The organism is Actinomadura terrae (genome assembly GCF_022751215.1).
In the GTDB taxonomy this organism is placed as follows: domain Bacteria; phylum Actinomycetota; class Actinomycetes; order Streptosporangiales; family Streptosporangiaceae; genus Spirillospora; species Spirillospora terrae.
Genome location: NZ_JAICDG010000005.1, coordinates 1 through 109,830, shown reverse-complemented (window position 1 = coordinate 109,830; position 109,830 = coordinate 1). Strand labels below are relative to the sequence as shown.

The 109,830-nt window shown below is 72.2% G+C and carries 113 protein-coding genes, 1 tRNA gene, 1 rRNA gene and 1 riboswitch; of the genes, 77 read left to right on the top strand and 38 right to left on the bottom strand.

The window, feature by feature from the left end:
• Positions 1-109: 109 nt before the first annotated feature.
• The gene (locus K2F47_RS29555) at positions 110-553 is read left to right on the top strand and encodes a hypothetical protein (protein WP_242909014.1); all 444 of its coding nucleotides are present in this window, start codon (positions 110-112) and stop codon (positions 551-553) included.
• Position 554: 1 nt separating this feature from the next.
• Here the strand turns inward: K2F47_RS29555 and dtd are convergent, their stop codons facing one another.
• Positions 555-980, bottom strand: a complete 426-nt coding sequence (gene dtd, locus K2F47_RS29550) for a D-aminoacyl-tRNA deacylase (RefSeq protein ID WP_242909013.1) — start codon at positions 978-980, stop codon at positions 555-557.
• A 20-nt stretch (positions 981-1,000) separates the two neighbouring features.
• Here dtd and K2F47_RS29545 point away from each other — a divergent pair, with 20 nt between their 5' ends.
• From K2F47_RS29545 to K2F47_RS29535, 3 genes are all read left to right on the top strand, one after another.
• A complete protein-coding gene (locus K2F47_RS29545; protein ID WP_242909012.1) occupies positions 1,001-1,828 on the top strand; it encodes a beta-keto acid cleavage family enzyme in 828 nt (275 codons plus the stop codon).
• A gap of 103 nt (positions 1,829-1,931) precedes the next feature.
• Positions 1,932-2,897, top strand: coding sequence for an asparaginase (locus tag K2F47_RS29540; protein ID WP_242909702.1), 966 nt, complete (start codon positions 1,932-1,934; stop codon positions 2,895-2,897).
• A gap of 1,373 nt (positions 2,898-4,270) precedes the next feature.
• Positions 4,271-5,557 carry a pentapeptide repeat-containing protein gene (locus K2F47_RS29535; protein ID WP_242909011.1) on the top strand — a complete coding sequence of 429 codons (1,287 nt, stop codon included), beginning with the start codon at positions 4,271-4,273 and terminating at the stop codon, positions 5,555-5,557.
• A 1,160-nt stretch (positions 5,558-6,717) separates the two neighbouring features.
• Here K2F47_RS29535 and K2F47_RS29530 read toward each other — a convergent pair.
• On the bottom strand, positions 6,718-7,884 hold the full coding sequence (locus tag K2F47_RS29530) for an erythromycin esterase family protein (RefSeq protein WP_242909010.1): 1,167 nt from the start codon (positions 7,882-7,884) through the stop codon (positions 6,718-6,720).
• Between the two features lie 90 nt (positions 7,885-7,974).
• Here K2F47_RS29530 and K2F47_RS29525 point away from each other — a divergent pair, with 90 nt between their 5' ends.
• Entirely contained in the window at positions 7,975-8,658 is a 684-nt protein-coding gene (locus tag K2F47_RS29525) for a TioE family transcriptional regulator (RefSeq protein ID WP_242909009.1), read from the top strand.
• Positions 8,659-8,676: 18 nt separating this feature from the next.
• Positions 8,677-9,270 (top strand): O-methyltransferase, encoded by a 594-nt coding sequence (locus K2F47_RS29520; protein WP_242909008.1) that lies wholly within the window; start codon positions 8,677-8,679, stop codon positions 9,268-9,270.
• Here the strand turns inward: K2F47_RS29520 and K2F47_RS29515 are convergent.
• The 6 genes from K2F47_RS29515 to K2F47_RS29490 form a co-directional block, all read right to left on the bottom strand.
• Positions 9,267-9,779: a VOC family protein gene (locus K2F47_RS29515; RefSeq protein ID WP_242909006.1), complete on the bottom strand. Its 513-nt coding sequence runs from the start codon at positions 9,777-9,779 to the stop codon at positions 9,267-9,269. The genes K2F47_RS29520 and K2F47_RS29515 overlap by 4 nt on opposite strands.
• Positions 9,780-9,850: 71 nt before the next feature.
• Positions 9,851-10,132 (bottom strand): hypothetical protein, encoded by a 282-nt coding sequence (locus K2F47_RS29510; protein WP_242909004.1) that lies wholly within the window; start codon positions 10,130-10,132, stop codon positions 9,851-9,853.
• 120 nt (positions 10,133-10,252) lie between these two features.
• A complete protein-coding gene (locus tag K2F47_RS29505) occupies positions 10,253-11,521 on the bottom strand; it encodes a CynX/NimT family MFS transporter (RefSeq protein ID WP_242909002.1) in 1,269 nt (422 codons plus the stop codon).
• A complete protein-coding gene (locus K2F47_RS29500) occupies positions 11,518-12,246 on the bottom strand; it encodes a FadR/GntR family transcriptional regulator (protein ID WP_242909000.1) in 729 nt (242 codons plus the stop codon). The genes K2F47_RS29505 and K2F47_RS29500 overlap by 4 nt, the downstream gene beginning before the upstream one ends.
• A gap of 159 nt (positions 12,247-12,405) precedes the next feature.
• Positions 12,406-12,783, bottom strand: coding sequence for a hypothetical protein (locus K2F47_RS29495; protein ID WP_242908999.1), 378 nt, complete (start codon positions 12,781-12,783; stop codon positions 12,406-12,408).
• 323 nt (positions 12,784-13,106) lie between these two features.
• A complete protein-coding gene (locus K2F47_RS29490) occupies positions 13,107-14,876 on the bottom strand; it encodes a DUF2207 domain-containing protein (protein WP_242908998.1) in 1,770 nt (589 codons plus the stop codon).
• A 120-nt stretch (positions 14,877-14,996) separates the two neighbouring features.
• Between K2F47_RS29490 and K2F47_RS29485 the strand changes: the two genes are divergently transcribed.
• Together K2F47_RS29485 and K2F47_RS29480 are read left to right on the top strand one after the other, a co-directional pair.
• Positions 14,997-15,884, top strand: a complete 888-nt coding sequence (locus K2F47_RS29485; RefSeq protein WP_242908997.1) for a neutral zinc metallopeptidase — start codon at positions 14,997-14,999, stop codon at positions 15,882-15,884.
• A 47-nt stretch (positions 15,885-15,931) separates the two neighbouring features.
• Positions 15,932-16,819: an ADP-ribosylglycohydrolase family protein gene (locus K2F47_RS29480; RefSeq protein WP_242908996.1), complete on the top strand. Its 888-nt coding sequence runs from the start codon at positions 15,932-15,934 to the stop codon at positions 16,817-16,819.
• Between the two features lie 25 nt (positions 16,820-16,844).
• On the opposite strand, the gene K2F47_RS29475 is transcribed toward K2F47_RS29480, so the two are convergent.
• Positions 16,845-18,509: a carboxylesterase/lipase family protein gene (locus K2F47_RS29475; RefSeq protein ID WP_242908995.1), complete on the bottom strand. Its 1,665-nt coding sequence runs from the start codon at positions 18,507-18,509 to the stop codon at positions 16,845-16,847.
• Between the two features lie 124 nt (positions 18,510-18,633).
• Here K2F47_RS29475 and K2F47_RS29470 point away from each other — a divergent pair, with 124 nt between their 5' ends.
• The 4 genes from K2F47_RS29470 (at position 18,634) to K2F47_RS29455 (ending at position 20,925) form a co-directional block, all read left to right on the top strand.
• Positions 18,634-19,371: a TetR/AcrR family transcriptional regulator gene (locus K2F47_RS29470; RefSeq protein WP_242908994.1), complete on the top strand. Its 738-nt coding sequence runs from the start codon at positions 18,634-18,636 to the stop codon at positions 19,369-19,371.
• 67 nt (positions 19,372-19,438) lie between these two features.
• Entirely contained in the window at positions 19,439-19,858 is a 420-nt protein-coding gene (locus K2F47_RS29465) for a helix-turn-helix domain-containing protein (RefSeq protein WP_242908993.1), read from the top strand.
• A gap of 53 nt (positions 19,859-19,911) precedes the next feature.
• On the top strand, positions 19,912-20,373 hold the full coding sequence (locus tag K2F47_RS29460; protein WP_242908992.1) for a hypothetical protein: 462 nt from the start codon (positions 19,912-19,914) through the stop codon (positions 20,371-20,373).
• Between the two features lie 186 nt (positions 20,374-20,559).
• Complete coding sequence (locus K2F47_RS29455) at positions 20,560-20,925, top strand: DUF2516 family protein (protein WP_242908991.1); 366 nt, start codon at positions 20,560-20,562, stop codon at positions 20,923-20,925.
• 21 nt (positions 20,926-20,946) lie between these two features.
• Here the strand turns inward: K2F47_RS29455 and K2F47_RS29450 are convergent, their stop codons facing one another.
• Together K2F47_RS29450 and K2F47_RS29445 are read right to left on the bottom strand one after the other, a co-directional pair.
• On the bottom strand, positions 20,947-21,432 hold the full coding sequence (locus tag K2F47_RS29450; RefSeq protein ID WP_242908990.1) for a DUF488 domain-containing protein: 486 nt from the start codon (positions 21,430-21,432) through the stop codon (positions 20,947-20,949).
• A 12-nt stretch (positions 21,433-21,444) separates the two neighbouring features.
• Entirely contained in the window at positions 21,445-21,639 is a 195-nt protein-coding gene (locus K2F47_RS29445) for a YybH family protein (protein ID WP_242908988.1), read from the bottom strand.
• A gap of 111 nt (positions 21,640-21,750) precedes the next feature.
• Between K2F47_RS29445 and K2F47_RS29440 the strand changes: the two genes are divergently transcribed.
• The 3 genes from K2F47_RS29440 to K2F47_RS29430 all read left to right on the top strand — a co-directional run bounded on the left by K2F47_RS29440 (position 21,751) and on the right by K2F47_RS29430 (position 24,190).
• Entirely contained in the window at positions 21,751-22,137 is a 387-nt protein-coding gene (locus K2F47_RS29440) for a PadR family transcriptional regulator (protein WP_242908986.1), read from the top strand.
• Positions 22,134-23,192, top strand: coding sequence for a hypothetical protein (locus K2F47_RS29435; RefSeq protein ID WP_242908984.1), 1,059 nt, complete (start codon positions 22,134-22,136; stop codon positions 23,190-23,192). Before K2F47_RS29440 ends, K2F47_RS29435 begins: the two co-directional genes overlap by 4 nt.
• An 80-nt stretch (positions 23,193-23,272) precedes the next feature.
• Complete coding sequence (locus K2F47_RS29430) at positions 23,273-24,190, top strand: NAD-dependent epimerase/dehydratase family protein (protein ID WP_242908982.1); 918 nt, start codon at positions 23,273-23,275, stop codon at positions 24,188-24,190.
• Here the strand turns inward: K2F47_RS29430 and K2F47_RS29425 are convergent.
• The 3 genes from K2F47_RS29425 to K2F47_RS29415 form a co-directional block, all read right to left on the bottom strand.
• Positions 24,180-24,668: a hypothetical protein gene (locus K2F47_RS29425; RefSeq protein ID WP_242908980.1), complete on the bottom strand. Its 489-nt coding sequence runs from the start codon at positions 24,666-24,668 to the stop codon at positions 24,180-24,182. The two genes, K2F47_RS29430 and K2F47_RS29425, sit on opposite strands and share 11 nt — an antisense overlap.
• Positions 24,669-24,748: 80 nt before the next feature.
• Complete coding sequence (locus K2F47_RS29420) at positions 24,749-25,633, bottom strand: cytochrome d ubiquinol oxidase subunit II (RefSeq protein WP_242908978.1); 885 nt, start codon at positions 25,631-25,633, stop codon at positions 24,749-24,751.
• Positions 25,630-27,003, bottom strand: a complete 1,374-nt coding sequence (locus K2F47_RS29415; protein WP_242908976.1) for a cytochrome ubiquinol oxidase subunit I — start codon at positions 27,001-27,003, stop codon at positions 25,630-25,632. Before K2F47_RS29415 ends, K2F47_RS29420 begins: the two co-directional genes overlap by 4 nt.
• Positions 27,004-27,095: 92 nt before the next feature.
• Between K2F47_RS29415 and K2F47_RS29410 the strand changes: the two genes are divergently transcribed.
• Both K2F47_RS29410 and K2F47_RS29405 read left to right on the top strand, forming a co-directional pair.
• Positions 27,096-27,479, top strand: coding sequence for a BlaI/MecI/CopY family transcriptional regulator (locus tag K2F47_RS29410; RefSeq protein ID WP_308198479.1), 384 nt, complete (start codon positions 27,096-27,098; stop codon positions 27,477-27,479).
• A complete protein-coding gene (locus K2F47_RS29405) occupies positions 27,476-28,384 on the top strand; it encodes a M56 family metallopeptidase (protein WP_242908975.1) in 909 nt (302 codons plus the stop codon). Before K2F47_RS29410 ends, K2F47_RS29405 begins: the two co-directional genes overlap by 4 nt.
• Positions 28,385-28,400: 16 nt before the next feature.
• Here K2F47_RS29405 and K2F47_RS29400 read toward each other — a convergent pair whose 3' ends face one another.
• The 3 genes from K2F47_RS29400 to K2F47_RS29390 all read right to left on the bottom strand — a co-directional run bounded on the left by K2F47_RS29400 (position 28,401) and on the right by K2F47_RS29390 (position 30,963).
• Positions 28,401-28,868 (bottom strand): pyridoxamine 5'-phosphate oxidase family protein, encoded by a 468-nt coding sequence (locus K2F47_RS29400; protein ID WP_242908974.1) that lies wholly within the window; start codon positions 28,866-28,868, stop codon positions 28,401-28,403.
• Positions 28,869-28,880: 12 nt separating this feature from the next.
• The gene (locus K2F47_RS29395) at positions 28,881-30,398 is read right to left on the bottom strand and encodes an MFS transporter (protein ID WP_242908973.1); all 1,518 of its coding nucleotides are present in this window, start codon (positions 30,396-30,398) and stop codon (positions 28,881-28,883) included.
• A gap of 76 nt (positions 30,399-30,474) precedes the next feature.
• Positions 30,475-30,963, bottom strand: a complete 489-nt coding sequence (locus K2F47_RS29390) for a MarR family winged helix-turn-helix transcriptional regulator (RefSeq protein ID WP_242908972.1) — start codon at positions 30,961-30,963, stop codon at positions 30,475-30,477.
• Between the two features lie 226 nt (positions 30,964-31,189).
• On the opposite strand from K2F47_RS29390, the gene trpS reads away from it, so the two are divergent.
• The gene (gene trpS, locus K2F47_RS29385) at positions 31,190-32,248 is read left to right on the top strand and encodes a tryptophan--tRNA ligase (protein WP_242908971.1); all 1,059 of its coding nucleotides are present in this window, start codon (positions 31,190-31,192) and stop codon (positions 32,246-32,248) included.
• 134 nt (positions 32,249-32,382) lie between these two features.
• Here the strand turns inward: trpS and K2F47_RS29380 are convergent, their stop codons facing one another.
• Entirely contained in the window at positions 32,383-32,838 is a 456-nt protein-coding gene (locus tag K2F47_RS29380) for a MarR family winged helix-turn-helix transcriptional regulator (protein WP_242908970.1), read from the bottom strand.
• Positions 32,839-32,976: 138 nt separating this feature from the next.
• Between K2F47_RS29380 and K2F47_RS29375 the strand changes: the two genes are divergently transcribed.
• On the top strand, positions 32,977-33,615 hold the full coding sequence (locus K2F47_RS29375; protein ID WP_242908969.1) for a TetR/AcrR family transcriptional regulator: 639 nt from the start codon (positions 32,977-32,979) through the stop codon (positions 33,613-33,615).
• Positions 33,605-34,696 carry a winged helix DNA-binding domain-containing protein gene (locus K2F47_RS29370; RefSeq protein WP_242908967.1) on the top strand — a complete coding sequence of 364 codons (1,092 nt, stop codon included), beginning with the start codon at positions 33,605-33,607 and terminating at the stop codon, positions 34,694-34,696. Before K2F47_RS29375 ends, K2F47_RS29370 begins: the two co-directional genes overlap by 11 nt.
• An 8-nt stretch (positions 34,697-34,704) precedes the next feature.
• Here the strand turns inward: K2F47_RS29370 and K2F47_RS29365 are convergent, their stop codons facing one another.
• Complete coding sequence (locus K2F47_RS29365; RefSeq protein WP_242908965.1) at positions 34,705-35,286, bottom strand: CGNR zinc finger domain-containing protein; 582 nt, start codon at positions 35,284-35,286, stop codon at positions 34,705-34,707.
• Positions 35,287-35,366: 80 nt separating this feature from the next.
• Here K2F47_RS29365 and K2F47_RS29360 point away from each other — a divergent pair, with 80 nt between their 5' ends.
• Positions 35,367-36,644 (top strand): MFS transporter, encoded by a 1,278-nt coding sequence (locus K2F47_RS29360; RefSeq protein ID WP_242908963.1) that lies wholly within the window; start codon positions 35,367-35,369, stop codon positions 36,642-36,644.
• On the opposite strand, the gene K2F47_RS29355 is transcribed toward K2F47_RS29360, so the two are convergent.
• Positions 36,573-37,067: a MarR family winged helix-turn-helix transcriptional regulator gene (locus K2F47_RS29355; RefSeq protein WP_242908961.1), complete on the bottom strand. Its 495-nt coding sequence runs from the start codon at positions 37,065-37,067 to the stop codon at positions 36,573-36,575. The genes K2F47_RS29360 and K2F47_RS29355 overlap by 72 nt on opposite strands.
• A 115-nt stretch (positions 37,068-37,182) precedes the next feature.
• Between K2F47_RS29355 and K2F47_RS29350 the strand changes: the two genes are divergently transcribed.
• Positions 37,183-37,950, top strand: a complete 768-nt coding sequence (locus K2F47_RS29350) for a dioxygenase family protein (RefSeq protein ID WP_242908959.1) — start codon at positions 37,183-37,185, stop codon at positions 37,948-37,950.
• 26 nt (positions 37,951-37,976) lie between these two features.
• Here the strand turns inward: K2F47_RS29350 and K2F47_RS29345 are convergent, their stop codons facing one another.
• A complete protein-coding gene (locus K2F47_RS29345) occupies positions 37,977-38,810 on the bottom strand; it encodes an NAD-dependent epimerase/dehydratase family protein (protein WP_242908957.1) in 834 nt (277 codons plus the stop codon).
• A 250-nt stretch (positions 38,811-39,060) separates the two neighbouring features.
• Here K2F47_RS29345 and K2F47_RS29340 point away from each other — a divergent pair, with 250 nt between their 5' ends.
• The gene (locus tag K2F47_RS29340; RefSeq protein ID WP_242908955.1) at positions 39,061-39,570 is read left to right on the top strand and encodes an O-acetyl-ADP-ribose deacetylase; all 510 of its coding nucleotides are present in this window, start codon (positions 39,061-39,063) and stop codon (positions 39,568-39,570) included.
• Here K2F47_RS29340 and K2F47_RS29335 read toward each other — a convergent pair.
• Positions 39,567-40,034: a universal stress protein gene (locus tag K2F47_RS29335; protein WP_242908953.1), complete on the bottom strand. Its 468-nt coding sequence runs from the start codon at positions 40,032-40,034 to the stop codon at positions 39,567-39,569. The two genes, K2F47_RS29340 and K2F47_RS29335, sit on opposite strands and share 4 nt — an antisense overlap.
• A 79-nt stretch (positions 40,035-40,113) precedes the next feature.
• On the opposite strand from K2F47_RS29335, the gene K2F47_RS29330 reads away from it, so the two are divergent.
• The gene (locus K2F47_RS29330; protein ID WP_242908951.1) at positions 40,114-40,923 is read left to right on the top strand and encodes a class I SAM-dependent methyltransferase; all 810 of its coding nucleotides are present in this window, start codon (positions 40,114-40,116) and stop codon (positions 40,921-40,923) included.
• 95 nt (positions 40,924-41,018) lie between these two features.
• Here the strand turns inward: K2F47_RS29330 and K2F47_RS29325 are convergent, their stop codons facing one another.
• A complete protein-coding gene (locus tag K2F47_RS29325) occupies positions 41,019-41,783 on the bottom strand; it encodes an SDR family NAD(P)-dependent oxidoreductase (RefSeq protein WP_242908949.1) in 765 nt (254 codons plus the stop codon).
• Between the two features lie 98 nt (positions 41,784-41,881).
• Between K2F47_RS29325 and mshA the strand changes: the two genes are divergently transcribed.
• The 3 genes from mshA to K2F47_RS29310 are packed head-to-tail and all read left to right on the top strand — an operon-like array spanning position 41,882 to position 44,524.
• Positions 41,882-43,204, top strand: coding sequence for a D-inositol-3-phosphate glycosyltransferase (gene mshA / locus K2F47_RS29320; RefSeq protein WP_242908947.1), 1,323 nt, complete (start codon positions 41,882-41,884; stop codon positions 43,202-43,204).
• A gap of 41 nt (positions 43,205-43,245) precedes the next feature.
• Entirely contained in the window at positions 43,246-43,737 is a 492-nt protein-coding gene (locus K2F47_RS29315; protein WP_242908945.1) for a type III secretion system chaperone family protein, read from the top strand.
• Positions 43,738-43,765: 28 nt separating this feature from the next.
• Complete coding sequence (locus tag K2F47_RS29310) at positions 43,766-44,524, top strand: phosphoglyceromutase (RefSeq protein ID WP_242908943.1); 759 nt, start codon at positions 43,766-43,768, stop codon at positions 44,522-44,524.
• A gap of 3 nt (positions 44,525-44,527) precedes the next feature.
• On the opposite strand, the gene K2F47_RS29305 is transcribed toward K2F47_RS29310, so the two are convergent.
• Positions 44,528-45,400, bottom strand: a complete 873-nt coding sequence (locus K2F47_RS29305; RefSeq protein WP_242908941.1) for an alpha/beta fold hydrolase — start codon at positions 45,398-45,400, stop codon at positions 44,528-44,530.
• A gap of 79 nt (positions 45,401-45,479) precedes the next feature.
• Here K2F47_RS29305 and K2F47_RS29300 point away from each other — a divergent pair, with 79 nt between their 5' ends.
• Entirely contained in the window at positions 45,480-47,396 is a 1,917-nt protein-coding gene (locus K2F47_RS29300) for an AfsR/SARP family transcriptional regulator (RefSeq protein ID WP_242908939.1), read from the top strand.
• Between the two features lie 293 nt (positions 47,397-47,689).
• Complete coding sequence (locus tag K2F47_RS29295) at positions 47,690-47,911, top strand: hypothetical protein (RefSeq protein WP_242908936.1); 222 nt, start codon at positions 47,690-47,692, stop codon at positions 47,909-47,911.
• A gap of 85 nt (positions 47,912-47,996) precedes the next feature.
• Here the strand turns inward: K2F47_RS29295 and phoU are convergent, their stop codons facing one another.
• Positions 47,997-48,656 carry a phosphate signaling complex protein PhoU gene (gene phoU / locus K2F47_RS29290; RefSeq protein ID WP_242908935.1) on the bottom strand — a complete coding sequence of 220 codons (660 nt, stop codon included), beginning with the start codon at positions 48,654-48,656 and terminating at the stop codon, positions 47,997-47,999.
• Positions 48,657-48,910: 254 nt separating this feature from the next.
• Between phoU and K2F47_RS29285 the strand changes: the two genes are divergently transcribed.
• Both K2F47_RS29285 and K2F47_RS29280 read left to right on the top strand, forming a co-directional pair.
• Entirely contained in the window at positions 48,911-50,152 is a 1,242-nt protein-coding gene (locus tag K2F47_RS29285; protein ID WP_242908933.1) for a sensor histidine kinase, read from the top strand.
• Positions 50,153-50,246: 94 nt separating this feature from the next.
• On the top strand, positions 50,247-50,918 hold the full coding sequence (locus tag K2F47_RS29280) for a winged helix-turn-helix domain-containing protein (RefSeq protein WP_504913435.1): 672 nt from the start codon (positions 50,247-50,249) through the stop codon (positions 50,916-50,918).
• 60 nt (positions 50,919-50,978) lie between these two features.
• Here K2F47_RS29280 and K2F47_RS29275 read toward each other — a convergent pair whose 3' ends face one another.
• Positions 50,979-52,016, bottom strand: a complete 1,038-nt coding sequence (locus tag K2F47_RS29275) for a hypothetical protein (RefSeq protein ID WP_242908932.1) — start codon at positions 52,014-52,016, stop codon at positions 50,979-50,981.
• Between the two features lie 124 nt (positions 52,017-52,140).
• On the bottom strand, positions 52,141-52,995 hold the full coding sequence (locus tag K2F47_RS29270; protein WP_242908930.1) for a hypothetical protein: 855 nt from the start codon (positions 52,993-52,995) through the stop codon (positions 52,141-52,143).
• 388 nt (positions 52,996-53,383) lie between these two features.
• On the opposite strand from K2F47_RS29270, the gene K2F47_RS29265 reads away from it, so the two are divergent.
• Positions 53,384-53,866, top strand: coding sequence for a CarD family transcriptional regulator (locus K2F47_RS29265; protein WP_067459337.1), 483 nt, complete (start codon positions 53,384-53,386; stop codon positions 53,864-53,866).
• A 22-nt stretch (positions 53,867-53,888) separates the two neighbouring features.
• Positions 53,889-54,359, top strand: a complete 471-nt coding sequence (ispF, locus tag K2F47_RS29260) for a 2-C-methyl-D-erythritol 2,4-cyclodiphosphate synthase (RefSeq protein ID WP_242908928.1) — start codon at positions 53,889-53,891, stop codon at positions 54,357-54,359.
• A gap of 215 nt (positions 54,360-54,574) precedes the next feature.
• On the opposite strand, the gene K2F47_RS29255 is transcribed toward ispF, so the two are convergent.
• A complete protein-coding gene (locus K2F47_RS29255; RefSeq protein ID WP_242908926.1) occupies positions 54,575-55,093 on the bottom strand; it encodes a CGNR zinc finger domain-containing protein in 519 nt (172 codons plus the stop codon).
• A 25-nt stretch (positions 55,094-55,118) separates the two neighbouring features.
• Between K2F47_RS29255 and K2F47_RS29250 the strand changes: the two genes are divergently transcribed.
• Positions 55,119-55,610 (top strand): GNAT family N-acetyltransferase, encoded by a 492-nt coding sequence (locus K2F47_RS29250; protein ID WP_242908924.1) that lies wholly within the window; start codon positions 55,119-55,121, stop codon positions 55,608-55,610.
• Entirely contained in the window at positions 55,607-56,809 is a 1,203-nt protein-coding gene (locus tag K2F47_RS29245) for an MFS transporter (protein WP_242908922.1), read from the top strand. The genes K2F47_RS29250 and K2F47_RS29245 overlap by 4 nt, the downstream gene beginning before the upstream one ends.
• 140 nt (positions 56,810-56,949) lie before the next feature.
• On the opposite strand, the gene fahA is transcribed toward K2F47_RS29245, so the two are convergent.
• Positions 56,950-58,167, bottom strand: a complete 1,218-nt coding sequence (fahA, locus tag K2F47_RS29240; RefSeq protein ID WP_242908920.1) for a fumarylacetoacetase — start codon at positions 58,165-58,167, stop codon at positions 56,950-56,952.
• Between the two features lie 118 nt (positions 58,168-58,285).
• Complete coding sequence (locus tag K2F47_RS29235) at positions 58,286-59,344, bottom strand: DUF2637 domain-containing protein (protein WP_242908918.1); 1,059 nt, start codon at positions 59,342-59,344, stop codon at positions 58,286-58,288.
• Positions 59,345-59,567: 223 nt separating this feature from the next.
• Here K2F47_RS29235 and K2F47_RS29230 point away from each other — a divergent pair, with 223 nt between their 5' ends.
• From K2F47_RS29230 to K2F47_RS29195, 8 genes are all read left to right on the top strand, one after another.
• On the top strand, positions 59,568-60,752 hold the full coding sequence (locus K2F47_RS29230; protein ID WP_242908916.1) for a homogentisate 1,2-dioxygenase: 1,185 nt from the start codon (positions 59,568-59,570) through the stop codon (positions 60,750-60,752).
• Positions 60,753-60,778: 26 nt separating this feature from the next.
• The gene (locus K2F47_RS29225; protein ID WP_242908914.1) at positions 60,779-61,546 is read left to right on the top strand and encodes a DUF6585 family protein; all 768 of its coding nucleotides are present in this window, start codon (positions 60,779-60,781) and stop codon (positions 61,544-61,546) included.
• 172 nt (positions 61,547-61,718) lie between these two features.
• Positions 61,719-62,075, top strand: coding sequence for a YciI family protein (locus tag K2F47_RS29220; protein ID WP_242909698.1), 357 nt, complete (start codon positions 61,719-61,721; stop codon positions 62,073-62,075).
• Positions 62,072-63,547 (top strand): RNA polymerase sigma factor, encoded by a 1,476-nt coding sequence (locus K2F47_RS29215; RefSeq protein WP_443611977.1) that lies wholly within the window; start codon positions 62,072-62,074, stop codon positions 63,545-63,547. The genes K2F47_RS29220 and K2F47_RS29215 overlap by 4 nt, the downstream gene beginning before the upstream one ends.
• A gap of 2 nt (positions 63,548-63,549) precedes the next feature.
• Positions 63,550-64,455: an alpha/beta hydrolase gene (locus K2F47_RS29210; protein WP_242908912.1), complete on the top strand. Its 906-nt coding sequence runs from the start codon at positions 63,550-63,552 to the stop codon at positions 64,453-64,455.
• 65 nt (positions 64,456-64,520) lie between these two features.
• Complete coding sequence (cysS, locus tag K2F47_RS29205) at positions 64,521-65,918, top strand: cysteine--tRNA ligase (RefSeq protein WP_242908910.1); 1,398 nt, start codon at positions 64,521-64,523, stop codon at positions 65,916-65,918.
• Between the two features lie 166 nt (positions 65,919-66,084).
• Positions 66,085-66,996, top strand: a complete 912-nt coding sequence (gene rlmB, locus K2F47_RS29200) for a 23S rRNA (guanosine(2251)-2'-O)-methyltransferase RlmB (protein WP_242908908.1) — start codon at positions 66,085-66,087, stop codon at positions 66,994-66,996.
• 116 nt (positions 66,997-67,112) lie between these two features.
• Positions 67,113-68,156 carry a DMT family transporter gene (locus K2F47_RS29195; RefSeq protein ID WP_242908906.1) on the top strand — a complete coding sequence of 348 codons (1,044 nt, stop codon included), beginning with the start codon at positions 67,113-67,115 and terminating at the stop codon, positions 68,154-68,156.
• Here K2F47_RS29195 and K2F47_RS29190 read toward each other — a convergent pair.
• Positions 68,053-68,400 carry a YciI family protein gene (locus tag K2F47_RS29190; RefSeq protein ID WP_242908904.1) on the bottom strand — a complete coding sequence of 116 codons (348 nt, stop codon included), beginning with the start codon at positions 68,398-68,400 and terminating at the stop codon, positions 68,053-68,055. The two genes, K2F47_RS29195 and K2F47_RS29190, sit on opposite strands and share 104 nt — an antisense overlap.
• 157 nt (positions 68,401-68,557) lie before the next feature.
• Between K2F47_RS29190 and K2F47_RS29185 the strand changes: the two genes are divergently transcribed.
• From K2F47_RS29185 to K2F47_RS29175, 3 genes are all read left to right on the top strand, one after another.
• Positions 68,558-68,630, top strand: a tRNA-Thr gene (locus K2F47_RS29185).
• Positions 68,631-68,670: 40 nt separating this feature from the next.
• A complete protein-coding gene (locus tag K2F47_RS29180; protein ID WP_242908902.1) occupies positions 68,671-69,228 on the top strand; it encodes a hypothetical protein in 558 nt (185 codons plus the stop codon).
• A gap of 350 nt (positions 69,229-69,578) precedes the next feature.
• Positions 69,579-71,126: a M4 family metallopeptidase gene (locus K2F47_RS29175; protein WP_242908900.1), complete on the top strand. Its 1,548-nt coding sequence runs from the start codon at positions 69,579-69,581 to the stop codon at positions 71,124-71,126.
• 180 nt (positions 71,127-71,306) lie between these two features.
• Here the strand turns inward: K2F47_RS29175 and K2F47_RS29170 are convergent, their stop codons facing one another.
• Positions 71,307-71,807, bottom strand: a complete 501-nt coding sequence (locus tag K2F47_RS29170; protein ID WP_242908898.1) for an Lrp/AsnC family transcriptional regulator — start codon at positions 71,805-71,807, stop codon at positions 71,307-71,309.
• Positions 71,808-71,918: 111 nt separating this feature from the next.
• Between K2F47_RS29170 and pdhA the strand changes: the two genes are divergently transcribed.
• Genes pdhA through K2F47_RS29155 form a run of 3 tightly spaced genes read left to right on the top strand, consistent with a single transcriptional unit; the run spans position 71,919 to position 75,309 of the window.
• Positions 71,919-73,061, top strand: coding sequence for a pyruvate dehydrogenase (acetyl-transferring) E1 component subunit alpha (gene pdhA, locus K2F47_RS29165; protein ID WP_242908897.1), 1,143 nt, complete (start codon positions 71,919-71,921; stop codon positions 73,059-73,061).
• The gene (locus tag K2F47_RS29160) at positions 73,058-74,068 is read left to right on the top strand and encodes an alpha-ketoacid dehydrogenase subunit beta (protein WP_242908895.1); all 1,011 of its coding nucleotides are present in this window, start codon (positions 73,058-73,060) and stop codon (positions 74,066-74,068) included. Before pdhA ends, K2F47_RS29160 begins: the two co-directional genes overlap by 4 nt.
• Complete coding sequence (locus tag K2F47_RS29155) at positions 74,065-75,309, top strand: dihydrolipoamide acetyltransferase family protein (RefSeq protein WP_242908894.1); 1,245 nt, start codon at positions 74,065-74,067, stop codon at positions 75,307-75,309. The genes K2F47_RS29160 and K2F47_RS29155 overlap by 4 nt, the downstream gene beginning before the upstream one ends.
• Here the strand turns inward: K2F47_RS29155 and K2F47_RS29150 are convergent.
• Entirely contained in the window at positions 75,296-75,931 is a 636-nt protein-coding gene (locus K2F47_RS29150) for a TetR/AcrR family transcriptional regulator (protein WP_372490939.1), read from the bottom strand. The two genes, K2F47_RS29155 and K2F47_RS29150, sit on opposite strands and share 14 nt — an antisense overlap.
• Before the next feature lie 104 nt (positions 75,932-76,035).
• Here K2F47_RS29150 and paaZ point away from each other — a divergent pair, with 104 nt between their 5' ends.
• The 14 genes from paaZ (at position 76,036) to K2F47_RS29080 (ending at position 90,637) form a co-directional block, all read left to right on the top strand.
• The gene (gene paaZ, locus K2F47_RS29145; protein ID WP_242908893.1) at positions 76,036-78,081 is read left to right on the top strand and encodes a phenylacetic acid degradation bifunctional protein PaaZ; all 2,046 of its coding nucleotides are present in this window, start codon (positions 76,036-76,038) and stop codon (positions 78,079-78,081) included.
• Positions 78,082-78,083: 2 nt separating this feature from the next.
• The gene (paaA, locus tag K2F47_RS29140; RefSeq protein ID WP_242908891.1) at positions 78,084-79,016 is read left to right on the top strand and encodes a 1,2-phenylacetyl-CoA epoxidase subunit PaaA; all 933 of its coding nucleotides are present in this window, start codon (positions 78,084-78,086) and stop codon (positions 79,014-79,016) included.
• Positions 79,016-79,300, top strand: coding sequence for a 1,2-phenylacetyl-CoA epoxidase subunit PaaB (gene paaB / locus K2F47_RS29135; protein WP_242908889.1), 285 nt, complete (start codon positions 79,016-79,018; stop codon positions 79,298-79,300). The genes paaA and paaB overlap by 1 nt, the downstream gene beginning before the upstream one ends.
• Before the next feature lie 6 nt (positions 79,301-79,306).
• On the top strand, positions 79,307-80,221 hold the full coding sequence (paaC, locus tag K2F47_RS29130; protein WP_242908888.1) for a 1,2-phenylacetyl-CoA epoxidase subunit PaaC: 915 nt from the start codon (positions 79,307-79,309) through the stop codon (positions 80,219-80,221).
• Complete coding sequence (gene paaD / locus K2F47_RS29125) at positions 80,218-80,712, top strand: 1,2-phenylacetyl-CoA epoxidase subunit PaaD (RefSeq protein ID WP_308198478.1); 495 nt, start codon at positions 80,218-80,220, stop codon at positions 80,710-80,712. Before paaC ends, paaD begins: the two co-directional genes overlap by 4 nt.
• Positions 80,713-81,813 (top strand): 1,2-phenylacetyl-CoA epoxidase subunit PaaE, encoded by a 1,101-nt coding sequence (paaE, locus tag K2F47_RS29120; RefSeq protein WP_242908886.1) that lies wholly within the window; start codon positions 80,713-80,715, stop codon positions 81,811-81,813. It abuts the gene before it with no gap.
• 78 nt (positions 81,814-81,891) lie between these two features.
• On the top strand, positions 81,892-82,170 hold the full coding sequence (locus K2F47_RS29115) for a GlsB/YeaQ/YmgE family stress response membrane protein (protein ID WP_242908885.1): 279 nt from the start codon (positions 81,892-81,894) through the stop codon (positions 82,168-82,170).
• Positions 82,167-82,511: a VOC family protein gene (locus tag K2F47_RS29110; protein WP_242908884.1), complete on the top strand. Its 345-nt coding sequence runs from the start codon at positions 82,167-82,169 to the stop codon at positions 82,509-82,511. The genes K2F47_RS29115 and K2F47_RS29110 overlap by 4 nt, the downstream gene beginning before the upstream one ends.
• A gap of 96 nt (positions 82,512-82,607) precedes the next feature.
• Positions 82,608-83,231 (top strand): TetR/AcrR family transcriptional regulator, encoded by a 624-nt coding sequence (locus K2F47_RS29105; RefSeq protein ID WP_242908883.1) that lies wholly within the window; start codon positions 82,608-82,610, stop codon positions 83,229-83,231.
• Positions 83,232-83,367: 136 nt separating this feature from the next.
• On the top strand, positions 83,368-85,317 hold the full coding sequence (locus K2F47_RS29100; RefSeq protein ID WP_242908882.1) for a TerD family protein: 1,950 nt from the start codon (positions 83,368-83,370) through the stop codon (positions 85,315-85,317).
• A gap of 101 nt (positions 85,318-85,418) precedes the next feature.
• Complete coding sequence (locus K2F47_RS29095; protein ID WP_242908881.1) at positions 85,419-85,781, top strand: DUF485 domain-containing protein; 363 nt, start codon at positions 85,419-85,421, stop codon at positions 85,779-85,781.
• Positions 85,778-87,448 (top strand): monocarboxylic acid transporter, encoded by a 1,671-nt coding sequence (locus K2F47_RS29090; protein ID WP_242908873.1) that lies wholly within the window; start codon positions 85,778-85,780, stop codon positions 87,446-87,448. Before K2F47_RS29095 ends, K2F47_RS29090 begins: the two co-directional genes overlap by 4 nt.
• A 260-nt stretch (positions 87,449-87,708) precedes the next feature.
• A complete protein-coding gene (locus K2F47_RS29085) occupies positions 87,709-90,171 on the top strand; it encodes a S8 family peptidase (RefSeq protein WP_242908871.1) in 2,463 nt (820 codons plus the stop codon).
• Positions 90,172-90,292: 121 nt separating this feature from the next.
• Positions 90,293-90,637 (top strand): SHOCT domain-containing protein, encoded by a 345-nt coding sequence (locus tag K2F47_RS29080; protein ID WP_242908869.1) that lies wholly within the window; start codon positions 90,293-90,295, stop codon positions 90,635-90,637.
• 21 nt (positions 90,638-90,658) lie between these two features.
• On the opposite strand, the gene K2F47_RS29075 is transcribed toward K2F47_RS29080, so the two are convergent.
• Positions 90,659-91,273: a MarR family winged helix-turn-helix transcriptional regulator gene (locus K2F47_RS29075; protein WP_242908867.1), complete on the bottom strand. Its 615-nt coding sequence runs from the start codon at positions 91,271-91,273 to the stop codon at positions 90,659-90,661.
• A gap of 336 nt (positions 91,274-91,609) precedes the next feature.
• Between K2F47_RS29075 and K2F47_RS29070 the strand changes: the two genes are divergently transcribed.
• Together K2F47_RS29070 and otsB are read left to right on the top strand one after the other, a co-directional pair.
• Positions 91,610-91,957 (top strand): DUF3263 domain-containing protein, encoded by a 348-nt coding sequence (locus K2F47_RS29070; protein WP_242908865.1) that lies wholly within the window; start codon positions 91,610-91,612, stop codon positions 91,955-91,957.
• A 20-nt stretch (positions 91,958-91,977) separates the two neighbouring features.
• A complete protein-coding gene (gene otsB / locus K2F47_RS29065) occupies positions 91,978-92,787 on the top strand; it encodes a trehalose-phosphatase (RefSeq protein ID WP_242908863.1) in 810 nt (269 codons plus the stop codon).
• A 121-nt stretch (positions 92,788-92,908) separates the two neighbouring features.
• Here the strand turns inward: otsB and K2F47_RS29060 are convergent, their stop codons facing one another.
• Positions 92,909-93,490 carry a PadR family transcriptional regulator gene (locus K2F47_RS29060; protein WP_242908861.1) on the bottom strand — a complete coding sequence of 194 codons (582 nt, stop codon included), beginning with the start codon at positions 93,488-93,490 and terminating at the stop codon, positions 92,909-92,911.
• A 168-nt stretch (positions 93,491-93,658) separates the two neighbouring features.
• Positions 93,659-95,935, bottom strand: a complete 2,277-nt coding sequence (locus tag K2F47_RS29055; protein WP_272497671.1) for a serine/threonine-protein kinase — start codon at positions 95,933-95,935, stop codon at positions 93,659-93,661.
• Between K2F47_RS29055 and K2F47_RS29050 the strand changes: the two genes are divergently transcribed.
• Together K2F47_RS29050 and K2F47_RS29045 are read left to right on the top strand one after the other, a co-directional pair.
• A complete protein-coding gene (locus tag K2F47_RS29050; RefSeq protein ID WP_131761458.1) occupies positions 95,934-96,485 on the top strand; it encodes an RNA polymerase sigma factor in 552 nt (183 codons plus the stop codon). The two genes, K2F47_RS29055 and K2F47_RS29050, sit on opposite strands and share 2 nt — an antisense overlap.
• A gap of 130 nt (positions 96,486-96,615) precedes the next feature.
• Positions 96,616-97,701 carry a sulfotransferase family protein gene (locus K2F47_RS29045; protein ID WP_242908857.1) on the top strand — a complete coding sequence of 362 codons (1,086 nt, stop codon included), beginning with the start codon at positions 96,616-96,618 and terminating at the stop codon, positions 97,699-97,701.
• A gap of 65 nt (positions 97,702-97,766) precedes the next feature.
• Here K2F47_RS29045 and K2F47_RS29040 read toward each other — a convergent pair whose 3' ends face one another.
• Complete coding sequence (locus tag K2F47_RS29040) at positions 97,767-99,245, bottom strand: alpha,alpha-trehalose-phosphate synthase (UDP-forming) (protein WP_242908855.1); 1,479 nt, start codon at positions 99,243-99,245, stop codon at positions 97,767-97,769.
• Positions 99,246-99,344: 99 nt separating this feature from the next.
• Between K2F47_RS29040 and K2F47_RS29035 the strand changes: the two genes are divergently transcribed.
• The 4 genes from K2F47_RS29035 to K2F47_RS29020 all read left to right on the top strand — a co-directional run bounded on the left by K2F47_RS29035 (position 99,345) and on the right by K2F47_RS29020 (position 102,870).
• Complete coding sequence (locus K2F47_RS29035; RefSeq protein WP_242908852.1) at positions 99,345-100,307, top strand: cation diffusion facilitator family transporter; 963 nt, start codon at positions 99,345-99,347, stop codon at positions 100,305-100,307.
• Positions 100,308-100,496: 189 nt separating this feature from the next.
• Positions 100,497-100,638, top strand: a riboswitch (SAM riboswitch).
• Positions 100,639-100,654: 16 nt separating this feature from the next.
• Positions 100,655-101,899 carry a threonine synthase gene (gene thrC / locus K2F47_RS29030; protein WP_242908850.1) on the top strand — a complete coding sequence of 415 codons (1,245 nt, stop codon included), beginning with the start codon at positions 100,655-100,657 and terminating at the stop codon, positions 101,897-101,899.
• Between the two features lie 43 nt (positions 101,900-101,942).
• Positions 101,943-102,221 carry a MoaD/ThiS family protein gene (locus K2F47_RS29025; protein WP_242908848.1) on the top strand — a complete coding sequence of 93 codons (279 nt, stop codon included), beginning with the start codon at positions 101,943-101,945 and terminating at the stop codon, positions 102,219-102,221.
• Between the two features lie 43 nt (positions 102,222-102,264).
• Entirely contained in the window at positions 102,265-102,870 is a 606-nt protein-coding gene (locus tag K2F47_RS29020; RefSeq protein WP_242908846.1) for a nucleotidyltransferase domain-containing protein, read from the top strand.
• A 1-nt stretch (position 102,871) separates the two neighbouring features.
• Here K2F47_RS29020 and K2F47_RS29015 read toward each other — a convergent pair whose 3' ends face one another.
• Positions 102,872-103,759, bottom strand: coding sequence for an NmrA family NAD(P)-binding protein (locus K2F47_RS29015; RefSeq protein ID WP_242908844.1), 888 nt, complete (start codon positions 103,757-103,759; stop codon positions 102,872-102,874).
• 447 nt (positions 103,760-104,206) lie between these two features.
• On the opposite strand from K2F47_RS29015, the gene groL reads away from it, so the two are divergent.
• From groL to K2F47_RS28985, 6 genes are all read left to right on the top strand, one after another.
• Positions 104,207-105,835, top strand: a complete 1,629-nt coding sequence (gene groL, locus K2F47_RS29010; RefSeq protein WP_156221571.1) for a chaperonin GroEL — start codon at positions 104,207-104,209, stop codon at positions 105,833-105,835.
• A 603-nt stretch (positions 105,836-106,438) separates the two neighbouring features.
• Positions 106,439-106,837, top strand: coding sequence for a VOC family protein (locus K2F47_RS29005; RefSeq protein ID WP_242908842.1), 399 nt, complete (start codon positions 106,439-106,441; stop codon positions 106,835-106,837).
• Positions 106,838-106,887: 50 nt separating this feature from the next.
• Complete coding sequence (locus K2F47_RS29000; protein WP_242908840.1) at positions 106,888-107,283, top strand: hypothetical protein; 396 nt, start codon at positions 106,888-106,890, stop codon at positions 107,281-107,283.
• 663 nt (positions 107,284-107,946) lie between these two features.
• Entirely contained in the window at positions 107,947-108,537 is a 591-nt protein-coding gene (locus tag K2F47_RS28995; protein WP_242908838.1) for a phospholipid scramblase-related protein, read from the top strand.
• Positions 108,538-108,687: 150 nt separating this feature from the next.
• Positions 108,688-108,975 carry a hypothetical protein gene (locus tag K2F47_RS28990; RefSeq protein WP_242908836.1) on the top strand — a complete coding sequence of 96 codons (288 nt, stop codon included), beginning with the start codon at positions 108,688-108,690 and terminating at the stop codon, positions 108,973-108,975.
• A 747-nt stretch (positions 108,976-109,722) separates the two neighbouring features.
• Positions 109,723-109,830: ribosomal RNA gene (locus tag K2F47_RS28985) — 16S ribosomal RNA — on the top strand; the annotation flags it as partial.

The following is a 109,830-nucleotide window of genomic DNA, read 5'->3' as shown; positions in this document are numbered from 1 at the left end:
GGAGTTGGCGCAGCGCGGGCAACTTGGCGTAAAACCGCGATCTTCCGGGCAAATCATCAGTGATGATGATTTCTGCCGGGCCACCGGCCGGGGAAGGTGGATTCCTACGATGGTCGCGAACCTGGGGAAGACCCAGCCCCCCACCACCAGACGCGGAGCCCGGCGCCGCCGCCGACGGGAGTCGGCCCTGGTGTGGTGGGGCCTGTTCGCGGCCTTCGCCGTGGCCGCCTGGCTGCTGGGCTCCCGGCCCGTAGCGCTCCTGGGCCTGCTCGCATGGTGCCTGTACCAGTTCATGCTCGTCCCGACGTTCTGCCGGGTGAGGACGCAGGAGGGCCACTACTGCACGGAACGGGCCCGAGGCAGGCTGTTCGCATGCAGACCGAGCCACCAGCAAGCGAAGGTGGATGCGCTGTGGAAGCTGGTCGGCCTCCGTAACCCGTTCGGCAGCAAGGACACCGCGCGGAGCCATCTCGAACTGGCCGACCGCGTCCTCGTCCTGCTGGCCGCCGCAGGGACGATCGTGACCCTGATCGGAATGGTCTACGGCTTCTGAGTCACATGTCCACGACGAGGGTGATCGGACCGTCGTTGACCAGGGCGACCTTCATGTCCGCCCCGAACACCCCGGTCGCGACCTCGGCGCCCAGCTTCCTCAGCTCGGCGACGACCGCGTCCACCAGCGGCTCGGCGACGGGCCCGGGCGCGGCGGCGACCCACGTCGGACGGCGGCCCTTCCGCGCGTCCCCGTAGAGCGTGAACTGGCTCACCACGAGCAGCGGCGCGCCCACGTCCGAGCACGACTTCTCGCCGTCCAGGATTCGCAGGCCCCACAGCTTCGCGGCCATCTTCCGGGCCCGCTCCGCATCGTCGTCATGGGTGACGCCCAGGAGCACCATGAGGCCCGGCCCCTCGATCTCCCCGGCGACCCGCCCGTCGACGGACACGCTCGCCTGGCTCACCCGCTGGACTACAGCACGCATGACCATGCATTCTGCCCCCTATGGGAGCAACGACGCTCATCACGGTGGCGCCCACGGGCGCGGAGTCCGCGAAGGCGGACGTCCCGGCCCTGCCCGTCACCCTCGATGAACTGGTCCAGACGGCGAAAGAGTGCGAGGCCGCCGGAGCGGCCGTCATCCACGTGCACATCCGCGACGACGACGCGCGGCCCACGCTCGACCCCTCCCGCCTGCGGGACACGGTGCAGGCGCTGCGGGAGGGCACGGGGCTGATCGTCCAGCTCTCCACGGGCGGCGCGGTCACCGACCCGTACGAGGACCGCCTCCGCGTCCTGGACGCCGAACCCGACATGTGCTCGCTCACCTGCGGGACGGTCAACTTCGGCGAGGACGTGTTCATGAACCCCTGGCCGTTCATGGTCGAACTGTACGAGCGCACCCAGGCCATGGAGGTCGTCCCCGAGTTCGAGCTGTTCGACCTCGGACACGTCGCCGCCCTCCACCGCCTCCTGGACAAGCATGGCCCGCCCTACGGCGGACACGTCCACTGCGACCTCGTGATGGGCGTCCCCGGCGGCATGCCCGGCGACACCCGCACCCTCGTCGCCGCCGTCGAGGCCCTCCCGCAGGGCGCGACCTGGTCGGCCACCGGAGTGGGCCGCACGACCCTGCCCGTCCTGCTCGCCGCCCTCTCCGCCGGCGGCCACCTCCGCGTCGGCATGGAGGACACGATCACCTACGCGAAGGGCCGCCCGGTCACGGCGAACGTCCAACTGGTGGAACGCGCCGCAACCGCGTCCCACCTGGCACAACGCCCACCGATGCCGCCGACCGAAGCCCGCGACCTCCTAGCAGTAAAACCCCGCTAGCCCATCCGGCCCGCCAGGGTTATCCACAGAACGCAATTCGGGTTCCGCTACAGCCCCAGGTATCCAACGATGGGAGAAGCGGTTCCGACAAGTGGGGGGCATGATGCAGAGCAATCCAGTGCTGGTCGAGGTCGAGCGGTCCGGGTTCGTGGAGTCGCGCCACCGCGGCGCCGCGATCGGTCTCGCCGCGAACGGCTCGGTGACGTTCCGCGCCGGGACGCCCGAAGAGCCGATCTTCCCCCGCTCGGCCAACAAGCCGATGCAGGCCGTCGCCATGCTCCGATCCGGCCTCGACCTCGACGGCGAACTCCTCGCTCTGGCCGCGGGCAGCCATTCCGGTGAGGACTTCCACGTCGAGGGCGCAGAGAAGATCCTCGCCGGCGCGGGCCTCGGCGCCGCCGACCTGCGCTGCCCCGAACAGTGGCCGCTCGACCTCGAGGTCGCGCGGACCGTGCGCGGCCCGTCCCGGCTCCGGATGAACTGCTCCGGCAAGCACGCCGCCATGCTCGCCACCTGCGTGGCGTCCGGCTGGCCCACCGCCGACTACCTCGACCCGTCCCACCCGCTGCAACGCGCCGTCCGCGCGACCGTAGAGTCCCTCTCCGGCGAAGGCCCCGTCGCGGTCGGCGTCGACGGCTGCGGCGCCCCCCTGTTCGCGATCTCCACGTCCGCGGTCGCCAGGGCGTTCCGCGCCCTCGTCCTGGCCGCTCCCGGCACCCCCGAACGCCGCGTCGCCGACGCCATGCGCGCCCACCCCCGATGGACCTCGGGCACCCGCCGCGAGGAACGCCGCCTGATGGACGCCGTCCCCGGCCTCCTCGTCAAATGCGGCGCCGAGGGCGTGGACGCCTTCGCCCACACCGACGGCCGCGCCGGCGCCGTCAAAATCGACGACGGCGCCATGCGCGCCCGAACCCCCGTAACAACCGCCCTCCTACGCGCCCTGAACATCCACACCGCCCCCAACGTCGACACCGCAACCCTCGACGAACTAGCCACAACCCCCCTCCACGGCGGCGACACAAAAGTGGGCACCATCCGCCCAGCCCCCAACATCTTCACCCCCTAACCCCCACCAACCCACCCCCACCAACCCACCCGCGCCCACCGTCCCGCGCCCACCGTCCCGCGCCCACCGTCCCGCGCCCACCGTCCCGCGCCCACCGTCCCGCGCCCACCGTCCCGCGCCCACCGCCCACCGCCCCGCGTCCGCGGCCCTGCGTCGACCGATCCGCGCCCACCGCCCCACCGACCCGCGCCCCCACCGACCCGCGCCCGCCGACCCGCGTCCACCGTCCTGCGCCTATCCACCCGGACGCGCTGTCCCGCGTCCGCCGACCTGTGCCCGTCAACCCGGACGTGCCGTCCCCCGTCCACCAACCCGCGCGCTCACTGTCCCGCGCCGACCGCCTCACGCTCGCCGTCTCATGTCCGCCGTCTCGTGTCCGCTGTCCCGCGTCCGCCGTAGGCCTACCCGTCCCGCCTACCCGCTCCGACCGTCCCGCGCCCACCAACCCGCGCGCCCGCCTACCCGCGCCAACGGCCCCGCCTACCCGCGCCCGCCTACCCGCGCCGACCGTCCTGCGCCCATCAACCCGGACGCGCCGTCCCGCGCCCACCGTCCCACGCCCGCCAGCCTGGGCCCGCCGACCTGCGCCCATCAGTCCGGACGCGCCAACCTGCGCGCTCACCGTCCCGCGCCCCCACCGCCCAGCGCACCCACCGACCTGCGCCCACCGCCCCCGCGTCCGCCGGACGCGCCGACCCGCGTCCACCAACCCGCGCGTCCACCGTCCGCCCACCGCCCCGCGCCCACCGCCCCGCGCTCGCCAGCCCCGCTCGCCAGCCTGCGTCTACCGACGCACGTCCACTGACCCGGACGCGCCGACCCGCACCCACTTGCCCGGCTCCGCCCCCGCCCTGCCCCGAACTGAGTGCGTCCTGTCCGCGAGCAGGTTTCACCTGCCTTCCCCCATCCCACGAGAAAGGCATCACCTCCCAGCCACGGCCATATCCGGCCGAGCAGTGTCACTTTCAGCCTGACCCTGCGCCGTAGTGTCGAACGGCACATTCTCTGTCAAATACCCCAGCGGTCCGGTGAGGAGTCGACTTTCGTCCGTATCCCGCAGTGGCCGCCCCGCCCGTTCACTCCCTACACGGACCGGTGACCAGGACATGAGCGGATCCGAAAGCCACAACGCCGAGCGTGATCGCGTCCCGCCCCGACCCGAGCCGGGGGAGCCGGCGGCCGAGGGGCCGTTGCCGCCAGAACCGCGGACCGCCCGTCCCCGCCTCACCCCTTCACGCCGCCGATCGGCGTCCGGGCGCGGGCGCCCGAAGATCGCACCGCCCTCCCAGGCCGAGCTGGACCGGCTCCCCGTCGAGGTGCGTATGGAGTTACGGAACCAGCAGCGGTCCGAACGGCACCAATGGTTCAACTCGGTGGGCATCCTGTTCGGAGTGCTGTTCGCTGCGGGCAGCCTGCTCAGCACCGGCCTGGCGCTGCGCACCGCTCGCGACGACCTGCGCACCTCACGGGACAACCTGCGCGTCGCGCAGGAAAGCCAGCTCACCGACCGGTACGCCAAAACCCTCGAAGCCCTCGCCAGCGGCGACACCACCATCCGCCTGGGCGCGATCCACGCCTTCAACCGGCTCCTGGCCGACTCCCCTCGCGACCGCGCCGCCATCGCCGCCCTGCTGACCGGCTTCGTCCGCGACCACGACCCCGCGGACGACGTCAAAGACCGGGACCTGCCCGTCGGCCCCACCGTCGACCTCGCAGCCGCCCTCACCACCGTGGCGCTGAACCCCCACCCCGTCCCGCCCCTGGACCTTCACCACATCCGCGTCCCGAACGCTCTCCTGGACGATGCCCACTTCTCCAACGCGAATCTGAGAGGTGCCAACCTGCGCGGCGCAGAGCTGCACCACGCGAACCTGAACGGCGCGGACCTGAGCGGCACCGACCTGCGCGGCACGCGCCTAAGCAGCGCGAATCTGCGCGGCGCGAAGCTGACCTGCACACCCTTAGGCGGTACGGGCCAGAGCAAAGCGAACTCAGATCTGACCTGCACGAAACTGCGTGGCTCCAACCTGGGTGGCGCAGACCTACGTGGCGCCCTACTGTGCGTCGCCTACCTGAAAAACGCATACTTGGGCGGCGCGGTTCTGAGCCAGGCGGACCTGAGCCAGGCAAACCTCAACGGTGCGACCCTGGAAGGCGCGAACCTCAACCGCGCTGTCCTGAGCATCGCGGACTTACGTGGCGCGGACCTGCGCGGCGCGAACCTGAACAACACTGCCCTGTACGGCGCGGACCTCCGTGGCGCGAAACTGAACAACACGGATCTGCGCGGTACGGCTCTGTACGGCGCGGACCTGCGCGGTATAGATCTGAGCGGTACCAACCTGAAATACGCGATCTTGTACGACGCGAGCCGACGCGGGGTGTACGAGCGCCGTACGAACCTGCATGGCGCGAACCTGCGGGACGCGAACCTCCACGGCACGGATCTGAGCGGTAAGGCCCTGAACAACGCGGATCTGAGCGGCACGGATCTGAGCGGTGCGAACCTGAATCGCGCTGACCTGCGCGGCGCGGACTTGCGAGGCGCGGACCTGCGCGGGGCGAATCTGACCGGCGCGAATCTGAGCGGGGTACGCAACAGTCCGGGCAAGGACGCGATCCGCCGGATCGCGGTGACCGATGCCGCGACCCGATGGTGAGCGCGGCCGTGAGGGCGTCCACCGGCCCGCGTTCTGGCCTGGGGGTGGTGAGTCCGGCCGTGAGGACGTCTTCCGGCCCGTGCTCCGGCCTGGAGAGGCAACCCGCGGTGCCGGGCAGCCGCAGGTTGGTCTCGCGCTCGCGTGCGGCGGCGACTTCGCCAGCCTGTCCGGGGCGTGCGCGAGGACGGTGTCGGGGAGAGTCCCGAGGCAAGCGGTTCCCGCGCTGGGTCAGGTTCGCGCCGGTTGGCATGAGGGAGGTGGTGGGGGCGGCCACGGGGGCGCCTGCCGATCTGTGGCCTGGCCTGGGGTGGTGATGAGGGCGGTGGCGCGGGCGGCTACTGGTCTGTGTCGAAGAACGTCCCGGCCAGGTCGGTTGCCCTGGCTGGGTCGGGTTCGTGCCGGGCGGCGTGAGGGAGGTGGTGGGCGGCCGGGAGGGCGCGCGTCGATCTGTGGCCTGGTCTGGAGTGGTGGTGGGATCGGCTGCTAGGACGCCCACCGGTCCGTGGCCTAGCTCAGAGGCGGCCACGGTGCTGGGCGGGCGCAGGGTGATTCCGCGCTCGCGTGCGGCGACTGCTCGCCGACTTGGACGGCGCGGAGCCCGACGGGTTGGTCCTGCGCGTTTTGCGGGCGGCGGCGAATTCGGGGCGCGTCGGGGGCGCGTCGGGGGACGCGGGTGAGGTCGGTGTCGCAGACCGTTCCGGGCCAGGCCGGTTGCCCTGGCTGGGTCGTGTTTGCGCCGGTCGGAGTGAGGGAGGTGGTGGGGCGGTCGCGGGGGGCGCACCGATCTGTGCCCTGGTTTGGGGTGGGTGGTGCGGTCGGTCGCGCTGGCGGCTACCGGCCCGTGTCGAGGGACGCCCCGAGTCAGGTCGGTTGCCCTGGCTTGGTGGGGTTCGCGCAGTTCGGTGGGAGGGAGAGTGATGGGGTCGGCCCGTGTGGGCGCCTGCTGATCTGTGCTCTGGCCTGGGGTGGTGGTGAGGTTGGTCGCGTGGGCGGTTACCGGTCTGTGGTCTGGCCGGGAGGGACGGTCTGCGGGGGTGGGCGGGCGCGGGTTGGGTCCGGGCTCGTGGGTGGCGGTGACTCTGGCGGCGCGTCCGGGGAACGCGGGCAGGGCTGGGGGGTGTTTTGGGGCGGGGTTGTGCTGGGGTGTTCTTGGTGGTTGGTCAGGTTGGCCAGGGGAGGGGGGTGGTCTGGTTGAGGAAGATGATGCCGTCGATCAGGTCTAGCTGGGACGGGTCGAGGGGGAAGTAGGCGAAGTCGGGGGAGACGCGCGGGGTGGGGGTGGGAAGGGTCTCGGCCAGGCGGTGGGGGTCGACTAGGGCTTGGTCCCACGGGAGGGTGGAGAGGGCGCCCTCGACGGTGTCCGGTGGTGGGGTGTCGTCGCCGGTTGTTCCGAAGGCCGAGGCCAGGAAGGCGTAGCGGTCTTTCAGGTGGGTGGCGGTGATCGCTCCCGCGCTCCACCACTCCAGTTTTTCCTCGCCGAAGGACATGTGGCTTCTGCCGCGCTGGAGGTGGAGGTTGTGGCTGAAGACCAGGGCCGGGCCGTGCTCGGCGATGGCGCGGAGGTTGGCGGCCATCATCGCGTCCCGCAGGGCCGACAGCCTGGCCCATCGGACGGGGGACGAGTCCGCCATCCAGTAGTGGTAGCGGAGCAGGCCGGTGGCGGTGCGCCCGTACAGGGCCGCTCGCTCCCTGTCCTCCGTGCTGAGCTGCGGTGCCTGTGTATCGAGAAGCGCCACCAGGTCGTCGGCGAGCAGGCGGAGTCGCTGGGCGTCGGGGGACCGGCCGATTGACTGGGACGGGTCCATGGCCGTGGCCTCGTTCGACCACCGCTCGTCCGGGCCGAGCAGGGCGTCGAGGGTTTCGCGGGTGCAGGGGAGCGGGCCGTCGAGGAGGTCGTGCAGGCCGGTGAGCGCCTGGCGCGGGCTCGCCGCCCAGTACTCCAGGGGGCCGTCGAAGCCGAAGAAGCGGAGCTGCTCGTCATGGTCGCGGTTGTAGGCGCGCATCCAGCGCACGAGTTCGCGGTTGGCAGGGGCGGCGCCGAAGCCGTGGCTGAAGCCGTGCTCCATGACGTCGTCGAGCGTGCCCGCGCCGGTGGAGATGTGCTCGTCCACGATGAGGCCCATGAGGCAGTCGCTCTCGATCGCGAACGATCGGTAGCCCTCGTGTTCGACCAGGTGCCGGAAGAGCGCGTTGCGCACCTCGCCCAGCTCCGCCACGAAGTGCCTGGCCTCGCCCAGGCCGAGCAGCAGGGGACGCGCGGGGAGCGAGCGGAGGAATGTCGAGACGCCGGTGCCGTCGAGCGGACCGGCCATGTCCTGGATGGCCATACCTTCGACGGTATCGTTGAACTTTCGGTGTAAACTTTTTCTTGGAGTTGTGGGGTGGAGTGTGGTGAAGGTTCAAACTGGGGTTGATGTGTGAGGCCGGTGGATCTGGCGCGTGAGCATGGTTTGTCCACGCAGGCCGTGAGAAACTACGAGGACGCCGGAATCCTGCCCGCCGCCGAACGCACCGTGCACGGCTACCGCACCTACATGCCGCTGCACGCGCAGGCCCTGCGGACCTTCCTCGCCCTGGTGCCGGGGCACGGGCACCGGACGGCCACGTCGATCATGCAGGCGGTCAACCGGGGCGCCGTCGAGGACGCGTTGCGCCTCATCGACGAGAGCCACGGCCAGCTCCTCGACGACCGCGGCACCCTCCAGGCCGTCGAGGGCGCGCTGCGTGATCTGGCGCCCGTGCCGCAGGAGGACGGTGAGACCTTCATCGGTCCTCTCGCCCGGCGGCTCGGTCTGCGGCCCGCCACGCTGCGCAAATGGGAGCACGCCGGATTGGTCCGGCCGGGACGTGATCCGCGGACGGGGTACCGCGTCTACGGCGCGGCCGATGTTCGGGACGTCCGGCTGGCCCATCAGCTCAGGCGGGGCGGCTACCTGCTGGAGCAGATCGCGCCGCTGATCGCGCAGGTCCGCTCGGCCGGGGGCGTCGCGCCGCTGGAGTCGACGTTGCGCGACTGGCGGGCCCGGCTGTCCGCCCGGGGCCGTGCCATGCTCAAGGGCGCCACTGAATTGGACGCCTACCTCAGCATGCGTGAGCGGTGAATCGTTTTGGAGGACGCGTTGGAGGAGTTTCCGGAATTGGTGGTGCGTGCGCTTGAGCTCGCTCGGGGAGCGGGATTCGCGCTTACCAGGGAGGACGCGAAAAGAGGCGAGTCGTCGGCGTGTCTGCCGGGGGTCGGACGCTTTCTGGCGATGCTGGCTGCCGGGTGTGTCGGCGGGCGAATCGTGGAACTCGGGACGGGCACGGGCGTCGGCGCCGCGTGGATCGCGGGCGCCATGCCGTCCGACTGCACATTGGTCACGGTGGAGGTCGATGAACGGCTCGCCGGGGTCGCGCGGAAACTGCTGGCCGGTGACCCGCGCGTCGAGGTCGTCACCGGTGAGGCCGCCGATGTCGTGCTTACGCGCGGGCCGTTCGACCTCGTGTTCAGTGACGCCGGTGCCCATGGTGTCGATCTGGTGAGCCTGCTGCGCGTTGGTGGACGCATTGTCACCGACGACCTGACGCCGCAGGCGGCACTTCCGCCGGGCTCGCCATTGCTGGCCGACGATCCCAAGCGCCGGGCCTTCTTCGGTGACCGGCGGCTCGTCTCGACCGAGGTCGTGCTGCCCGACCTGCGGAATTCGTTGCTGGTCGGGACCAGGACGCGTTAGACGTCGACGCTCCGGGGCGCGGGCAGGGCGGAGCCCAGACTCGACTGGACGTAGGTCATCGCCTCGGCGTATTTCGGGTCCTGCGCTCGCCTCGCGATCTCGTCGGGGGACGGTTCGGCGAGGCGCTGCTGGATCCACCAGATGTTTCCGAGCGGGTCGCGTACGCGTCCGACCTTGTCGCCCCAGAACAGTTCCGTCGGCTCGGTCACGACGGTGGCTCCGGCGTTCACGGCGCGCTGGACGACCGCGTCCGCGTCGTCCACGAAAAGGCGCAGTAGCCCAGGGGTCTCGACGGAAAAAGGCGAGTCGAACATCATCACGATCGAGTCGCCGATGCGCGCCTCGGCGTGGCCGATGACGCCGTCGCCCACGTCGAGACGGCTGAGTTCCTCGGCGCCGAACGCCTCGGTGATGAAGTCGATGAGCCCTGCCGTGTCCCTGGTGACGATCCACGGGGTGACGGTGGTGTAGCCGTCGGGGATCGGCGGGGTGGGGTGCTGTGGCGTCATGGCGGTCGTCCTTCGCGGGTGAGGCGGTCGGGCGACCTCAATGTATCAGAACGGAATGATCTGTTCCATGCTTATATGACGTCGTCGTTGTACTTCGCTTCCCCCGGCGGGTAGCTGTGCGAGTAGATCCCGGGCGTGTAGACGTAGTAGCCGCCCTGCTCGCCGCCCCGGTGGTTGTCCTGGTCGTTCCGGCGGTGGGGGTGCACCTTCCTGGACGAGGCCTCGACGGTCAGCGCGAGCCAGCTCAGCAGGGCCACCGTGGCGAGCACCGGGATCAGCCACGCCCACGGCATTGCCCCGTGGGGGGCGGTGTTGGCCAGGTCGGAGGACCCGGCCAGGACGGTCGCGAGCATGCTGCCCACCTCCTCGTGGGTTACATGCCCAGTACCAGGAACGATATGGGGGACGAGGTCGGTTAATCGCGGCGTCCCCTCGGCGGAGGCTTCGCCGGGGGACGCCGTTGCGGTTCCTTCTCAGTTGAGCGCGGGCGAGGTGTTGGAGGTCTCGGTGGACGGAAGGGCGCCGATGGTCCGGTTCCGTCCGGCGGCGGCCCCGGGCACGATCATGACCGTCGCGACTGCCAGGACGCCGATCATTGGAGCGGTCCACCCACCGGTGGCGTCGTGCAGCGCGCCGACCGCGAGCGGGCCGAGCGCCGCGATCACGTAGCCCGTGCCCTGCGCCATCCCGGACAGCTGCGCTGCGACCTGCGCGTCGTGCGCCCGCAGTCCGATGAACGAGAGCGCGGTGGCGAAGCCGAGCCCCTGCCCGAAGCCGAGGACGACCGTCCAGCCCCAGACCGAGCCGATCGGCGCCCAGGTGATCCCGGCGAAGCCCACGACGCTCAGCACGGCCGTCGCGATCACGAGCGGACGCTGGTCGCGGGACCGCCGTTCGAGGATCGGGACCGACAGCGACCCGAGCGCCTGGACCGCCGCCGACAGCGCCAGCACGTAGCCGGCGGGCACCTCGCCCATGCCGCGGTCCTGGCAGATCGTCGGGAGCCAGCCGAGCACCACGTAGGCGAGCAGCGACTGCATGCCCATGAAGAACGTGACCTGCCACGCCAGGCCCGAGCGCCACACCCGGGACGCGGCGCCGCGTGCCACCGGGACGGCGGGGGTCGACCGCGCCGCGCGCGCCGCCCGCAGCGCCCGGGGCAGCCAGATCGCGCCCGCGATCGCGGTCGGGATCACCAGCAGCCCGAGCGGCAGCCGCCAGGACGCGTCGAGGGCGTGCTCGACGGGCACCGCGAGCCCGGACGAAAGGCAGGCGCCGACCGTGATCGCCACCGTGTAGACCGAGGTCACGACCGTGATCGAGGACGGATGGTCGCGTTTGATGATCGCCGGCATGGCGATGTTGCCGACGCTGATCGCGATCCCGGCGACCAGCGACCCGGCGAACAGCGCGAACGTCGTGTCCACCAGCCGCAGCAGCAGGCCCACGACGAGCAGCCCCATGGCGGTGACCAGGAGCGTCTCGCTGCGCGGCGCGCGCCGCAGGAAGGGGGCGAGCAGCCCGTAGGAGCCGAAGAAGACCAGCGGCAGCGTCGTGAGCGCCCCGGCCGCCGTCCCGGAGAGGTGGAAGGCGTCCTGGATCTCCGTCAGCAGCGGGCCGACCGCCGCCAGCGCCGGACGCAGGTTGACGGCGACGATGACGATCAGCGCGAGCTGGCCGATCAGGACGCCGCGTCCGGTGGATGCCTGTTCGGGGTCCGTCGTGGGTCGGCCCGCCATCATCGCCCTTCTTCCTCGGTGTCGTCGGGTGCCGGGGGCCCGTCCGCCTCGCGGGGGACAAGGGCCTCCAGGACGGCCAGCGCCGGTTCCACCACCGCGGCGGCGGCCTCACCGGCGGCGACGGGGTCGCGGGCGATGATCGCGTCCAGGACGGCCCGGTGCTTGGCCGGACCCGCCTCCGGGACCTCCTGGTCGAGGCGGATCGCCCGCATCGACTCCTGGAGGCGGTCGATGAAGAAGCGCATCGCCTCGATCAGGACGGGGTTGCGCGTCGCCTCCGCCACGCCGAGGTGGAAGCGCGCGTCGGCGGCGCCGAACTCGTCGGCCTCGGTGGCCTCGTCGCGGGCCCGCAGGAGCTCTTCGAGCCGGACGAGGTCGGCGTCCGTGCGGCGCCGGGCGGCCAGGCGGGCGGCCTGGACGTCGTAGGCGAGCTGCATCTCGAAGACGTCCCGGAGGGTGGCCCGCGCGACGCGGCGCAGGAGGGGACGCGGGTTCGCGCTGCTGCGCACGTAGGTGCCGTAGCCGCGCCGCACCTCCAGGACGCCGACGTGGGTCAGCGCCCGGATCGCCTCCCGGACCGCCGGGCGGCTCACCCCGAGCTGGGCGGCCAGGTCCACCTCGCCCGGGATGCGGCCGCCCACCGGCCAGGTGCCCTCGCTGACCTGGGACTGGAGCTGGTCGAGGACGGCGTCGACGGTCGACCCGCTCGGAACTGGATGAAGTACCACAAGAGCCTCTTTCAGTAAGACGTCAGACATCCTACTTCTGGACTCTGGTGATGATCGTGTGAGAGGGGTCTCAGCGATCACGGCGAGGACAACGCCCGCCGGACCGGGCTGCGGGGAGGGGAGTGCCTCCCGGTCCGACGGGCGTCGTGTCCAAGGGGGTCAGTGACGGCGTAGCAGGCCGTGCCGGTGTCGTTTCGGCTTCGTGCGAGCGGATGTGTGGCGTCGCGCGAGCTCTGCTTCCCGTTCCGCCGCTTCGCGTTCTGCCGCCTCACGCTCGGCGGCGCGGGCTTCGGCGGCTTCGCGTTCGGCTTCGGTGGGTGCGGCGTCGCGGCGGGTCCGCTGGGCCGGGCTGCCCTCGATGATCCCGCCGGTGACCGCGCCCCGGTTCGGCAGGCCGGGGTTCTTGCCCCGGGGGCGTTTGCGTTCGCGCGAGGCGGTCAGCGTGAGCGTGAGCCAGACGGCCAGCGCCGCGAACACGATGAGCGGCCCGAACACCCACAGCCGGGCGTCCCCCACCATGCCTGTGTCGGCGAGCATGTGGTGACACCTCCTCGCCGGAACGCCCTACCCGGCACGCGGGTTTCAACCCTCCGCACGCCGTGCCCCCACGGCGATCCGCATGCCGCGCACTCCCGCGGGCGGACCCGGCCGGCGGCATTGCCCGCGAGCTGCGACGTTCCGCGGACGGCCCTTCAGCGGACGCCATTCCAGTGGACGCCGCTCCGGTGGGCGGCGCTCCAGTGGACGCCGCTCCGGTGGACGCCGCTTCAGCGGGCGGCGCTTCAGTGGACGCCGCTTCAGTGGACGCCGCTCTAGTGGACGCCGCTCGGGGGGGCGGCGCTTCAGCGAAGCGGCGGTTCCTAGAAGCCGCGTGACTGGGAGATGGAGCCGGACGTCGTCAGCGTGAACGCGCGCATCGACTCGGCGAACTTCGAGAGGTCCCATTCGGCGGGGCCCTCGTACCAGTACAGGTTGTCGGCGCCCTGCTGCCCCGCGTCCTTGACGGTCTCGGACCACTTCGCGACGACGTCGAACACGACCGCGTACGGGAGGAAGCGCGAGTAGAGCGCGATGCGCTGCCGGGAGGCGTCACCCTCGGGGAGGACGCCGCGCTCCAGGAAGGCGCGGAAGCCGATCGTGTGCGCGAGGACGGTGGAGCCGCGCGCGGTCTTGGCGGGCATGTACTGGCCGCCGTAGGCCAGCGCGGCGCCCGCGATGATCACGGCGAGGCCCGCGAGGGCCCATTCGGTGGTGAGCGCGAGCGCGACCGTGCCCGCGACGCCGAGCAGGGTCACGACGATCCCGGCGACCGTCCACCGGGACCGGACGGTGTCGGGGCGCCGCGCGAACCAGCCCTGCTTCACGACGTCGTCGTACATCGCCGAACGCACCTGGGCCAGCCGCGTCGCGAACGTACCACCGAGCTCCGACAGTTTCACCGCGTCGCGCGCGCCGCCGTCCCGCCCGGTGAGGAGCGCGTCGAGCAGGATGCGCTCGTAGGGGAGCAGGTCGACGACGGGACGGTCGAGGCGGCGCAGCGTCCAGTCGAGGCGGCCGGTGGCGGCGCGGTCCTCCTCCTCGATCAGCAGGTAGCCGCGGACGGCGAGGTCCACGATCGTGGCGGTGACGTCGATGACGTCGGCCTGCTCGTCGATCAGCGTGCCGATCTGGCCGGGCCGGACGCCGTCCGGCGGCTCGAACTCCGCCCCCGCCAGCGGCGGCTGGTCGCCCTCGGCGGCCTTCTTCCCGACGACGCGGGCGTCGCGGCCGCGCAGCAGGTACAGCGCCGCGAGGCCGCCGCCGAGCAGGACGAGGAGGCCGAGCAGCGCGCCGCCGGTGACGGCGTTGACGGAGAACGCGGTCGCGACGTTGTGCCGCCGCTCGTAGAGGGCGGTGCCGCCGGTGGTCCCGGCGGGGAAGCCCGCGACGACCGTGAGCGACTCCCCGGACAGCATCCGCTGCTGGCTGAAGATCCCCTCGGTGCGGGTGTGGTTCGTGTAGAACTGCGTGCAGCCGATCGTGCTGCCGGGCGGGCCCGCGAAGCAGTTGACGTTGTCGATCGTCGCGCCGCCGCCGAGGGTCGCGCGCGCCTCGTCCACGGGGACGCTCCAGCCGCCGACGGCGGGCCAGCGCAGCTCCTCGACCGAGCCCATCCGGGCGATCGCGCCGCGCACCGCGTACTCCAGGACGACGGTCCGCTCGCCGGTGAGCGACGTCCCGCCGCTGACCTTGACGGTGGTCCGGGTGCCGCTCTCGGACGTGCCGACCTTCGTCGGCCCGCCGTTCGGGCTGGACGCGCGCAGGCCCTCGATCTTGTAGACGCGGTCCTCGGTGACGCTGTCGTGGTCGCGGGTGGTGAACGTCCGCTTGAAGCCCTTGTTCCCCGCGAACCGGTAGACGATCGTCTCCTTCACGCGGGTCAGGCCGCCCTTGCCCGGTGTGAGGACCACCTCGTCCTTGAGCACCCGCTCCGAGAGCGCCCGCTCCGAGAGCATCCGCTCCAACGGCGCCCGCTCCGCCGCGGCGGTGGTCGCGGCCGCGGGGGCGTTCGCGGTCAGCGGGACGAGGACGGCGGCCGTCAAGATCAGGGCCGCCGGTCGCAGACGACACAACGCCGCATGAGCAGACATGGGCGCAAATAGTATCGGGAACGCGTGCGATGATTCTTCGCTATGGCAGGTCACCACCCCCCGCCCCCGCCGGCTCCACCGTACGGTCCGCCTGCCTACCGCCCGCCGCAGTACCGGTACGTGCCGGCGCGCAGGCCGCCGCGCCGCACCGCCGGCGGGACGGTCGCGGGCATCGTGGGCGGGCTGACCTCGCTGGTCGTCCTGGCGATCCTCGCCTTCTCGGTGCTCGGCGGCGACGGCGGTATCGGGGGTATCGGCGCGCGGACGGGTTCGGCCTCCGGCGGGGACGCGCCGCGCTCGGCGGCCACCGCGAACAAGCTGTACTCGACGGGCGCGCTGACGCCCGTCCGGTGCGCGCTGCCGCGCATCACCCCGGCCGCCGGGTCCATGCGCCAGTTCATGGACGTGCTGAGCGACTGCCTCGACACGTCCTGGACGCGGCAGTTCGCCAAGATCGACGTGCCGTTCGACCCGCCGAAGCGGGTGTTCTGGGAGCAGTCGGGACGCAGCCCGTGCGGGACGTATCCGAGCCCCGGCGCGTCCGCGTTCTACTGCCCGGCCAACAACACGATGTACGTGGGGCTGCACCACATCGTGGAGACGTCCGGCGGCGAGCCGCTGTCGCATTTCGCGGTGTTCGCCCGGGTGATCGCGCACGAGTACGGGCACCACGTCCAGGACCGCGCCGGAATCCTCGTCTACGGGCACGAGGAGATGGAGAAGGCCGACGTCATGGCCCGCAACGAGGCGAGCCGCCGCATCGAGCTCCAGGCGCAGTGCTTCGCGGGCGCGTTCCTCGGCGCCGAGCGCGGGACGCTCCCGATGACCCGCGAGCAGTACGTCGCGATGATCCTGGACGTGCGCGGCCGCGGCGACGAGCGGCTGCCGCCCGAGGAGCGCGACCACGGCTCGGGACGCAACTACGCCGGCTGGGTGGTCACCGGCTTCCAGGGGCGCCGCCTCGCCGTCTGCAACACCTGGACGGCCCGCCCCGACAAGGTGAGCTGAATTCCGCGGCTTGGTGCTCGCCCGCCCGCCTGCGAGGATGAACGGCAATGCCGAATGTTCGCCTTCAGCGCGCCTGGGCCTCCCTTCTCGGACTCGCCATCGGTGACGCGCTCGGATCACAGTTCTTCGTCCCCGCCAACCGCGGCCACCTCGCCGCCCGATCGCTTCCGCCCGCGCCCTGGCAATGGACCGACGACACGGAGATGGCCTGTTCCATCTACCTGACGCTGGCCGTCCACAACACCATTGACCAGGACGTCCTCGCCGACTCCTTCGCCCGCCGGCACGATTTCGACCGCGGTTACGGCCCGGCGACGAACCGGATGCTCCGGCTGGTCCGCGAGGGCGGTGATTGGCGGGCCCTCGCCGCCGGACTGTTCGACGGCTCGGGCTCCTGGGGAAACGGGGCGGCCATGCGCGTCGCCCCGCTGGGCGCCTTTTTCGCGGCCGACCCCGCCGAGGCCGCCGATCAGGCGGCGCTTTCGGCCGCCGTCACCCACGCCCATTCCGAGGCGGTCGCCGGGGCCGTCGCGGTCGCCGTCGCCGCCGCGTATGCCGCCGGTGACCCTCTCCCGCCCGGACGGTTCATCGACCGGATCCTCGGCCACGTCCCGCCGGGAAAGGTCCATGACGGCATTCGGGAAGCCCGGCATCTGCTGACCGTGAGCAATCCCGAAACGGCCGCCCATTTCCTCGGCAACGGCAGTACGGTCGCGGCTCACGACACCGTCCCGTTCGCCTTGTGGGCGGCGGCGCACCACCGTTCCGACTTCCGGCGAGCGATATGGACCACGGCCGCGGCAGGCGGCGACGTCGACACCACCTGCGCGATCGTCGGGGGCATCGTCGCCGCGGCGCTCCGCCCCGACCAGTTGCCGAGCGCCTGGCGCCGAGCGACCGAACCGCTGCCGGACTGGATTCCGGAGCACCTCTGATCAATCGGCGCCAGGGCTCGTCGGGTCAGGAATCGATGGTGTTCCAGAAGGCGCACTGGTGTTCGGCGTTGCGGTCGGTCTTGCCGATCGTGGTGGTCGCGAGTGACTGCACCCAACCGTCGCCCTGGAAGGGCATCCAGCGGGGTCGCCCGTCGCCGTTGGGATTTCCGGTGGCGGCGAACCGGCTCCAGTAGCCGATCACGGTCGAGGAGAGCCGGTGCTGGGCGGGCGTCTGCGGGCCGGGGAGCTGCTCGTCCTCGAACAGGTATTGCAGTTCGGCTCCGTGGAACGCGCCGGTGGGAAAGTTGGGCTTGCGCAGGGTCTTGAACCACGGCGCCGTATCGTCCGCGAACTCATAGGCGTAGACGGGAGTGTGCGCGGCGAGTGCGCTGTCCCGGCCCTGGGCGGGGCATCCCCACGCCCAGTCGGTCACGACCGTGGACAATGCCTCACCCGCGGAGTGGAACTTGGCGACCGGATACCGGGCCAGAACCCGCCGGAGGTCGGCCGGGCTGAACAAGGCGGCGAGCTGCTCACGATAGCTCTCCGGAGTGGTGACCTGTTCGGTGGCGGCCTCGATCGCCGCGGTGAACAGGTGGTGTTCGTCCCGCGTGGTCCCCTGCATGACGGGGACGCGGTTGAAGCGACCGGTCGCGAAGGCGCGCTCCGGGCTGAGCGGCAGGAAGCCCCCGCCCACGGTGGGACCCGATCCGACACCGACGTCGGACCACTTGGCCAGGATGGCGGGGTCCACGTCGCGCAGGCAGCTCGCCGCCTTCGCCGGGTTGTCGCAGCCGAGCTTGTCCGCCACCTCGAGACCGTGCTTCTGGCGGTCGGCGCGGGGCAGCGGGAACCAGGTCGGAGGCCCCGGCGACCACTTCTCGCCGGTGCACTCCGCGCTCTGCACGATCGCCCGATGGAACAGCCCCGCCGAGGTCGGCGCGGCGAGTTGGGCGCAGACGCTGGTCCCGCCCGCGGACTCGCCGAAGATCGTGACGTTGCCGGGGTCACCGCCGAACGCCGCGGCGTTGCGCCGCACCCAGCGCAGTGCGGCCTGCTGGTCTTCGAGACCGAAGTTCCCGGACAGGTTCCGGGCCTTGCCGTGGTCGAGTGCGGGGTGGGACAGGAATCCGAAGATCCCGAGCCGGTAGTTCGGGCTGACCACGATCACGTCGCCTTCGGCGGCCAGCCGCTTCGCGCCGTACAGGCTGGCGGCGCCGCTGATGAACCCGTTGCCGTGGAGCCACACCATCACCGGCAGCTTGCGTTTCCCGGTGGCGCGCGGCGTGGTGACGTTAAGGAACAGGCAGTCCTCGTGGTCACTGGCCTCGTCGACCAGTCCCTTGGCCTGGGCGCAGCGGTTGCCGGGCCGGGTGGCGTCCCGCACTCCCCGCCACGGCTCGGCCGGTTGCGGCGAGGCCCAGCGCAGGTCGTGCTCCGGTGGCGCGGCGTACGGAATCCCCTGGAACACCCTGGCGGTCGAGTCGACCCTGCCGCGGACGGCGCCGGCATCGGTCCGTACCACGGTGGAGGCGGCGGGGCCGTGGTCGCCGCGACCCGGTGACAGCGCGTCGGCCGCCCCTCCGCCGACGATCGCGCCCGAGAGCAACGCCGCGGTCAGCAGGACCACCACCCCGCCGAGCCGTCTGGTGCGCCGGCCCGGCGCGCGGTGTCGATGCAGCGGTTTCATGTCGGGCTCCCCCTGACGATCGTTATTTGTGTGTGGGTCGCACTAAGTTAAGTGTGAGGCATACACGAAGTCAAGGTAGAGTCGGTCGAACAGGGATCTCCGGTCGAGCGGAGGAGGCCACCGGATGCCGGGCGCGGAGGACTCCGAGCTGCCGCCGGGACTGGCCTTGGCGTGGGGCCTCCCCGTCAAGACGACCAGGCTCGGGCGCAAGCCGTCGCAGAGCGTCGAGCAGATCGTCGGCGCGGCCATCGAGTTGGCCGACGCGGACGGATTCGGCGCCCTGTCGATGCCCAAGATCGCCCAGCGGCTCGGGCTGACCGCCAACGCGATCTACCGGTACGTGCGGTCCCGGGACGAGTTGCTGGTCCTGGTCGCCGAGGCCGCCTGGGGTCCGGCGCCGGACCTGGCGTCCGGGACGGGAGGCTGGCGCGACGGAGCGAACCGGTGGACGCGGGCGATGATCGACCGGTGTGACGTCCACCCCTGGCTGTGCGATCTCCCCGTCCGCGGGGCCCCGGTGACGCCGAACCTGCTGGACTGGACGGAGGCGATCCTGCAAGTGCTGACCGGCGCCGGGCTGACCCCCGCCGAGGCCCTGGGGTGCGCGTTCGTGCTGGACGGCTACGCGCGGCAGATCGGCGGCATGCGCCGCGACCTGCGGTACAGCACCGCGACCCCGACGCAGTCGGACGCCGTGACCAAATTCCTCCTGCCCCGGCTGCGTGAACGCGGCCACTCGGTGCTGGCGTCCATGATGGACGGCGCCGACTACACCGACGACGTCCTCGACGATGACGTGACCTTCGGGCTCGACCGGATCCTGGACGGGATCGGCGCACTGGTCGCGGCGAAACCGCTGTGAGGGGTATCACCGGGGAGTGCTAGCTGAAGCGCTTGCAATTGCAAGCGGACTGGCGCATGGTGGAGCCATGGCAGGTTCGAAGGTCGGCTCCCTCGGGGAGTACATCCGCGAGCAGCGCACCCGGGCGAAGATCTCGCTGCGGCAGCTCGCGGACGTCTCGGGCATCTCCAACCCGTATCTGAGCCAGGTCGAGCGCGGGCTGCGCAAGCCGAGCGCCGAGATACTCCAGCAGATCGCCAAGGGGCTGCGGATCTCCGCCGAGGCGCTCTACGTGCAGGCCGGCATCCTTGAGGACCGCGAGACCGACACCGACGTGATGGCGTCCGTGCGGGCCGACGTGCACCTGAGCGAACGCCAGAAGCAGGTGCTGCTCGACATCTACGCCTCCTTCCTCAAGGAGAACGAGGCCGCCCTCAAGGAGGACGAGGACTCCTCCGGCGAGGACGAGGCCGGGCTCCGCGCCGAGAACCCGAACCGCGCGCCATGACAAGCCGCCCCGGCGGCGCCCATCAAGCAGACGAGTGGAAAGGACGAGGGCAGATGACGCTGGCCAGCAGCCTCCGAGAGAACAAGGCGGTCCACACCGTGGCCGGCGCCGGTGATCTCGCGGTGGAGAAGCTCCGCGAGGTCCCCGAGCAGGTGTCGAAGGCGCGCGAGAACCTCGACCGCTACCAGGACCGCGCGCGGGAGGCCGCGACCCGGTACCAGGGCGACGTCCGCGGGACGGTCGACCGGGCCCGCGAGCAGGTCCGCGAGGCCGTGGGCCGCTACCGCGTCGAGGTCGCCAAGGTGCAGGACCGGGTCGACACCAAGGACCTGCCTGGCGCCGCGATCGCCTACATGACGCACGTCGGCACCCGGACCGTCGAGATCATCGACGAGCTCGCCGAGCGCGGCCGGAAGGTCATGCACCCCGAGGCCGGCGATGCCGCCGGGCCCGCCGGGATCACCGGGGCCGCCGAGATCACCGAGGGCGGGCGCGGCCCGTCCGGCGACGCCTGAGCACGGCGCGCGGCCCGGCCGGGAACACCCGGCCGGGCCTCGTCGTCCTTCCAGGTGGTGGCGCCGCCGGCGCGCTGCGCGGCGCCTCCCCGTCCGAGGCTGGACAAGGCCCGTAGGGTGGGGACGGTGATCCCATGTGAGCGACGTGGAGTCGCCGTCCGAGACAGGCAGGAGCACTGATCGCCGGTGGCGGACTTCAACGTGCTGGACTACTTCTTCTGGCTTCTCCTCATCATCGCGTTCGTGATGGAGGGCTGGGCGCTGCTGGACGCGCTGACCGTGCCCGAGGCCGCGTACTCCGCGGCGGGCAAGCTCAGCAAGAAGCTGTGGCTGATCATCCTGATCGTCGCGGCGGTGCTCGGCATCGCGCACGCGGTCGCGCCGCTCGCGCTCGGCATCCGGCCGGTGGGGCTGCTGCTCGGCATCCTGCCGGTGGCGGCGTTCATCGCGGCGGCGGTGTACCTGGCCGACGTCCGTCCGGCGGTCGCCCCGTACAAGAAGAAGAACGGCGGACGCGGCGGCTCCCACATGGGCCCCTACGGCCCCTGGTGAGGCCCTTGGTGAGGCCAGGCCTCACCGCGGGCGCAGGTCCTCGATCATGACGCCGTGCCGCTCGGTCAGCCGCCGGGCGATCAGCGAGCGGTGGCACGCCTCGGGGTCGCGCTCGACGCAGAACAGCGCCGCGTTCCCGCTGCCGGGCAGCGCCGACACGACCGGCGCGAGGTCGGCGGCGTCGAGGATCTCGGCGGTGTAGCGGCGGGTGTAGGCGTCCGCCAGCTCGCGGCGCGAGCGCTTGCCGACCCCGCGCCGGTCGTCCTCCGCGTACTGGAGCTGGCGCAGTTCGGTGGTCGGCGCGAGTTCGGGGCGGTGCGCGTAGGCGATCCGGGCCTGGGCGAGGGTCGCTTGCAGCCGACGTGAGTTCGCCCACGCGTAGTCGGGGCCGCGGACGCCCCGGCGCTGGCGCACGTCGATCAGCAGGCGGACGTCCGCCTCCCGCAGCCGCCGCAGGAAGGACTCGCCGTCGAAGCCGTAGACGCCGATCGTCATCATCGTGTGCATGCCGACTCCCCACTACGGCGCGACCGGCGGCCGGTCCAGGACCGCGCGGATCTCCGCGTGTCCGGTCGCGAGACGGCCCGGCGGGAACGCCAGCACGGCGGTCGGCTCGTACAACGCCGCCATGCCGTCGACGTCGCCCGCGTTGGCGCGCTCGACGAAGTGCCTGCCCAGGTCGTTCGGCTCGGTGGCCGGTGTCTTGCTGGTCATGCCGATCAGCCTCCCAGCGAAACACGACACCCTGTGTCGTGTATCTCGGCCGGATACTCCGATGCCGCGAAGTCGCTGGCGATAGTCAGATGATCGGTATATAAAGATCGCATGAGCAAGATGATGCAGGAGCCCACGTTCCTGATCTTGACCGCGCTCGCGGACGCCGCCCAGCACGGCTACGGGATCATCGCCGACGTCGAGCGGATCTCCGCGGGCCGGACCCGCCTCCGCGCCGGGACCCTGTACGCCGCCCTCGACCGGCTCCAGTCCGAGGGGCTGATCGCGCCCGACCGCGAGGAGGTCGTGGACGGTCGGCTGCGGCGCTACTACCGGCTCACCGACGAGGGCGCCGCCGCCCTCGCCACCGAGGTCGAGGCCCTCCGCCGCCGGACGGAGGCCGCCGCCCGCCGCCTCGCCGCCTTCCCGCACCTGCGCGGCGGCAGCGCCCCCGCCTTCGTCCGTACGCTTCCCGGCTTTTCCGGGGGGGGTCTGTGAGCGCGCTCGAACGGCGCTATCGGCGCCTGCTCGCCTGTTATCCGGCCGAGCACCGTGCGGCGCACGGGGAGGAGATGCTGGACGTGCTGCTGTCCGCGGCGCGGCCCGGTCAGACGCGTCCGGCCGTCGCCGATGCCGCCGACCTGCTCTACGGGGCCGCCCGGATTCGCCTGCGTCGGCTGGGCGCGGGCGGCAAGGCGTCTCCGTGGCCGGGCGCGTTCGCGATCACCGGGTTCCTGGCGATCTACCTGCTGCTGGCCGAGGGGCTCCGGTTCATGGTCAACGCGCCGTACTGGGTCGTCGTCCTGCCGGGGCCGGGGGACATGGGTCAGCCCCTGCGACGGACGATCGCCCTCCACTTCGGGACGGCGCCGTACTGGCTCGCCTGGGCCGTCATCGCGGTACTGGCCTGGCGCGGACGGCGGCGCGCGGCCGCGATCGGCGCCTGCGCGGTCATCGGCGCGCAGTTCGTTCTCGCGCTGTACGGGACGTTCGCCTACGACCTTCCGTGGGCGTGGCTCGGGCTCTCGCTGGCGGGCAGTCCGCTGGCGCTGGCGCTGCTGGCGACCGCCTCCCTCCTCGTCTCCCCGGGGCCCGTCCATGGAGCGCGCCTGCTGGGACACACCTACGTTCTCGGCGCGGGTGCGGTGGCCGCCGTGCTCGGCGTGTTCTCCACCACTCCGCTGTTCACCCTGCTCCTGCAAGGCGACCTCGACTTCCGGTCGCTCTCCGCGGAGCCGTCCCGACTGCACACGCTTTCGGCGACGTGGAACCTGCTCCAGACGGGCATCGTCCTGACCGCCGTCGTCCTGACCACGGCGGCGCTGGTCCGCACCGCTCAGGGACGCCGGGCCTGGGCGCTCCTCGCGATCGCCGTGGGGCCGCTGCTCGTCCGCCTGGGGATCGTTCCCGATCGGCTGTTCAGCGGCTTCGACGCGGTCTTTCGCCTGGTCGCGGAGGGGGCGATCGGCTTCGCGCTGGCGATGCTGTGCGTGTGGGGGGTGGAGTTCTCGTACCGGACGAGAACACGCCAACACGAAGGGACCTCGGTCTGAGCGCGGCTTGACAGGCCGTGTGCGCGCTATCCAAGATATATGTATATGCAGATAGTGTAAGTGCACATAAATGAGGTCTGATGCGCATATTCCTGACCGGGGCGACCGGCTACATCGGGGGCTCGATCGGCGTCCGGCTCATCGCCGAGGGGCACACGGTCGCCGGGCTGGCCCGCTCGGACGCGTCGGCGGACGCCCTCCGCCGGATCGGGATCGAGCCGGTCGCGGGGACGCTCGACGACCGCGACGTCCTGGTCCGCGCCGCGTCCGAGGCCGACGCGGTGATCAACGCGGCCGACAGCGACCATGCCGGTGCGGTCGAGGCGTTCGTGGCGGCGCTCCAGGGCTCCGGCAAGCCGTTCCTGCACACCAGCGGGTCCAGCATCGTGGGGGAGGACGCGCGGGGCGAGGCGTCCGACAAGGTCTGGACGGAGGAGGAGGTGCTGGCCCCGGGCTGGCAGCCCGCCGAGGACAAGGCCGCCCGGGTGGCCATCGACCGCCGGGTCCTGGCGGCCGCCGACCACGGCGTGCGGTCGGCGGTCCTGTGCAACACGCTGATCTACGGGCACGGCCGCGGGCTCGCGCGCGACAGCGTCCAGATCCCCCTGCTCGTGCGGCAGGCCGAGAGCAGCGGTGTCGCCCGGCACATCGGCCCCGGCGCCAACATCTGGTCGACCGTCCATGTCGACGACGTCGTGGAGCTCTACGTCAGGGCGCTGACCCGCGCTCCCGCCGGGGCCTTCTACTTCGTCGAGAGCGGCGAGGCGTCGTTCAAGGCGATCACGGACGCGATCGCCGCCGCCCTCGGCCAGGGCCCCGCCCAGCCCTGGGACATCGACTCCGCGATCGCCGCGTGGGGCTACGAACCGGCCGTCTACGCGCTCGGCTCGAACAGCCGCGTCCGCGACGCCGCCGCCCGCGCCGATCTCGACTGGCAGCCCGAGCACACATCCGTCCTCGACTGGATCCGGGAGGACCTCAGCGGCGCTAGCGCATGAGGGGTTCGGAGCCGTCCACGGCGACCGGTCGCAGGGCCGGGCCCTCCTCGTGGTGGCGCAGGTGGCAGCTCAGGCACGGCGGCGCGCCTCCGTGGCCGACCGCGCGCCGCCGCAGCCAGCCGAGGAGCTGGGCCAGCTCGTCCTGGACGTCGGGGTGGAGAACCTGGCGCGAGGTCAGCGCCCAGTTCGCGTTCTGCGACCCTTCGCGCCGGACGAGTTCGGAGAACAGCACCCCGCCGATCCTGGCGTCGGCGGCGCCGCGTCCCGCCAGCAGGGGGAGGTGCTCGACCGTCCAGAGCGCTTCGGGGAGGGGCTCGCCGTCGTCGTCGGCCGTCACCACGGGAAGGCCGTCGGTGACGATCGCGAACCGCTCCGGTTCCGGGCCGAGCCCCAGATGCCAGCGCAGTTCGGCCAGCTCCGCCTCGGGAAGGTCCGCGGGAAGCTCGGCGACGAGCAGCAATTCGTACAGGTCCGCCATGCCGGGTCATGGTAGGCGGCAGGTGGGGGAGCGGTGTGCCGGGGCTTGGTTGCCGACCGCGGTCCCGGCACACCGCTTGCTCAGTGGGCGCGGGGCTGCCGCTGGAACAGCACGTACAGCCAGGTCATGGACGGGACGAGGATCAGCGCGCCCACGCCCAGTGCGATGAAGACGATCCGGAGCACGGCGTCCTGCGCGGCGGCGCCGTCCAGGTCCAGGCCCGACATCTGGGCCGCGCCCCACAGCACGGTCACGACGGCCAGCCCGCCCGTCACGCGGACGGACAGGTACGCGCGGCGCACCAGCAGGACCAGCGACACCGTCCCCGCGAGGGCCGACAGCCAGATCATCGGGGACCGCACGCCGAGCGCGGCGGCGCCGGGCAGGGCGAGCAGGCCGACGGCGGCGCCGGAGAGCAGGGCGAAGCCGCGGAAGCGGAGCGAGGCGTCGTTGTCGCCGAGGCGGCGGGCGTCCCAGATCAGGTAGACGGCGGCGAGGTAGGCGCAGAGCGCGGTGGTGAGGACGCCGCCGTACAGGCCGGTGGGGCTCAGCCAGGACGAACCGCCGGTGGCGACGACCGCCGCGACCGAGCCCAAGCAGTAGGGGGTGAGCACGGACGAGGCGCCGAACAGCCACGGGTACCAGCGCTGGTCGGGGTCGGCCTTGCTGAACACGAACGTGCTGCCCCGGGCGACGATGCCGAGCGCGGCGAGCGACAGCGGGACCCAGTGCTCGGACATCACGTCCGCGAAGACGGGCGGGAACGCGGTCCAGGTCATGACCATCACGAAGATCAGCCAGACGTGGTTGGCCTCCCAGAGCGGGCCCATCGCGTGCTCGATGACGTCCTTGTCGGCGCGGCGGCGGGAGACCAGGTGCCAGAGCCCCGCGCCGAAGTCGGCGCCGCCGAACAGCAGGTAGGCCGAGAGCCCGGCGAGGATGAGGGCGGTCGCTGCGGTGGTCATGGCGCGGGCTCCAGTTCCGGTTCGGGGGCGGTGGCGGCGACCGGGGGCGTGTGCCGCATCCGGCGCAGGACGCTGATCGTCGCGGCCGCGAGGACGGCGTAGACGGCGAGCACGATGTAGAGCCCGTAGCGCAGGCCCGGGTTGGGGTTGATCGCCTCCTCGGTGCGCATCACGCCGTAGACGATCCAGGGCTGCCGTCCGACCTCCGTGGTCGTCCACCCGGCCTCCATGGCGACGGCGGCCAGGACGCCCGCGGTCGCGGCGACGCGCAGGAACCAGGGGTGCCAGACCAGGCCGGGCGAGCGGCGGCGGCGCCAGCATGCGAAGCCCCACCAGGCGGCGAGGGCGAGCAGCACCATGCCGAGCGTGATCATGATCTCGAACGAGGTCTTGACGACCTCGGCGGGCGGGCGGTCGTCCACCGGGATCGAGTCCATGCCGCGCAGGGTCGCGTGCGCGTCGAACTTCAGCATCAGCGACAGGGCGTTCGGGATCTCGAAGACCGCGAACCGGAACGGCTGCCCGGCCTGGGTGTGCTCGACGCCCTCCATGGCGGCGAACTTGGCGGGCTGGTTGTCGGCGACGAACCGGACCGCCCAGTCGCCCACGATCACCTGGAGCGGGGCGCACACCGCGCCGAGCGAGAACGGGATGGCGAACCCGATGCGGTTGTAGCGGTCCTCGCGTCCTGCCTTGCGGTCGCGTAGCAGACCGACCGCGTACACCGAGGCGACGATGAACCCGCAGACCATCAGGGACGCCAGGATCAGGTGGACGGCCTGGACGGGCGTCGCCGGGTTGAACATCGCGGCCAGCGGGTCCACGTCGGTGACCTCGCCGTTCACCAGCCTGAACCCGCGCGGCTGGTTCATCCACGAGTTCACGGTGAGGACGAACGCCGCCGACAGCAGCCCGGCGATCACGACGGGGATACCGGTGAGGAAGTGCACGCGCGGGGACAGCCGGTCCCAGCCGTACAGGTAGACGCCCATGAAGATCGCCTCGATGAAGAAGGCGATGCCCTCCAGCGCGAACGAGGTGCCGAAGACCTGCCCGTACTTGTCCATGAAGCCGGGCCAGAGGGTGCCCATCTCGAACGACAGGACGGTGCCGGAGACCGCGCCGACCGCGAACAGCACGCCCGCCGCCTTCATCCAGCGGCGCGCGAGTTCGGCGTAGACGGCGTCGCCGGTGCGCATCGAGCGCCACTCGGCGAGCAGGGTGATGGCGGGGAGTCCGATGCCGATGGAGGCCAGCACGATATGGAAGCCCAGCGTGAAGGCCATCTGCTGGCGGGCGGCCATGTAGTCGGCCGGGGACGCGGCACCCCCGTTGGTGACCGCGTCGGCGAGGAGCGCGACGGTGCTCATACGACAAAATGTAGTACTACGAGCTGTAGTACTAAAGCTCGTAGTACTACCTGACGTGGTGACATGGCTCTCAATCGGTTACCCTGGCTTGCGTGAAGGGTCTCGGAGAGCTTGAACGCACGGTCATGGAGGTTCTGTGGGCGCGGGAGGACGCCGGTGTCGAGGCGGCCACGGCCCGCGACGTGAGCCGTGCCCTCGCCGGTGACCGGGACCTCGCGCACACCACGGTCATGACCGTCCTGGACAGGCTCGCCAAGAAGGGCTTCCTGGAACGGGAGCGCGACGGGCGGGCCTGGCGCTACCAGCCGGTCGCCAGCCGGGAGGGCTATGTGGCGGAGCTGATGCTCGGCGCCCTGAACGAGACCGGCGACCGCGACGCGGCGCTGGCGCACTTCGTCCGCTCGGTGTCGAGCGACGAGATCGACGTGATCCGCGAGGCCCTCGCCGGGCTCACGGGCAAGGAACCTCCGGCATGACCGGCGCCGCCCTGCTCGCACTGATCTCCCTCGGGACCGTCGGCGGGGCGCACCTGCTGTCCGGGGCCCGGTGGACGTGGCGGACGCCGCGTACCGGGATCGCCCTCTGGCAGGCCCTCGGGCTGTGCTGGGGGGTCGCCACGATCGGCGCGCTCCTCGGCGTCGCCCTGCTGCCCTACGGCCGGGGCGTCGCGGGCGGTGTGCCCGGCCTGCTCGACGACCAGGCCGCCCGGCTGGACGCGCCGCACATGGCCGCGCTGCTGTCGGCCGTCAGCCTCACCGGCGTGCTGCTGGCGATGCTGATGTACGCGGTGGTGCGGGTCGTGCGGGCGCGCGCCCGGCACCGGGCGCTGCTGGCGCTGGTGTCGCGGTCGGACTCGACCGTGCCGGGGACGCTCGTCCTCGACCACCCGGGCGCCGCCGCCTACTGCGTGCCCGGGGTGCGCTCGTCGAAGGTCGTGGTGAGCGCCGGGACGCTGGAGCTGCTCGACGAGGCGGAGCTGGCCGCCGTGCTCGCGCACGAGCGCGCGCACGCGCGGGAGCGGCACGACCTGGTGCTGCTGCCGTTCGCGTCGCTGCGGCAGGTGTTCCCGCAGTTCCGGCTGGTCGGACGATGTCTGGACGCGGTGGAGCTGTTGATCGAGATGGCCGCCGACGACCGGGCCCGGTCGGGGCGGCCGCCGCGCGAGCTGGCGACCGCGCTGCTGCGGTTCGCGGCGGCGCGTCCGGCGGCGGCGCCGTCGGGGACGCTGGGCGTCGCGTCCACCGACGACATCCCGGTCATCGCGCGGGTCAAGCGGCTCCTGGAACCGCAGCCGCTGCCGAGGGCGACCCGGCTCGCCGCCACCGTCGCGGTGCCGATCGTCGCGGGCCTGCCGCTGCTGCTGATCATCCTCCCGCGCTGAGCCCGGCCACCTGGGCTCAGTCCGCGAGAACGGTGCCGTAGAGGCGGTTCACGCGCAGGCGGATGACGAGCCGCCTGTCCTTGACCATCTGCTCCAGGAAGAGGCGTTCGTCGTCGGGGTCGTCGAAGCCCGGTGTCATGGCCAGGAGTTCCCGTCCGGTCGCGTCGCCGGGCTCCTTTGATATCTCGGACAGCTCGGCGGTGCCCTCGGCGACCGCGAACGCCATGTGGTCCGGGGTGGCCGCGTGCAGCGCCGCCCGGGGGTCGGCGCTGATCTGCCGCACCTTGGCGCGGCCCGCCGTGGTCGAGATCCGGACGACGCGCTCGGCCGGGTCCCAGTCGTAGACGACGGTCGACAGGTGCGGGTGGCCATTCGCGCGGTTCGTGGCGAGGACGGCGAACGTCTGCTCGGCGAGCACGCGGGCGAGGTCGTCCTCGCCGATGGACTTCGGGCCGGGTCCCTGTCCGGGGCCGTACTCGGTCATGATCCTTCTCCTTCAGATGGTGACGGACGTCGGGGTCTCGGTCTCCTGCCGCGCGGGAACCGGCCGCCGCCGCAGGGCGAACAGGGTGAGGAGAAGCGCGGCGACGAGGAGTCCGGCGGAGACGGCGAAGGCCAGGTGGTAGCCGGAGGTGAGCGCGGCGGCCTCAGAACGGCCGTCCGCACGCAGGCCCTCGGTGCGGGCGGCGGCGAGCGTCGTCAGGACCGCGACGCCGAGCGCCATCCCGACCTGCTGGACGGTCGTGAGCATGCCGGAGGCGAGCCCCGCGTCCTGCGGCCCGGCGCTGGACATCCCGAGCCCGGTCAGCGCCGGGATCACGAGCCCCGCGCCCGCGACCAGGACGAACACCGGCAGCAGGTCGGCGACGTAGTCCGCGTCCACCGGGACGGTCGTGAGCCAGACCATCGCGGCGGCCAGCAGCACCAGCCCCGCGAACAGGATCACCCGTTCACCGAACCGCGCGACCAGCCGGGGCGAGGCCAGCAGCGACACCGCGCCGATCGCGACGGCCGCCGGGAGCATGGCGAGGCCGGTGTCGAGCGCGCCGTAGCCGAGCACCTTCTGCATGTAGAGCGCGACGATGACCTGGAAGGAGAACATCGCCGACAGCGTCAGCATCTGGACGGCGTAGGAGACCGCCACCGTCCGCGAGCGCAGGAAGCGCGGCGGCACCAGCGGCGTCGCGGCGGTGGCCTGGCGGGCGGCGAACGCGGCGAGCAGCCCGAGCGACACCGCGCCGAGGCCGAGCGTGTGCGCCGACAGCCACCCGTACCGCTCGACCTTGACGACCGTGTAGATCCCGAGCATCAGGCCGGAGGTGACGAGCAGCGCGCCCGCCGCGTCCGCCCCGGCGGACAGGCCCGCGCCGCGGTCGCGGGGCAGCGCCGGGAGCGCGAGCAGCACGGTCGCGACGCCGATCGGCAGGTTGATGAGGAAGATCCAGTGCCAGCTCAGCGCGTCGGTCAGCACGCCGCCGAGCACCTGCCCGATCGACGCGCCCGCCGCGCCGGTGAAGCTGAAGATCCCGATCGCGCGGGTGCGCTCGCGCGGGTCGGTGAACAGCGTCACGAGGATGCCGAGCACGACGGCGGAGGCCAGCGCGCTCCCGACGCCCTGGAGGAACCGGGCGGCGATCAGCAGGCCGGGGCCGTTCGCCGCGCCCGCGAGCACGGACGCGCCGGTGAACAGCGTGTTGCCCGCGAGGAACAGCGTCCGGCGGCCGAGGAGGTCGCCGAGCCGTCCGGCGAGCAGCAGCAGGCCGCCGAGCGGGATCAGGTAGGCGTTGACGACCCAGCTCAGCCCGCCGGGGGAGAAGCCGAGGTCGCGCTGGATGGCGGGCATCGCGACGGTCACGATGCTGCCGTCCAGGATCGTCATGAGCATGGTCGCGGACAGCACGCCGAGCGCCGCCCAGCGCGAGCGCAGGAAGGAGGGGGAGACCGCGGTCTGCCCGTGTTGGGAGAACCCGTGTTGGGAGAACCCGTGGTCAGAGGACCCGTGTCGTGGGGACATGGGAGAGACCGTAGCAGATAGTCCCATAACAGACGATCCCTGACGGACTTATTTTGTTGTGGACCTCCTGGGCGGCCTACCTGGTGCGCTGCCGGGCGCGCCGCACCGGCTGCGGGTTCTCGACGGGCGTGCTCAGGTGCCCCTCGGCCAGAGTCCGCAGTGCCCGCAGAAAAGTGGCGCGGTCGGCCTCTGGCAGCGCGTCGAGGACGGCGCCGTGGACGCGGTCCACGACCTGCTGGCCCCGGGCGGCGGCGCGCTCGCCCTCCTCGGTGACCGCGATGATGCGGGCCCGCCGGTCGGACGAGGACGGACGGCGCTCGGCGAGCCCGGCCTTCTCCAGCGCGTCCACGGTCACGACCATCGTGGTCTTGTCCATGTCGCCGATCTCGGCGAGCTGGATCTGGGTGCGCTCCTCCTCCAGCGCGTGCACCAGGACGCAGTGCATGCGCGGCGTCAGCCCGACCTCGGCCAGCGCGGCGGTCATCTGCGTCTTCAGCACGTGCGTGGTGTGGTCGAGGAAGAACGACAGGTCCGGTTCGGTGTTCGCGGGGGCGAGAGCTGTCATACCGCCAGGATACTCATTTGGTTCCGTTCCAGATTATCTATGAGCAGCGCTATTTGATGGGCTATTGTTGGCGGCGTGAACCGCACCACGTGTTTGGGCTGGTGGCCGTCCTAGGACGGCCGACACCCAACGCATGCCCCGGGCCGTCCGCTGGACGGCCCTCTCTCTTCTCCGCGACACGGCGGGCGGGCCGGGCGGACGCCCCCGACCAGGAGGAGAGACCCCCATGCAGACCACCGACAGCGCCGACGGCACCGGCACCGACGCGGAAGCGCGACGGCTGGAGCTGGAGAGACGCATCGCCGCCGACCCCGCGGCGTTCCGCATCATGACCGGTGACCGGCCGACCGGCGCGCTGCACCTCGGCCACTACTTCGGGACGCTCGCCAACCGCGTCCGGCTCCAGCGGGCGGGCGTCGAGCTGTTCGTCCTCGTCGCCGACTACCAGGTGCTCACCGACCGGGACATCGTCGAGAACCTCGCCGGGCACGTCGACGGCCTGGTCGCCGACTACCTGGCCGCCGGCGTCGACCCGGCCACCGCGACGATCTTCCGGCACAGCGCCGCGCCCGCGCTGAACCAGCTCATGCTGCCGTTCCTGTCGCTGGTGTCGATCGCCGAGCTGGGCCGCAACCCCACGGTCAAGGACGAGATCGCCGGATCCCGCCAGGCGGCGGTCAGCGGGCTCATGTTCACCTACCCCGTCCACCAGGCCGCCGACATCCTGTTCTGCAAGGCCAACCTCGTCCCGGTGGGCCGCGACCAGCTCCCGCACCAGGAGATCACCCGGACGATCGCGCGCCGCTTCAACGAGCGCTACGCGCCGGTGTTCCCGGTGCCCGAGGCCCTGCTGTCGGCGACCCCGCTGCTGCTCGGCACCGACGGGCGGAAGATGAGCAAGAGCCGGGGCAACGCCGTCGCGCTGTCGGCCACCGAGGACGAGACGGCCCGGCTGATCAAGCGCGCGGTGACCGACGAGGAGCGGCACATCACCTACGCGCCGGACACCCGTCCCGAGGTGTCGAACCTCGTCCTGCTCGCGGCGCTCTGCCAGGGGCGCGACCCGCACGCGGTCGCCGAAGAGATCGGCTCCGGCGGCGCCGCCGCGCTCAAGGCGACGGCGACCGAGGCGGTGAACGAGTTCCTGCGCCCGCTGCGGGCCCGCCGCGCCGAGCTGGCCGCCGACCGCGGGTACCTGCGCGCCGTCCTCGCCGAGGGCGACGCCCGCGCGAACGCGCTCGCCGAGCAGACGCTGACCGAGGTCAGAGCCGCGATGGCGACCTGAGCACCCGCGCCGCCCGCACCGTGTGCGCGCCCCCGGATCAGTCAGCGAGCGCCGACCAACCGCGTGAGGTCGTCGCGTTCGCGTGCGGGGACGTCGGGTTGCTCGGCGGGGCGGTGAGCGACCGCGCGTCGGCCTTAGTGGGCGGGTGCGCTGGAGTGGTCGGTGAGGGCGCCGAGCGATCGGGCGAGGTCGCCGCGTTCGCGCGGGGGGAGGGAGGCGGCGAGCTGGTCGTCGACCGAGCGGGCGGCGGCGGCGCACTCCGCCAGCAGCCGCCGGCCCTCGCCGGTCAGCGTGAGCACCTGCCGCCGCCGGTCCGCCGGGTCGCGGACGCGCTCGATCGCGCCGAGCCCGACCAGGTGGTCCGCGAGCGCGACCACGAGGCTCGGCACGACGCCCATCGTCGTCGCGACCTCCAGCTGGGACGCGGCGCGGCCCCGGCTGACGACCGTCAGCAGCCCGGCGTGCTTGGGCTTGAGGCGCAGCGGCGCGAGAGCGTCGGCGAACCGGTCGGTCGCGATCGCGCCCAGGACGACGAGCTGGAACGTCAGCGTCCCGGGGAGCGGCTCGGGGAGCGACTCGGCATCGGTCATGGCGGCGATGCTAATCCACGCCGGTGGACCCGGGGCGGGGCGTCCCGCACCTGGTCACGCTGGTGGGCACGGTCCAAGCCGGGTCGCCTTCCCGTCCGACCGTAGAACGGAATGGTTCGTTCCCGTATGCTGGACGGCATGGAGACCTCCACACGGGCGCCCATGAGCGGGCGCAAGGCGCAGGCGGCGCGCAACGACGAGCTGATCCGGGACGCGGCGCGGGCGGTGTTCACCGCCGATCCCGGCGCGCCGATCTCCGCCGTCGCCGAGCACGCCGGGGTTGGGATCAGCGCGCTCTACCGCCGCTACAAGAGCAAGGAGGACCTGCTCCAGCGGCTCGCCGACGACGGCATGGACCGCTACCTCGCCGAGGTCGAGGCCGCGCTCGCCGACGTGGGCGACCCGTGGGAGGCGTTCGCCGGGTTCATGCGCCGCTGCCTCGACATCGGCGCCGGGTCCCTCACGATGCGGCTCGCGGGCACGTTCGAGGTGACCGAGGCCATGAGCGAGAAGGGCCGGGAGATCCACCAGGCGACGCAGCGGCTGCTCACCCGGGCGAAGGAGGCGGGCGTGCTGCGTCCCGAGATCGAGGTCGGCGACATCTCCGTCCTGCTGGAGCACCTGCACACGATCCGGATCGGCGACGACGCGCGGATGAACCGGTTGCAGCACCGCTACCTCGCGCTGATGCTGGACGCGCTGCGCCTCACCGACGCGGCCGAGCTGCCGGGCCCGCCGCCCACCTGGCAGGAGCTGCGGGGCCGCTATGACGACTGAGGTCCTCGGACGGCGCGCGCTCAACCGGGCCCTGCTGGCGCGGCAGCTGCTGCTCGACCGCCACGCGATGCCCGCGCTCGACGCGATCGAGCACCTGGTCGGAATGCAGTCCCAGGCGCCGAACCCGCCCTACGTCGGGTTGTGGAGCCGGCTGGAGGACTTCGACTTCGGCGAGCTGTCCGCGCTGATGACCGAGCGGCGGGCGGCGCGGATCGTCCTGATGCGCGGCACGTTGCACCTGGTCAGCGCCCGGGACGCCCGCGCGCTGCGGCCGCTGACCCAGGTGCTGCTGGACAACTACCTCAAGAGCCCGCGCGCCGTGCCGCTGCGCGAGGTCGACCTCGCGCCCGTCGTCGCCCTGGCGCGGACGCTGCTGGAGGAGGCGCCCCGCTCCGACAAGGAGCTGCGGACGCTGCTCGCCGAGCGGTGGCCGGACCTCGACATCGACACGCTGGTCTGGGCGGTCCGGTGCTCGCTGCCGCTGGTGCAGGTTCCGCCGCGCGGCGTCTGGGGCGCCTCGGGCCTCGCCCGCCACACGACGCTGGAGGCGTGGCTCGGCGAGCCGCATCCGGAGCCGTCCGTGGACGAGATGGTGCTGCGCTACCTGGGCGCGTTCGGGCCCGCGTCCGTCCAGGACGTCCAGCAGTGGTCGGGGCTGACGCGACTCGGCGAGGTCGTCGAGCGGCTGCTGCCCAAGCTCCGCGCCTTCCAGGACGGGAACGGGCGCACGCTCTACGACCTGCCCGAGGCGCCGCGCCCGGACCCGGAGACCCCGGCGCCGGTGCGGTTCGTCCCGGACTTCGACAACCTGCTCCTCTCGCACGCCGACCGGGCGCGCGTCATCACCGAGGAGCACCGCAAGCGGGTCTTCACGGTCAACGGGATCATCCGCGCGACGTTCCTCGTGGACGGGTTCGTCCACGGCATGTGGAAGATGGAGCGCAAGCGCGGCGCGGCGACGCTGCGGCTCGCGCCCTTCACACCCGTCCCGGAACCGGCGCGGGCGGCCCTCGCCGAGGAGGCCGACCGCCTGCTGGCCGCCGCCCACCCCGACGCCGCCACCCGCACCGTGGAGCTCTGAGGCCGAGGTCAGGGCCGGTGCTCGACCCTCTCGCGCAGGCCCTGCTTCTTCGCCTTGTTGCCGCAGGTGTTCATCGAGCACCAGCGGCGGGTGCCGGGGCGGGAGGTGTCCAGGAACAGCGCCCGGCAGTCGGACCCGGCGCACTCGCGGACGCGGTCGAGCGCCGGCCCGCCGACCAGGTCCACGGCGTCGCGCGCGATGAGGGCGAGCACCGCCCGCACCGGGTCGTCGGCGTGCCAGGCCAGGTGCCCTGATCCGTCCAGCGCCGGTGCCGGGGGCGGGAGCGCGGCGACCCGGTTGACGCGTTCGCGGGACGCGTCGACCGGCGGCCCGATCCCCTCCGGCCCGCGCGCGGCGGCGATCAGCGCGTGCACCGCCTCGCGAAGCTCCCTGGCCTCGCCGTCGCGTCCGGCGGCCGCGTCCGCCGGGACCGACTCCCACGGGCCGAACCGGCTCGTCCACGCGGCCAGCGCCATCGGATCCGGCAGCTCCTCCGTCTCGGCGCCGGTACCGCGATGGCGCAGCGTGCGGATGAAGTCCAGGCACAGCCGCCCGGAACCGGCGCGGAAACCCGATGATGAGGAGGGCATGCCGTGACCCTACTCGTGAACCGGTTTGACTGGTACCGTCCTGAACCAGTTAAACCGGTTCATTTTCGAGAGGGCTTTCTGTGTCGTCAGACTCCCCCCATCCCGTCCAGGCCGGTCCTGGGCGCCGGTTGATCTCGCTCCTCGCGCTGACCTGCGGCGTCGGCGTCGCGGGCATCTACTTCCCGCAGGCCATCAGCCCGCTCATCGCGGATGACCTGGGCGTGTCCCAGGGCGCGGCGGCCGTGGTCGTCACCGCGGCGCAGTTCGGCTACGCGGCCGGTGTGTTCCTGCTGGTCCCGCTGGGCGACCGCCTCCAGCACCGGCGGCTGATCGTCACGCTGCTCGCCGTCACCGGGGCGGGCCTGCTGGCCGCGGGCCTCGCGCCGGGCCTTACGGTGCTGCTCGCCGCGAGCGCGCTCGTCGGCGTCGCGACGGTCGTCCCGCAGATCATCATTCCGATGACGGCGGGGCTGGTGCCCGAGCGGCGCCGGGGCGCGGTGACCGGCACGCTGCTCAGCGGGCTCATCGGCGGCATCCTGCTCGCCCGCTCGTTCAGCGGCGGGCTCGGCCAGTGGTTCGGCTGGCGCGCGCCCTACCTGGTCGCGGCCGTGGTCGTCGGGCTGCTGGCGGTCGTGCTGGCGTTCACCGTCCCCGCGACGACGCCCTCGTCCGCCGACCGCTATCCGGCGCTGCTCGCGACCACGTTCCGGCTTCTCCGCACCGAGCCGGACCTGCGCCGCTCCGGCCTCTACCAGGCGCTGATCTTCGCGGGGTTCAGCGCGGCGTGGACGAGCCTCGCGCTGCTGGTCACCGGGCCCGCCTACGACCTCGGCGCGTCGGCGGTCGGGTTGATCGCCCTGGTCGGGGCCGCCAGCATGTTCGCGACCCCGATCGCCGGACGGATGACCGACCGGTACGGGTCCGACCCGGTCGGGCTCGTCTGCATGCTGGGCACGGTCGCCGCCGCGGCCCTGCTCGCCACCGGCGGCCTCGGCGGGGCCACGGGGCTGGTCGGCGTCACGCTGGCGCTGCTGCTGCTCGACGTCGCCATGCAGTCCGGCCAGGTGGCCAACCAGGCGCGGATCTTCGCGCTCCGGCCGGAGGCCCGCAGCCGCCTCAACACCGCCTACATGACCTGCTCGTTCCTCGGCGGCAGCCTTGGGTCCTGGCTCGGCGTCCGCGCCTACGGCGTCCTGGGCTGGAACGGCGTCTGCCTGCTCGTCGCCGTGCTGGCCGTGCTCGCCCTCGTCCGGCACCTCGTCGCGATGCGCCGCGGGACGCGCCGGTCAGGCGTCGGCGGGGCCGTCGGCGCAGGGGGCCTCGCGGGCGGGGTCGAGGGAGTCGAGGAGCGCGCGTAGGGTCTCGCGGAACTGGAGCATCTGGTCGCGGGTCAGCGGGGCGAACAGGTGGCGCCTGACCTCGGCGACATGGCCGGGTGCCGCCTCGGTGAGGACGGCCATGCCCTTGTCGGTCAGCTCGGCGATCGTGGTGCGGCGGTCGGCGCCGTCCTTGACGCGCCGCACCCAGCCGTCCTCCTCCAGCCGCTTGACGGCGTGCGACAGGCGGCTCGGGGACGAGCGGACGATCGCCGCCAGTTCGGTCATCGTCAGCGACCGCCCGGGGGCCTCCGACAGCATCGCGAGGATCATGTAGTAGGTGTGCGGCATGCCCGAGTCGCGTTGCAGCTGGCGGTCGAGGGCCTCGTTGAGCAGCCGCGACGTCCACAGGAAGGCACGCCAGGTCTCCTGCTCGTCGTCGTCCAGCCACCGCGTTCCGGTCATACGGCTCAGACTACCCGGTTACTTGAAGATTCAAGCAAAGTCGAGCTATGGTTGAACTCTCAAGTACCTGATCGACAGTGCCTTGACCGCAGTGCCTTCACCACGGGGAGACCTGATGAGCCGGATGCCGGTGCTCTACCTCAGCCACGGCGCGCCGCCGCTCGCCGACGACGCCGTCTGGACCGCCGAACTCGCCCGCTGGGCGGCCGAGCTGCCCAGGCCCGAGGCGATCCTGATGGTGTCGGCGCACTGGGAGGAGGCGCCGCTGACGGTGAGCGCCACCCGCACGTTGCCGCTGGTCTACGACTTCTGGGGCTTCCCCGAGCACTACTACCGCGTCCGCTACGAGGCGCCCGGTGCGCCGCGACTGGCCGAGGACGTCGAGAAGCTCGTCCCCGGCGTGCGGCGGGACGAGGAGCGCGGGCTCGACCACGGCGCCTACGTCCCGCTGGTGGAGATGTTCCCGGAGGCCGACGTCCCGGTGCTCCAGATGTCCATGCCGTCGCTGGAGCCCGGGCGGCTGTTCGAGGTCGGCCGGAGCCTCGCGCCGCTGCGCGACCAGGGCATCCTCATCGTGGGCAGCGGGTTCACCACGCACAACCTCCGCGAGCTGGCCCCCGGCGCCGACGCGGCGCCGCCCGCGTGGTCGGCGGAGTTCGACGACTGGACGGACCGCGCCGTCAGGGGCGGCGACATCGACGCCCTGCTGGACTTTCGCGCCAAGGCCCCCGCCGCGCGTATCGCGCACCCCCGTGCCGAGCACTTCGCCCCGTTGTTCGTGGCCCTCGGCGCCGACTCGGAGACGCCGGATGCGGTGGGGCGGCGGTCGGTCGTCGACGGCTACTGGTTCGGGCTCGCGAAACGGTCTTTCCAGTTCGGTTGATGCTTGTCACGTTCCCGTAAAGGGGATCAGCCCTTCGCGGCGAACCCCGTGCGCCACGACGGCACCTGCGGCTTCCAGCCGAGGCTCAGCGCCTTGGCGTTGGACGCCGGACGTCCCATGGCGGCCGCGTGCCGGGCCGTCCCCGGCATCGGCGCGCCGAGCGACGCGCTGTAGACGGGCAGCCAGTCGGCCGTGGTCGCGGGGTCGTCGTCGACGATGTTGACCGCGCCCGCGGGCCACTCCAGCGCCGCGAGCGCGGCGGCGGCCGCATCGTCGACGTGCACGAACGACGTCCACGCGGGCGTCTGCCGCAGGTTCCCGGCGCGGACCCGCTTGGCGATCGCGCCGTCCGGCGCGTACCAGGTGCCGGGGCCGTAGAGCGCGCCGTAGCGCAGCACGACGCCGCGCGGCATCTCGCCGACGGCCTCCTCCAGCGCGGCGACGCCCGAGTAGGGCGGCAGCGCCGGGTCGAGCGGGTCGGTCTCGACCGCCGCGGCGGCGCCCGCCACGTACAGCCAGGCGACGCTCTGCGCGATCATGGTCTCCACGCCGGCGGCGAGCGCCGCGTCGACCAGGTTGCGGGTGCCCTTGATCCGCAGGTGGGAGTTGGCCGCGAAGTCCTCACCGCTGAGGTCGGTGAGCTGGTGGATGATCGCGTCCGGGCGCTCGGCCTCGACGGCCTCGCGGACGGAGGTGGCGTCCAGCGCGTCCATGACGACCGGCGTGGCCCCGCCCTCGCGGATGGACGCGGTGCGCGCCTCGTAACGCGTCGTCCCGGCGACCTCGTGGCCCGCCTGGACGAGCAGCGGCGTCAGCCGGCGCCCGACGGCTCCGGTCGCACCGGCGAGAAGGATCTTCAAGGGGGTAACCTCCACGACTTTCACGCCTTCGTAGTCGTCTCGACGGCAGGATAGGCAGTGGCTTCTCTCCAGGTCACGCCCGGCCCCAGGGGTGGAGATCCCACGGCTGCGGGCGGGCGGGGGGCGGACGGCGCGCACCGCCCCCGGAGCGCCGTCCGCCACGAGCGTACCGCCGTCGGCCGCCACCGTGCGTTTCGTGTGGCCCGAGGGGGATAATTCTCCAGACCCGTGGCGAGCGAGGAGCGCCGAGATGAAGATCAGCCTGGTCCGCGGCGACATCACCGAGCAGGAGGTCGACGCGGTCGTGAACGCCGCCAACTCGTCCCTGCTCGGGGGCGGCGGCGTCGACGGCGCCATCCACCGCGCGGGCGGCCCCGCGATCCTGGACGAGTGCCGCAGACTGCGCGCCTCGCACTACGGCGGAGGCCTGCCGACCGGCCAGGCCGTCGCGACGACCGGCGGCAGGCTCCCCGCCAAATGGGTGATCCACACGGTCGGGCCCGTGTACTCCGCGTCCGAGGACCGCTCCGACCAGCTCGTCTCCTGCTACCGCGAGTCCCTGCGCGTCGCCGACGAGCTGGGCGCCGCCTCGGTCGCCTTCCCCGCCGTCTCCGCCGGGATCTACGGCTGGCCGATGGAGGACGCCGCCCGCATCGCGGTCGGCACCGTGAGCTCGACGCCCACCCAGGTTTCGGACGCCCGTTTCGTTTTGTTCACCTCGGACGCCTACACCGCGTTCGAGCGCGCCGTCTCCGGCTAGTCCTCGTCCTTCTTCGGGGGGACGACCAGCGTCGGGCGGTGCACGTGGTGCAGGACGCGGGTCGACACGCTGCCCAGCAGCACCGACCGGGCCCCGGCGAGGCCGCGTGAGCCGGTGACGATCAGGGAGGCGTCCAGCTCGTCCGCGACGTCCACGATCGTGGCCCAGATCGGCCCGGTTCCGCGCTCGGCGCGCGGCGTGACGTCGGTGAGGCCTCCGGCGGCGGCGATCTCCGCCCCCTGCTGCGCGAGCTTCTCCGCCTGCTTCTCCTCCGCGTACTGCCCGTCCTCGACGTCGGTGCTCGGTACCGGCGCGGCGGCGGCCAGCGGCGCCCACGCGATCTGCATGAGCAGGGGCTCCCAGACGGTCAGGATCACGGTCGGCTCCGGCTGGACGTGCCGCGCCGCGTACTCGACCGCGGCCCGCGCGTCGTCAGAACCGTCGTAGGCGATGAGAACTGTCATATGGATGGCATGTCCAGAAAAGACCCATTAACGCAGCTCGGCGGCAACAGTGGGCAAGATCTCACGGGAGAATCGGCGGATGGTCGGGACGCGCAAGCCGCAGGGGGAGGTCACGCGGGGCACCACCGCGCCCAACCGGCTGCGGCGGGTGGACCGCTGGATCGCCGCCACCCAGCTCGCCCCGCTGCGCGCGGCGGAACACCCGCTGGCCGTGGACCTCGGCTACGGCGCGTCCCCGGTCACGACCTTCGAGCTGTACGCGCGGCTCCGCGCCGTCTCGCCCGGCCTTGAGGTCACCGGGATCGAGATCGACCCGGAACGCGTCGCCGCGGGGGAGGCGTTCCTGGACGCGACGGGCCCGCACGAGGGGCTGACGTTCCGGCGCGGCGGATTCGAGCTGCCGGTGCCGCGTCCACCCGTCCTGATCAGGGCGTTCAACGTCCTCCGCCAGTACGACGAGGCCGCGGCCTGGCGCGCCTGGGACGATCTGCGCGCGCGCCTGGCCCCCGGCGGCGTCCTCGTCGAGGGCACCTGCGACGAGATCGGCCGCCGCGCCGTCTGGGCCGCGCTCGACCGGAACGGCCCCCAGACGATCACGTTCGCCGCCCACCTGCCGACGCTCCCGCGCCCCTCGGCGCTGGCGGAGCGGCTGCCCAAGACGCTGATCCACCGCAACGTCCCGGGCGAACCCGTCCACGACCTGCTCGCGGCGTTCGACCGCTGCTGGGCGACGGCGGCGCCGCACTCGGCGTTCGGCCCGCGCGCCCGCTGGATCGAGGCGGTGCGGCTGCTCGCCCGCACCCACCCGGTCCTCACGTCCCCGCCCCCCGGCGGCCGCCGCCGCTGGCGCCTGGGCGAGGTCACCCTTCCGTGGACGACAGTCTTTTAAGGCGTGCCCTACAGCCCTGGCCACGTCCCTTGGGGAGGGGCGCCACCGCTCGGCTACGCGCCCGCGCGATCGCGGAGGCGGCCCCGAATCACGGGCTAAGGCTCGCGGTGCAGTTTGTGCGCGGACGCCTGCACGCGCGGCTGGACGTCGATCCGGTCGATGTTCACGTGCGGCGGACGGGTGACCGCCCACGCCACGCAGTCCGCGACGTCGTCGGCCACCAGCGGCTCCGGGACGCCCTCGTACGGCTTCGCGGCCTTCTCCTCGTCGCCGCGGAACCGCACCAGCGAGAACTCCGCCGTCCTCACCAGGCCCGGCGCGACCTCCGTGACGCGGACCGGCTGGGCCACCAGCTCCAGCCGCATCACCTCGTTGACCGCGAACGCGGCGTGCTTGGCCGCGTTGTAGCCGCCCCCGCCCTCGTAGGGCTCGTGCGCCGCGAGCGAGGTGATGTTCACCACATGTCCCGCGCCGCTCCCGACCAGCGCGGGCAGCAGCGCCTTCGTGACGCGCACCAGCCCGAGCACGTTCGTCTCGTACATCGCGCGCCATTCGTCCAGGTCGGCGGTCGCGACGCCGTCCAGGCCGAGTGCGCCGCCGGCGTTGTTGACCAGCACGTGGCAGGCCCCGCCGACCGCCGCCGCCAGTGCGTCCACCGACGCCTGCGACGTCACGTCCAGCTCGACGGGGGCGACCTTCCCCGCGCCCGGGACGGTCTCGGCGATCTCCTTGGCCAGCGCGTCGAGCCGGTCCACCCGCCGCGCCGCGAGCACGACGTTGAACCCCTCCGCCGCCAGGCGCCGCGCCGTGGCGGCCCCGATCCCGCTGCTTGCTCCTGTCACCACCGCGGTCTTACGCATGCGCCCAAGCCTCCCAGCCCCGCCGATCGGCCCGCAGCCGGGGGCGGCCGGGAACAGCCGCCCCGGTGGATAGGTTGCACTGTCGGAGGTGGTGTCCGGTGTCGCGTCGTATCAACCGAGTTGCGACGGTCAGTGCTCATACTTCCCCCCTTGACCAGCCGGGTACGGGTGACGCGGGCGGCATGAACGTCTACATCGTCGAGGTCGCGCGACGCCTGGCCGCCCGGGGGATCGAGGTGGACATCTTCACCCGCGCCACCTCACGGGCCCTGCCGCCGGTCGCCGAACTGGCGCCGGGCGTGCTCGTCCGGCACGTCGTGTCCGGCCCGTTCGAGGAGCTGGACAAGGGCGAACTGCCCCGCCACCTGTGCGGCTTCACCTCCGGCGTGCTGCGCGCCGAGGCGTCCCACGACCCCGGCCACTACGACCTCCTCCACACCCACTACTGGCTCTCCGGCCAGGCCGGCTGGGCGGCGAAGCGGCGCTGGGGCGTCCCGCTCGTCCACTCGATGCACACGATGGCCAAGGTCAAGAACGCCGCGCTCGCCGACGGCGACAAGCCCGAACCCGAGGAACGCGTGCTCGGCGAGGAGCAGGTCGTGGCCTCCGCCGACCAGCTCGTCGCCAACACCGGCGAGGAGGCCCGCGACCTGATCGGCCTCTACGACGCCGACCCCGCCCGCGTCGCCACCGTCAGCCCGGGTGTGGACCTGTCCCGGTTTCGCCCGGAGTCGCCCCTGCTGGCCAGTACCGGCCTCCTCCCGCACCGCACCGGCCCCGCGCGCCGCCGCCTCGGCCTGCCGCGCGACGCCTACGTCCTGCTGTTCGTCGGACGGATCCAGCCGCTGAAGGCCCCCGACGTCCTGCTGCGCGCCGCCGCCCGCATGCTCGCGGACGACCCGTCCCTGCGCTCCCGCCTCGTCGTCGCCGTCGTCGGCGGCCCGAGCGGCAGCGGGCGCTCCAGCCCCGAGGGCCTCCAGGCGCTCGCCGCCGCGCTCGGCATCGCGGACGTCGTCCGGTTCGAGCCGCCGAGCCCGCAGCCCGTCCTCGCCGAGTGGTACCGCGCCGCCGACGTCACGGTCGTCCCGTCCCACAACGAGTCGTTCGGCCTCGTCGCCGTCGAGTCGCAGGCGTGCGGCACCCCCGTCGTCGCGGCGAGCGTCGGCGGCCTGCGCACCGCCGTGGCGGACGGCGAGTCCGGCGTGCTGATCGACGGCCACGACCCCGCCGACTACGCCGCCGCCCTGCGCCGCATCCACACCCAGCCCGGCCTGCACGCCCGCCTCGCGCGCGCCGCCGTCCGCCACGCGCAGAACTTCGGCTGGGACGTCACCGTGGACCGCCTGATCGAGGTGTATACCGGAGCCATGTCCCTCCAGCCTGTAAGCGCCCCGCGCCTGACAGCGGAAGTCACAGCATGAGCGAAGCGAACCGGGGGGGTCGACCCCCGCAGGGGAACAGCATGACGACGGTGGAGACGATCCGGGCGGCCCTGGACGGTGCCGAGCTCGAATACGACGAGCCGCGCGAGAAGGCGTTCTTCGTCAAGCTCCCCGGCCAGCACAAGCTCGCCACGATGACCTGGCTGATCGTCGGCGACCACAGCCTGCACGTCGAGGCGTTCTTCTGCCGCCGCCCCGACGAGAACCACGCCGACTTCTACCGGTTCCTCCTGGAGAAGAACGGCCGCATGTACGGGGTGGCGTTCGCCCTGGACGACGTCGGCGACGTCCACCTGGTCGGCAGGGTCCCCCTCGCCTCCGTCACCGAGGACGAGATCGACCGCCTCCTCGGCTGCGTCCTCACCTACTCCGACGACAACTTCGACAAGGCCCTCGAACGCGGGTTCAAAACGTCCATCCAGCGCGAGTGGGACTGGCGGGTCAGCCGGGGCGAGAGCCTCGCCAACCTGCAAGCGTTCGCCTCGTTCGCCGACCCCGCGAACCGCGACTAGCGACCCCCTCCCGCTAGGCTCTGGTGTCATGGCGACGTTGGTACTGCTGAGGCATGGCGAGAGCGTCTGGAACGCTGAGGGGCTGTTCACCGGCTGGGTGGACGTCGATCTCTCCGCGAAGGGCGAGGGCGAGGCGACCAAGGGCGGCGACCTGCTGCTCGACGCCGACATCACCCCGGACGTGGTGCACACCTCGCTCCTGAAACGCGCCATCCGCACCGCCAACATCGCACTGGACGTCGCGGACCTGCTCTGGATCCCCGTCCGCCGCTCCTGGCGCCTGAACGAGCGCCACTACGGCGCCCTCCAGGGCAAGAACAAGGCCCAGACCCGCGAGGAGTTCGGCGAGCAGCAGTTCATGACCTGGCGCCGCTCCTACGACACCCCGCCGCCCCCCATCAAGGACGACGACCCCCTCTCCCAGGTCAACGACCTGCGCTACGCCGAACTCCCGTCCGAACTGATCCCGCGCACCGAGTGCCTGGCCGACGTCGTCGACCGCCTCCTGCCCTACTGGTACGACGCGATCGTCCCCGACCTCGCCGCCGGCCGCACCGTCCTCGTGGCCGCGCACGGCAACTCCCTGCGCGCCCTGGTCAAGCACCTGGACGACGTGACCGACGAGCAGATCGTCGGCCTCAACATCCCGACGGGTATCCCCCTCGTCTACGAACTCGACGACGATTTCGCCCCCCTGAAGCGCGGCGGCGAATACCTCGACCCGGCCGCCGCCAAGGCCGCCATCGAGGCCGTCAAGAACCAAGGCGCCACCCCCAAAAAGAAGTAGCCCTCAGCGGGTGAGGAGGGATTGGAGGGTTTTGGTGATTTCGGTGGGGGCCTCTTCGGGCATGTAGTGGCCGCAGGTGACGGTTTGGTGGTGCAGGTCGGGGGCCCAGGCGCGCCATAGGGCGGCGGCGTCGAAGCCGAGGGCGGCGCCCCAGTCCTGTTGGACGACGGTGACCGGCATTCGCAGTTTGGTGCCCGCGGCCAGGTCGGTCTGGTCGTGGGCGATGTCGATTCCGGCGGACGCGCGGTAGTCGGCCACGATCGACGGGACCGCCGCGCGGGACGCGTCCAGGTAGGCGCGGCGGACGTCGGGCGGGATCGCCGACGGGTCGTTCGTCCACAGGTCGAGGAAGTAGCCGAAGAACGCGTCCGGGGTCGCCCCGATCATCGTCTCGGGGAGGCCGGGCGGCTGGGCCATCAAGTAGAGGTGGAAGCCGACGGCGGCGGACGCGCCGCGCATCGCGTCCCACATGTCGAGGGTCGGCAGGACGTCGAGGCAGGCCAGGTGCGTGATCGTGTCCGGGTGGTCGAGCCCGGCGCGGAAGGCGACGAGGGCGCCCCGGTCGTGCCCGGCCAAGGCGAAGCGGTCGTGGCCGAGGGCGCGGGCCAGCGCGACGATGTCGGCGGCCATCGTGCGCTTGGAGTAGACGTCCGGGCCCGTTTCCGCGGGCTTGTCGCTGGCGCCGTAGCCGCGCAGGTCCGGGCAGATGACCGTGTGGTCGGCCGCGAGGTCGGCGGCCACGTGCCGCCACATCAGGTGGGTCTGCGGGAAGCCGTGCAGGAGGACGATCGGGCTGCCCGACCCGCCGACGGCCGCGTTGAGCGAGACCCCGTCGGCGACCTGGACCCGGTGGTAGTCGAAACCGGTGATGACCATGGTGGTTCGGTCCTTTCCGTTGGTGTCACCAGCCTTCTGGACGCGGATGAGCGTCCGATGAGCGCTATACGGTGGAGGCGTGTTCGGGGTGCTGGGGCCGGTCGTGGCCTGGGACGACGCCGGCAACGCGATCGATCTGCGGGGGCCGCGGCACCGCGCGGTCCTGGCCCGCCTGATCATCGCCAGGGGACGGGTCGTGCCGGTCGGGACGCTGGTCGACGACCTGTGGACGGCCCCGCCGCCCGGCGCGGTGAGCGCGGTGCGGACGTTCGTCGCCGCGTTGCGCCGCGCGCTCGAACCCGAGCGGCCGCCGCGGGCCCGACCGCGCGTCCTGGTCACCGAGGGGCCCGGGTACGCCTTGTATGCCGATGATGTTGACGCTTGGCGTTTCGAGGCCGCTGTGGGTGATCCGTCCGTGGGGCGTTTGGAGGAGGCGCTCGGGTGGTGGCGTGGGCCTGCTTACGCCGATTTCGTGGATGAGCCCTGGGCGCGGGCCGAACGTTCTCGGCTTGATGAGCTTCGTCTGCATGCGGTCGAGCGGCTGGCGGAGGCGCGGCTGGAGGGGGGATTGGCCGCCGAGGCGATTCCGGATCTGGAGGCGCATGTCGCCGTGCATCCGCTGCGCGAGGACGCGTGGCGGTTGCTGGCGCTGGCCCTCTACCGGACGGGCCGCCAGGGGGACGCGCTGGGTGTGCTGCGGCGGGCACGCGATCTTCTCGTGGAGCGGTTGGGGGTCGAGCCGGGGCCGTCGCTGCGGAAGCTGGAGACCGACATCCTGCGGCACGCCGAGCACCTCACCGAGCCGGACGCGGCGGCCCGCGTGTGGGCCCGGGCGGCCACCGCCTATGACCGGACGGTCGCATCCGGCTCCCGGGACCGGCTGGAATCGACCGTCGGCCTGCTGCGGACGCTCGCGCTCGCGGGCGGCGGCGGTCTGGAGGCGGCCCGCGAGCAGCGCATGGCGGCCATCACCGCGTCCGAGGAGCTAGGCGACCCGGAGCTGACCGCGCGCGTGATCGGCTCCTACGACGTCCCCGCGATCTGGACGCGTTCGGACGACCCGCGCCAGGCCGCCCAGGTCGTGGCCGCCGCCGAGCGCGCGCTGACCGCGCTCCCGTCCGGCCGCGACGCCACCCGGGCGCGGCTCCTCGCCACCGTCGCCCTCGAATCGCGCGGGACGCGCTCGACGCGCGGGCCCGAGGCGGCCCGCGAGGCGGAGGCGATCGCCCGGAGGCTGGACGACCCGGCGCTGCTCGCCTTCGCTCTCAACGCCCTGTTCATGCAGACCTTCGAGCGGACGGGCCTCGCCCCGCGACGCGACGAGATCGGCGCCGAGCTGGTCGCGCTGGCCGAGCGGCACGGGCTGACCGCGTTCGAGATCCTCGGACATCTCATCCGGCTTCAGGCGTGTTCCGGCATGGCGGACTTTCCAGCCGCCGACCGGCACGCGGCCGCGGCCGAGCGGCTGTCCGAGCGGCACGAGCGGCCGCTGGTGCGCGTGTTCACCGGGTGGTACCGGGCGCTGCGCGACGCCGCCGCCGGACGCCCCGCCGAGCCCGCCTACCGGGAGGCCGCCGCACTCCTGGAGGGCTGCGGCATGCCGGGCCTGGAGCGCGGGCTCGTCCCGCTGGCCCTGCTCTCGCTGCGCGTACTGGACGGTCGGCCCGCCCCTACCGAGGCCCTGGACTGGGGGCCCTACGAGCCCTGGGCGCGCCCGCTGGTGCTGCTGGCGCAAGATCGTCGAGGGGACGCGGCGGCCGCGCTCCGCCGCGTCCCGGACCCGCCTCGCGACCTCATGCAGGAGGCCCTCTGGTGCCTGGCCGCCCGCGCCGCCATCGCCGTGGACGACCGCCCGCTGATGCGCCGCGCCCGCGAGGCGCTGGCCCCCGCCGCGGGTGAGCTCGCCGGTGCCGCCAGCGGCCTCGTCACCCTCGGCCCGGTCACGGACCACCTGGGCGCGTTGACCGACGCCCTCCGGGGCGCGGAACGACCGTAATCGGCCGATCACCAGGGGTTTCACCGACTTCGGGACGGGTCCCGAGCGTGCACGGTCAGTCTTACGTCATGTACCGACGCGCGATCATCATCTCGATCCTCCTGCTGACCTCCGCCGGGTGCGGTGGCGGCGGGGACGAAGGGCGTGCCGAACCGTCCACATCGGCGCCGATTACCTCCCCGAGCAGCACGCCGCCGGCCACGCCGAGTGCGACGCCGAGTTCCAGCCCGCCCTTACACGCCGCCGACGGCAGGCGTTTCCGGGTTTGCGCCAAACGCCCGTGCGAGGTCCTGGTGAAGTCCCACGACGAGGTTCCCGGACCGCCCGGAACGGGGGTCGGGACGCTACAGGTCACGGAGGTCGGGGACGACGGGGTCACCTACTTCTCCGATTCGGAGGGCGCGAGCTTGACCTTCAGCGGCCAGACGGCGGGGATGACCTCGCAGATGAACGACCTGAAGATCACCACGGTCGCGGTCGAGGGCCGCTGGGCGGTCGTGCGCCTGCACCGCTGACGACGGGGCGGGCGCACAGCAAGAACCCGCCGCAACTCCCCGAGTAAGCCGCGGCGGGTTGATCGTGCGGGGGTGGGTCGGCCGGTCAGGCCTCGGTGATCTCCTCCGGGCGCTGGCCCGTCACGAGGTAGACGACGTTCTCCGCGACGTGGACGGCGTGGTCGGCGAAGCGCTCGAAGTAGCGCCCGGCCAGGGTGATGTCGACGGCGGGCTCGACGCCGTGCTTCCACTTGGGGGACAGCAGCTGGTCGAACAGGCGGCGGTGCAGCCGGTCCATCTGGTCGTCGTCGGCGTCGAGCTCCAGGCCCATCTCGACGTCCTGGGACGCGATCACGCTGCCGGTCTTGGCGATCATCCGCTCGGCGATCTGGCCCATCTCCAGGACCGTCGCCTGGAGCTCGGGCGGGACGGCGGACTCGGGGTGGCGGCGGCGCGCGGTCCGCGCGATGTGGACCGCGAGATCGCCCATCCGCTCCAGGTCGCCGCTCATCCGCAGGGCGGTGATCAGCGTGCGCAGGTCGCCGGCGACCGGCTGCTGGCGCGCCATGAGGTCGAAGACGGTCTCCTCGATCTCGGCGTCGATCTTGTTGACGAGCTCGTCCCCGCTGATGACCTCCTCGGACAGCCGGACGTCCGCGTCCAGCAGCGCGGTCACCGCGCGCGCCATCGCGGACCGGACGAGGCGGGTCATCTCCACCAGTTTGTCGGAGAGGGAGTCGAGCTCCTCGTGGTAGGCGTCGCGCAATTGAGCATCCCTTGTGCGGAGTTCGAAGCGGCGTTCGAAGCGAGGTGGTCAAGCGAGGTTCAACGGAGTTGCATTTGGGGCGAATGGGACGAAAGGGGGTGCCTCGCCTGGCCGGCGGGCGGACTCGTCCACGCCATACCCTCCCTGACCAGCGTGAACCAAACCACATATGAAGGTGAACTTTCGGCGAACGAGGCCTGTTGGCCTGGGCCGATGTGGCGGCACACGGGGCAACGCCGCTTACGATCCGTGGTGTGGAGGTCGAGATTGTCGCGAGCCTGACAGGGCTTGCCGGGCTCGCGATCGGGCTCGCTACTGGATTGGCGGTGCGCGTGAGCGAGCGAGCCCAGCGTGCGGTGCCCCCGGCGGCGCCCGTCGGAGCGCTGCCCCCCGGGGTGGCGTCGGTGCTCAGTGTCCTGAGGTCCTCGGCCGTCGTGGTGGACGGCGAGGACCGGGTGCTGCGCGCCAGCTCGGCCGCGCGCGCGTTCGGGATGGTCAGCGGCGACCGGCTCGTCCTGGACGAGCTGCTCGCGATGGCCCGGCTCGTCCGCCGGGACGGGGAGATCCGCGAGACGGAGATCCAGGTCGGGCCCGGACGCGGCCGCGGCAGGGCCGACGGACGCTGGTTCGCGGTCCGCGTCGCGCCGCTCGGGTCGCACGGGCTCGTGCTCGTCCTCGCCGAGGACCTCACCGAGCTCCGCCGCACCGAGGCGATCCGCCGCGACTTCGTCGCGAACGTCAGCCACGAGCTGAAGACCCCGGTCGGCGCGCTGTCGCTGCTGGCCGAGACCGTCGAGGGCGCCGCCGACGACCCCGAGGCCGTGCGCCGGTTCGCCGGGCGCATGCAGCACGAGTCGGTGCGCCTCACCAACCTCGTCCAGGACCTCATGACGCTCTCGCGCATCCAGGGCGACGAGCCGCTGCCCGAGCTGCACCCCGTCGGCCTCGACGAGATCACCGTCGAGGCGATGGACCGCTGCCAGATCAAGGCCGCCGCCAAGGACATCGAACTGACCACCGGCGGCCAGGACGGCCTCAAGGTGCGCGGCGACGAGGAGCTGCTGATCACCGCGCTCCGCAACCTGATCGACAACGCCGTCGCCTACAGCCCCGAGCACACGAGGGTGGTCGTCTCGACCCGCAGATGCGACGATCGGCATGTCGAGATCAACGTCACCGACCAGGGCATCGGCATTCCGGGCGGCGAGGTGGAGCGGATCTTCGAGCGCTTCTACCGGGTCGATCCCGCGCGGTCGCGGCAGACCGGCGGCACCGGCCTCGGTCTCGCCATCGTCAAGCACGTCACGACCAAGCACGGCGGCGAGGTGACGGTGTGGAGCAAGGAGGGGTCCGGATCGACGTTCACCATCCGGCTTCCGCTGCTGCACTCGTCCGCCCCCGGCCTGGCCCCCGCGGCCGGCACGTCCGAGCCGGCCCCCCGGATCCGCCCCGAGGGCGGCGCGTCGATCGCCCGCCCAGCACCGCACAACCCCTGAGGAACGGCGCGATGAACACTGTTCAGAGGGGGCCGCGCCGCCCCGCCGAAGGGTCCTCACTGGAAAACGCCCGGGAGGCAACACCGTGACCCGCGTGCTCGTCGTGGAAGACGAGGAGTCGTTCAGCGACGCACTGTCGTACAACCTGCGCAAGGAGGGCTTCGAGGTCGCCGTCGCGGCCACCGGCCCCGACGCGCTGGACATCTTCGAGCGCAACGGTGCCGACCTCGTGCTGCTCGACCTGATGCTCCCCGGGCTGCCCGGGACCGAGGTGTGCCGGGAGCTGCGCGCCAAGTCCAGCGTCCCCGTGATCATGCTGACCGCCAAGGACAGCGAGGTCGACAAGGTCGTCGGGCTGGAGCTCGGCGCCGACGACTACGTCACCAAGCCGTTCTCGACCCGCGAGCTGGTCGCCCGCATGCGGGCCGTCCTGCGCCGCCAGGGCGAGGTTGAGGAGTTGACCCCGGCGACGCTCGAGGCTGGACCGGTCCGCATGGACGTGGAGCGGCACGTGGTCAGCGTCGGCGGCGACCCCGTCCAGCTCCCGCTCAAGGAGTTCGAGCTGCTGGAGGTGCTGCTGCGCAACGCGGGCCGCGTCCTGACCCGCATGCAGCTCATCGACCGCGTCTGGGGCGCCGACTACGTGGGCGACACCAAGACGCTGGACGTCCACATCAAGCGGCTGCGCGCCAAGATCGAGTCGACGCCGTCCACGCCGCGCTACATCGTCACGGTCCGCGGCCTGGGCTACAAGTTCGAGCCCTGATCGGGATAGAAAACGGCCCGTACGGTGAGAACCGTACGGGCCGTTTCGCGTGCCGTGGGGTCAGTGGCCGCCCTCGGGGCCGGCCGTGCTTCCGCCCTCCCCGCCCGGGGACGTGGTGGCGCCCGGCGTGGCGCCCTCGCCCGTGCCCGGGGTCGCGCCCGTGCCGGGGCTCTCGCCGCCGGGCGTGGCGGGCGCGCCGGACGTGGCGCCCTCGGACGGGTGCGCCGGGACAGCCGCCCCGGGCGCCGGGGTGCCCTCCGACACCGCCGTGTACTGGGCGTACTCGCCCTGCTGCGGGATCACCGGCACCGCGACGTCGATGACACCGGCCTGCTCGAACCGCAGGCGCAGCGTGACGCGCTCGCCGCCGATCAGCGGCCGGCTCGGGTTGATCAGCACGACCAGCGGCGCCTTGCCGCCCGGCGGGACCTGAACGGTCGGCTCGGCGGTGGGTGCGATGGTGTTCTCGGGCCCGGTGGGCGTCCCACTCGCCGAGGCGGCCGCGCCCGGGCTGCTGGAGGCGCCGGTGCCGGTGGGCGTGCCGGGGCCCGGCGAGCCGCCCGGCTCCGCCGTCGCGCCCGGTTCCGTGCTCGCGCCGGGCTCGGCGGACGCGCCGCCCGTCGGCGTGCTGCCCGGCTTCGGCTTCTTCTTGCCCGGCTTCTTCGTCCCCTCCGGGGTGGGCGACGCCGCGGGCGCCTGCCCGACCAGCTGGACGGCGCTGCCCTGCCCGGACGGCTGGGCGGGCGGCAGCACGACCGAGCCGCCGGTGATCCGCTGCTGGCCGAAGGCGGATGAGGACACCGACAGCAGCCGGTCCTGGCGCCCCTTCACCTGGTTGATGATCGTGGCGTACAGCGGCAGCGCGCTGCCCTGGCCGAACGTCATGTCGGGCTTCGGGCCCAGCAGGAACATGTTGCGGATGTCGATCTGCGCGGCCTCGGGCTCGTTCTTCGGCACCGTGGCGTTGACACCCTCGGTGAGCTGCGTCGGGGCCGCGGTCTGGGGCTCGCTGCCGGCGCCGCAGCCGGAGAGCACCGGTGCGATGGCGACGGCGCCCGCGACGGCGAGCACGGCCACTCGACGGCTGTTTCGGATCACGGCGTCGTTCTCCTCGCGAAATGGCGTTGGAATGTGGTGGGAAGGGCGTGAGACACGCCAGGGGAAGCGTAGCGGCGTGGACACGCGCACCCCGCCTCGGGGTCCGTACACGGTGGCGAAAATGTCAGCCGGACTGCAACGCCTTGACCTTCTCGGTGAGCTCCCGCCCGGGCCTCGGCGCGGTCACCACGTCGTTGACGACGCCGTCCAGTTGGACGAAGACGGCGGTCATCCGCGCGTCGGACGGCGGCGGGGCGGGCGTCGCCTTGCCGGACGGGCTCCCGGATGCGCTCCCGGACGGGCCGGGGGAGGTGCTCGCGGACGGGCTGGGAGAAGGCGACGCGGCAGGCAGATAGACGCCGGCCAGCAGCCCCCGGTGGTCTTCGAGGAGGGTCGCTGTGCCGTTGTGGGCCGTCCCCGCGCAGGACCTCAGCTCCTTGATCGGCACCCCGCGCGTGCTGCCCACGGGGCGCGGGTCGGCGACGAGCCAGAAGCTGACGTTGTACTCGTGCGCCCGTCCGGCCAGCTCCGCCACCAGCGAGTCGCACCGGTAACCGGGCGGGACGATGCCGATGACGCCGGGTCGCAGGTCCCGGATCGGCTGCGGGACGCGGGTGCGGTCGACCTTGTCGATCGTCCCGGCGGGCAGCAGGCCGCCGATGCGTCCGACGCCCGCCGTGGGACGCGGCGCGAGCTGCGCGGCCGGCGGACGCGGCGCCGGGCGGGGCCCGAACGCGGTCATCAGCGCGCCGCTCAGCAGGGCCACCAGCAGCGCGCCCGCGATGATCGGGATGGCCACGCCGAACCGCGTCAGCGGCCGGACGAGACGTCCGAACCGCTCCCTGCGCCGCCTCCTGCGCTCCTCCCGGCGGTAGGCGACGATGTCGCGTTCCAGCTCACGGGCGTCATCGGGCACCACGACGTCCACGCGGGGGAGCCCGTAGTCATCGGGCTGCTCCGGGTCGCCGTCTGGCCTCACGCGCTACCTCACCGTCCTTCGATGCCCGCCGCGCCCCTTTCGGACCCCTCCGGGCGCTTCGTACCCGCGCGGCCCGGCATGTTCACCTCCAGTATGGGACGCTTCCACGCGATCGGCAGGGGTTCCGCGGGCGGATCGACGGGCGGATCGGCGGCTGGACCGCTCCCTGAAGTCTTGCCCCGGGAGGGTCTTGCCGGTAAGGGCGGTTCGCCGGGATCATGGTGGTGTTCTGGTCACCCTGCGTACGCGGAACAGGGGCGAGATGCACCAATAAAGGGCTTTGTCAATACCCCAATATGGGGGTTGACCTGCGCATATGCGCGCAAGGCCGGTTCAGCCACGCTCGTTTCCGTGCTACCCTGGTCTTAGCGGAAGGGGTACTTGTCACATGACTTTCCAGGTCGGCGACACCGTCGTCTACCCCCACCATGGGGCTGCTCGGATCGAGGCCATCGAGACTCGCACCATCAAAGGTGAGGAAAAGACCTATCTGGTCTTGAAGGTCGACAAGGGCGACCTGACAGTGCAGGTCCCGGTCGAGAACGTCGAGGACGTTGGCGTCCGTGACGTCGTCGGCCAGGAGGGTCTGGAGAAGGTGTTCGAGGTGCTGCGCGCACCCTATACCGAGGAGCCCACCAACTGGTCGCGCCGGTACAAGGCGAACCTTGAGAAGCTCGCCTCCGGCGACGTCAACAAGGTCGCCGAGGTCGTCCGCGACCTGTGGCGCCGCGACAAGGAACGCGGCCTGTCGGCGGGCGAGAAGCGCATGCTCGCCAAGGCCCGGCAGATCCTCGTGAGCGAGCTCGCGCTCGCCGAGAAGACCAACGAGGACAAGGCCGAGGCCCTGCTCGACGAGGTCCTGGCCAGCTGAGTTGAGCGCACGGCTTCCACGGGTGGGCGTCGGTACCGACGTCCACCCGTTCTCGTCGGAGCCGCGCCCGCTGTGGGTCGCCGGGCTCGAATGGCCGGGCGAGGGCCACGGCCTGGCCGGGCACTCCGACGGCGACGTCGCCGCGCACGCGGCGTGCGACGCCCTCCTGTCGGCCTGCGCCCTGGGTGACCTGGGCGCCGTCTTCGGCACCGCCGACCCGCGCTGGTCCGGGGCGTCCGGCGTCGCGCTGCTGCGCGAGGTCGCCCGCCTCGCCGACGAGGCCGGATTCACGATCGGCAACGTCTCCATCCAGGTCGTCGGCAACCGTCCCAAGATCGGCAGACGCCGCGCCGAGGCCGAGAAGACCCTCACCGAGGCCCTCGCGGGCGCCCCGGTCACCCTCTCGGCCACCACCACCGACGGCCTGGGCCTCACCGGCCGAGGCGAAGGCCTCGCCGCCATAGCCACGGCTCTGGTCGTCCCCGCCTCCTGACCACGCCCGCACCGGCACCGGTTGAAACGGGAGTCGGGCGCCAGGCACCCTGAGCGTGTTCGAAGCGATCTCAGCGCTCGCGCGGGCGCGTTAACTGAGCGGTGGGGCGATGCCGGAGGCGAGCCCCGCCGGGAAGATCGCGAAGCGATTCCGCGCCCGCCAAGGCACGGTCAAGGCACGCGCCGCCAGGCGAGTGCCTTGGGCCGGGACTTGACTCACACAGTGCGGGAGCGGTGGCGGCGGACGGCGTCGCGGTTGGAGCAGCGCTGCGAGCAGTAGCGGCGGCGGCCGGTGCGGGTGGTGTCGGCGAAGATCGTGGTGCATTCGGTGACCGCGCAGCGGCGGAGCCGGTGCATGCCGCGTCCGACCAGGTGCAGGGCCGTGCCGACGGAGATGAGCGACGACAGCAGCGAGCCGAGCGTCTGGTGCTCGTCGCGGTAGTGCAGGTGCCAGCCGGCGCCGCCGTGGTCGGTCAGCCGGGGGTAGGAGGCCGAGGCCGCCAGGATCCGGTTGAGCAGGTCGGCGCGTTCGTGCTCGTCGGTCGCGTCGACGACCTTCTCCCAGGCGTCCAGGGCGGTGTGGACGCGGTCGAGGTCGTCCGCTGTGGCGGGGCCGTCCAGCAGGAGACCGGCGGCGCGGCAGCGGTCCGCGAGTTCGCCGGGGCTCGCCGGACGCCGGTTGGCCAGATCCGCGGCCAGGTTGACGGCGTCCTCTCCGTAAGGGTTGAGGTGCATAAGCCCATTACATCATGCTATGTCCATGACAAACCCTGTGAGCAGGACGAACGCGGTGCGGCGCGCGACCGAGGACGACGTTCCGGAGCTGATGCGCCTGCGGGCGATGCTGTTCGAGAACCTCGGCGGTGAGTACTTCAACCCCTCCGACGGCGACGACGAGTGGCTGGTGGCGCTGGCGCGCGTCATGAAGGAGAAGCTGGCCGACGACGACGCGCACATCCTCGTCATCGACGGTGACGACGGCCTCGCCGCGTGCGGCATCGGCACGATCGAGCAGTGGTTCCCCGGCCCGCACTCGCGGAACGGCCGGGTCGGGCACGTGGTGGGCGTCGTCACCGTCCCGGAGTACCGGCGGCGCGGGTACAGCCGGGCGATCATGGGGGCGCTGCTCGACTGGTTCCGGGAGCGCGACGTCGCCCGCGTGGACCTGTTCGCGTCGCACGACGGTGCGCCGCTCTACCGCGATCTCGGCTTCACCGACCATCCCGACCCGGCGCTGTACTGGCGTCCGTGACCTACCGGTGGGTCGTTCTCGGCATCGCCACGTTCGCGCAGGCCGCGTCCAGCTTCTTCGTGCAGGGCATCGGGGCGATGGGCATCGGCCTCCAGCGGGACCTGGATCTGAGCACGGCGGAGCTGGGGCTGCTGCTGTCGGCGGCCCAGTTCGTCCCGCTGGTGGGGCTGGTGGTGGCGGGCGAGCTGCTGGACCGCTACAGCGAGCGCTGGGTCGTCGGCGCGGGGGCGTGCGTGGTCGCGGCGGCGCTGGGCGCGGGCAGCCTCGCGCCGGGATACGCGGCGCTGCTCGGCGTCCTGCTGGTCGTCGGCGCGGGCTACAGCACCGCCCAGCCCGGCGGCAGCAAGGCGGTCGCGTCCTGGTTCGACGCGTCGCAGCGCGGGCTAGCGATGGGGCTGCGCCAGGCCGGGCTGCCGCTGGGCGGGGCGCTCGCCGCGGCGGTGATGCCCCTGATCGCCGACGCCTACGGGTGGCGGACGTCGCTCGTGGCCGGTGGCCTTGTCGCGCTCACGGGCGCCGTCGTCTTCATGGGGTTCTACCGGGCGCCGCCCATGCCGGACGTCCCCCGGGGTGAGCGGGTCTCGTTCGGCGCGCGGGTGCGGATGCTGCGCGAGCCGTCGATGGTGAAGATCATGCTGTCCGGGACGAGCCTGATCTCGGTGCAGAGCGGCATCCTCGTCCTGACCGTGCTGTACCTCCACGACGTGACGGCGCTCGGCGCGGGCGCGGCGGCGCTCGTCCTGGTGGCGGCGCAGGGGGCGGGCGTGGCCGGACGGATCTGCATGGCGGCCTGGAGCGACCGCGGCGGGTCCGGGCGCTACGCGTCGGTCATGATCTGCATGGTCGCCGTCGTCGCGGGGATGGCGGCGCTGGTCACGCCCCTCGGCCGGACGGCGCCCGCGGCCTGCCTGCTGTTCGTCTGGCTGGGGTTCTTCGGATACGGCTGGTACGGCCCCTGGGTCGCCTATGTCGCCGAGTCGGCGCCGCCGGGCAAGACGGGCTTCGCGCTGGGGCTGGCCATGTCGGTGAACCAGATCGCGATCATCCTCTCGCCGCCCCTGCTGGGGCTGCTGAGGGACACCACCGGCAGCTTCGTCCCGGTGTGGGGCGTCCTCGCCGGGATGACCGGCGTCGCGCTGGCGGTCACGGCCCGTGCGGAGCGCCGCCTAACGACCTCAGCCGTCACGCGGGCGCGCTAACTGAGCGGTGGGGCGATGCCGGAGGCGAGCCCCTCCGGGAAGATCGCGAAGCGATTCCGCGCCCGCAAAGGCACGGTCACGTCCCGAGCCGCCAGGCGAGGGACGTGGGCCGGGACTTAATAAATACAGCCGGGACTTATTCACAACACTGTGGGGTGGACGGTGCCGGTGACCTCGCCGAACGAGATCCGGGAGCCGGACGCGCCGGGGGCCTTCGCGCGGATCGTGACCGTGTCGCCGTCCTCAAGGAACGTGCGCTTGGTGCCGTCGTCCAGCACCACGGGCTCGCGGCCGTTCCACGACAGTTCGAGGAGGCAGCCGCGCTGGTGCCGCTCGGGCCCGGAGACCGTGCCGGACGCGAACAGGTCGCCGGTGCGCAGCGGCGCGCCGTTCACGGTGGCGTGTGCGAGCTGCTGCGGAGCCGTCCAGTACATCGACGCGAACGGCGGGCGGGCCGCGACCTGCCCGTTGATCAGGACCTCCAGATGCAGGTCGAGGCCCCACGGCTCGTCGCAGCGCAGGTAGGGGAGGGGCGCCGGGTCCTGGACGGGCGGCGTCACGCGCGCGGGCTCCAGCGCCGCGACCGGCACCACCCACGGCGAGATCGACGTCGCGAACGACTTGCTCAGGAAGGGGCCCAGCGGCCGCGACTCCCAGTTCTGGATGTCGCGCGCGCTCCAGTCGTTCACCAGGACGAACCCGAACACGTGGTCGCGGAACGCCGAGGTCGGGACGCCGCGTCCGGCCGGGGAGGGCACCCCGGCGACGAACCCGACCTCGGCCTCGAAGTCCAGCTGGAGGGTCGGGCCGAACGACGGCTCCGCCTCGCCGGGCGTCCTGCGCTGCCCGGACGGCCGGATGATCGGCGTCCCGGACGGGTACACCGTGCCCGCGCGGCCGTGGTAGGCGATCGGCAGCCGCTTCCAGTTCGCCATCAGCGAGTCGCTGTTCGGGCGGAAGATCCGGCCGACGTTCGAGGCGTGGTGCTCGGAGGAGTAGAAGTCGGCGTAGTCGGCGACCTCGAAGGGGCGCAGCAGCTTGACGTCCGCGACGGGGATCAGGTGCGGCTCGACCTCGGGCCGGTGCGCCTCGTCGGTCAGCAGCTCGACGAGGCGGGTGCGGTTGGCCCGCCACGACGCGGGGCCCGCCACCATGAAGGCGTTCAGCGATCCCGACGCGAAGCAGCGCCGGTCGTCGACCAGCCCGGCGGCCGACAGCCCGGCCAGGTCGAGGACGCGCTCCCCGATGGCGACGCCCACGCGGGGCAGTTCCCCCGGCCGCGAGAACACCCCGTAGGGCAGGTTCTCCACGCCGAAGCCGGCCTCCTCGTTGACCTCAACCCACGTAACGGTCGTCATGGAGAGGTACCTTCCCCGGTGTCCGGGCTTCTGATCTGCCCGGGAGCCTCCGGATCCGTCCGGGACCGGCCGACAGTACGACCACAAAGACCAGCAAAGGCCGTGAAAAGGCGCGCGATTACTCGGCGGGCGGGACGGGCGAACTGCGGAAGCTGCCGGACGGCGGCGGATTCCAGTTCAAGATCGGCAGTTCGCCGGATTCGTCGGCGGTGCGGGGGCGCTGCTCCCGGTCGTCGTCGGCGTCGGGGTCCTCGGCGCGGTCGGCGGGCGGGGGGTCGTACTCCTCGCCCTCCGCCGCGCGGGGGTTCGGCATGACCAGGTCGGGACGGGTCGTCCGGGCGGACCTTTGCTCCTTCTCCGGCGCCTTGGCCGGGTCCCGCACCAGCTCGACGTCGGTGGGGAGCGTGGCGGGCGGGCCGATCGCCAGCGGGCCGAGGCTCGGGATGTGGTCGTGCTCGGGCTCGGGCGCGGCGTCCGGCTCATCCCGCGGTTCCGGCTCATCCCGCGGTTCCGGTGCATCCCGCGGTTCCGGTGCATCCCGCGGCTCCGGTTCCTGCCATGGTTCCGGCTCGGCGGGCGCCCCGAGTTCGGGTCGCGACTCCAGCTCGGGCGGCGCGTCGATCTCCGGTCGTGATTCGAGGGCGGGGCGGGCGCTCGGCGCGGGCTCGATGACCTTCACGTGGCCGCGCTGGCCGTCCAGCGGCTCCGGCTCCCCGGCGGCCGGCCGGGCCGTCCTGATCTGCTTGAACATCGTCAGCCAGAGCCACAGCGCGATCACCAGCATGACGTGCGGCGCCACCGCGACGCCCACCCGCAGCGGGTCGTCGGAGAGCTTGTCGAAACCGCGCAGCGAGTGCTGGACGGAGATCGCCGCGACCCCCGCGACGAGCACGAGCAGCAGCGTCCAGCGCAGGAGCCGGGTCCACCAGAGGGCGTTCCGGGTGATGACCAGCGAGAGGATCGTCATCGCGGTCAGCGCGTCGGTCATCGCGGGGTAGATCGGCGCCCAGCGGCGGCTCGCCCGCCCCTCGATCGCGAGGTCGCGCAGCAGGTCGTAGGTCAGCACGTAGGCGCCGCCCGCGAGCGCGGCGACGACGAGACCGGCGGTCGCGGTGAGCAGCCGCCGCTGCACCGGCGTGTAGCGGGGAGCACCGGGGCGGGTGGGATCAGATGGCATGGCTCTCGTTCCGGGGAGTGACGCGTGCGGGGACTCCAAGGTCGTCCCCACAGCGACATTAGCCAGCCCCAGGGGGGGTTAACCCCAACTTCAACGTGATCAGCGGCGTCATGTGTGCGTTAAGGGTAGAGACGTACGGTATGGAGGCAAGGGGTGGGTGACCGAACCGCCGTCCGGAGAGCGGCGGGAGCCTGGATCGGCGACGTCCCGGGAGGAGGCGACGGTGCCTTACTACAGGGTCGTGGGAGAGATTCCGCGCAAGCGTCACGTGCAGTTCCGCCGTCCGGACGGTGGCCTGTACGCGGAGGAGTTGATGGGCGAGGAGGGATTCTCGTCCGATTCGAGCCTGCTGTACCACCGGCACTCGCCGACGGCGATCACCAGGAGCGAGGGTGTGCTGCCCGAGGAGGCGGGCCTGGCGCCGAACTTCCCTCTGCGACCGCGCGCCTATCGCACCCAGGATCTTCCTGAGGGAGACGACCTCGTTCTCGGACGCCAGGTGCTGTTCGGTAACCAGGACGTCCAGATCTCCTTCGCCGCGACGGACGGTACGGGCGGCCCGAGCGAGTTGTACCGCAATTCGGTCGGATCGGAAGTCGTGTACGTCCAGACCGGGCGCGCCCGGGTGGAGACGACCTACGGCGTGCTGGACGTGTCCGAAGGCGACTACGTGGTCATTCCGACGGGGACGATCCACCGCTGGCTGCCGGAAGGACCGTTGAAGGCCCTGGTGGTCGAAGCCCGGGGGCATATCCGGCCGCCGAAGCGCTACCTGTCGCAGTACGGGCAGTTCCTGGAGCACGCCCCCTACAGCGAACGCGACCTGCGCGGCCCGCTGGAGCCGATGCTGGTGGAGGGCGGGGAGACGCCGGTCCTCGTCCGCACCCGGGACGGCCTGTCGCGGCTGACCTACCTGCACCACCCGTTCGACGTGGTCGGCTGGGACGGCTGCCTCTACCCCTACGCCTTCTCGATCGACGACTTCGAGCCCGTCGTGAAGCGGACGCACGCGCCGCCGCCCGTCCACCAGACGTTCGAGGGGCCCGGCTTCGTGGTCTGCTCGTTCTGTCCGAGACCGCTGGACTTCGACGATGATGCGGTGCCGATCCCGTACAACCACCACAATGTGGATAGCGACGAAATGATGTTCTATGTGGGCGGTGACTACTCCGCGCGCAAGGGGTCGGGCATCGGTATCGGGTCGATTTCTCTGCATCCGTCCGGCTTTACTCATGGTCCGCAGCCGGGCGCGGTGGAGGCGGTGATCGAAGGGGTACGGCAGGGCCTTGACACCTCGGCCGAGCAGGCCGTCATGATCGACACCTTCCGTCCGCTGCGGCTCGGCGCGGCGGCGCGGCGCTGTGAGGACCCCGAGTACGCGTGGACGTGGGCGCGCGCCACCGGATGAGACGAGACGACACGGAGCCACCAGGGGTGGGAAGAGACGAGGCCGAGCGGGCGGACGACGCGCCGGAGCGGCTCGGGGAGTTCGAGCGGGCCTTCGACGGCCGGGGCGGTTACCGGCGCGCCGTGGGGTGGCTGCTCCTGCTGGGGGCGGTGGCGGTGATGCTCCTCGCGGCGGCGATCGTGTTCACGGCCGCCGGGGTGTGGTGGCTCGGCGTCCCGGCCGCGCTGCTGGCGGCGGCCTGCGCGTTCGTCGCCGCGCCGGTGGTCAGGGGCGCGGCGCTGCGCCACGGCAACCGGGTGGTGAGCCTGTTCACCGGCGGTCTCGCGGTCGGCGGCGGCCCGGACGGGGACCTCTCCTACACCTGGGACGAGCTCGTCTCGGTCACCCTGTCCGGCGTCCGGGAGGGGCGGCGGACGCGCTGGGGCCTGACCCTCCTCGCCGAGGACGGCCGCGTCCTGCGGTTCGGGGAGGAGCTGCCGGATCTCGCCGACCTCGGCGAGGCGGTGGCGGCGGAGGTCACGTCCCGGCAGGTCCCGCGCCATCTGGCGGCGGTGAAGGCGGGCGACGAGGTGCGCCTCGACCCGTTCACCGTCGACCTGGAGGGCGTCGGCAAGGAGGGCGAGCGGGTGCCGTGGCACGCCGTCCGCGACGTCGTGATCGAGAACGGCGTGGTGGCGGTCCGCACGCGCGGCGAGCGGACGGCGCTCGCCGCGATCGCGGGCCACATGCCGGACGCGCTCGTGTTCACCGCCCTGTGCTCGCAGGTCAAGGCGCTGAACGAGGGCCATCGCTAGTTTTTCGGGAAAACTTCGCGGGGGACGTCGAGAACGGCCGAACGGCTCCGATCCCCATGTGCGGCCCGGCCATCCGGGACGGCATCGTTCGGTCCGGCCCATCCGGGCGGCCCCTCGGGGGCGCCCGGCGACGCCTGACAACGTTAGAAACGAGGGAGACGACGTGAAGTACATGCTGCTGATCTTCAACCGGCCCGGGTTCGTGGAGGAGCTGACCGAGTCCGAGCGCCAGGACCTGTTCGCCGAGGTCGATTCGATCATGAAGGAGCTGGACGGGCGGGGCGAGCTCGTGGGCGGCGAGGGGCTGGCCGACCCGTCGCAGACGAAGGTCGTCCGGGAGCGCGACGGCCTGCCCGCCGTGACCGACGGCCCGTTCCTCGAGGCGAAGGAGCACCTCGCCGGATACCTCACCGTCGACACCGACACGCTGGAGCGCGCCGTCGAGATCGCCTCGCGCTGGCCGGACATCCGGTACGGCGGCCGCATGGAGGTACGCGCCGTCCTGGACGCCGCCGGGACGGAAATGTGACCGACCCGGCCCAGAACGAGCGCGAAACCGACCCCTCGCAGGGGAGCGGGCCGTCCCCAGAGGAGCGGGGGGACGCCCGTGCCCAAGGAACCGGTCCAACCCAGGAGGAGCAGGAGGACGCCCGCTTGCAGGGGACGGGTGCCTCCCCGGGGGAGCGGGAGGACGTTCGCGCCCAAGGAGCGGGTCAGTTTCCGGAGGAGTCGGGGGACGCGTTCTCACACGGAATCGGGTCAGGGGGTGTCGAGGATCTGCTGCGGGAGCTGGCGCCGCAGGTTCTCGGCACGCTCGTCCGGCGGCACGGGGCGTTCGACGCCTGTGAGGACGCCGTGCAGGAGGCGCTGCTCGCCGCCGCGCTCCAGTGGCCGGAGGAGGGCGTGCCGGAGAAGCCGCGCGGCTGGCTGCTGACCGTCGCGACCCGGCGGCTCACCGACCAGTGGCGCAGCGAGAGCGCGCGACGCGACCGCGAGGCCGCCGTGGCCGCGTGGGACCCCGCCGCCACGGCCGCCGCGCCCGAACCGGGCGCGGACCAGCCCGGCGACCACGACGACACGCTGACGCTGCTGTTCCTGTGCTGCCATCCCGCGCTGTCCCCGTCCTCACAGGTGGCACTGACGCTCCGCGCCGTCGGCGGGCTCACCACCGCGCAGATCGCGCGCGCGTTCCTAATGCCCGAGACGACGATGGGCCAGCGGATCAGCCGGGCCAAGCAGAAGATCAAGGCCACCGGCGCGCGGTTCGGGATGCCGCCCGCCGGGGAGCGCGCGGAGCGGCTGCGGGCCGTCCTGCACGTCCTCTACCTGATCTTCAACGAGGGGTACACGGCCTCCAGCGGGCCCGACCTGCACCGCGCCGACCTCACCGCCGAGGCGATCCGGCTGACCCGCGCCCTGCACGGGCTGCTGGACGGCGACGGCGAGGTCACCGGCCTGCTCGCGCTGATGCTGCTGACCGACGCCCGCCGCGCCGCGCGCACCGGGCCCGGCGGCCTGCTGATCCCGCTCACCGAGCAGGACCGGACGCGCTGGGACGCCGCCGCCATCACCGAGGGCACGGCGCTGATCACCGACGCCCTCACCTGGTCGCCCCCGGGCCCCTACCAGTTGCAGGCCGCGATCGCGGCCGTGCACGCGGAGGCGGCGCGTCCCGAGGACACCGACTGGCCGCAGATCCTCTCGCTCTACCGGCTGCTCGCCCGCATCGCGCCGAACCCCATGGTCACGCTGAACGAGGCGGTGGCGCTGGCGATGGTGCGCGGCCCGCGCGCCGGCCTCGACCTGCTGGCGACGCTGGACGACGACGAGCGCGTGCGCGGCCATCACCGGCTCGACGCCGTCCGGGCCCACCTGCTGGAGCGGGCCGGGGACACCGGCGCCGCGCGCGAGGCGTACCGGGCCGCCGCGCGCACGACGACGAGCCTGCCCGAGAAGCGCTACCTGGAATCCCGCGCGGCGGGCCTGAACGGAACGGAATGATCATGGACGTGCGGACGCTGAAGGTCCCCGGCGCCACCCTGCACTACGAAGTGCGCGGCACCGGGCAGCTCCCCGGTGGGGGGACGACCCCCCACGCCCCCCGGAAAAACCCCGTGCTGCTCCTTATATGCGGAAGCATCTACGACGCCGCAGGTTACGCGGAGCTCGCGGGGCTGCTCGCCGACCGGTACACCGTCGTCACCTATGACCGGCGCGGCAACTCGCGCAGCCCCCTCGACGGCGTCCCGGAGCCGCAGCGCGTCGAGGACCACGTGGACGACGCGTCCCGCATCCTCCGCGAGGTCGGGGGCGGGCCCGCCCACGTGTTCGGGAACAGCGCCGGCGCGATCATCGCGCTCGGACTGGCCGCGCGGCACCCCGAGCAGGTCCGGACGGTCGTCGCGCACGAGCCGCCGCTCTTCACGCTGCTGCCGGACGCCCAGCACTGGCGGTCGGTCGTCCACGAGGTGAAGGACGTCTACGCGGAGAGCGGCTCGGCCGCCGCCATGGCCAGGTTCGGCGCCCTGACGAGCGGCCCGGAAGGCGACGCCGCACCCGACGCCGCGCCCCAGGAGGCGGAGGCCGGGCCGCCGCAGGAGCCCGACGCCGAGACGCTGGAGATGTTCGCGCGCTTCCAGAAGAACGCCGACGTCTTCTTCCCCTACGAGCTGTCGCCGTTCGTCCGCGCCCCGCTGGACGAGGCGGCGCTGCGCTCGTCCGGCGTGCGGATCGTGCTGGTCGCGGGGGAGGCGTCGGCGGGGCAGCCCGCCCATCGGGCCGCGCACGTCGCCGCCGACCGCCTCGGGACGAAGGCCGAGACCTGGCCCGGCGACCACGGCGGCTTCGGAACCGAGGCCGCGGCGTTCGCGACCAGGCTGAACGCCCTCTTCGCCCCGGCGGGCGGCTGAGTGCCTACCAGGAGCTTGTCACGGAGCGCCGAGCGGGGCTCGCGGTCATCCAATAATCTAATCGGGTGAGCCTGCGACTGTACGACACCGGCACCCGTAGCGTCCGTGCGTTCGAGCCCCTGGAAGAGGGCCGCGTGGGGATGTACGTGTGTGGTGCGACGCCGCAGTCCACCCCCCATATCGGGCATCTGCGCTCGGGCGTCATCTACGACGTGCTGCTGCGCTGGCTCCGCTCGTCCGGCTACGAGGTGACGGCGGTCCGCAACGTCACCGACATCGACGACAAGATCCTCGCGGTGGCGGCCGAGCGGGGCGTCCCGTGGTTCGCGATCGCCGAGGGCAACCAGCGGGCGTTCACCCAGGGCTACGACGTGCTCGGCTGCGTGCCGCCGACGATAGAGCCGCGCGCCACCGGGCACGTCCCCGACATGATCGTGCTGATGCGGCGGCTGATCGAGCGCGGCCACGCCTACGCGGCGGGCGGCGACGTCTACTTCGACGTGAAGTCGTGGGCGGAGGAGTACGGGTCGCTGTCCAACCAGCGGCTGGAGAACATGCGCTCCGCCGGCGACACCCCCAACGAGGACTGCAAGCGCGACGCCCGCGACTTCGCGCTGTGGAAGGGCGCCAAGCCGGGCGAGCCGTTCTGGGAGACGCCGTGGGGGCCGGGACGTCCCGGCTGGCACCTGGAGTGCTCGGCGATGTCCACCCGCTACCTCGGGGCCGAGTTCGACATCCACGGCGGCGGCGTCGACCTGATCTTCCCGCACCACGAGAACGAGATCGCGCAGTCGCGCGCGGCCGGGGACGGCTTCGCGCGCTACTGGCTGCACAACGGGCTGCTCACGGTGGACGGCGAGAAGATGAGCAAGTCCGTCGGCAACGTCGTCTCGCTGCCCGACCTGCTCGGCAAGGCCCGTCCCGCCGAGGTGCGCTACTACCTGGCCGCCGCGCACTACCGCTCGCTGATGGACTACACCGACGCCGCGCTGGTCGAGGCCGTCTCCGCCTACCAGCGCATCGAGGGGTTCGTCACGCGCGCCGCCGAGGTCGTCGGCCCCGGCACCGTGCCGAGCCAGGTGCCCGCCCCGTTCGCGGCGGCGCTGGACGACGATCTCGGCGTCCCGCAGGCGCTCGCGACCCTGCACGAGACCGTCCGGGAGGGCAACAGCGCGCTCGCGTCCGGTGACGAGGCCGTGGTCCGGGCGCGGCTGGCGTGCGTGCGGGCGATGGCCGACGTCCTCGGCCTCGACCCGCTGTCGGCCCAGTGGAGCCAGACCGGCGGCGACGACCTGCGTCCCGTCGTGGACGCGCTGGTCGCCGTCGCGCTCGAACAGCGGCAGGCCGCCCGCGCCCGCAAGGACTACGGTGCCGCCGACGCCATCCGCGACAGCCTCGCCGAGGCGGGCGTCGTCGTCGAGGACACCCCGCACGGCGCCCGCTGGGAACTGAAGCGGGGCTGACCTCCCCGGCACCTCCCCGGCCCGGCCGCCGCGTAGGGCGCGAGGCGTGCCGGGCCACGGGTAAAATCGGACGGTCGAGGGCGTGAGCACGCACTGCCGCCCCGAAATCTGAGTCGCCCCGCCACGAGGGCGAGCGAGCCGCAACCGTCGCGAGGGGCGTACCGACATGGCCAAGCGCAAGGGCAAGGGACCCACTCCCAAGGCCGAGGACAGGCACTGGCACGGCAAGCGCCAGAAGGCCCGCGCGGTCAAGAGCGCCAAGCGGACCGGGACCTCGACGGTCGGCCCGCGCGGGCGCGCCGCGGCCGCCGAGCCGCAGCGTCCGAGCCGTCCGGCCGGTGCCCGCCGCGCGAACGGCGAGGTCCCCGAGCTGGTCACCGGGCGCAACCCGGTGGTCGAGGCGCTGCGCGCGCGCGTCCCGGGCAGCGCCCTGTACGTCACCTCCGGCACCGACGAGCGGGTCCGCGAGTCGATCCAGCTCGCCGCCGACCGCCGGATCCCGCTGCTGGAGACGGGCAAGAACGAGCTCGACCGGCTCACCGACGGCGCCGTCCACCAGGGCATCGCGCTCCAGGTCAAGCCGTACCGCTACGCGCACCCCGACGACCTGCTGACCGGCACGTCCCCGCTGATCGTCGCGGTGGACGGGATCACCGACCCGCGCAACCTCGGCGCGATCGTCCGCTCCGCCGCCGCGTTCGGCGCGTCCGGCGTCGTCGTGCCCGAGCGGCGCGCCGCCGGGGTCAGCGCGGGCGCGTGGAAGGCGTCCGCCGGGACGCTCGCGACGCTCCCGGTCGCGCGGGCCACGAACCTGTCCCGGCAGCTGAAGGCCTACCAGAAGGCGGGCTGCTTCGTCGCGGGCCTGGACGCCGAGGGCGGCGTCGCGGTCGCGGACCTGGAGGTCGCGTCCGGCCCGTTCGTGCTGGTCGTCGGCTCGGAGGGCAAGGGCCTCGGACGGCTGGTCGCCGACACCTGCGACCTGCTCGTCACGATCCCGATGCCGGGCCGGGCCGAGTCCCTCAACGCGGGTGTCGCGGCGGGCATCGCGCTCTACGAGGTCAGCCGCCTGCGCGCCTGACGGCTGGAGACCCCTCACGCTCCGCAGCGGAAATAATCTCAACGTTCAGAGACTTGACGTCGATGTAGCTGATTTTGGCTCAACATTGAGATTATTAACCGTGAGGGGTTGATCCGATGACCGCCGTCCCGGCCCCCGGGGGGCCGCGGGGCCGCTACCTCGGCGACCTCGCGCTCGCCGCCCTCGCCCCGGCGAGCTGGGGTACCACCTACGTCACGACCACCACGCTCCTCCCGGACGACCGTCCCTGGCTCGCCGCCACGATGCGCGCCCTGCCCGCCGGGCTCGTGCTGCTCGCCGTGAACCGCCGCCTGCCCAAGGGGGAGTGGTGGTGGAAGGCCGCCGTGCTCGGCGTCCTCAACTTCGGCGCGTTCTTCCCCCTGCTGTTCTTCGCCGCCTACCGGCTGCCCGGCGGGGTCGCGGCCACGATCGCCTCCGTCCAGCCGCTGGTCGTGGCGCTGCTGTCGCTGCCGATCCTGCGGGTCAGGCCCGGCCGCACCGTCCTGGTCTCCGCGCTGGTCGGGACGGGCGGCGTCGCGCTGCTGACGCTGTCGGCCGATGCCCGGCTCGACCCGCTCGGCATCGCCGCCATGCTCGTCGCGACCTCGATGATGGCGGTGGCGATCGTGCTCGCCAAGAAGTGGGGCAGCCCCGAGTCGCCGCTGGTGATGACCGGCTGGCAGCTCACGGTCGGCGGGCTCCTGATCGTGCCGTTCCTGCTCGTGTTCGAGGGCCTCCCGCCGACGGTCACCGGCGAGAACGTCATCGGCTTCACCTACATCGGCGCCATCGGCACCGGCACCGCGTACGCGCTGTGGTTCCGCGGGATCGGACGGCTCGCGCCGACCTCCATCTCCCTCCTCGGCCTCACGAACCCGATGGTCGCGACCCTCGCCGGCCTGATCATCCTCGACGAGACCCTCACCGCCGGGCAGGCGCTCGGCTTCACGATCGCGCTCGGCGCCCTGGTCGCCGGGCAGGCCCTCGGCCGCCGCCAGACCCCGGCCCCGGCCGTGGCGGTCACACCGCCCATTCCGGTCACACCGGCCGTGCCGGTCACGCCGTCACCCGGAACGGCCGCACCTCGATCGGAAGCCGTGTCACCTGCGCGTACCGCGCCGCCCACCACAGTGCCGCGTCCAGGTCCTCGACCTGGATGATCGTGATCCCGCCGAGGTACTCGGGGGCCTCGACGTACGGTCCGTCCGTGGCGATCACCTGCTCCTCCTCGGCGCGGACGACCGTACTGGTCTCCGGCGGGTACAGCCCGCCCCCGAACACCCACGCCTCCGCCGCCTCCAACTCCCGCCTGATCCCCGCCAACTCCGTCATCACCCCCATCAGGAAGTCGGGTGGTGGCTGCTCCCCCTCCGGCTGGAACATGTTCAGCGCGTAGAGCTTCATGGGTCCCCCTAGTCCCGCACCGCGACCCGTGACCGGCCGCGTGTCCCCGCCCCCCGCGAGGACGTCCCCAGGAGTCACTTCCCCATCCCCGCCCATGCTCACCCGGGAACCCGCGAGCGAGCGCCCCGCCGAGTCGACTACGATGCACGTCGAACGTGCCGACGTAGCTCAATTGGCAGAGCATCTGTCTTGTAAACAGAAGGTTAGGGGTTCAAGTCCCCTCGTCGGCTCCGGGGCGAAGGCCCTTTTCGATCTTGGGAGTGCGCGGGGATGGATTGGAGCGCCTTCCAGGACGCCTGGCATGACAGCGGATGCCGCATCGTGGCGGGCCTCGCGGCGGCCAATCCAGAGGAGTCGCTGTACGCCGCGGCGTTCCATCTCTCCTATCTGGACGGCGAGCAGATCCTCCCGTCCGCCTTGGCCGTGAACGCCGAGTCGGCGGTGCGCGAGGACCACGGCTACTCGACGCGATTCGTCCCGCCGGAGTGGCGGTGGGACGCGCCGCCCGCCGAGGAGATGGCACCGTGGTACCGCCGTCTCACCGACGAATACCTGGTGCCCGCCACCGGCGAGGCCGAGCGCGACGCGGCCATGGGCGAGCTGGAGAAAGCGCACGACAACGCGCTGGCGGAGGTCTGCAAATCGATGACCGAGGCGGCGCGCCGGGGCGGCATTCACGGCTCGCTGCCGCCCGGGTTCGTCGTCCTCGTCCTCGAAGGGCAGCGCGAGGACGAGGAGGCCGGGCTGATCCGGCGGAGCGTCGCTCCGAGCGTGCTGCCGACCGTCCCCGGGCTGGCCGATTACCTGCGGGAACTCGAACGGGCATGACCCCGGTGGGTGTGACCGCGCGAGGACGCTGAGCGACTCTCGTGGGAATTCCGCTTCGCCGCGGGGGGCGACCCGCGGTATTTCGCGGGGACTGAATACGGCATTCGGGTTTGACCGCTGCTCAGCGTATTGATCAACTTTATTTCTCATTCATTTTCACATCTGTGAAAATTCGTGTCCCGTTGAATGCATTGACACGTTCCGGTGCGGCGGGGTGCACTTCGGGACAGCTCATTCGGATGAGCTGCACGTCCCCAGTCCTCGCCCGGCGGACAAGGACGCGGCGGAGCGCTCCCACGCACCGGCTCCGCGCGTCCTCGGATGGCGGGCCCGTGAAAAGGAGCACCCCTGTGAGACACCAGACCGCGTTCGGGGCGACGGCACTGGCCGTCGGCCTCGCCGTGGCGATGTCCGCCCCCGCCACAGGAGCGACCGCCGGTACCGCGAAGGCGGCCAAGCCGGACCCGCGCTCCCTGGCCGCCGCGTCGGCCGACACCTTCGTCGTGTCCCAGCCCGCGGCGTTCAAGGCCGCGCCCAAGGACAAGATCTTCCGGACGAACGTGACGTCCGGCCTGCGCGGGCTCCAGCACGTGGAATACCAGCGCACCTACGACGGCCTGCCGGTGTACGGCGGCGACTTCGTCGTGACGACCAACGCGTCCGGCGGTGTGCTGAGCACGTCGGTCAACCAGACCGAGGCGCTCAACGTGGGGACGAAGGCGACCGTCACGGCCGCCCAGGCCGCGCGGGTCTCGCGCGCCAAGGTCTCCAAGGTCTCCACGGTCTCCTCGCCCCGCCTCACGGTGCTGGCCGAGGGCTCGGGACGCCTGGTCTACGAGACGGTCGTCAGCGGCCACCAGAAGCGCGCCGAGACCAAGCTGCACGTGATGGTCGACGCCAGGTCCGGCAAGGTCGTCAAGACCTGGGACGAGGTCCGCGACGCCGCCGACGACCAGAGCAACTACCACGGCACGGTCGACCTGAGCACGGCGGCGACGTCGATGACCGACCCGTCGCGCCCCGGCCACCAGTGCGGCGGCCAGGGCGGTTCCGCGTACACGGGCACCGACAGTGCCTGGGGCAACGGCAGCGGCACCAACCTGGAGACCGCGTGCGTGGACGTGCTGTACGCGGTCCAGAAGGAATGGGACATGCTCAAGGCATGGCTCGGCCGCAACGGCACCAATGGCAACGGGCGCGGATTCCCCTCCCGCGTCGGCCTGAGCGATGTCAACGCCTACTGGAACGGCAGCTACACCAACTTCGGCCACAACCAGGCCAACAACAAGCAGGCGACCTCGGTCGACGTCGTGGGCCACGAGAACGGCCACGCGATCTTCACCACCACCCCCGGCGGTGACAGCGGCGGCGGTAACGAGAAGGGTGGACTGAACGAGTCGGCCGGCGACATCTTCGGCGCGCTGACCGAGCACTACATCAACGAGCCCGCCCAGTACGACCCGCCCGACTACCTCGTGGGCGAGGAGGTCGACCTGGTCGGCCAGGGCCCGATCCGCAACATGTACAACCCGGGTGCGAAGAGCGACCCCAACTGCTACTCCTCCTCCATTCCGAGGACGGAAGTGCACAAGGCCGCCGGGCCGCAGAACCACTGGTTCTACCTGCTGGCCGAGGGCTCGAACCCGACCAACGGCAACCCGACGAGCCCGACCTGCAACAACTCCAAGGTCACCGGGATCGGCATCCAGAAGGCCGGCCAGATCTTCATGGGCGGCCTCAACCGCAAGGTGAGCGCCTGGACCCACGCCCGCGCGCGGGTCGCGACCGTCCAGGCCGCGAAGGAACTGTTCGCCGGTTCCTCGACGGAGTGCAACGCGGTCAAGTCGGCCTGGAGCGCCGTGAGCGTTCCCGCGCAGAGCGGCGAGCCGGCCTGCTGATCCCCTTCCGGCGCGATCGCGCCGGAGACTGAACAGCCCTCCGAGAAGGGACGTCCCAGGGCTCTCGCCCGTGACCGCCACCGAAACCCCGCCGGCAGGCGGTCGAGTCTGGCAACGTCCCCGGACACGTCCGGTACGGCCCCGCTCCGTACCGGACGTGTCCATTCCCTTTTTCGCCGGTCAGTGGTGGTGCGGGGTCGGCGTCTCGTCGAAGATCAGCCAGGTCCGGGTGGAGCGGACGCCCTCCACCGCGTGGATGCGGCCGAGCACGACGTCGCGCAGGGAGGCGTTGTCGGGCGTCCGGACGAGCATGACGAGGTCGACGTCGCCGCCCACGAACGCCAGATGCTGGATGTAGGGGACCTCGCGGAGCTGCGCCGACACCTTGCGCCACGAGTTCTGCTCTATGTTGACCAGCACGTACGCGGCGGTGCCGAGGCCCGCGCGGACGGGGTCGACGCGGGCGGTGAACCCGGCGATGACCCCCTCCTCGATCAAGCGTTCGACGCGTGCGTAGACGTTGGAGCGGGAGACGCTGACCCGCTCGGCGAGTGCGCGCATCGACAGCCGGCCGTCGGCGGTCAGCTCGCGGAGGATCGCGCGGTCGACGTCGTCCAGGGCCGCCGCCGATCGTCCCGGTGGGACCGGGGAGGCCGTGCTCCCCGGCGACAGATGGTCCATGAGTGCTCCGCTTGAGGGCCGGTCGTCCTGGATTCCGGCCGACTCTTGAGACCTATGGCCGACCTGTTTCATATTCCTACCACCGATGGAAAAACGAGGAGGTGGGGGCGTATGGCGGGTCCACATCCGAAGGCGCCGCTCCCCTCGGCGGAGGGGCGACCCCCCTCGGCCGAGGAGCTGCTCCCCTCGGCGGAGCCGGTGCGGTTCCTGACCGATTCCGGTGCGGCGGTGCGGCGGCGGCAGCGCTACCGGGCGCCGGACGAGGCGCTGCTGCGCCGGGCGTACCGTCAGATGGTCATCGGACGGCGGTTCGACGCCCAGGCCACGGCGCTCACCAAGCAGGGGCGGCTGGCGGTCTATCCGTCCAGCCACGGGCAGGAGGCGTGCCAGATCGGCGCGGTGCTCGCGCTGAACGAGGACGACTGGCTGTTCCCCACGTACCGGGAGTCGATGGCGCTGGTGGCGCGCGGCATCGACCCCGTCGAGGTGCTCGCGCTGCTGCGCGGCAACGCGCACTGCGGGTACGACCCGGAGCGGCACCACACGGCGCCGCAGTGCACGCCGCTCGCGACGCAGTCCGTCCACGCGGCCGGCCTCGCCTACGCCGAACGCCGCAAGGGGACGGGACGGGTCGCGCTCGCGTGCGTCGGCGACGGCGCGACCAGCGAGGGCGACTTCCACGAGGCGCTCAATTTCGCGGCCGTCTTCAAGGCGCCGGTCGTGTTCCTCGTCCAGAACAACCAGTACGCCATCTCCGTGCCACTGGACCGGCAGACCGCCGCGCCTTCGCTCGCCCACAAGGGCGTCGGTTACGGGGTGCGTTCGGAAAGGGTGGACGGAAACGACCCGGTCGCGGTGCTGGCCGTTCTCGGTGCCGCCGTCGAGCACGCGCGGTCCGGTCACGGACCGTTCCTCGTGGAGGCGTGCACGTACCGGCTTGAGGCCCACACGAACGCCGACGACCCGTCCCGGTACAGGGCCGACGCGGAGGCCGCGGAATGGCGGCGGCGCGACCCGGTCGCGCGGCTGGAGGCCCATCTGCGGCGCCGCGACCTCCTCACCGACGAGGACGTGACCGCGTTCGAGGCGGAGGCGGAGGAGTTCGCGTCCCGGCTGCGCGAGCGGATGAACGCCGACCCCGAACTCGTCCCGCTCGGGATGTTCGACCACGTCTACGGCACGCCGACCCCGCAGCTCGACGAGCAGCGCGCGCTGCTGCGCACCGAGCTCGAAGCAGAGGAAGCGCTGTCATGACGACGATGACGATGGCGCAGGCGCTCAACGCCGCGCTCCGCGACGCCATGGACGGCGACGACCAGGTCGTCGTGTTCGGCGAGGACGTCGGCGCGCTCGGCGGGGTCTTCCGCATCACCGACGGCCTGACCGACAAGTTCGGCGACGACCGCTGTTTCGACACCCCGCTCGCCGAGGCGGGAATCGTCGGGTTCGCCGTCGGAATGGCGATGGGCGGGTTCCGGCCCGTCGTGGAGATGCAGTTCGACGCGTTCGCCTATCCGGCGTTCGAGCAGATCGCGTCCCATGTCGCGAAGACGCGCAACCGCACGCGCGGGCAGGTCGGGCTGCCGCTGGTCATCCGCATTCCCTACGCGGGCGGAATCGGCGGCGTCGAGCACCACTGCGATTCCAGCGAGGGCTACTACGCGCACACCCCGGGGCTGAAGGTCGTCACCCCCGCGACCGTCGCGGACGCGTACTCGCTGCTCCGGGAGGCCATCGACGACCCCGATCCCGTCATCTTCCTGGAGCCGAAGAAGCTGTACTGGTCGAAGGCGGACGTCGCGCTGCCCGCCCGCGCGGAGCCGTTCGGCCGCGCCGCGATCCGGCGGCCGGGAGCCGACGCGACGCTCGTCGCCTACGGGCCGAGCGTGCCGGTGGCGCTGGAGGCCGCCGAGGCCGCCGCGGGCGAGGGCTGGGACCTGGAGGTCGTCGACCTGCGGACGATCGTCCCGTTCGACGACGCCACGGTCGTCGCGTCCGTCCGGAAGACGGGACGCTGCGTCGTCGTCAGCGAGGCCGCCGGGTTCGCGGGGGTCGGCGCGGAGGTCGCGGCCCGCGTGCAGGAGCGCTGCTTCCACAGCCTCCAGGCGCCGGTGCTGCGCGTGACCGGGTTCGACATCCCCTACCCGCCGCCGATGCTGGAGCGCCACCACCTGCCGAACGTCGACCGCGTCCTCGACGCGCTCGACCGGCTCCAGCGCGACGACGAGCCCGACCCGCGCTACCTGGACGGTGCCGCGTGACGGCCGCGACGATCTTCCGGCTGCCCGACCTCGGCGAGGGGCTGACCGAGGCCGAGATCCTGGAGTGGAAGGTCGCGGTCGGCGACCCGGTGACCGTCGACCAGAGCGTCGTCGAGGTCGAGACCGCCAAGGCCGCCGTGGACGTCCCGATCCCGATCGCGGGCGTCGTGGCCCGCCTCTACGCCGACGCCGGGTCGGTGGTCGGCGTGGGCGCGCCGCTGATCGAGGTCGCCCTCCAGAACAACGCGGACGAGCGGTACCGGGAGGAGGAGCGGGCGGGTTCCGGCAACGTCCTCGTCGGCTACGGGACGAGCGACGGCGCCTCCCGCCGGTCGCGCCGCCGCGCCGTCCGTCCGGCGGCCGTGCCCGCGCCGAAGGCGGTCGACGAGGCGCCCCGGGTGATCTCGCCGGTGGTGCGGCGGCTCGCGAAGGAGCACGGCATCGACGTCGCCGCGCTGGACGCGAGCGGGCCCGGGGGCGTGGTGCTGCGGCGCGACGTCGAGGCCGCGATCAGCGCCGCCGCCCCCGCCGCCCCCGAAAGCGAAGAAGGCGTCCTGCGCATCCCGCTCAAGGGCACGCGGCGCGCGATCGCCGAGAAGCTCGCGCGCAGCCGCAGCGAGATCCCCGACGCGAGCACATGGGTGGACGTCGACGCGACCCCGCTCGTGGACCTGAAGGCGAACATCAACCGCGCCGATCCGGACGCGCGGATCGGCATGCTGGCGTTGCTCGCCCGGATCTGCCTGGCGGGGCTGCGGCGGTACCCCCAGCTCAACGCCCATGTGGACGCCGAACGCGAAGAGATCGTCCAGACGTCCCGGATCCATCTCGGGTTCGCCGCGCAGACCGAGCGGGGCCTCGTGGTGCCGGTGGTCCGCGACGCGCAGTCGCTCACGCTCGCCGAACTCGCGGCGGCGCTCCGGCAACGTACGGAGGACGCCCGCGAAGGCCGTCTCGCACCCGCCGACCTCACCGGCGGGACGTTCACGCTCAACAACTACGGCGTCTTCGGGGTCGACGGCTCGAACCCGATCCTCAACCACCCGGAGGCCGCCATGCTCGGCGTCGGCCGGATCACCGACCGGCCGTGGGCGTTCGAGGGCGAGGTGGCGCTGCGGAAGGTCGCGCAGCTCTCGTTCACGTTCGACCACCGGGTCTGCGACGGCGGGGTCGCGGGCGGCTTCCTCAGGTTCGTCGCCGACTGCGTGGAGCGTCCCGAACTGCTCCTCACCCACCTGTAGGACGGGGGTGGCGCAGCCCGTCGAACGCGACCTTGCAGATCGCGTCGGCGAGCTGCGCACCGCCCACGCGGCCGCGCGGCCGGTACCACTCGGCGAGCGAGTTGACCAGGCCGAACAGCAGCCGGGCGGTGATCGCGGGATCGATGTCGGGGCGGATGTCGCCCTCGGCCTCGGCCTGCGCGACCAGCCCGGAGACCAGGTGGTCGAACTCGCGGCGGCGGGCCAGCGCGCGCTTCTCGACGGCGGTGTTGCCGCGCACCCGGAGCAGCAGCGTGACGAACGGGAGCCGCTCGACCAGCACGGCGACGCTGGCGCGGACGAGGTGCTCCAGCCGGTCGATCGCGCGGCCGGGCGCGGCGGCGGCCTCGTCGGCGGCGGCGAACAGCCCGTCGAGGGCGCGGTCGACGGCGAGTTGGAGCAGCTCGTGCTTGCCGGTGACGTGGTGGTAGATCGCGGACTTGCCGATCCCGAGCCGCCGGGCGAGGTCGTCCATGCTGGTGCCGTCGTAGCCGCGCTCGTTGAACACCTCCACCGCGACCGCGAGCAGCGTCTCCCGGTCGTACCCGGGCCGCCCGCGCCTGCGGGGGGCCGCGCGGGGGTCCACATCGCTCACGGCGGTCATTATCGCAGCAGGCCGGCGGCCCGGCGCGGCCTTCTCAGCGGCGCCGCCCCGAGGTACGATACTTACTGAACAGACGGTCAGTAAATCAGCGAGGAGGCCCGTCGATGGCTCCGCTCCCCAGCTACGTGTCCGGCGCCTGGCACATACCGCCCGACGAGGGGGCGCCGCTCACCGACGCGGTGACGGGCGAGGAGATCGGGCGGATCTCCACCACCGGCATCGACATGGGCGCCGCGCTCACGCACGGGCGGCTGACCGGGGGCCCGGCGCTCGGCGAGCTGACCTTCCACCAGCGCGCCGTCCTGCTGAAGACGCTGGCCCTGCACCTGCGCGAGCACCGCGACGAGCTGTACGCGCTGTCCGCGCGGACGGGCGCGACGCTCGCCGACTCGCGGATCGACGTGGACGGCGGCATCGGCGTCCTGCTGTCGTACGCGAGCAAGGGCAAGCGGGAGCTGCCGAACGACACCGTCCTGGTCGACGGGGACGTGGAGCCGCTCAGCAAGGGCGGCACGTTCTCCGGGCGGCACATCTGCACGCCGCTCCAGGGCGTCGCCGTGCAGATCAACGCGTTCAACTTCCCGATGTGGGGGCCGCTGGAGAAGCTCGCGCCCGCGTTCCTCGCCGGGATGCCGAGCCTGATCAAACCAGCGAGCCAGACCGCCTACCTCACCGCGCGGCTGGTGGAGCTGATCGTCGACTCCGGCATCCTGCCCGAGGGGACGGTGCAGTTCGTCTGCGGCGACGCCGGTGACCTGCTCGACCACCTCACCGAGCAGGACCTCGTCGCGTTCACCGGGTCGGCCTCGACCGCGCTGCGGCTGCGGACGCATCCGGTGGTGGCGGGGCGGTCGGTCCGGTTCAACGCCGAGGCGGACTCGCTGAACTGCGCGATCCTCGGCCCGGACGCGCGTCCCGGCACGCCGGAGTTCGACCTGTTCGTCAAGCAGCTCGTGACCGAGATGACGGTGAAGGCGGGCCAGAAGTGCACGGCGATCCGCCGCGCGATCGTCCCGGCCGACCTGATCGACGCCGTCGCGCAGGCGGCGGGCGACCGGCTCGCGCGCGTGACGGTCGGCAACCCGTCCAACCCGGACGTGCGGATGGGCGCGCTCGCCACGCTCGAACAGCGCGAGGAGGTCCGCCGGGGCCTGAAGGCGCTGACCGACGCGGGCCGGATCGTGTTCGGCGACCCAGGGCGGGTGGAGGTGGTCGACGCCGACGCCGAGCGCGGCGCGTTCCTGTCGCCGATCCTGCTGCGCGCCGACGACCCCGGACGCGCCGAGCCGCACGAGGTCGAGGCGTTCGGGCCGGTCGCGACGCTGCTGCCGTACTCCACCACGCGGGAGGCGGTCGCGCTCGCGGCCCGGGGGCGCGGCAGCCTGGTCGGCTCGGTCGTCACCGCCGACCCGGGCTTCGCGCGGCAGGTCGTGATCGGCGCGGCGCCCTGGCACGGACGGCTGCTCGTGCTGAACGAGGAGGACGCGAAGGAGTCCACAGGGCACGGTTCGCCGCTGCCGATGCTCGTGCACGGCGGTCCGGGACGCGCGGGCGGCGGCGAGGAGATGGGCGGCGTGCGCGGCGTCCTGCACCACATGCAGCGCACCGCCGTGCAGGGCTCGCCGTCGATGCTCACCGCGATCACCGGGCGCTGGACGCAGGGCTCGCCGCGCGCGGAGGGCGACGTCCACCCGTTCCGCAAGCACCTGGAGGACCTGCGGATCGGCGACACGGTCGTCGCGGGCCCCCGTCCGGTCACGCTGGAGGACATCGAGCACTTCGCGGACTTCACCGGCGACACCTTCTACGCCCACATGGACGAGGAGGCCGCGCGGGCGAACCCGTTCTTCGGCGGCCGGGTCGCGCACGGCTACCTGGTGGTGTCGTTCGCGGCGGGGCTGTTCGTCTCGCCCGAGCCCGGGCCCGTCCTCGCGAACTACGGGCTGGAGAACCTGCGGTTCCTCGCGCCGACGTTCCCGGGCGACGAGCTGACCGTGGCGCTCACCGCCAAGCAGATCACCCCGCGCGAGAACGCCGACTACGGCGAGGTCAGATGGGACACCGAGGTCACCCGGCAGGACGGCGAGGTCGTCGCGAAGTACGACGTGCTGACGCTGGTGGCCAAGCGCCCGGCTGCGGAAGGGGTCTAGAGATGGACGCGGAGCAGGGCTTCGAGCGGACGATCGAGCGCGACCAGCGGATCGAGCCGCGCGACTGGATGCCCGACCGGTACCGGACGACGATGGTCCGGCAGATCGCGCAGCACGCCCACTCGGAGATCATCGGAATGCAGCCCGAGGGGCAGTGGATCACCCGCGCGCCGTCGCTGCGGCGCAAGGCGATCCTGCTCGCCAAGGTGCAGGACGAGGCGGGCCACGGCCTCTACCTGTACTCGGCCGCCGAGACGCTCGGCGCCGACCGCACCGACCTCACCGAGAAACTGATCGAGGGGCGGCAGAAGTACTCCTCGATCTTCAATTACCCGACGCTCTCGTTCGCCGACGTCGGGGTGATCGGCTGGCTCGTGGACGGCGCCGCGATCTGCAACCAGGTGCCGCTCTGCCGCAGTTCCTACGGCCCCTACGCGCGGGCGATGGTCCGGATCTGCAAGGAGGAGTCCTTTCACCAGCGGCAGGGCTACGAACTGCTGATGACGCTGATGCGCGGCACGGACGCCCAGCGCGAGATGGTGCAGGACGCCGTGAACCGCTGGTGGTGGCCGTCGCTGATGATGTTCGGCCCGCCCGACGCCGACTCGACGCACACCGCGCAGTCGATGGCCTGGAAGATCAAGCGGCACACCAACGACGAGCTGCGGCAGCGGTTCGTGGACATGACCGTCCCGCAGGCCGAGGCGCTCGGCGTCACGCTGCCCGACCCCGACCTGCGCTGGAACGAGGAGCGCGGGCACCACGACTTCGGCGAGATCGACTGGTCGGAGCTGAAGCGGGTGATCAGCGGCGACGGCCCCTGCAACGCCGAGCGGATCGAGACGCGCCGGGCCGCGCACGAGGAGGGCGCCTGGGTGCGCGAGGCGGCCTCCGCGCACGCCGCGAAACAGTCACGAACGGAAGGGGTCGCCTGATGGACAAGGACTGGCCGCTTTACGAGGTCTTCGTCCGAGGGAAGCGGGGCCTGAACCACGTGCACGTCGGTTCGCTCCGCGCGCCCGACGACGAAATGGCGCTGCGGAACGCGCGCGACCTTTATACGCGGCGCAACGAGGGCGTGAGCATCTGGGTCGTGCGGGCGCGGGACATCACCGCGTCCAGCCCGGACGAGAAGGACCCGTTCTTCGCCCCGAGCGGCGACAAGGTCTACCGGCATCCGACGTTCTACGACATTCCCGAGAACGTCCCGCACATGTGAGGTCCGATGTCCTTCGACAACGCACTCGGCGCGATCACCGAGGACAACGACGAGGCCCGCTGGGCGTTCGGCACCGGTTTCCACGACCCGCTGGCGGGGGTCGACGCGTCCGTCCCGGAGGGCGTCGACCGGGAGGCGCTGACCGCGTACTGCCTGATGCTCGGCGACGACGCGCTGATCGCCTCGCACCGGCTCCAGGAGTGGTGCACGCGCGCGCCCGAGCTGGAGGAGGAGGTCGCGCTCGCCAACATCGCGCTCGACCTGCTCGGCCAGGCGCGTCTCCTGCTGTCGCGCGCCGCCGCGTCCAGCGGGTCCGGTGACGAGGACGAACTCGCCTACTTCCGGGACGCGCCGCGCTTCCGCAACGTGCGGTTCGTGGAGGCGCCGAACGGGGACTTCGCGCACTGCACTGTCCGGTCGCTGCTGTTCTCGACGTGGCGGCTCGCGCTGCTGGACCGGCTCACCGCCTCCCGCGATCCCGTCCTGGCGGCGATCGCGGCGAAGGGCGTCAAGGAGGTCGCCTACCATCGCGACCACGCCGCGCTGTGGACGATCCGCCTCGGCGACGGCACCGAGTACTCCCACGCCCGGGCGCAGGAGGCGCTCGACGTCCTGTGGCCGCAGGCGGGCGAGCTGTTCGCGACCCACGAGGTCGAGCGGGCGATGGCGGCGGCCGGGGTCGGCGTCGATCCGTCCGACGTGCGGGAGGAGTTCGACGCCGTCCTCGCGCAGGTGCTGTCGGAGGCGACGCTGAGCCTCCCCGAATTGGAGCCGGTCTCTCGTGGGGGGACGACCCCCCACACCCCCCGGAACGGCCCTTCCACCCTCACCGGCCGCGACGGCTCCCACACCGCCGCTCTGGACGACCTCCTCGGCGAACTCCAGGGCGTCGCCCGCGCACACCCCGGGGCGACGTGGTGAGCCCCGGCACGGCGCGGGCGGTGGCGGAGACCGTCACCGATCCGGAGCTGCCGATGCTTACGCTCGCCGAGCTGGGCGTCCTGCGGGACGTGCGGGAGGAGGCCGGGCACGTGGAGGTCCTCATCACCCCCACCTACACCGGCTGCCCCGCGCTGGACGCGATGCGCGACGACCTGCGGGCGCGGCTGGCCGAGGCGGGGCACCGCGACGTGGCGGTGCGGACCGTCCTGGACCCGCCGTGGACGACCGACTGGATCAGCGCGTCCGGGCGCGCCAAGCTCGCCGAGGCCGGGATCTCACCGCCCGGGCCCGCGCCCCGCCGCGCGTCCGGCCCGATCCCGCTGACGCTGGGCCCGACCCGCCGTATCGCCTGCCCCCGCTGCGGCTCCGCCGACACCGCGCAGGTGTCGCGGTTCGGCTCGACCGCCTGCAAGTCCCTGCACCGCTGCGCCGCGTGCGGGGAGCCGTTCGAGCACGTCAAGGAGATCTGAGTGACGGTGCTGGAGACCAGGGGCGCGGCGCGGCGGCGCGGCGGCTTCCACCCGCTGCGCGTCGCGCATGTCGAGCGGCTCTGCGACGACGCGGTCGCGGTCGCCTTCGAGGTCCCGGGCGACCTGGCCGACGAGTACGCGTTCACCCCCGGCCAGTTCCTCACGCTGCGGCGCCTCGTCGAGGGGCGGGAGGAGCGGCGGTCGTACTCGATCTGCGCCCCGGCGGGCGCGCCGCCGCGCATCGGCGTGCGGGAGATCCCCGACGGGCTGTTCTCCTCGTGGCTGGTGCACGAGGTGCGGGCGGGCGACGAGATCGAGGTGCTGGCGCCGTCCGGGACGTTCACGCTCGACGCCCCCGGCATGCGCGGCGCGCACCACGTGCTGGTCGCGGCCGGGTCGGGAATCACGCCGGTGCTGTCGATCGCCGCGTCCGTGCTGGCGGACCCGTCCGGCCGCGTCACCGTCCTGTACGGGAACCGGCGCAGCGGGACGGTCATGTTCGCCGACGAGCTCGCCGACCTGAAGGACGCCCACCCCGACCGGTTCGAGCTGGTGCACGTCCTGTCGCAGGAACCGCGTGAGGCGGAGCTGTTCAGCGGACGCCTGGACGCGGCGCGGCTGCGCGAGCTGCTGCCGAGGCTCGTGCCCGTCACCGACGTCGGGCACTGGTGGCTGTGCGGCCCGTTCGAGATGGTCGCCGGCGCCCGGGCCCTGCTCGGCGAGCTGGGGGTGCCGCGCGAGCGCGTCCACCAGGAGTTGTTCCACGTGGACGACGACGGGCCGCCGCCCGCGCCGGTCCGGGAGCGGGGCGCGCCGTCCGGGCCGTCCAGCGAGGTCACGGTCGTGCTGGACGGCCGCTCGACCACCATGACCCAGCCGCGGGACGCGACCGTGCTCGACGCGGCCCAGCGCGTCCGGCCCGACCTGCCGTTCGCGTGCAAGGGCGGCGTCTGCGGGACGTGCCGCGCCCGGGTCGTCGAGGGGGAGGTCGACCTCCGCCGCAACTTCGCGCTCGATCCGGCCGAGATCGCCGCCGGATACGTCCTGACCTGCCAGTCCACACCGACGACCGAGCGGCTCACGATCGACTACGACGGCTGACCCGGCGGCCCGCCAATGTGACAAACGGCCCTGAACGGGCACAAGGGGCCCTACCTACACCTCGGAAGGGGCGGGCTCGTGACCATCACAGGCATCATCACCGCGATCGTCATCGGCGCGATCATCGGCGCGCTCGGCCGGCTGCTGCTGCCGGGCCGGCAGCCGATCGGCGTGCTGCTCACCGTCGTCATCGGCATCATCGCCGCGCTGATCGGCACCGCGATCGCGCAGAAGGTCGGGGTGAAGACCACCGACGGCATCGACTGGATCGAACTGGTCCTCCAGGTCGGCCTCGCGATCATCGGCGTGGCCGTCGTGGCGGCGATGCGGAACCGGAGGCACGGGGAGCGACCATGAGCGAGGGCATCAAGACGATCATCTTCCCCGTCACCGACATCGCGCGGGCCACGCCCGTCTACACGGCGCTGCTGGGCGCGGAGCCCATCTACGAGGAGTCCTTCTACGTCGGCTACCGGGTCGCCGGGCAGGACATCGGGCTCGACCCGAACGGCCACCGGAAGGGGATGACGGGCCCGGTGCCCTACGTCGAGGTCGAGGACATCGAGGCGACGGTGGCGGCGCTGCTGGCGGCGGGCGCGGAGGCGCAGGACGAGGTCAAGGACGTCGGCGGCGGCAAGCTGATCGCCACCGTCCGGGACGCCGACGGCAGCGTGATCGGCCTCGCGCAGACGCCCTGAGCCCGGCGGGGCGGCCTCCGTGGCCCATACTGGGCATGAACCGGGGTTCAGTGAATTGATATTCACCGAGCTCGATCGTCCTGCCCAGGGAGCCGTGTGCCCGCATCCGAGCCGTGGCGGGGGAGCCGCAAGGCGAAGGCCGCGCGGACCGAGACCGCGCTGAAGGACGCGGCGCGCCGCGTGTTCGCCCGGACCGGCTACCTCAACGCCAAGATCACCGACATCACCGCCGAGGCCGGCCGCTCCGCCGGGTCGTTCTACAAGCACTTCACCGGCAAGGACGACATCCTCCGGGCGCTGCTGGCCGACTGGCCGGCCCGCGCGGGCCAGGAACCGGCCGCCGACGAGGCGGGCGGCGACCTCTCCGGCAGGCCGGCCCTGCGCGCCCGCGTCGCCGCGTACTGGCGCACCTACAAGGCGCACCTCCCGGAGATCCAGGCCCTCGGCCAGGCCGCGCTCGTCGACCCCGGTTTCGCCGCACGCCTCGCCGAGATCCGCCGGGCGGGCCTGGAGACGATGCGCGCCCACCTCCAGCGCCTGGAGGACGAGGGCCACGTCCTCTCCGGCGACCCGGCCGTCCTCGCCTCGGCGTTCAACGCGCTGCTCGAAGGCTTCTGCGCCACCTGGTCGGGCGGCGACCCGTCCGGCCGCACCCTGACCGACGCCGAGGCCGTCGACACCCTGACCGACCTGCTCCACCACGGCCTGACGCGCGGATGAATGGCCGGAGTCTGCCAGATGTGCCGCTGATGGCCACCAGATGGTGGGACCGATGCAATCCTCGGGGTGGCCGCTCCCGACCGTGACCACTCGGTCACGGTGGCCTGATGGTGCTCGTGGTCGTGGGGAGTGGCGAATGCAGCAGATGCGCAAGGGGTCCAATGTCGAGCTGTCGAGCCTGACGGAGGCGGAGGGGCCGGTCACGGCGGCGCTGCGCTGGTCCGATCCGTCCGGTGCGGGGGAGGCGGACGTGGCGGCGCTGCTGCTCGACGCGTCCGGCAAGGTGCGCGGCGACGCCGACTTCGTGTTCTACAACCAGCCCGAGCATCCCGACGGCACCGTCCAGCTCCTCGGGAAGTCGCCGACCGGCGGCGGCAGCGAGGACCGGATCCTGCTGGACCTCGCGGCCATGCCGCCCGGCGTCGAGCGGGTCGCGCTCACGGCGAGCCGGTACGCGGGCGCGACGTTCGGCGACCTCGACGACCTCGGCCTGACGCTCTACGACAGCTCCGGCGCGGCGCTGCTCGGGTTCGACATCGGCGACGCCGCGTCCGAGACCGCGTTCGTGTTCGGCGAGCTGTACCGGCGGGGCGGCGGCTGGAAGTTCCGCGCGGTGGGGCAGGGCTACGCGTCCGGCCTGGCCGGGCTCGCGGGCGACTTCGGCATCAGCGTGGACGACGAGGAGGAGGCCCCGGCGAAGCCCGAGGCCGAGCCCGCGGTGGAACCCGAGGCCGAGGCGGTGGCCGCGCCGGAGGAGGCGAAGGCCCCCGCACAGAGGCCCGCGCGGGTGCGGACGGCGAAGAAGCGGGTCACGCTGCCGAAGGCGCTGAAGGTCGACCTCGCCGACCATCCCACCTGGCAGGGCGCGCGGCTGTTCCCGGTGAGCGGCCTGCGCAACGACCACGAGCGGGAGGCGCGCGCCACCTCGACGCTGCTGGCGGTGATGGCGCAGGTCCCCGAGTTCGGACGGCGGCTCACGGCCCGGTTCAACGCGCCCGCCGGGACCGTCCAGACGTTCGTCGAGCCCTCGTTCAAGCACGGCGAGGGCAAGGTGCGGCCGGACGGCGTGATCCGGGTGGCGCGGGCCGGGCGGATCTGGACGGCGCTCGTCGAGACCAAGACCGGCGGCAGCCCCCTGAAGGCCGACCAGGTCGAGGCGTACCTGGACGTCGCCGCGCGCAACGGGTACGAGACCGTGATCACGCTGTCCAACGACCTGGCGCTGGACGGCGAGCACCCGCTGACCGTCGACAAGCGCAAGCTGCGCAAGGTGGCGCTGCGGCACCTTTCGTGGGCGGAGGTCGCGCACGAGGCGCACATGCTCAGCCACCACCACGGCCTCGCCGGGCAGTCGCACGCGTGGCTCCTCGGCGAGCTGCTGCACTACCTGCGCCACGACAACGCGGGCTGCCAGGGGTTCCAGGACATGGGGCAGGCGTGGGTGCCGCTGCGCAACGCGATCACGGCGGGGACGCTGCGTCCGGGTGACCGGTACGCGCCGCGCGTGGCCGAGAGCTGGGAGCGCCTCGTCCGGCAGCTGTGCCTGCGGCTGAGCGGGGAGACCGGGCTCGGCGTCGCGCCGGTCACGCGGCGCAGGCGCGGCGGGGGCGGGGCGGAGGAGCGCAGGGCCGCCGTCGCCGCCTCGCTGATCGAGACCGGGCGGATGGCCGCGGAGGTGCGGATGCCGAACGCGGCCGGTCCGATGCGGATCGAGGCCGACCTGCGGACGGGGCAGATCGAGACGTCCGTCGAGGTCCCGGCGGCCGAGCGGGCGCGGTCGCTGACGCGGGTCCAGTGGCTGCTGCGGCGGCTCGCGGACGCGCCGCCCGAGTTGCGCGTGGAGGCGCTGGCGGACGGGTCCGCCGAGGGCCCGTGCGACCTGCTGAAGAACCTGCGGAGCGAGCCGGGGCTGCTCGTCCGGGGCGGGGTGGAGATCTCCTCGTTCCGGCTGACGCTGCCGACCGGCATGGGCACGAAGCGCGGGACGGACGAGGCGGGCTTCGTCCGGAGCGTCGACCTCGCCGTCGACCGGTTCCACCGCGACGTGCTCCGGGCCCTTGAGGATTCGGTGGCGGGCAAGGATTGATCTGCTTCTCGCCAAGTGGGCCATCGGCCCTCCCGGGCCCTGATCTCATGGGGGATCGCAACGGCCACACAGGGTCATGATCGGGTCAGGGGGAGGGCCGTATGGTCTGGGGGGCGCGACCGGTGCGGCGGCGGGGGCCCGGACGGGGCGGCACGGCCGGTCCCGGGCACTACGCGCACGACGCGCGGTTCCTGCTGCTCAGGAGGAGGTACGCGCGGCTGACGACGGGTGTCGCGGTCGGGTTCCTCGGGTGGTATTTCGGCTATGTGGCGCTGTCGGGGTTCGCGCGGGGGCTCATGGCGCGGAAGGTCGTCGGGAACGTCAACGTCGCGCTGCTGCTCGGGCTGCTCCAGTTCGTCTCGACGTTCGTGCTGGCGGCGGTCTACGTCGGCTACGCGCGGTGCCGCATCGACCCGCTGGCCGCACGGCTGCGCGCCGATGCCCAGGCGAAAGAGCCGCGGTGACGGACGGGCCCGGGCCGCTCACGTTCGGGATCTTCCTCGGGTTCGTCGTGGTCACGCTCGCGATCACCGTCTGGGCGCGGGCCACGACCAAGGGCACCGACGACTTCTACGCGGGCGGGCGCATGTTCTCCGGGGCGCGCAACGGCGTCGCGCTGGCGGGGGACTACATGTCCGCCGCGTCGTTCCTCGGCATCGCCGGGATCATCGCGTTGTCGGGCTACGACGGGTTCCTGTACTCGGTCGGGTTCCTGGTCGCGTGGGTGCTCACGCTGCTGCTCGTCGAGCCGATCCGCAACGCGGGCCGGTTCACGATGGGGGACGTCCTCGCGCGGCGCGCGTCCGACCAGGCGCCGGTGCGGACGGCGGCGGCCGTCTCCACCGTGACAGTGTCGGTGTTCTACCTGCTCGCGCAGATGGTCGGGGCGGGCGCGCTCGTGTCGCTGCTGCTCGGCATCCGGACCGGGCACCGGTTCCTCGGCATGTCCGCGGCCGCCGCGCGGACGAGCACGATCGTCGCGGTGGGCGTGCTGATGATCTGCTACGTGATGTTCGGCGGGATGAAGGCGACGACCTGGGTGCAGATCATCAAGGCCGTGCTGCTGACGGCGGGCGCGGCGGCGCTGACCGGGCTGGTGCTCGGCCGCTTCGGCTTCGACGTCAGTGCGATGCTCGGATCGGCGGCGGACGCCAGCGGCCAGGGCGCCGGGTTCCTCCAGCCGGGCCAGCGGTACGGGCAGGACGTCCCCGGCGACACCTACCGGACCGTCGTCAGCAAGCTCGACTTCGTCAGCCTCGCGCTGGCGCTCGTCCTCGGCACCGCCGGGCTCCCGCACATCGTCAACCGGTTCTTCGCGGTGCCGGACGCGCGCGCCGCGCGGACGTCGGTGTCGTGGGCGATCGGGCTCGTCGGCGTCTTCTACCTGATGACGCTCGCGCTCGGGTTCGGCGCGGCGGCCCTGGTCGGGCGGCGCGCGATCCTCGCGCAGGACCCGTCGGGCAACACCGCCGCGCCGCAGCTGGCGCGGGCGCTCGGGGAGCACGCCGCCGGACGGGTCGGCGGCGACGTCCTGCTCGCGTTCATCGGCGCGGTGGCGTTCGCGACGATCCTCGCCGTCGTGTCGGGGCTCGTGCTGGCGTCCGCGACCTCGCTCGCGCACGACTACTTCGGGCAGGTGCTGATGCTCGGCCGCCCGCGCGAGTCGCAGGAGGTGGCGGTGGCCCGGTTCGCCGCGTTCCTGGTCGGGTCGCTCGCGGTCGTCCTCGCCGTCGTCGCGCGGAACCTGAACGTCGCGTTCCTGGTGGCGCTGGCGTTCGCGATGGCGGCGGCCGCGAACCTCCCGGCGATCGTGCTGTCGCTGTTCTGGCGCCGGTTCACCCCGGGCGGGGCCGTGGCGGGAATCTACGGCGGGCTCGTCGCGTCGCTGGTGCTCGTCGTGCTGTCGCCGGTGGTCTCCGGCAAGGTCGATCCGGTGACGGGGGAGAGCCAGTCGCTGTTTCCCGCAGGGATCGACTTCCATCTTTTTCCCTTGGAGAATCCCGGTCTCGTATCGATTCCCATCGGCTTTCTGTGCGCGGTCGTAGGGACGTTCGTCACACGCGGCAAGGCCGACCCCGCACGCTATGACGACCTCGCCGTGCGCGCTCTGACCGGCGTGGGCTCGCACTGAGCCCGTACTGAGCCCGCACTGCCGGGGAGGTCGCCAGATGGACATGCACGGACGGGTGATAAAGATGTTGACGGGGAGTAAGGTCCGCGCTGGCCCGGACCGTCCCCAATGCGACGAGTGCCCTGGGCCCAGCGGATTCGCGTGGCAGAATGTTGCCTCGCGGCCCGCGGGCGTACCCACGGCCGACTGCCGGGGAGGAGGTGCGCGGAGTGTCCCATGCCGGTCGACGCCGTGTCCGGCGTGCTCGTCCGGTACCCAGGGTGTGGATCGCTCCGTCGCTCGGCGCGCGGACGACCGCCGCCCTCACCGCACTGACCCTCACCGCCGCCGTCGCGGTACCGGCGGCGCTCACCGGCGGGAACCGCGAACGGCCTGTTCGTGGCGCGGCGTCCGGCGTCCAGTACGCGGCGCGGACCGACCAGATCCGCGCCCGCGAATGGCACCTCGGCGTCATGCGCGCCGCGCGAGCTTGGAAGTGGACGCGCGGCTCCGGCGTCACCGTCGCGGTCCTGGACACCGGGGTCGACCGCCGCCACCCCGACCTCACCGGACGCGTCCTGGACGGCCCCGACCTCACCGGCGGCGCGCGCAAGCCCGGCGGCAGCTACTGGGGCGTGCACGGGACGTCGATGGCCAGCATCATCGCCGGCCACGGCCACGGGTCCGGGCTGTCGGAGGGCGTGCTCGGCATCGCTCCGCAGAGCCGCGTGCTGTCGGTGCGCGTCACGCTGGAGAACGACGACCCGCTGCGCCGCGGCGGGCAGACCGTCGGCGACCCCAACGCGATCGCGCAGGGCATCCGGTACGCCGTCGACCACGGCGCCGACATCATCAACATGTCGCTCGGCGGCGGCCACCTGAACTACAACGGCACGCCGTCGCAGGAGGCCGCGATCGAGTACGCGCTCGGCAAGGGCGTCGTACTGATCGCCTCGGCCGGGAACGACGGCTCGGGCGCCAACAGCAAGAACTTCCCCGCCGCCTACCCGGGCGTGATCGCGGTCGGCGCGCTCGACCGGCGGCTGCGCCTGTGGAAGGACAGCAACCGCCGCTCGCACGCCTCCGTCTGCGCGCCCGGCGTCGACATCGTCAGCGCCGACTCCAGCGGCGGCTACGTCGTCGGGACGGGCACCAGCGCGTCCTCGGCGATGGTCGCGGGCGTCGCCGCGCTGGTGCGCGCCCGGTACCCGAGGCTGACCCCCGACCAGGTGCGCCAGGCGCTCGTCCAGGGCTCCCCGCCGCGCCGAGGCCACCCGACCGGCTCGGCGACGTGCGCGGGACCGGTCGACGCCGTCCGGACGCTGCTCGCCGCGTCCCGGCTCAACAAGGGCGTGCGGAGTCCGGTCGCGTCGGCGAAGCCGTCCGCCCCGGCGGCGGGACCGGCCGCCGCGTCCGATGACGACACCAACGACCTGCTGGTTCCGGGCGCCCTCGGCGGGGGCGGCCTGCTGCTCGTGCTCGCGCTCCTGATCGCCTGGCGGCTGCGCCGGCGTCGGCGCCGTGCCGATGAGGGTGAGCCGCTCGACGTCGTCCCCGAGTACGGGTTGCCGTCGCCCACCCCGTACGCCCCGATCGGGATGGAGTGGACGGCCGCCCCGGCCGACCTGGGCGAACCGGTCGGGCAACCGTTGAGCGCACCGGTGGACGTGCCGCCGTGGGGCGGCGACGAACCGTACTCCGCGCCGTCCTATCCGCCCATGCCGCCCATGCCGGACGAGGCGGACCACATACCTCTCGACCCACCGGCACCGGCGTCGGAACTGCACCCGTTCGTCCCGGAGGAGTACCCCGGGAGCGGACGCGCCGGTCAACGCGGCCTCAACGGCGCCAACGGCGTCAACGGACACGGCCTCAACGGTCACGGATTGAACGGCCACGGTCTCAACGGGCACGGGGTACCGCCGAACGGCAGGCACCACGGCCCCCCATCGGACGCGCAGGACCTCAACGACACCGACCCGCTGAACGACGACGACTGGGAGCGGTTCCGTCGCGGCGCCCTGGACGACCCCGGCCGCCCGGATTTCAGCGGCCCGCCGCCCATGGTTCCACCCCCCGCGACACCGCCTCCGGCGGCGGCACCGGAGGAACCCCCTCACGACCCGCACGACCCCCTCGATCCGCGCAACCCCCTCGACCCCCGCGACCTACTGGAACCCCGCGACCTGGGCGACCTGGGCACCCCCCGAGACCGCGGCACCCCCCGCGATTTCGGCACCCCGCGCGACGTCGGCGGCCCGCATGATCTCGGCGCCCCGCAGGCCCCCGGTGGCTCGGGCGAGTTCGGTGACCTCGGTGGCCTTGGCGCCCCGCGTGACCTTGGCACCCCGCGCGATCCGGGCACCCCGCGTGAGGTTGGCACCCCGCGCGACCTTGGCACCCCGCGCGATCCGGGCACCCCGCGTGAGGTTGGTGGCTCGGGCGAGTTCGGTAGCCCCGGTGAGCTTGGCGCCCCGCGTGACCTCGGCACTCCCCGAGACCCTGGCACCCCGCGCGATCTCGGTGGCCCCCGCGACGTTGAGGGCCCGCGCGATCTCGGTGGCCCGGGCGATCTCGGTTCGTGGGAGTCACGTGAGGCGCAGGAGGCGCGGGGGCCTCGTGATCCGCGTGGTCCTCGGGACGGTGGGGCGCGTGACTCGCGGGAGACGCTAGGGCCGCGGGACTCGTTTCCGCCTGCGGCGCCTCCGGCCGATGACGAGGACTACCGGCCGCCCTGGTGGTGATCCCGGTGGGCGTTCCGCTACTCCGGTGGGCGTAGCGCGGGAGTCTCCGGCTGGACGATGACGGCCCCCGAACCCGTCGCCGAGCATCGACTCATCCGCACACAGGAAGGGTCGAGGAACCATGATGACGACACTGGCGGCACAGGTCGTGGCGAGCCCGCCCGAATGGCACGACGGCGGCGACCCGCCCGCGTTCTGGCCGATCTTCCCCATCACGTTCGGGCTGTTCTGGCTGGCCGTGCTGGGCACGGCGTTCTACCTGATCCGCCGCCGGATCGCGGCGGGCGGTGGGCGGCCTGGGACGGGGCCGGGCGGATGGCGCGGCCCGTTCGGGCCGCCGGACGCGGCGCACGAGGCCGACCCGATGCGCAACGCGCAGTTGATCCTCGCCGAGCGTTTCGCGCGCGGGGAGGTCGACGAGGACGAGTTCCTGATGCGCATGTCCGCGCTGCGCAACGGCGGCTGAGCGGGCCGGGCCGTGCGACGGCTACTCGGCCCCGGCCTCCTCGAAGATCCGGTCGACGCCGTCCGGGTACATCGGTGCCCGGACGGCGGCCGCGTCGGCGAACCGGGTGAGCAGCCGCGCGAACTCGGCGCGCTCGCCCGCCGACCAGCCGGTCATCAGCTCGTCGAGGTAGGCGCGGCGGAACCGCTCGGAGACCTGCTTGACGCGCCGTCCGGCCGGGGTGAGGCCGAGGTTGGCGCGGCGCGCGTCCACGGGCGAGGGGCGCCGCGAGACGAGGCCCGCGTCGATCGCGTGGCCCACCAGGCGGCTCGCGGTCGACGGGTCGACCTCCAGCCGTTCGGCGACCGCGCCGACGGTCACCTCGGAGGCGCGGTCCTCCGCGTCGTCCGGCTGCTCCCGCTCGTCCGCCTCGGCGGTCAGCGCCGCGATGGCGTTGACGACCATGAGGTTGGAGATCTGGAGCGGGCGGCCGCCCGGCCCGCCGGACGTCTGGGCGCGGATGCGCTTCATGAGGTCGGGCTTGGCCCAGACGCGGCGGAGGTGGAACAGCGCGACCCCGATCTCCGCGAGGACGGGGTCGGTGTCGGGGGGGAGGTGTTCGGGGGGCCGCTCGGTGGCGGAGGTCTCCGTCGCCATGCCTTGGTCTCCCGTTCGGGGCCGGTGATCGCTGGCCCCCCACCATAACGCATGTAGTGTGCATGCTTTCTTTACGCTGACCTTATCCGGGGCCCTGGCGGCTGCTGTGACGCGCGTTCGTGATGGGACACGAGCGCGTGAGAGAGCCGCAGGTGAAGGGGGATGTGATGCACTGAACGGGGCTCCCGTTCTTCCGCGCGAACCGCCGGAACTTGTCGGCGCGGACGGCTAGCATGGCACCCTGCCGAACCCGGACGTCCCGGGATCAGTAACCACAGAGGGGACCTCATGCACGCGGCGGATGCCCCCGGCGACGGCCCCCAACAGGACGGAAGCATGGACGATGGCGCAGCCCTGCAACCCGTGAACGACAGTCTGGAAGACGACGGCCCGGAAGGGGACGGCCCGGAGGCCGACGTCGCCTTCCCGCCCGGTCTCCTCTCCGAGCGCGACCGCCAGATCCTCGCCTTCGAGCGGCAGTGGTGGAAGTACGCCGGAGCCAAGGAGCAGGCCATCCGCGAGCTGTTCGACATGTCGGCGACGCGGTACTACCAGCTCCTGAACATCCTGATCGACCGGCCCGAGGCGCTGGAGTGCGACCCGATGCTCGTCAAGCGCCTGCGCCGGATGCGGACACAGCGGCAGCGGCGGCGCGCCGCGAGCCGCCTCGGCATCCGGCCCTGACATGGCCAACACTGGTCGGTGTGAACTCTCCCCAGTCTGAAACGGCCGCCGGAACCGACGGCCTCGACGCGATCCGTGACCATCCCGCCCGGGCCGTGCTCGGATTCGACTTCGACGGCACGCTGGCGCCGATCGTCGCCGATCCGGCCACGGCCCGCGCGCATCCCGGCGCCGCCCCGGCGCTGGCCCGCCTCGCCCCGCTCGTCGGCGGGCTCGCGATCGTCACCGGACGGCCCGCCGCGATCGCGGTGGAGTACGGCGGCTTCGCGGGCATCGAAGGGCTCGTCGTGCTCGGGCAGTACGGGCGCGAGCGCTGGGAGTCGGGCACGCTGACCGTGCCCGAGCCGCCGCCCGGGCTGGCCGAGGCGCGGGCGAAGCTGCCCGGCGTGCTGAGCGCGGCCGGTGCCCCGCCGGAGGTCGCCGTCGAGGACAAGGGTCAGGCGATCGCCGTGCACACGCGGCGGTGCGCCGAGCCGGACGTCGCGCTCGAACGGCTGCGCGGCCTGCTCGGCGCGCTCGCCGAGCGGACGGGCCTCGTCGTCGAGCCCGGACGCTACGTCCTGGAGCTGCGCCCGCCCGGCACGGACAAGGGCATCGCGTTCCGGTCGTTCGTCGAGGAGCGCGGCGCGAACCCGTCCGCCGTGCTGTTCGCGGGCGACGACCTCGGCGACCTCGCCGGGTTCGGCGCCGTCGAGGCACTGCGCGAGGAGGGCGTGCCGGGGGTGAAGGTGTGCAGCGGCTCCGCCGAGGTCACCGCGCTCGCCGAACGCGCCGACATCGTCGTGGACGGCCCGTCCGGCGTGGTCGAACTCCTCGACTCCCTGCCGTAGGCGTCGTGCGGCCGCGCGCAGGTGTCGTGCGGCCGCGCGTCCCGTGCAGAAAGCAGAACCGCCGCGGCCGTCCAGGACGGCCACGGCGGTTCATGGCGGTGCGGACCTGCCGCGTCGGGGTTCACTCGGCCGCGGGGTCGTCGGCGAGGATTCCGTAGAGGCGGCGGCGGGCGTCGTTGACGACGTCCAGCGCGCGCTCCTTCTGGGCCTCGCTGCCGACCGACATGACCTGCTGGAGGGCGCCGAGGAGCTGGCCGATGGCCTCGCGTCCGCGCATGACGTTCTCGCCCGCGGCCTCGGTGACCTCGTCCCATGGGGCGATGGTCTGCGCCGACGCCTCCTCCCGGCCCGCGTCGGTGAGCGCGAACAGCCGCTTGCCGCCCTGCTCCTCGCTGCTGACCAGGCCCTCGTCCTCCAGCATCTGGAGGGTCGGGTAGACCGAGCCGGGGCTCGGACGCCAGACCCCGCCGGTGCGGTTGTCGAGCTCCTGGATCATCTCGTAGCCGTGCATCGCCCGCTCGGCGAGCAGGGCGAGCAGTGCCGCCCGGACGTTGCCGCGCCGGGTGCGGCGGCCGCGACCGCCGCGTCCCCGGTGGCCGGGGCCCGGGCCGAAGCCGCCCCAGCCGCCGAACGGATCACCACGGCGCGCGCGCTCCTCGGGGTTCCGGTGACCGCCGCGCCTTCTCATGTTGGGCTCTCGCATCGCGTACTCCTTCGTATGTGGTTGCTTGCGATGGCTCAACGATATATCGGGATCGCTCGCGATGCAACAGCGAGTATTGACATCCGCCGTGGACGTGTGGTTCCGGGCATGCCAAGAGCGCCGCGCGCGATGCGACACGGCGACGGGTCGGAGCTTGCGGGCCCGGGGCTAGGGGGCGGTGACCTTCAGGTGGTCGAGGATGTCCTTGGTGGCGGCCCGCCCGTCGGTCTCCTTGACGCGGATCCACAGGCCGAACTTGCCGGACGCGTCCTTCAGCCCGACCTCGGTGACCGACGGCGTCCCGGACGTGCAGCCGGTGTAGCGCGTGATAGTCCCGCTGAGGGCCTTGTCGGGTGTCGTGTAGTTCTCCGGCGCCGACTTGGTGCACCTCGGGTGCACCGCCGCGCTCGGCGGCGGGAGCTTCCCGTCCTGGACGTCGGTGGTCAGGCCGATGAACACGCCCGGCCCGGCGCCGTCGCCGAGGAAGGCGGCCTTGTTCGGGGTGGCGCGCAGCACCGGGCGCGCCTGCGCGTCGCTCAGCCGGACGGTGGTCGGCGACCACGTCGCCGGCTCCTGCTGCTTCGGCCACGCCTTCGGCACCGCGGCCTTGATCTTGCCGGAGGCGTCGGCGACCTCGGCGAAGTCGGCCGGGAGCGCGGACGACTTCTTCTTGCCCTCCTTCTTGCCGCCGCCGTCACCGGAGAACAGCGTGCCGAGGGCCAGCCCGCCGACGACGGCGAGCACGAGCACGACCGCCGTGATGATCAGCGGCGTGGCGAACTTCTTGGGCGCCGCGCCGCCCCCGGGGCCGCCGGAGCCGGAGCCGGAGCCGGAGCCGGGGCCGGGACCACCCGGGCCGCCGCTGCCCGCCTTGGCGCCGCCGATGCCCTTGAGCTTGCCGAGCAGCCCGCCCTTCGCGCCGGACGGCTGCTGGCCCTGCCCTTGCGGAGGCGGCTGGAAACCGGTCGGCGGCGGAGGGAAGCCGCCCCCGCCCGGCCCCGCCGGACCCGGCCCGGGCCCCTGGGGACCCTGCGGGCCCTGCATCGGGGGCTGCCCTTGGCCTGGGCCCGCCGGGCCTTGCGGAAGGGGCGCGTTCTGCGGCGGACCGCCGCCCTGCTGCATGGGGAACGCCGCCGTCTTGACGTCATCGCCACCGCCACCGCCGCGAGGAGGAGGGGGCGGCGGCTGGTAGGTCACGGTGTGCTCGTCCTCGTCGGGGACGGTCGGCGGCTCGACCCGTCCGCCGAACGGGGCGCCGCCCGGCTGGTCGACGATCGTCGCGGGCTCGCCGCCGGGCGCCTTCGGCGGGACGCGCATCTCGGACGTGTGCACGTCGTCCGGGCTGGAGGACGCCGGTGCCGGCGACTGCCTCGGCGGCGGCTGGTCGAACACCGTCTGCGGCGCCTGCCCGACGGCCGGTGCCGGTGCCGACGGCTGCGGCTGCGGGGGAGCGGCGTCCCGCCCCTGCGCGCCCTGCTTCTGGGCGCCCTGTTTCTGCGCGACCGTGCCGTCCTGGTAGTAGTCCTGGATGGTCGCGTCCGGCTCGATGACGGGAGCCGCCGCGTACGCGGACGGGACGGCGGCACCGGGCAGCACCGTCGGCCGCAGCGTGGACAGCGCCTCGGCGAACGCCTCCGCCGTCGGCCACCGCTTCTCCCGCTCGACCTCCAGCGCGCGCAGGATGACCTCGTCGGCGGCGGGCGGCAGGCCCTCGCGCATCTCGCTCGGCGGCGTCTTCACCGGCGCCGGGCCGGGGGCGCGTCCGGTGATCATGTGGTAGGTCAGCGCGCCGAGCCCGTACACGTCGGCGCGGACGTCGAGGCCGCCGCCGAACCGCGCCTGCTCGGGCGACATGTAGCCGGGCGTGCCGACCGGCAGCGTGAACGCGCCGGAGGCGTGCGCGAGCGCCTTGGCGAGCCCGAGGTCGGCGATGAGCAGCTTCTCGCCGCCGCTGTTGGTCGACTGGAACAGCACGTTGGACGGCTTGAGGTCGCGGTGGATCACGCCCAGCGTGTTGATCACCTCGACGCCGTAGGCGATCTCCTCGGCGAGCGCCAGCGCCTCGTTGACCGGAAGTGGCCGTTCTCGCATCCGGTCGCCGAGCGTCCCCCGGTCGGCGTAGGACATCACGAAGTAGGGGCGCCCGTCGGGCAGCTCGCCGATGTCGTGCACCCGCACCAGCCGCTCGGAGTCGGCGCGGCGCAGGATCCTGGCCTCCTCAAGGAACCGGTTGCGCACGTCCAGGTCGTCGATCAGGCTTCCGGACAGGACTTTTATCGCGACCTGCGACTCGAGCGCGTCGTCGTGCCCGAGCCACACAGAGGCGAACGCCCCGGAACCCAGGACGCGATCGATTCGGTAACGGCCGACTGATGGTGGGAACGACACTCCCGTATCATCCCAACAAACGGGGTGAGTGTGCGAACGAGCATTGAGGCGCCGCATGGCATTCGACGAAAGGACCGAGGAGCTGGCGGTCAAGGCCGCCCAGGGTGACCAGTCCGCCCTGAACGAGCTTCTTCGCAAGATCGAACCGGACGTGCTGCGGCACAGCTCCCGGTTCCTACCCTGCCGGCAGGACGCCGAGGAGGCATGCCAGGACGCGTTGTTGCAGGTCGCCCGGAACATTCATCGATTCGAGGGGCGGTCGCGCTTCAGCACGTGGCTGCACGTCGTCGTCGCCAACTCCGCGCGCTCGACCTACCGGTCGCTGAAGCGCCGCTCGGTCGAGCAGGCGGGCGAGCTCCCGCAGCAGCGCCCCGACCCGCGCCGCACCAGCGTGATCGCCGGTTCGCGGGTCGACATCCTGGACGCCATGGAGGACCTGGAGGCCCGCAAGCCGGACCTCATCCAGGCGCTCGTCCTGCGGGACGTGTCGCAGCTGGAGTACGCGGAGATCGCCGAGCAGCTCAAACTGCCGCTCGGAACGGTCAAATCCCGCATCCACGAGGCGCGCAAGCAGGTCCGCCAGACGCTGGGCGAGTCCTACACCTGACCCTCCGCCGGCCCCCGCGTCCCTCCGTCCCGCCCCGGGTGGGGCGGAAGGTCAACGGCTCGGTCATCACCCGGCAACCATGCCGTAAGTGACGGGGCGCGGGGCGGATCCGTCCGTCACCATGCCGAGCATGTCTCCAGCCCAGCTCGGTTCCCGGCCCGACCGTCCCGTCCGTCCCTCCCTCCTGGAGGGGTTGTTCGGGGGCGGCGGACGGCCCGGTCCGCCCGACCGTCCCATCTTCGTCTTCGGCTGCCCCCGGTCGGGGGCGACGCTGCTGCGGGTCATGCTGCACTCGCACCACCGCATCGCGATCCCCACCGAGACGAAGTTCGTCGTGCCCGCCTACACGGCGCGGTTCGAGTTCGGTGACCTCGACGTGAGCGAGAACAGACGGGCGCTGGCGGACTGGCTCACGGGGCGGAAGCAGACGCGGTTCCACGCCCTCGGCCTGGACGCCGCCGAGGTCACCGAGCAGATCGTCGCGGGCCCGCCCACGCTCGGGTCGGCGCTCGCGGCCGTCTTCCACGCCTACGCCCGCAAGTGCGGGAAGGCGCGCTGGGGCGACCGGCGTCCGAGCTACGCCCGGCATGTGGGGACGCTGCTGCGGATGTTCCCCGACGCCCAGTTCGTCCACCTCGTCCGGGACGGGCGGGACTGCGTCGCCTCGCTGCGGGAGATGCCCTGGTACGAGCACGACGTCCACCACGCGATCTCGGTGTGGCGGGAGACGATCGACATCGGACGGCGGCTCGCCGGACGCCTCGGCCCGGACGCCTACTACGAGCTCCAGTACGAGCGGCTCATCGCGGACCCGGCCGACGAGCTGATCCGGCTCTGCGAGTTCCTCGGCGAGGACTTCGACCCCGCGATGACCCAGCCGCACGCCGCCCTCTCCGGGTATCCCGTCCCGCCGCCGCGCGGTTCGCACGGCCGCGCCCCGATCGCCTCCGACCACGTCGGCTCCTGGGCCGAGCGCCTCGAACCGTGGGAGATCGCGCTGGCCGAGTCCGCGTTCGGCGAGCGGCTGGCCGAGTACGGCTACGAGCCGAGCGGGCTGCCGAAACCGTCCGCCGCCCGGCTCGCCCGCCTCGGCCGGACGAGCGCGCACCGCCGGATGGCGCAGCAGAAGGCCGACCTGCGCGAACGCTGGCAACGCCGGCACGAGCCCGGCCCCGTGGCCTCCCTGCTACGAGCGGTCTCAGCCGAAGCCGACTAGCGGCCTCGCCCCTGCGGGCGGGGCTTAGTCGAGGGCGGGTCAGCGGCCTCGTTTCTGCGACGGGCTTAGTCGAGGGCGGCCAGCTGGCCCGCGAACCAGTGGCGCGGGGGGAGTGCGGTCGCGGCGGCGGCCAGGCGCGCGCAGCGGTCCGCGCGCTGCTCGCGGGGCATCAGCAGCGCCCGGTGCAGCGTCTCCGCCGTCTGCGAGACGTCGAAGGGGTTGACGATGAGCGCGTCGTCCGACAGCTCCGCCGCCGCCCCCGCCTCCCGCGACAGCACCAGCGCGCATCCCCGCTCGGACAGCACGGGCCCCTCCTTCGCGACGAGGTTCATGCCGTCCCGGATCGGGTTGACCAGCAGCACGTCGGCGACGCGGTAGGCGGCGAGGGAGCGCGGGTAGTCGTCGTTGACCTGGAGGATCAGCGGGTCCCAGCCGGGCGTCCCGAACTCGTCGGTGATCTGCTTGGCCGTCCGCTGCACGGCCGCCGTGTACTCGCGGTATTCGGACAGGTCATAACGGGACGGGTAGGCGAACGCCAGATGGACGACCCGCCCCCGCCACTCCGGATGGTTGACGAGCAGCTCCCGGTAGGCGGCGAGACCCCGCACGATGTTCTTCGACAGCTCCGTCCGGTCGACGCGGACGATGAGCTGGCGGTCGCCCACCTGGTCGCGCAGGGCGCGCGCCCGCTCCACGACGTCCTGCTCGGCGGCGCGGCGGCGCAGCGCGTCCCCGTCCACCCCGAGGCTGTGCACGCCGACCCGGGTGACCCGACCCGCGTGGGCGACGGTTCCGATCGTCCGGTCGACGCGCGCGCCCGGGAGGAGGCGCTCGCAGCAGTCGAGGAACGCCGCCGCCCAGCGTCCGGTGAGGAAGCCGGCGTGGTCGGCGCCGAGGATGCCGCGCAGGACCTGCGCGCCGATGTCGTCCGGGAGCAGGCGGTAGTAGTCCGGCGGCGCCCAGGGCGTGTGCGAGAAGTGCACGATCCGCAGGTCGGGACGCCGGTCGCGGAGCATCCGCGGCGCGAGCGACAGGTGGTAGTCCTGGATGGCGACCTTCGCGCCCGGCGCCGCGTCCCGGGCGAGCGCGTCGGCGAACGCCGCGTTGTAGGCCTCGTAGGACTGCCAGTCCCGCCGCGCCGCCGCGTCGAAGTGCGGGGCGCGCGGGGTTTCGTACAGCAGGTGGTGGACGAACCACAGCGTCGAGTTGGCGACCCCGTTGTAGGCGCGGTGGAAGGTGTCGGCGGGCACGTCCAGCATCCGGACGGCCGCGCCGCCGATGTCGTGGCCGTCCAGGTCGAGCCGCCCGTCCGGGGCCCGCCGGGCGGCCGCGCGGTCGGCGTCGCCGAGGCTCGCGCACACCCACAGGACGCCCGGGACGTCGCGTCCGGCGAAACGCGGCGGGCCCGGACCGTCGGCCGCGCCGACGACCTCCGCCAGGCCCGACACCAGTCCGCCCCCGCCCCGCCGCATGACGAGCCCGCCGTCCTCCGACAGCGAGAACGACACCGGGCCCCGGTTCGACGCCACCAGCACTTGGCTCATGACGGCAGGGTCTCAGCCGCGCCGCCGCCCCACCAGGCGCCCCGCGCGGGCGTGACCTCGCTCTCGGTTAGCCCGATCCGCTCCGGGTAACGCGTCGGGATGAGCAGGGCCGAAACGAACAAGACCGTGCTCGTCGCCGGTGCCGCGAACCTCATCCTGACCTTCACCAAGTTGGTCGCCGGGGTGCTCGCGGGATCGAGCGCGATGCTCGCCGAGACGGCGCACTCCGCCGCCGACACCCTCAACCAGGGGTTCCTGTACGCGTCCTTGCGACGCAGCGCGCGCCCGCCCGACCCACGCCACCCGTTCGGCTACGGCAACGAGCGCTACTTCTGGTCGCTGCTCGCCGCGTTCGGGATCTTCGTCGCCGGGGCCGGGTTCTCGATCTTCGAGGGCATCCTGACGATGACCGGACATGGCGGCGGGGGAACACAGGTGTGGCTCGCCTACGCCGTCCTCGGGCTCGGCGTGGTGCTGGAGGGCGGGTCCTGGGTGCGGGCCTTCACCCAGGCGCGCCGCGAGACCCGCGACAACGGCCGCGACCTCGTCGACCACGTCCGCCGGACGCCCGACGTGACGTTCAAGGCCGCGCTCTTCGAGGACTCCGCCGCCGTGATCGGCCTCGCGATCGCCGCCGCCGGGCTGACCCTCCGCGAGATCACCGGCTCCTCGTTCTGGGACGGGCTCGCCTCCGTCCTCATCGGCCTGCTGCTGGTCACCGTCGCGCTCGCGCTCGGCCGCGACAGCATGGGGCTGCTCATCGGCCGCGCCGCCGACCCCGCCGACCTGGACCGGATCCGCGCCGAGATCGTCGGCGCGAACGGCGTCACCGGCGTGGACGAGCTGCTCACCATGCACTTCGGCCCCGACGAGCTGCTCGTCGCCGCCAAGGTCCACTTCTCCGACGACATCAGCGCGGACGAGGCCGAGGACGTCGCGGGCGCGATCGACCGGCGGCTCCACGAGCGGGTCCCGATCGTCCGGCACGTCTTCCTCGACCCGACCCAGCGCCCTCGGCCCGCCGACGAGGGGCCAAGCGTGATCAAGAACTCACCGGGGTAACGTCTCCAACGGCGAACCCCACCTGTCTGGAACCCCGTCAGATCATGTAAAGTTCGCATACGAGCAGATAGCGCTCAGCGGGGGCCCTGTGCCCTCGCTCACAACTGAATATTGCTCATCCAGAGGGGTGCAGGGAGCACAGTGGCCGACGGGCCGGTCTTCCAGCTCAGCCCTCACACAACTGAATACCGCTCATCCAGAGGGGTGGAGGGACCGGCCCTGTGAAGCCCCGGCAACCACCCGGCTAGCGTGCGCTCGCGATCCTGCGGGGCCGGCCGGGAGATGGTGCCAACTCCGGCCTGCGACCAAGGTGGCGCAGGGAAGATGGGAGAAAGGCCCTCGCCCTCATGGCACTCACGCCTGCCGTTGACCTCGGACCCGCCACCGGTCTCGTCTGCCGCGAATGCGGTTCCACGCGCGACCTCGGCCCGCACTACGTGTGCGAGGAGTGTTTCGGCCCGCTGGAGATCTCCTACGACTTCGGCGGGATCACCCGCGCCGACATCGAGTCGGGCCCCGGCAACATCTGGCGGTACCGGGGGCTGCTGCCCGTCCCGGCGTCCGTCGTCGACACCCCGAACACCGAGCCCGGCCTGACCCGCCTCGTCCGCGCCGACAACCTCGCCGAGAGCCTCGGCCTCCAGCGGCTGTGGGTGAAGGACGACAGCGGCAACCCGACCCACTCCTTCAAGGACCGCGTCGTCGCGGTCGCGCTCGCCGCCGCCCGCGAGCTCGGCTTCAAGGTGCTGGCCTGCCCCTCCACCGGGAACCTCGCCAACGCCGTCGCCGCCGCCGCGGCCCGCGCGGGCATCCGCAGCGCGGTGTTCGTGCCGTCCGACCTGGAGTCCCAGAAGATCATCACGACTGCGGTCTACGGCGGGACGTTCGTCACCGTGGACGGCAACTACGACGACGTCAACCGGCTCGCGTCCGAGATCGCGGGCGAGCAGGAGGACTGGGCGTTCGTCAACGTCAACGTCCGGCCGTACTACGCCGAGGGCTCCAAGACGCTCGGCTACGAGATCGCCGAGCAGCTCGGCTGGCGGCTGCCCGACCAGATCGTCGTGCCGATCGCGTCCGGCTCCCAGCTCACCAAGATCGACAAGGCGTTCGGCGAGCTGGTCAAGCTGGGCCTGGTCGAGGACAAGCCCTACCGCGTGTTCGGCGCGCAGGCCACCGGCTGCGGCCCGGTCGCGGCCGCGTTCAAGGCGGGCCACGACGTCGTCCGGCCGGTCAAGCCCGACACGATCGCCAAGTCCCTCGCCATCGGCAACCCGGCGGACGGCCCCTACGTCCTCGACATCGCCCGCCGCACCGGCGGCGCCGTCGAGGACGTCACCGACGAGCAGGTCGTCGAGGGCATCCGGCTCCTCGCCCGCACCGAGGGCATCTTCGGCGAGACGGCGGGTGGCGTCACGGTCGCCACGCTGGGCAAACTGGTGGAGAGCGGCGCGCTCGACCCGGCCGCGGAGACAGTGATCATCAACTCCGGCGACGGGTTGAAGACGCTGGACGCCGTCGCGCCGGTCGCCCGCCCGTCCGCGAACATCGCCCCGTCCCTGGAGGCGTTCCGCGCCGCGGGCCTCGCCTGACCTGCAAGCCGCCGACCGCGCCAGACAACGAAGGAGCCAGTACATGAGCAGCGTGTCCGTCCGCATCCCGACGATCCTGCGGACCTACACCGGCGGTGAGGCGGAGGTGAAGGCCGAGGGCGACACCCTCCGCGCGGTCGTCGCCGACCTGGAGGCCAGCCACGCCGGCATCGCCGCCCGCATCCTCGACGACTCCGGCAAGATCCGCCGCTTCGTCAACGTCTACGTGGGGGACGAGGACGTCCGGTTCGCCGACGGCCTCGACACCACGACGCCCGACGGCGCCCAGATCTCGATCATCCCCGCGGTCGCGGGCGGCTGATGACCGGGGCTTTTCCCCAGCTGGACCCGGGTAAAGCCCCACCATGGGCATAGCGGACGACATCGAGGGCTCGGTCCTGGCGCACCCCGCGGTGCGCCGGATCGAGCTCGTCGGCTCCCGGGCGCGCGGCACCGCGACCGAGCTGTCCGACTGGGACTACCACGTCACCGCCGACGACTTCGGCCGCGTCGCCTCCGACCTGCCCGCCCTCGTCGCGCCCTGGCACCCGCTCGCCGCCCAGTGGGACCCCCTCGGCGACGTCGCGAGCTACCTGCTGATCTTCCCGGGCCCCATCAAGATCGACCTGCTCTTCGCGGACGTCCCGCGCAGCTCCAACCCGCCCTGGCGCGTCGGCCCCGACACCCTCGCCGCCATGGACGCCCATTTCTGGGACTGGTCACTGTGGCTCGTCAGCAAACGCCGCCACGGAATGAAGGACCGCGTCAGAGGCGAACTCCTCCGCATGAGCCTGCACATCCTGGAACCCTTGGGCGTCCATTCCGTCCCGCCCACCCTTGAGGACGCGGCGGCCCACTACATTCGCGCCCGCGACCGCCTGGAAGCGCGCTACCGGCTGCGCCTGTCCCGCCGCCTGGAACAGGAAGTGCTCCCTCTCGTCCATTACCGCCCAACTGGACTTGCCTCATGATTCACCGTTCGCCGGACGGCGCGATCCGGTGCCGGAGATGGTCGTAGGCCCAGCCGCCGAGAAGGGTGGGAGTGGTGGACTGGACAGTGCGGGGCTGCTCGGGCACGAAGTCCTCGCGCAGGCCGGTCGACATTCCGAGCACGGCCTCGACCAGTCCGTCGGTCATCCCCGCCTGCCGGAGTTGCGCGCGCATGGCGTCGTCGGTGATCCGCTCCGCCTCGATCTGCCGGCCGGTCGCGGCGGTGAGGATATCGGCGACCTCGCGCCAGGTCAGATCGGCGGGCCCGTGGACCGCCTGGACGCACCGTCCGGACCATTCACGGGAAAGCAGCCGGGTAACGGCAACCTCGGCGATGTCGCGGGGCGCCACCCAGGCCATGGCCTGGTCGAGGGGAAGGATCACCTGAAGGACACCGGCCCGCAGCGCGTGAAGTTGGAGTTCGAGATTGGTGAAGAAATAGCCGCAGCGCAGATGCGTGACGTCGATTCCGAGCTCGTCCAAGGCCGTTTCGGTATGCGCCAGACCGTCGATCTCACCGGCGCCGTGGCGCTTCTCGGCGCCGACGCTGCTCTGGAAGACGACGCGCCCGATCCCGTTGTCGGTGACGGCGCGGACCACACTCTCGGTGGCGCGGGCATAGTCGGCGAGAGGGTCCTCGCCGTCGGAAGGCGGATCCACCCAGAAGAGCGCGTCAACGTCCCTGGTGGCCGCCACCACAGCGGCGGGATCGTATTGGTCGGCCCGCACGGCGTCCACCTGGTCTCGCAGCTCCGGAGCCAGCCGCCCGGGCTCGCGCACCAACACACGCGGCCGCAGGCCCGCCCGGACCAACATGCCGACAACGTGGTGGCCGACATTTCCTGTCGGGGTGGTGACGGCGACGCGCATGGTTCCCTCTTCCGGCGTTACTGGACGGCCATGGCCCTTCCCCGGGCCACCGGTCACTTCGACCGTAGGGGCAACCAGGCCACGAAGCGGCAACCCGGTCGCCAACTCCGCGAGAAGGCCAGGCGCCACGGCGGCCCGGCGCAACCGGCAGCGGAGGAGAGCGGAGCACGCCTGACCAGGCCTCGCAAGGCTCCGGTGCCGGTCAGGCCGAGTTCGGCCAGGTAGATCGAACTAGCCTGGGCGGGGAGGTGTGGCGCTTGCACTCGGCAGGGTAGAGTGCTAAAAAACGGTTGGCACTCTACTGTGGAGAGTGACAGCTTCACAGTCTGGGTCGGGGCGATGAGGCCTCAGTTCGGCGGCGGAATGGCAGCCGTCGGCGGGGGCCGTCCGTCGCGGGCGTCGGCTCGATCCTTTTTTAGCCACCTTGTTCCGGGAGGACTGGAGCCTATGGCTGCAAAGATGATCGCGTTCGACGAGGAGGCCCGTCGCGGTCTTGAGCGCGGCATGAACCAGCTCGCCGACGCCGTGAAGGTGACCCTTGGTCCCAAGGGCCGCAACGTCGTGTTGGAGAAGAAGTGGGGCGCCCCCACGATCACCAACGACGGTGTGTCGATCGCCAAGGAGATCGAGCTTGAGGACGCCTGGGAGAAGATCGGCGCCGAGCTCGTCAAGGAAGTAGCCAAGAAGACCGACGACGTCGCCGGTGACGGCACCACCACCGCGACCGTCCTGGCCCAGGCGCTGGTGCGCGAGGGCCTGCGGAACGTGGCGGCCGGGGCCAACCCGATGTCCCTCAAGCGGGGCATCGAGGCCGCGGTCGAGCGGGTGAGCGAGGAGCTGTCCAAGCTCGCCAAGGACGTGGAGACCAAGGAGCAGATCGCTTCGACGGCCTCCATCTCCGCCGGCGACCCGCAGATCGGCGAGATGATCGCCGAGGCGATGGACAAGGTCGGCAAGGAAGGCGTCATCACGGTCGAGGAGAGCCAGACCTTCGGTCTGGAGCTCGAGCTGACCGAGGGCATGCGCTTCGACAAGGGCTACATCTCGCACTACTTCGTGACCGACCCCGAGCGGATGGAGGCGGTTCTCGAAGACCCGTACATCCTGATCGTTCAGGGCAAGGTGTCGGCCAACAAGGACCTGCTGCCCGTCCTCGAGGGCGTCATGCAGTCCGGCAAGTCGCTGCTGATCATCGCGGAGGACGTCGAGGCGGAGGCCCTGGCCACGCTGATCGTCAACAAGATCCGCGGCATCTTCAAGTCCGTGGCCGTCAAGGCCCCGGGCTTCGGCGACCGCCGCAAGGCCATGCTGAACGACATCGCCGTCCTCACCGGCGGCCAGGTCATCAGCGAGGACGTCGGCCTCAAGCTGGAGAACACCAGCGTCGACATGCTCGGCCGCGCCCGCAAGATCGTCATCGCCAAGGACGAGACCACGATCGTGGACGGCGCCGGTGACGCCAACGAGATCGCGGGCCGGGTCAACCAGATCCGCACCGAGATCGACAACACCGACTCCGACTACGACCGCGAGAAGCTCCAGGAGCGCCTGGCCAAGCTCGCGGGCGGTGTCGCGGTCATCAAGGCCGGCGCCGCGACCGAGGTGGAGCTCAAGGAGCGCAAGCACCGCATCGAGGACGCCGTCCGCAACGCCAAGGCCGCGGTCGAGGAGGGCATCGTCCCCGGTGGTGGCGTCGCGCTGCTCCAGGCGGGCACCAAGGCGTTCGACAAGCTGGAGCTCGCGGGCGACGAGGCCACCGGTGCCAACATCGTCAAGCGCGCTCTGGAGGAGCCGCTGAAGCAGATCGCCGTCAACGCCGGCCTCGAGGGCGGCGTCGTGGTGGAGAAGGTCCGCTCGCTCACCCCGGGCGAGGGCCTGAACGCCGCCACCGGCGACTACGTCAACATGTTCGAGTCGGGCATCCTCGACCCGGCCAAGGTGACCCGGTCCGCGCTGCAGAACGCCTCGTCGATCGCCGCGCTGTTCCTGACCACCGAGGCCGTCATCGCCGAGAAGCCGGAGAAGAACCCGGCGCCCGCGGGCGGCATGCCCGACGCCGGCGGCATGGACTTCTGAGCAGGTCCAACCCGAGTTCCTCGCGATCTCGGCAGGTTCGTTGAAGGCACGGCCAAGGGGCTCGCCCCTTGGCCGTGCCTTATTTACTTCAATCTCGGCCCAGCGTGCTCGCCTGGCGGCTCGCACGCTGACCGATCTTGTGCGGGCGCGGATCGCTTCGCGATCTGAGCGGTGGGGCTCGCCTCCGGCTTCGCCCCACCGCTGAGCTACGCGCCCGCGCGGTGGCTGAGGTCGCTGCGGGACAGGCCCACAAGCCTTGCTTGGCTCTCCTCACCCGTGGGAAGCATGGAGCGACGCCATTTGCGGTGTGGGACCATTCGGCCTCGGCCTTTGGACAGTCTCGCGGTGGCGTGTGTATGAGGGCGAGACCGGCGTGGTCGGCTCGCATGCGGAGCCCCGGAGCCCCGGAGCCCGCCTGAGGCGGCTCGGCAGGGGCTGGCGTCCACCCAGTACTTTCTCGCCAGGCCAGCGTTGTGGGGTTGGCGCTTCCACCCGACAGGCCAGCTCGACAATTCGGGGTGCCAGAGCTTCGTCGACAATTCGCGTAGCCGAGTGGTCGCCGTGATCGGTTCCGGGTCGTGGCTGTAATAGGGTCGACGCACCATGCCTGATTTGCACGGAATCAACCATGTGACGCTGTCCACGACCGACCTCGATCGGCTCGTGGAGTACTACACCGGGTTGCTCGGAGCGCGGCTTGCGTTCGAGCGTGCCGCGACCGCGTCCGGTCCTCGGGTCGCGGTCCTCGACGTCGGCGAGAACGACCATCTGATGATGGTCGAGACCGGCACCGCCCCCACCACCGACCTCGACCCCCTGAACCGTGCGGGATGGGGACTGCGCGTCGGAACATACGAGCAGCTGTGCGAGGTCCGCGAGCACATGCTCGGCGCCGGATGCCCGGTCGGAGAGATCGAGACGCTGCCCACGCAGTGGACGATGACGGCTCACGATCCCGACGGACGTCCCGTGGACGTCCGGGCGCATCGTCCCCGCACCTAATCTTCGGCGAATTGCTTCTGGACTCGGGAGCCCCTGGGCAGCATGGGGTCATGACCTCGGATCAGCCTGTGCCTCAAGAGCTGAAAGCCATCGATACGGCTTCGTTGCTCAGGTTGGAGGAGCGGGCGCGCGAATTCGACCTCGGCCAGCGGCAAGACCCAGCGTGGATACACGCGAACGCGGCGCCCGACGGCGACCACTACCTGTGGCCTACGTTGTGGCACGACCTGCCCCACCGTCCGGACGTTCCTCGGCAGTTGCGGTGCGAGCTGCTGATCGCGCTTTCTGCGGGCGGCCATGTGCTGTGTCTGCTGGACGTCCTGCCCGTTGACTTCACTCCGCTGCGGACGGTGACCTCGCGCGATGAGGGGCTTCCGGCCAGCAGACTCCTTGATCGCGCGCGGAGCGACAGGGATCGACAGCTGAACGAGGACGCCGCACCCTAGGCGACCGGCGGTTGCGGCCCTGCGTCCGCGGAAACCCGGCCATGGATCGGGGGCGATGGGGGCGGGAACCTCAGAGCGCCCGGTCATGGGCGGCGATGCGGGTGTAGGCATCGGGTGGCTGCACAAGCGTCCGCGTGGTGGCCGTGACAGCGGCGACGGCCACCACATCCCGGCCTCGCACGTCGGTTCGTGATGCTCGCGTACGGGTGGTCAGTCAGATCACGACTCGCCTCGACGTCCCTCAGCGTGAACGCACTCGATCACTTCGGTTGGGTCCAGCACGCCTGCCGTGGGACGTTCGGAGCCTGCGAAAGTTTGATGGCGCTGTCCGTGGTGCTTCGCCAGCTCGCGGACGATCCCCTGCGGTGGGGTGGTGATCCGGTTGAGCCGGACGGGGCCAGGTGGTGGTGCTCGAAAGGGCGTCCCGACAGGAAGAAGTTGCTTGCCGCGTCGCGACCATACCGGGACGCCTTGGCAGCTCAGGCGCGGGTCATGCCCGGTCGGGTGGAGTTGCTGAAAGGGTCGTGCTGAAGAAGTCCTTCCCCTTGTGGGCCGGGCTTGGCAGGATCGCCGCTTGGGTGGGTGCAGCGGCGAAGATGGGTTGACGTCCGATACGCGAAGATTGAGGTGGCTCGTCCGGCCGCCGACAAGGCAGGAGAACGCGTGCGCGAAGTGTTCAGCTCCCCGACGCTCAAGATCGAGCAGCCTCGCAGAGGTCCGATCGCCAAGTCGCGGTACAAGGTGCTCGACGGCGACGGCACCCTCCTCGCCATCGCGGGCGAGACGAGCGAGAAGGGGCGCGGGGAGGCGCTCCGGCAGGTCTTTCCCGGCAAGTCGGACCTGGACGCTCGGGCCGTCCTGCTGACCACGCCCGACGGCGAGCCGCTGCTGGTGATCGACAAGCGGCGGGGGCGGGAGCTTACCGAGGTGCGCGCCCCCGAGGGCGACGTCATCGGAACGTTCGTCACCGAGCGGGTCGGCCGCCGCTACGTGATCCGTGACGGGGCCGACGCCGTGATCGGCTCGGTCGCGGTCGACCTGCCGCGCAACAACTTCGAGGTCGCCGACGCCGAGGGCGGCAAGGTCGCCCACGTGCGGAAGAAGTGGGCGGGGCTGGCCACGCACCTGCTGACCACCGCGGACAAGTACAGCGCGGAGATCTACGACCCCGTCCCAGAGCCGTTGCGGACGATGGCGGCGATGACGGCGATCGTCATGGACCTGAACCTCCACGAGTCCAAGGAGATCACCTGACGGGGGTCCGCCTCGTGCGCCGTCGCCCGAGGTTCACGGCCAGGGGTTCCCGCCCGGCCCGCGCGGAGGTACGTTCCGATCGTGCAGGCCATGCCAGGACGCTCGAACGGTGGGTGGATATCGCCGGCCATACCGACGATCGCGAACTGTGTGCTGGCGTTGCTCTGGATCTTCTCGGCCCTGGGCGGATGGGGCGACGCCGCGTTCTGCGGGGACGATGACGCCCACGACCCCGGCTGCGGTGCCGCCTTCAAGGACGCGGTCCTGTTCTCCGCGCCGGTCGCCGCGCTCGCGGCCGTCCTCGCGGTCGCGGCCTGGGCGATGCGCGCCGTCCGCCACTATCCCGGACGGCTGGACGCGGCCCTCACCATCGCCGCGATCGTGTGGGTGCTGGCCGAAGGCGTCCTCTTCGTCGGCGGATACCTCGCGCAGCCATGAGCCGGACCGGTCCGGATCGTCGGCTCGGGAACGAGAGCAACCTCAGAGAAACTTTGGACGGTTCGAGACGTGCCAAAAGGGTCGTTTCTCCAGGGCAATCCGGGATAAAACCCGAGGTCGGACGGCCGAAGCTGCGTTCGCCGACCCGGCCGGACGACCGAACCGGCCGCACTGACACGCGCGAGCCGGTTTGACGCCGCCCCCTCGCGGGCATACTGTTCACTTCGCCCCAGGGGAAGCGGGACGCCGAAAGGCGGCCGGCCCGGATGGGGACTCCACTACCAAACCAGCCGATGCGGCTTCGTCGTGTCTGCTGTGCGGTGATGGACCGGGATCGGTTCGGTTTTGACAATCGCGCCGAGTCTGGTGAAATAGCAACACCGCCCGGAAGGGCCGCGTCAGCGGACCGGAAAGGCGTATCGGAAAAGCCCGGAAATTGACAAACCGAGCAGATCCGATAAAGTAAAAGAGTCGCCCCGGAGCGGGGCTCGCGGAAGCGGGTTCGGCGCGGTGGGTGTCCGTTTCTTGAGAACTCAACAGCGTGTTAAAAGCCAGTGCCTTTATCGGCCCGACCATGTTTGGTGGGGTCGCCCCGCGGCTCTGATTCCCTTCTCTTCGGAGTTGGGTGTTGGGGTCGGGGATTTCTTTGAGGCAATATGCCGACCCTGTTTGGGGTTGGTGTTTGCTGGGATTTTCTTCTGAGGTTTGGCTGCTGGGAGGTTCGCCCCTTCTGGTGGTCGTGTGGCCTTGATGGAGAGTTTGATCCTGGCTCAGGACGAACGCTGGCGGCGTGCTTAACACATGCAAGTCGAGCGGAAAGGCCCCTTCGGGGGTACTCGAGCGGCGAACGGGTGA

What these genes read in the sequence shown, in the direction of transcription:
- K2F47_RS29000 (WP_242908840.1), top strand. Translation starts at nt 106,888, where the DNA reads ATGACCTCGGATCAGCCTGTGCCTCAAGAGCTGAAAGCCATCGATACG.
- K2F47_RS29070 (WP_242908865.1), top strand. Translation starts at nt 91,610, where the DNA reads ATGGACGATGGCGCAGCCCTGCAACCCGTGAACGACAGTCTGGAAGAC.
- thrC (WP_242908850.1), top strand. Translation starts at nt 100,655, where the DNA reads ATGGCACTCACGCCTGCCGTTGACCTCGGACCCGCCACCGGTCTCGTC.
- K2F47_RS29055 (WP_272497671.1), bottom strand. Translation starts at nt 95,935, where the DNA reads ATGCGGCGCCTCAATGCTCGTTCGCACACTCACCCCGTTTGTTGGGAT.
- K2F47_RS29375 (WP_242908969.1), top strand. Translation starts at nt 32,977, where the DNA reads ATGGAGACCTCCACACGGGCGCCCATGAGCGGGCGCAAGGCGCAGGCG.
- K2F47_RS29080 (WP_242908869.1), top strand. Translation starts at nt 90,293, where the DNA reads ATGATGACGACACTGGCGGCACAGGTCGTGGCGAGCCCGCCCGAATGG.
- K2F47_RS29365 (WP_242908965.1), bottom strand. Translation starts at nt 35,286, where the DNA reads ATGCCCTCCTCATCATCGGGTTTCCGCGCCGGTTCCGGGCGGCTGTGC.
- K2F47_RS29180 (WP_242908902.1), top strand. Translation starts at nt 68,671, where the DNA reads ATGGATTGGAGCGCCTTCCAGGACGCCTGGCATGACAGCGGATGCCGC.
- K2F47_RS29265 (WP_067459337.1), top strand. Translation starts at nt 53,384, where the DNA reads ATGACTTTCCAGGTCGGCGACACCGTCGTCTACCCCCACCATGGGGCT.
- K2F47_RS29170 (WP_242908898.1), bottom strand. Translation starts at nt 71,807, where the DNA reads ATGGACCATCTGTCGCCGGGGAGCACGGCCTCCCCGGTCCCACCGGGA.
- K2F47_RS29350 (WP_242908959.1), top strand. Translation starts at nt 37,183, where the DNA reads ATGAGCCGGATGCCGGTGCTCTACCTCAGCCACGGCGCGCCGCCGCTC.
- K2F47_RS29150 (WP_372490939.1), bottom strand. Translation starts at nt 75,931, where the DNA reads ATGACCGCCGTGAGCGATGTGGACCCCCGCGCGGCCCCCCGCAGGCGC.
- K2F47_RS29025 (WP_242908848.1), top strand. Translation starts at nt 101,943, where the DNA reads ATGAGCAGCGTGTCCGTCCGCATCCCGACGATCCTGCGGACCTACACC.
- K2F47_RS29465 (WP_242908993.1), top strand. Translation starts at nt 19,439, where the DNA reads ATGGCAGGTTCGAAGGTCGGCTCCCTCGGGGAGTACATCCGCGAGCAG.
- trpS (WP_242908971.1), top strand. Translation starts at nt 31,190, where the DNA reads ATGCAGACCACCGACAGCGCCGACGGCACCGGCACCGACGCGGAAGCG.
- K2F47_RS29250 (WP_242908924.1), top strand. Translation starts at nt 55,119, where the DNA reads ATGACAAACCCTGTGAGCAGGACGAACGCGGTGCGGCGCGCGACCGAG.
- K2F47_RS29390 (WP_242908972.1), bottom strand. Translation starts at nt 30,963, where the DNA reads ATGACAGCTCTCGCCCCCGCGAACACCGAACCGGACCTGTCGTTCTTC.
- paaB (WP_242908889.1), top strand. Translation starts at nt 79,016, where the DNA reads ATGGACAAGGACTGGCCGCTTTACGAGGTCTTCGTCCGAGGGAAGCGG.
- K2F47_RS29475 (WP_242908995.1), bottom strand. Translation starts at nt 18,509, where the DNA reads ATGAAACCGCTGCATCGACACCGCGCGCCGGGCCGGCGCACCAGACGG.
- paaA (WP_242908891.1), top strand. Translation starts at nt 78,084, where the DNA reads ATGGACGCGGAGCAGGGCTTCGAGCGGACGATCGAGCGCGACCAGCGG.
- K2F47_RS29450 (WP_242908990.1), bottom strand. Translation starts at nt 21,432, where the DNA reads ATGCACACGATGATGACGATCGGCGTCTACGGCTTCGACGGCGAGTCC.
- K2F47_RS29015 (WP_242908844.1), bottom strand. Translation starts at nt 103,759, where the DNA reads ATGCGCGTCGCCGTCACCACCCCGACAGGAAATGTCGGCCACCACGTT.
- K2F47_RS29005 (WP_242908842.1), top strand. Translation starts at nt 106,439, where the DNA reads ATGCCTGATTTGCACGGAATCAACCATGTGACGCTGTCCACGACCGAC.
- K2F47_RS29380 (WP_242908970.1), bottom strand. Translation starts at nt 32,838, where the DNA reads ATGACCGATGCCGAGTCGCTCCCCGAGCCGCTCCCCGGGACGCTGACG.
- K2F47_RS29540 (WP_242909702.1), top strand. Translation starts at nt 1,932, where the DNA reads ATGCAGAGCAATCCAGTGCTGGTCGAGGTCGAGCGGTCCGGGTTCGTG.
- K2F47_RS29305 (WP_242908941.1), bottom strand. Translation starts at nt 45,400, where the DNA reads ATGGTCATCACCGGTTTCGACTACCACCGGGTCCAGGTCGCCGACGGG.
- pdhA (WP_242908897.1), top strand. Translation starts at nt 71,919, where the DNA reads ATGGCGGGTCCACATCCGAAGGCGCCGCTCCCCTCGGCGGAGGGGCGA.
- K2F47_RS29040 (WP_242908855.1), bottom strand. Translation starts at nt 99,245, where the DNA reads ATGAGCCAAGTGCTGGTGGCGTCGAACCGGGGCCCGGTGTCGTTCTCG.
- K2F47_RS29210 (WP_242908912.1), top strand. Translation starts at nt 63,550, where the DNA reads ATGGACGTGCGGACGCTGAAGGTCCCCGGCGCCACCCTGCACTACGAA.
- K2F47_RS29335 (WP_242908953.1), bottom strand. Translation starts at nt 40,034, where the DNA reads ATGACAGTTCTCATCGCCTACGACGGTTCTGACGACGCGCGGGCCGCG.
- K2F47_RS29050 (WP_131761458.1), top strand. Translation starts at nt 95,934, where the DNA reads ATGGCATTCGACGAAAGGACCGAGGAGCTGGCGGTCAAGGCCGCCCAG.
- fahA (WP_242908920.1), bottom strand. Translation starts at nt 58,167, where the DNA reads ATGACGACCGTTACGTGGGTTGAGGTCAACGAGGAGGCCGGCTTCGGC.
- K2F47_RS29035 (WP_242908852.1), top strand. Translation starts at nt 99,345, where the DNA reads ATGAGCAGGGCCGAAACGAACAAGACCGTGCTCGTCGCCGGTGCCGCG.
- K2F47_RS29530 (WP_242909010.1), bottom strand. Translation starts at nt 7,884, where the DNA reads ATGGCCATCCAGGACATGGCCGGTCCGCTCGACGGCACCGGCGTCTCG.
- K2F47_RS29325 (WP_242908949.1), bottom strand. Translation starts at nt 41,783, where the DNA reads ATGCGTAAGACCGCGGTGGTGACAGGAGCAAGCAGCGGGATCGGGGCC.
- dtd (WP_242909013.1), bottom strand. Translation starts at nt 980, where the DNA reads ATGCGTGCTGTAGTCCAGCGGGTGAGCCAGGCGAGCGTGTCCGTCGAC.
- K2F47_RS29310 (WP_242908943.1), top strand. Translation starts at nt 43,766, where the DNA reads ATGGCGACGTTGGTACTGCTGAGGCATGGCGAGAGCGTCTGGAACGCT.
- K2F47_RS29045 (WP_242908857.1), top strand. Translation starts at nt 96,616, where the DNA reads ATGTCTCCAGCCCAGCTCGGTTCCCGGCCCGACCGTCCCGTCCGTCCC.
- K2F47_RS29235 (WP_242908918.1), bottom strand. Translation starts at nt 59,344, where the DNA reads ATGCCATCTGATCCCACCCGCCCCGGTGCTCCCCGCTACACGCCGGTG.
- K2F47_RS29555 (WP_242909014.1), top strand. Translation starts at nt 110, where the DNA reads ATGGTCGCGAACCTGGGGAAGACCCAGCCCCCCACCACCAGACGCGGA.
- K2F47_RS29315 (WP_242908945.1), top strand. Translation starts at nt 43,246, where the DNA reads ATGACGACGGTGGAGACGATCCGGGCGGCCCTGGACGGTGCCGAGCTC.
- K2F47_RS29340 (WP_242908955.1), top strand. Translation starts at nt 39,061, where the DNA reads ATGAAGATCAGCCTGGTCCGCGGCGACATCACCGAGCAGGAGGTCGAC.
- K2F47_RS29060 (WP_242908861.1), bottom strand. Translation starts at nt 93,490, where the DNA reads ATGCGAGAGCCCAACATGAGAAGGCGCGGCGGTCACCGGAACCCCGAG.
- K2F47_RS29405 (WP_242908975.1), top strand. Translation starts at nt 27,476, where the DNA reads ATGACCGGCGCCGCCCTGCTCGCACTGATCTCCCTCGGGACCGTCGGC.
- K2F47_RS29415 (WP_242908976.1), bottom strand. Translation starts at nt 27,003, where the DNA reads ATGAGCACCGTCGCGCTCCTCGCCGACGCGGTCACCAACGGGGGTGCC.
- K2F47_RS29400 (WP_242908974.1), bottom strand. Translation starts at nt 28,868, where the DNA reads ATGACCGAGTACGGCCCCGGACAGGGACCCGGCCCGAAGTCCATCGGC.
- K2F47_RS29545 (WP_242909012.1), top strand. Translation starts at nt 1,001, where the DNA reads ATGGGAGCAACGACGCTCATCACGGTGGCGCCCACGGGCGCGGAGTCC.
- K2F47_RS29255 (WP_242908926.1), bottom strand. Translation starts at nt 55,093, where the DNA reads ATGCACCTCAACCCTTACGGAGAGGACGCCGTCAACCTGGCCGCGGAT.
- K2F47_RS29440 (WP_242908986.1), top strand. Translation starts at nt 21,751, where the DNA reads ATGAGCAAGATGATGCAGGAGCCCACGTTCCTGATCTTGACCGCGCTC.
- K2F47_RS29100 (WP_242908882.1), top strand. Translation starts at nt 83,368, where the DNA reads ATGCAGCAGATGCGCAAGGGGTCCAATGTCGAGCTGTCGAGCCTGACG.
- K2F47_RS29470 (WP_242908994.1), top strand. Translation starts at nt 18,634, where the DNA reads ATGCCGGGCGCGGAGGACTCCGAGCTGCCGCCGGGACTGGCCTTGGCG.
- paaZ (WP_242908893.1), top strand. Translation starts at nt 76,036, where the DNA reads ATGGCTCCGCTCCCCAGCTACGTGTCCGGCGCCTGGCACATACCGCCC.
- K2F47_RS29190 (WP_242908904.1), bottom strand. Translation starts at nt 68,400, where the DNA reads ATGAAGCTCTACGCGCTGAACATGTTCCAGCCGGAGGGGGAGCAGCCA.
- rlmB (WP_242908908.1), top strand. Translation starts at nt 66,085, where the DNA reads ATGGCCAAGCGCAAGGGCAAGGGACCCACTCCCAAGGCCGAGGACAGG.
- paaC (WP_242908888.1), top strand. Translation starts at nt 79,307, where the DNA reads ATGTCCTTCGACAACGCACTCGGCGCGATCACCGAGGACAACGACGAG.
- K2F47_RS29480 (WP_242908996.1), top strand. Translation starts at nt 15,932, where the DNA reads ATGCCGAATGTTCGCCTTCAGCGCGCCTGGGCCTCCCTTCTCGGACTC.
- K2F47_RS29420 (WP_242908978.1), bottom strand. Translation starts at nt 25,633, where the DNA reads ATGACCACCGCAGCGACCGCCCTCATCCTCGCCGGGCTCTCGGCCTAC.
- K2F47_RS29220 (WP_242909698.1), top strand. Translation starts at nt 61,719, where the DNA reads ATGCTGCTGATCTTCAACCGGCCCGGGTTCGTGGAGGAGCTGACCGAG.
- groL (WP_156221571.1), top strand. Translation starts at nt 104,207, where the DNA reads ATGGCTGCAAAGATGATCGCGTTCGACGAGGAGGCCCGTCGCGGTCTT.
- K2F47_RS29505 (WP_242909002.1), bottom strand. Translation starts at nt 11,521, where the DNA reads ATGATGGCGGGCCGACCCACGACGGACCCCGAACAGGCATCCACCGGA.
- K2F47_RS29370 (WP_242908967.1), top strand. Translation starts at nt 33,605, where the DNA reads ATGACGACTGAGGTCCTCGGACGGCGCGCGCTCAACCGGGCCCTGCTG.
- K2F47_RS29095 (WP_242908881.1), top strand. Translation starts at nt 85,419, where the DNA reads ATGGTCTGGGGGGCGCGACCGGTGCGGCGGCGGGGGCCCGGACGGGGC.
- K2F47_RS29395 (WP_242908973.1), bottom strand. Translation starts at nt 30,398, where the DNA reads ATGTCCCCACGACACGGGTCCTCTGACCACGGGTTCTCCCAACACGGG.
- K2F47_RS29445 (WP_242908988.1), bottom strand. Translation starts at nt 21,639, where the DNA reads ATGACCAGCAAGACACCGGCCACCGAGCCGAACGACCTGGGCAGGCAC.
- K2F47_RS29195 (WP_242908906.1), top strand. Translation starts at nt 67,113, where the DNA reads ATGACCGCCGTCCCGGCCCCCGGGGGGCCGCGGGGCCGCTACCTCGGC.
- K2F47_RS29515 (WP_242909006.1), bottom strand. Translation starts at nt 9,779, where the DNA reads ATGACGCCACAGCACCCCACCCCGCCGATCCCCGACGGCTACACCACC.
- K2F47_RS29425 (WP_242908980.1), bottom strand. Translation starts at nt 24,668, where the DNA reads ATGGCGGACCTGTACGAATTGCTGCTCGTCGCCGAGCTTCCCGCGGAC.
- K2F47_RS29110 (WP_242908884.1), top strand. Translation starts at nt 82,167, where the DNA reads ATGAGCGAGGGCATCAAGACGATCATCTTCCCCGTCACCGACATCGCG.
- K2F47_RS29460 (WP_242908992.1), top strand. Translation starts at nt 19,912, where the DNA reads ATGACGCTGGCCAGCAGCCTCCGAGAGAACAAGGCGGTCCACACCGTG.
- K2F47_RS29490 (WP_242908998.1), bottom strand. Translation starts at nt 14,876, where the DNA reads ATGTCTGCTCATGCGGCGTTGTGTCGTCTGCGACCGGCGGCCCTGATC.
- K2F47_RS29160 (WP_242908895.1), top strand. Translation starts at nt 73,058, where the DNA reads ATGACGACGATGACGATGGCGCAGGCGCTCAACGCCGCGCTCCGCGAC.
- K2F47_RS29355 (WP_242908961.1), bottom strand. Translation starts at nt 37,067, where the DNA reads ATGACCGGAACGCGGTGGCTGGACGACGACGAGCAGGAGACCTGGCGT.
- K2F47_RS29020 (WP_242908846.1), top strand. Translation starts at nt 102,265, where the DNA reads ATGGGCATAGCGGACGACATCGAGGGCTCGGTCCTGGCGCACCCCGCG.
- K2F47_RS29075 (WP_242908867.1), bottom strand. Translation starts at nt 91,273, where the DNA reads ATGGCGACGGAGACCTCCGCCACCGAGCGGCCCCCCGAACACCTCCCC.
- K2F47_RS29330 (WP_242908951.1), top strand. Translation starts at nt 40,114, where the DNA reads ATGGTCGGGACGCGCAAGCCGCAGGGGGAGGTCACGCGGGGCACCACC.
- K2F47_RS29510 (WP_242909004.1), bottom strand. Translation starts at nt 10,132, where the DNA reads ATGCTCGCGACCGTCCTGGCCGGGTCCTCCGACCTGGCCAACACCGCC.
- K2F47_RS29495 (WP_242908999.1), bottom strand. Translation starts at nt 12,783, where the DNA reads ATGCTCGCCGACACAGGCATGGTGGGGGACGCCCGGCTGTGGGTGTTC.
- K2F47_RS29430 (WP_242908982.1), top strand. Translation starts at nt 23,273, where the DNA reads ATGCGCATATTCCTGACCGGGGCGACCGGCTACATCGGGGGCTCGATC.